This is a genomic window from Streptomyces sp. NPDC002870 (genome assembly GCF_042888505.1).
GTDB lineage: Bacteria > Actinomycetota > Actinomycetes > Streptomycetales > Streptomycetaceae > Streptomyces.
Genome location: NZ_JBIAPW010000015.1, coordinates 1 through 113862, shown reverse-complemented (window position 1 = coordinate 113862; position 113862 = coordinate 1). Strand labels below are relative to the sequence as shown.

The 113862-nt window shown below is 69.9% G+C and carries 96 protein-coding genes, 7 tRNA genes and 9 pseudogenes (1 of these 112 only partly in view); 48 read left to right on the top strand and 64 right to left on the bottom strand.

Annotation, left to right across the window (positions count from 1 at the left end; all coding sequences use genetic code 11):
* From secD to pgsA, 12 genes are all read right to left on the bottom strand, one after another.
* Window positions 1-1257, bottom strand: partial view of a protein translocase subunit SecD gene (secD, locus tag ACFYWY_RS20455; protein ID WP_389188314.1) — the 5' portion only. The gene continues 501 nt to the left of window position 1, outside the view; 1257 of the gene's 1758 nt are visible here — the first part of the coding sequence; its start codon is at window positions 1255-1257; its stop codon lies off the left edge, out of view.
* A 147-nt stretch (window positions 1258-1404) separates the two neighbouring features.
* Window positions 1405-1920, bottom strand: coding sequence for a preprotein translocase subunit YajC (gene yajC, locus ACFYWY_RS20450; protein ID WP_389188311.1), 516 nt, complete (start codon window positions 1918-1920; stop codon window positions 1405-1407).
* Window positions 1921-2086: 166 nt separating this feature from the next.
* Window positions 2087-3166: a Holliday junction branch migration DNA helicase RuvB gene (ruvB, locus tag ACFYWY_RS20445; RefSeq protein WP_389188308.1), complete on the bottom strand. Its 1080-nt coding sequence runs from the start codon at window positions 3164-3166 to the stop codon at window positions 2087-2089.
* Window positions 3167-3248: 82 nt separating this feature from the next.
* Complete coding sequence (ruvA, locus tag ACFYWY_RS20440) at window positions 3249-3866, bottom strand: Holliday junction branch migration protein RuvA (protein WP_389188305.1); 618 nt, start codon at window positions 3864-3866, stop codon at window positions 3249-3251.
* A complete protein-coding gene (ruvC, locus tag ACFYWY_RS20435) occupies window positions 3863-4393 on the bottom strand; it encodes a crossover junction endodeoxyribonuclease RuvC (RefSeq protein WP_389188303.1) in 531 nt (176 codons plus the stop codon). The genes ruvA and ruvC overlap by 4 nt, the downstream gene beginning before the upstream one ends.
* A gap of 201 nt (window positions 4394-4594) precedes the next feature.
* Window positions 4595-5347: a YebC/PmpR family DNA-binding transcriptional regulator gene (locus ACFYWY_RS20430; protein WP_389188300.1), complete on the bottom strand. Its 753-nt coding sequence runs from the start codon at window positions 5345-5347 to the stop codon at window positions 4595-4597.
* A 63-nt stretch (window positions 5348-5410) separates the two neighbouring features.
* A complete protein-coding gene (pdxT, locus tag ACFYWY_RS20425) occupies window positions 5411-6010 on the bottom strand; it encodes a pyridoxal 5'-phosphate synthase glutaminase subunit PdxT (protein ID WP_389188297.1) in 600 nt (199 codons plus the stop codon).
* Window positions 6010-6924: a pyridoxal 5'-phosphate synthase lyase subunit PdxS gene (gene pdxS / locus ACFYWY_RS20420; RefSeq protein WP_389188294.1), complete on the bottom strand. Its 915-nt coding sequence runs from the start codon at window positions 6922-6924 to the stop codon at window positions 6010-6012. The genes pdxT and pdxS overlap by 1 nt, the downstream gene beginning before the upstream one ends.
* 209 nt (window positions 6925-7133) lie before the next feature.
* Window positions 7134-7679 (bottom strand): hypothetical protein, encoded by a 546-nt coding sequence (locus ACFYWY_RS20415; RefSeq protein WP_389188292.1) that lies wholly within the window; start codon window positions 7677-7679, stop codon window positions 7134-7136.
* Between the two features lie 121 nt (window positions 7680-7800).
* On the bottom strand, window positions 7801-8961 hold the full coding sequence (locus ACFYWY_RS20410) for a glycosyltransferase family 4 protein (RefSeq protein ID WP_389188289.1): 1161 nt from the start codon (window positions 8959-8961) through the stop codon (window positions 7801-7803).
* Window positions 8958-9854 (bottom strand): phosphatidylinositol mannoside acyltransferase, encoded by an 897-nt coding sequence (locus ACFYWY_RS20405; RefSeq protein ID WP_389188275.1) that lies wholly within the window; start codon window positions 9852-9854, stop codon window positions 8958-8960. The genes ACFYWY_RS20410 and ACFYWY_RS20405 overlap by 4 nt, the downstream gene beginning before the upstream one ends.
* Complete coding sequence (gene pgsA, locus ACFYWY_RS20400) at window positions 9854-10519, bottom strand: phosphatidylinositol phosphate synthase (protein ID WP_389188270.1); 666 nt, start codon at window positions 10517-10519, stop codon at window positions 9854-9856. The genes ACFYWY_RS20405 and pgsA overlap by 1 nt, the downstream gene beginning before the upstream one ends.
* Before the next feature lie 264 nt (window positions 10520-10783).
* Here pgsA and ACFYWY_RS20395 point away from each other — a divergent pair, with 264 nt between their 5' ends.
* Window positions 10784-12991 (top strand): elongation factor G-like protein EF-G2, encoded by a 2208-nt coding sequence (locus ACFYWY_RS20395; protein ID WP_389188267.1) that lies wholly within the window; start codon window positions 10784-10786, stop codon window positions 12989-12991.
* A 167-nt stretch (window positions 12992-13158) separates the two neighbouring features.
* A complete protein-coding gene (locus tag ACFYWY_RS20390) occupies window positions 13159-14814 on the top strand; it encodes a hypothetical protein (RefSeq protein ID WP_389188264.1) in 1656 nt (551 codons plus the stop codon).
* Window positions 14815-14836: 22 nt separating this feature from the next.
* Here the strand turns inward: ACFYWY_RS20390 and ACFYWY_RS20385 are convergent, their stop codons facing one another.
* Window positions 14837-15394, bottom strand: coding sequence for an HIT family protein (locus tag ACFYWY_RS20385; protein WP_389188261.1), 558 nt, complete (start codon window positions 15392-15394; stop codon window positions 14837-14839).
* A gap of 66 nt (window positions 15395-15460) precedes the next feature.
* On the opposite strand from ACFYWY_RS20385, the gene ACFYWY_RS20380 reads away from it, so the two are divergent.
* Window positions 15461-16126, top strand: a complete 666-nt coding sequence (locus ACFYWY_RS20380) for a potassium channel family protein (RefSeq protein ID WP_389188258.1) — start codon at window positions 15461-15463, stop codon at window positions 16124-16126.
* Window positions 16127-16228: 102 nt separating this feature from the next.
* Here ACFYWY_RS20380 and thrS read toward each other — a convergent pair whose 3' ends face one another.
* The 3 genes from thrS to ACFYWY_RS20365 all read right to left on the bottom strand — a co-directional run bounded on the left by thrS (window position 16229) and on the right by ACFYWY_RS20365 (window position 20277).
* Window positions 16229-18205 (bottom strand): threonine--tRNA ligase, encoded by a 1977-nt coding sequence (gene thrS / locus ACFYWY_RS20375; RefSeq protein WP_389188255.1) that lies wholly within the window; start codon window positions 18203-18205, stop codon window positions 16229-16231.
* 285 nt (window positions 18206-18490) lie between these two features.
* Window positions 18491-19711 (bottom strand): hypothetical protein, encoded by a 1221-nt coding sequence (locus ACFYWY_RS20370; protein WP_389188252.1) that lies wholly within the window; start codon window positions 19709-19711, stop codon window positions 18491-18493.
* On the bottom strand, window positions 19711-20277 hold the full coding sequence (locus ACFYWY_RS20365) for a DUF4365 domain-containing protein (RefSeq protein ID WP_389188249.1): 567 nt from the start codon (window positions 20275-20277) through the stop codon (window positions 19711-19713). Before ACFYWY_RS20365 ends, ACFYWY_RS20370 begins: the two co-directional genes overlap by 1 nt.
* Window positions 20278-20448: 171 nt before the next feature.
* Here ACFYWY_RS20365 and ACFYWY_RS20360 point away from each other — a divergent pair, with 171 nt between their 5' ends.
* Window positions 20449-21174, top strand: a complete 726-nt coding sequence (locus ACFYWY_RS20360; protein WP_381199337.1) for a 3'-5' exonuclease — start codon at window positions 20449-20451, stop codon at window positions 21172-21174.
* A 61-nt stretch (window positions 21175-21235) separates the two neighbouring features.
* On the opposite strand, the gene ACFYWY_RS20355 is transcribed toward ACFYWY_RS20360, so the two are convergent.
* Both ACFYWY_RS20355 and ACFYWY_RS20350 read right to left on the bottom strand, forming a co-directional pair.
* Window positions 21236-21307 (bottom strand) — tRNA-Val (locus tag ACFYWY_RS20355).
* A 39-nt stretch (window positions 21308-21346) separates the two neighbouring features.
* Entirely contained in the window at window positions 21347-21793 is a 447-nt protein-coding gene (locus tag ACFYWY_RS20350) for an SRPBCC family protein (RefSeq protein WP_389188245.1), read from the bottom strand.
* Window positions 21794-21884: 91 nt separating this feature from the next.
* Here ACFYWY_RS20350 and ACFYWY_RS20345 point away from each other — a divergent pair, with 91 nt between their 5' ends.
* The gene (locus ACFYWY_RS20345; protein ID WP_389188242.1) at window positions 21885-24599 is read left to right on the top strand and encodes an SCO7613 C-terminal domain-containing membrane protein; all 2715 of its coding nucleotides are present in this window, start codon (window positions 21885-21887) and stop codon (window positions 24597-24599) included.
* A gap of 57 nt (window positions 24600-24656) precedes the next feature.
* Here ACFYWY_RS20345 and ACFYWY_RS20340 read toward each other — a convergent pair.
* Together ACFYWY_RS20340 and ACFYWY_RS20335 are read right to left on the bottom strand one after the other, a co-directional pair.
* A tRNA-Val gene (locus tag ACFYWY_RS20340) sits at window positions 24657-24728 on the bottom strand.
* A 54-nt stretch (window positions 24729-24782) separates the two neighbouring features.
* Window positions 24783-25262: a TIGR02611 family protein gene (locus ACFYWY_RS20335; protein ID WP_389188239.1), complete on the bottom strand. Its 480-nt coding sequence runs from the start codon at window positions 25260-25262 to the stop codon at window positions 24783-24785.
* A gap of 190 nt (window positions 25263-25452) precedes the next feature.
* On the opposite strand from ACFYWY_RS20335, the gene ACFYWY_RS20330 reads away from it, so the two are divergent.
* Both ACFYWY_RS20330 and ACFYWY_RS20325 read left to right on the top strand, forming a co-directional pair.
* Window positions 25453-25866 carry an SsgA family sporulation/cell division regulator gene (locus ACFYWY_RS20330; RefSeq protein ID WP_003959770.1) on the top strand — a complete coding sequence of 138 codons (414 nt, stop codon included), beginning with the start codon at window positions 25453-25455 and terminating at the stop codon, window positions 25864-25866.
* Window positions 25867-26056: 190 nt separating this feature from the next.
* On the top strand, window positions 26057-26614 hold the full coding sequence (locus ACFYWY_RS20325; protein ID WP_389188236.1) for a CGNR zinc finger domain-containing protein: 558 nt from the start codon (window positions 26057-26059) through the stop codon (window positions 26612-26614).
* Window positions 26615-26617: 3 nt separating this feature from the next.
* On the opposite strand, the gene ACFYWY_RS20320 is transcribed toward ACFYWY_RS20325, so the two are convergent.
* Both ACFYWY_RS20320 and ACFYWY_RS20315 read right to left on the bottom strand, forming a co-directional pair.
* Window positions 26618-26770, bottom strand: a complete 153-nt coding sequence (locus tag ACFYWY_RS20320) for a hypothetical protein (RefSeq protein WP_215095580.1) — start codon at window positions 26768-26770, stop codon at window positions 26618-26620.
* 82 nt (window positions 26771-26852) lie between these two features.
* Window positions 26853-27296, bottom strand: a complete 444-nt coding sequence (locus ACFYWY_RS20315; RefSeq protein ID WP_389188483.1) for a hypothetical protein — start codon at window positions 27294-27296, stop codon at window positions 26853-26855.
* Window positions 27297-27464: 168 nt separating this feature from the next.
* Here ACFYWY_RS20315 and ACFYWY_RS20310 point away from each other — a divergent pair, with 168 nt between their 5' ends.
* Window positions 27465-27986 carry a DsbA family protein gene (locus ACFYWY_RS20310; protein ID WP_389188232.1) on the top strand — a complete coding sequence of 174 codons (522 nt, stop codon included), beginning with the start codon at window positions 27465-27467 and terminating at the stop codon, window positions 27984-27986.
* Between the two features lie 12 nt (window positions 27987-27998).
* Here the strand turns inward: ACFYWY_RS20310 and ACFYWY_RS20305 are convergent, their stop codons facing one another.
* The 3 genes from ACFYWY_RS20305 to ACFYWY_RS20295 all read right to left on the bottom strand — a co-directional run bounded on the left by ACFYWY_RS20305 (window position 27999) and on the right by ACFYWY_RS20295 (window position 30815).
* On the bottom strand, window positions 27999-28838 hold the full coding sequence (locus ACFYWY_RS20305; RefSeq protein WP_389188228.1) for a GNAT family N-acetyltransferase: 840 nt from the start codon (window positions 28836-28838) through the stop codon (window positions 27999-28001).
* Window positions 28839-28928: 90 nt separating this feature from the next.
* Window positions 28929-29759 carry an aminotransferase class IV gene (locus ACFYWY_RS20300; protein WP_389188225.1) on the bottom strand — a complete coding sequence of 277 codons (831 nt, stop codon included), beginning with the start codon at window positions 29757-29759 and terminating at the stop codon, window positions 28929-28931.
* Entirely contained in the window at window positions 29760-30815 is a 1056-nt protein-coding gene (locus ACFYWY_RS20295) for a chorismate-binding protein (protein WP_389188222.1), read from the bottom strand.
* A 145-nt stretch (window positions 30816-30960) separates the two neighbouring features.
* Here ACFYWY_RS20295 and ACFYWY_RS20290 point away from each other — a divergent pair.
* The 5 genes from ACFYWY_RS20290 to ACFYWY_RS20270 all read left to right on the top strand — a co-directional run bounded on the left by ACFYWY_RS20290 (window position 30961) and on the right by ACFYWY_RS20270 (window position 31403).
* Window positions 30961-31033: transfer RNA gene (locus tag ACFYWY_RS20290), tRNA-Gly, on the top strand.
* 32 nt (window positions 31034-31065) lie between these two features.
* Window positions 31066-31139 (top strand) — tRNA-Cys (locus tag ACFYWY_RS20285).
* Between the two features lies 1 nt (window position 31140).
* Window positions 31141-31212: transfer RNA gene (locus tag ACFYWY_RS20280), tRNA-Val, on the top strand.
* 20 nt (window positions 31213-31232) lie between these two features.
* Window positions 31233-31304: transfer RNA gene (locus ACFYWY_RS20275), tRNA-Val, on the top strand.
* Window positions 31305-31328: 24 nt separating this feature from the next.
* Window positions 31329-31403, top strand: a tRNA-Val gene (locus tag ACFYWY_RS20270).
* 48 nt (window positions 31404-31451) lie between these two features.
* On the opposite strand, the gene ACFYWY_RS20265 is transcribed toward ACFYWY_RS20270, so the two are convergent.
* The 4 genes from ACFYWY_RS20265 to ACFYWY_RS20250 form a co-directional block, all read right to left on the bottom strand.
* The gene (locus ACFYWY_RS20265; protein WP_389188219.1) at window positions 31452-31730 is read right to left on the bottom strand and encodes a zf-TFIIB domain-containing protein; all 279 of its coding nucleotides are present in this window, start codon (window positions 31728-31730) and stop codon (window positions 31452-31454) included.
* 68 nt (window positions 31731-31798) lie between these two features.
* The gene (locus ACFYWY_RS20260) at window positions 31799-32764 is read right to left on the bottom strand and encodes a phosphotransferase family protein (protein ID WP_389188216.1); all 966 of its coding nucleotides are present in this window, start codon (window positions 32762-32764) and stop codon (window positions 31799-31801) included.
* 432 nt (window positions 32765-33196) lie between these two features.
* Window positions 33197-33403: a hypothetical protein gene (locus ACFYWY_RS20255; RefSeq protein ID WP_384242059.1), complete on the bottom strand. Its 207-nt coding sequence runs from the start codon at window positions 33401-33403 to the stop codon at window positions 33197-33199.
* Window positions 33404-33591: 188 nt separating this feature from the next.
* Window positions 33592-33849, bottom strand: coding sequence for a hypothetical protein (locus tag ACFYWY_RS20250; protein ID WP_215095562.1), 258 nt, complete (start codon window positions 33847-33849; stop codon window positions 33592-33594).
* 233 nt (window positions 33850-34082) lie between these two features.
* Between ACFYWY_RS20250 and ACFYWY_RS20245 the strand changes: the two genes are divergently transcribed.
* Window positions 34083-35273: a serine/threonine-protein kinase gene (locus ACFYWY_RS20245; protein ID WP_389188211.1), complete on the top strand. Its 1191-nt coding sequence runs from the start codon at window positions 34083-34085 to the stop codon at window positions 35271-35273.
* Window positions 35274-35285: 12 nt separating this feature from the next.
* On the opposite strand, the gene ACFYWY_RS20240 is transcribed toward ACFYWY_RS20245, so the two are convergent.
* From ACFYWY_RS20240 to ACFYWY_RS20200, 9 genes are all read right to left on the bottom strand, one after another.
* Complete coding sequence (locus ACFYWY_RS20240; RefSeq protein WP_389188208.1) at window positions 35286-36104, bottom strand: TrmH family RNA methyltransferase; 819 nt, start codon at window positions 36102-36104, stop codon at window positions 35286-35288.
* A 91-nt stretch (window positions 36105-36195) separates the two neighbouring features.
* Window positions 36196-37434, bottom strand: coding sequence for a uroporphyrinogen-III C-methyltransferase (cobA, locus tag ACFYWY_RS20235; RefSeq protein WP_389188205.1), 1239 nt, complete (start codon window positions 37432-37434; stop codon window positions 36196-36198).
* Between the two features lie 150 nt (window positions 37435-37584).
* Complete coding sequence (cobT, locus tag ACFYWY_RS20230) at window positions 37585-40872, bottom strand: nicotinate-nucleotide--dimethylbenzimidazole phosphoribosyltransferase (RefSeq protein WP_389188201.1); 3288 nt, start codon at window positions 40870-40872, stop codon at window positions 37585-37587.
* A gap of 332 nt (window positions 40873-41204) precedes the next feature.
* Window positions 41205-42461, bottom strand: a complete 1257-nt coding sequence (gene cbiE, locus ACFYWY_RS20225) for a precorrin-6y C5,15-methyltransferase (decarboxylating) subunit CbiE (RefSeq protein ID WP_389188198.1) — start codon at window positions 42459-42461, stop codon at window positions 41205-41207.
* A 106-nt stretch (window positions 42462-42567) separates the two neighbouring features.
* Window positions 42568-43215: a GNAT family N-acetyltransferase gene (locus tag ACFYWY_RS20220; RefSeq protein WP_389188195.1), complete on the bottom strand. Its 648-nt coding sequence runs from the start codon at window positions 43213-43215 to the stop codon at window positions 42568-42570.
* A 147-nt stretch (window positions 43216-43362) separates the two neighbouring features.
* Complete coding sequence (locus ACFYWY_RS20215; RefSeq protein ID WP_389188192.1) at window positions 43363-44223, bottom strand: MetQ/NlpA family ABC transporter substrate-binding protein; 861 nt, start codon at window positions 44221-44223, stop codon at window positions 43363-43365.
* Between the two features lie 68 nt (window positions 44224-44291).
* Complete coding sequence (locus tag ACFYWY_RS20210) at window positions 44292-44963, bottom strand: methionine ABC transporter permease (protein ID WP_389188189.1); 672 nt, start codon at window positions 44961-44963, stop codon at window positions 44292-44294.
* Complete coding sequence (locus ACFYWY_RS20205; protein WP_389188186.1) at window positions 44960-46087, bottom strand: methionine ABC transporter ATP-binding protein; 1128 nt, start codon at window positions 46085-46087, stop codon at window positions 44960-44962. Before ACFYWY_RS20205 ends, ACFYWY_RS20210 begins: the two co-directional genes overlap by 4 nt.
* A gap of 359 nt (window positions 46088-46446) precedes the next feature.
* Window positions 46447-47094, bottom strand: a complete 648-nt coding sequence (locus tag ACFYWY_RS20200) for an HAD-IA family hydrolase (protein ID WP_389188182.1) — start codon at window positions 47092-47094, stop codon at window positions 46447-46449.
* Window positions 47095-47165: 71 nt separating this feature from the next.
* Between ACFYWY_RS20200 and ACFYWY_RS20195 the strand changes: the two genes are divergently transcribed.
* The gene (locus ACFYWY_RS20195; protein WP_389188179.1) at window positions 47166-47525 is read left to right on the top strand and encodes a hypothetical protein; all 360 of its coding nucleotides are present in this window, start codon (window positions 47166-47168) and stop codon (window positions 47523-47525) included.
* Between the two features lie 2 nt (window positions 47526-47527).
* Window positions 47528-47968 carry a hypothetical protein gene (locus ACFYWY_RS20190; RefSeq protein ID WP_389188176.1) on the top strand — a complete coding sequence of 147 codons (441 nt, stop codon included), beginning with the start codon at window positions 47528-47530 and terminating at the stop codon, window positions 47966-47968.
* Here the strand turns inward: ACFYWY_RS20190 and ACFYWY_RS20185 are convergent.
* The 3 genes from ACFYWY_RS20185 to ACFYWY_RS20175 form a co-directional block, all read right to left on the bottom strand.
* Window positions 47965-48468: a GNAT family N-acetyltransferase gene (locus tag ACFYWY_RS20185; RefSeq protein WP_389188173.1), complete on the bottom strand. Its 504-nt coding sequence runs from the start codon at window positions 48466-48468 to the stop codon at window positions 47965-47967. The two genes, ACFYWY_RS20190 and ACFYWY_RS20185, sit on opposite strands and share 4 nt — an antisense overlap.
* A 36-nt stretch (window positions 48469-48504) precedes the next feature.
* On the bottom strand, window positions 48505-49035 hold the full coding sequence (locus tag ACFYWY_RS20180) for a sigma-70 family RNA polymerase sigma factor (protein WP_389188170.1): 531 nt from the start codon (window positions 49033-49035) through the stop codon (window positions 48505-48507).
* Window positions 49036-49120: 85 nt separating this feature from the next.
* Complete coding sequence (locus ACFYWY_RS20175) at window positions 49121-50278, bottom strand: glycerophosphodiester phosphodiesterase (protein ID WP_389188167.1); 1158 nt, start codon at window positions 50276-50278, stop codon at window positions 49121-49123.
* Window positions 50279-50510: 232 nt separating this feature from the next.
* Between ACFYWY_RS20175 and ACFYWY_RS20170 the strand changes: the two genes are divergently transcribed.
* Complete coding sequence (locus ACFYWY_RS20170; RefSeq protein ID WP_389188164.1) at window positions 50511-51200, top strand: lysophospholipid acyltransferase family protein; 690 nt, start codon at window positions 50511-50513, stop codon at window positions 51198-51200.
* A 246-nt stretch (window positions 51201-51446) separates the two neighbouring features.
* Here ACFYWY_RS20170 and ACFYWY_RS20165 read toward each other — a convergent pair whose 3' ends face one another.
* The 6 genes and pseudogenes from ACFYWY_RS20165 to ACFYWY_RS20140 form a co-directional block, all read right to left on the bottom strand.
* Window positions 51447-52994 carry an MFS transporter gene (locus ACFYWY_RS20165; RefSeq protein ID WP_389188161.1) on the bottom strand — a complete coding sequence of 516 codons (1548 nt, stop codon included), beginning with the start codon at window positions 52992-52994 and terminating at the stop codon, window positions 51447-51449.
* A complete protein-coding gene (locus ACFYWY_RS20160) occupies window positions 52991-53542 on the bottom strand; it encodes a TetR/AcrR family transcriptional regulator (protein WP_389188158.1) in 552 nt (183 codons plus the stop codon). Before ACFYWY_RS20160 ends, ACFYWY_RS20165 begins: the two co-directional genes overlap by 4 nt.
* A 38-nt stretch (window positions 53543-53580) precedes the next feature.
* Window positions 53581-53625, bottom strand: a pseudogene (locus tag ACFYWY_RS20155) (hypothetical protein); the annotation flags it as partial.
* A 350-nt stretch (window positions 53626-53975) separates the two neighbouring features.
* Window positions 53976-55403: an argininosuccinate lyase gene (gene argH, locus ACFYWY_RS20150; RefSeq protein WP_389188156.1), complete on the bottom strand. Its 1428-nt coding sequence runs from the start codon at window positions 55401-55403 to the stop codon at window positions 53976-53978.
* A gap of 78 nt (window positions 55404-55481) precedes the next feature.
* Window positions 55482-56675 (bottom strand): argininosuccinate synthase, encoded by a 1194-nt coding sequence (locus ACFYWY_RS20145; RefSeq protein WP_389188153.1) that lies wholly within the window; start codon window positions 56673-56675, stop codon window positions 55482-55484.
* A gap of 11 nt (window positions 56676-56686) precedes the next feature.
* Entirely contained in the window at window positions 56687-58177 is a 1491-nt protein-coding gene (locus tag ACFYWY_RS20140) for an MFS transporter (protein WP_389188150.1), read from the bottom strand.
* A gap of 135 nt (window positions 58178-58312) precedes the next feature.
* On the opposite strand from ACFYWY_RS20140, the gene ACFYWY_RS20135 reads away from it, so the two are divergent.
* The 5 genes from ACFYWY_RS20135 (at window position 58313) to ACFYWY_RS20115 (ending at window position 63170) form a co-directional block, all read left to right on the top strand.
* Complete coding sequence (locus tag ACFYWY_RS20135) at window positions 58313-59323, top strand: sigma-70 family RNA polymerase sigma factor (RefSeq protein WP_389188147.1); 1011 nt, start codon at window positions 58313-58315, stop codon at window positions 59321-59323.
* A 42-nt stretch (window positions 59324-59365) separates the two neighbouring features.
* Window positions 59366-59953 (top strand): pyridoxamine 5'-phosphate oxidase family protein, encoded by a 588-nt coding sequence (locus ACFYWY_RS20130; RefSeq protein WP_389188144.1) that lies wholly within the window; start codon window positions 59366-59368, stop codon window positions 59951-59953.
* A 132-nt stretch (window positions 59954-60085) separates the two neighbouring features.
* Window positions 60086-61453, top strand: a complete 1368-nt coding sequence (locus tag ACFYWY_RS20125) for a ferric reductase-like transmembrane domain-containing protein (RefSeq protein WP_389188480.1) — start codon at window positions 60086-60088, stop codon at window positions 61451-61453.
* Between the two features lie 8 nt (window positions 61454-61461).
* A complete protein-coding gene (locus ACFYWY_RS20120) occupies window positions 61462-62394 on the top strand; it encodes an FMN-binding protein (protein WP_389188141.1) in 933 nt (310 codons plus the stop codon).
* Window positions 62394-63170: an FAD:protein FMN transferase gene (locus tag ACFYWY_RS20115; RefSeq protein WP_389188138.1), complete on the top strand. Its 777-nt coding sequence runs from the start codon at window positions 62394-62396 to the stop codon at window positions 63168-63170. Before ACFYWY_RS20120 ends, ACFYWY_RS20115 begins: the two co-directional genes overlap by 1 nt.
* 22 nt (window positions 63171-63192) lie before the next feature.
* On the opposite strand, the gene ACFYWY_RS20110 is transcribed toward ACFYWY_RS20115, so the two are convergent.
* The 5 genes from ACFYWY_RS20110 to argC are packed head-to-tail and all read right to left on the bottom strand — an operon-like array spanning window position 63193 to window position 68065.
* Window positions 63193-63729, bottom strand: a complete 537-nt coding sequence (locus ACFYWY_RS20110; protein ID WP_389188135.1) for an arginine repressor — start codon at window positions 63727-63729, stop codon at window positions 63193-63195.
* 7 nt (window positions 63730-63736) lie between these two features.
* Window positions 63737-64933: an acetylornithine transaminase gene (locus tag ACFYWY_RS20105; protein ID WP_389188132.1), complete on the bottom strand. Its 1197-nt coding sequence runs from the start codon at window positions 64931-64933 to the stop codon at window positions 63737-63739.
* The gene (gene argB, locus ACFYWY_RS20100) at window positions 64930-65829 is read right to left on the bottom strand and encodes an acetylglutamate kinase (protein WP_389188129.1); all 900 of its coding nucleotides are present in this window, start codon (window positions 65827-65829) and stop codon (window positions 64930-64932) included. Before argB ends, ACFYWY_RS20105 begins: the two co-directional genes overlap by 4 nt.
* Before the next feature lie 6 nt (window positions 65830-65835).
* Window positions 65836-66990 carry a bifunctional glutamate N-acetyltransferase/amino-acid acetyltransferase ArgJ gene (gene argJ, locus ACFYWY_RS20095; RefSeq protein ID WP_389188126.1) on the bottom strand — a complete coding sequence of 385 codons (1155 nt, stop codon included), beginning with the start codon at window positions 66988-66990 and terminating at the stop codon, window positions 65836-65838.
* A 46-nt stretch (window positions 66991-67036) separates the two neighbouring features.
* The gene (gene argC, locus ACFYWY_RS20090; RefSeq protein WP_389188123.1) at window positions 67037-68065 is read right to left on the bottom strand and encodes an N-acetyl-gamma-glutamyl-phosphate reductase; all 1029 of its coding nucleotides are present in this window, start codon (window positions 68063-68065) and stop codon (window positions 67037-67039) included.
* 74 nt (window positions 68066-68139) lie between these two features.
* Between argC and ACFYWY_RS20085 the strand changes: the two genes are divergently transcribed.
* The 4 genes from ACFYWY_RS20085 to ACFYWY_RS20070 all read left to right on the top strand — a co-directional run bounded on the left by ACFYWY_RS20085 (window position 68140) and on the right by ACFYWY_RS20070 (window position 72361).
* Window positions 68140-69051, top strand: coding sequence for a hypothetical protein (locus ACFYWY_RS20085; protein ID WP_389188120.1), 912 nt, complete (start codon window positions 68140-68142; stop codon window positions 69049-69051).
* Between the two features lie 175 nt (window positions 69052-69226).
* Complete coding sequence (locus ACFYWY_RS20080; protein ID WP_389188117.1) at window positions 69227-69928, top strand: hypothetical protein; 702 nt, start codon at window positions 69227-69229, stop codon at window positions 69926-69928.
* Window positions 69929-70001: 73 nt separating this feature from the next.
* Window positions 70002-71285, top strand: coding sequence for a TniB family NTP-binding protein (locus tag ACFYWY_RS20075; RefSeq protein WP_389188114.1), 1284 nt, complete (start codon window positions 70002-70004; stop codon window positions 71283-71285).
* A 14-nt stretch (window positions 71286-71299) separates the two neighbouring features.
* Complete coding sequence (locus ACFYWY_RS20070; RefSeq protein ID WP_389188477.1) at window positions 71300-72361, top strand: TniQ family protein; 1062 nt, start codon at window positions 71300-71302, stop codon at window positions 72359-72361.
* Window positions 72362-72516: 155 nt separating this feature from the next.
* Here ACFYWY_RS20070 and ACFYWY_RS20065 read toward each other — a convergent pair.
* Window positions 72517-72705 (bottom strand): annotated as a pseudogene (locus ACFYWY_RS20065) (TniQ family protein); the annotation flags it as partial.
* 521 nt (window positions 72706-73226) lie between these two features.
* Window positions 73227-73421, bottom strand: a pseudogene (locus ACFYWY_RS20060) (integrase core domain-containing protein); the annotation flags it as partial.
* An 847-nt stretch (window positions 73422-74268) separates the two neighbouring features.
* Here ACFYWY_RS20060 and ACFYWY_RS20055 point away from each other — a divergent pair.
* From ACFYWY_RS20055 to ACFYWY_RS20000, 12 genes and pseudogenes are all read left to right on the top strand, one after another.
* Window positions 74269-75579, top strand: coding sequence for an ABC transporter substrate-binding protein (locus ACFYWY_RS20055; RefSeq protein WP_389188111.1), 1311 nt, complete (start codon window positions 74269-74271; stop codon window positions 75577-75579).
* Between the two features lie 62 nt (window positions 75580-75641).
* Window positions 75642-76601: a carbohydrate ABC transporter permease gene (locus ACFYWY_RS20050; RefSeq protein WP_389188108.1), complete on the top strand. Its 960-nt coding sequence runs from the start codon at window positions 75642-75644 to the stop codon at window positions 76599-76601.
* On the top strand, window positions 76598-77488 hold the full coding sequence (locus tag ACFYWY_RS20045) for a carbohydrate ABC transporter permease (RefSeq protein ID WP_389188104.1): 891 nt from the start codon (window positions 76598-76600) through the stop codon (window positions 77486-77488). Before ACFYWY_RS20050 ends, ACFYWY_RS20045 begins: the two co-directional genes overlap by 4 nt.
* Before the next feature lie 636 nt (window positions 77489-78124).
* Complete coding sequence (locus tag ACFYWY_RS20040; protein WP_389188474.1) at window positions 78125-79645, top strand: RICIN domain-containing protein; 1521 nt, start codon at window positions 78125-78127, stop codon at window positions 79643-79645.
* A 158-nt stretch (window positions 79646-79803) separates the two neighbouring features.
* Window positions 79804-82221, top strand: coding sequence for a ricin-type beta-trefoil lectin domain protein (locus ACFYWY_RS20035; RefSeq protein WP_389188101.1), 2418 nt, complete (start codon window positions 79804-79806; stop codon window positions 82219-82221).
* Window positions 82222-82446: 225 nt separating this feature from the next.
* Window positions 82447-82718, top strand: a pseudogene (locus tag ACFYWY_RS20030) (class II fructose-bisphosphate aldolase); the annotation flags it as partial.
* Between the two features lie 21 nt (window positions 82719-82739).
* Window positions 82740-84404, top strand: a complete 1665-nt coding sequence (locus ACFYWY_RS20025; protein ID WP_389188098.1) for an RICIN domain-containing protein — start codon at window positions 82740-82742, stop codon at window positions 84402-84404.
* Window positions 84405-84439: 35 nt separating this feature from the next.
* Complete coding sequence (locus ACFYWY_RS20020; protein WP_389188095.1) at window positions 84440-86428, top strand: ricin-type beta-trefoil lectin domain protein; 1989 nt, start codon at window positions 84440-84442, stop codon at window positions 86426-86428.
* 80 nt (window positions 86429-86508) lie between these two features.
* The gene (locus ACFYWY_RS20015) at window positions 86509-87114 is read left to right on the top strand and encodes a (2Fe-2S)-binding protein (protein ID WP_389188092.1); all 606 of its coding nucleotides are present in this window, start codon (window positions 86509-86511) and stop codon (window positions 87112-87114) included.
* A 2-nt stretch (window positions 87115-87116) separates the two neighbouring features.
* Entirely contained in the window at window positions 87117-88097 is a 981-nt protein-coding gene (locus ACFYWY_RS20010; protein WP_389188089.1) for an FAD binding domain-containing protein, read from the top strand.
* Window positions 88094-90328: a xanthine dehydrogenase family protein molybdopterin-binding subunit gene (locus ACFYWY_RS20005; RefSeq protein ID WP_389188086.1), complete on the top strand. Its 2235-nt coding sequence runs from the start codon at window positions 88094-88096 to the stop codon at window positions 90326-90328. Before ACFYWY_RS20010 ends, ACFYWY_RS20005 begins: the two co-directional genes overlap by 4 nt.
* A gap of 4 nt (window positions 90329-90332) precedes the next feature.
* On the top strand, window positions 90333-91415 hold the full coding sequence (locus ACFYWY_RS20000; RefSeq protein WP_389188083.1) for an XdhC family protein: 1083 nt from the start codon (window positions 90333-90335) through the stop codon (window positions 91413-91415).
* Here ACFYWY_RS20000 and ACFYWY_RS19995 read toward each other — a convergent pair.
* On the bottom strand, window positions 91366-94104 hold the full coding sequence (locus ACFYWY_RS19995; protein WP_389188080.1) for an AAA family ATPase: 2739 nt from the start codon (window positions 94102-94104) through the stop codon (window positions 91366-91368). The genes ACFYWY_RS20000 and ACFYWY_RS19995 overlap by 50 nt on opposite strands.
* A gap of 575 nt (window positions 94105-94679) precedes the next feature.
* Between ACFYWY_RS19995 and ACFYWY_RS19990 the strand changes: the two are divergent.
* From ACFYWY_RS19990 to ACFYWY_RS19970, 5 genes and pseudogenes are all read left to right on the top strand, one after another.
* Window positions 94680-94835 (top strand): annotated as a pseudogene (locus ACFYWY_RS19990) (TetR family transcriptional regulator); the annotation flags it as partial.
* 121 nt (window positions 94836-94956) lie between these two features.
* Window positions 94957-97218: an MMPL family transporter gene (locus ACFYWY_RS19985; RefSeq protein WP_389188077.1), complete on the top strand. Its 2262-nt coding sequence runs from the start codon at window positions 94957-94959 to the stop codon at window positions 97216-97218.
* A gap of 423 nt (window positions 97219-97641) precedes the next feature.
* Window positions 97642-98667 (top strand): NADP-dependent oxidoreductase, encoded by a 1026-nt coding sequence (locus ACFYWY_RS19980; protein ID WP_389188074.1) that lies wholly within the window; start codon window positions 97642-97644, stop codon window positions 98665-98667.
* Window positions 98668-98728: 61 nt separating this feature from the next.
* A pseudogene (locus tag ACFYWY_RS19975) lies at window positions 98729-99094 on the top strand (organic hydroperoxide resistance protein).
* A gap of 255 nt (window positions 99095-99349) precedes the next feature.
* Window positions 99350-100930, top strand: coding sequence for a sigma-70 family RNA polymerase sigma factor (locus ACFYWY_RS19970; protein WP_389188072.1), 1581 nt, complete (start codon window positions 99350-99352; stop codon window positions 100928-100930).
* An 86-nt stretch (window positions 100931-101016) separates the two neighbouring features.
* Here ACFYWY_RS19970 and ACFYWY_RS19965 read toward each other — a convergent pair whose 3' ends face one another.
* The 6 genes and pseudogenes from ACFYWY_RS19965 to ACFYWY_RS19940 all read right to left on the bottom strand — a co-directional run bounded on the left by ACFYWY_RS19965 (window position 101017) and on the right by ACFYWY_RS19940 (window position 107064).
* On the bottom strand, window positions 101017-102330 hold the full coding sequence (locus ACFYWY_RS19965; RefSeq protein WP_389188069.1) for an LPXTG cell wall anchor domain-containing protein: 1314 nt from the start codon (window positions 102328-102330) through the stop codon (window positions 101017-101019).
* A gap of 256 nt (window positions 102331-102586) precedes the next feature.
* A pseudogene (locus ACFYWY_RS19960) lies at window positions 102587-102690 on the bottom strand (precorrin-6A synthase (deacetylating)); the annotation flags it as partial.
* A 232-nt stretch (window positions 102691-102922) separates the two neighbouring features.
* Window positions 102923-103447: a hypothetical protein gene (locus ACFYWY_RS19955; RefSeq protein ID WP_389188066.1), complete on the bottom strand. Its 525-nt coding sequence runs from the start codon at window positions 103445-103447 to the stop codon at window positions 102923-102925.
* Between the two features lie 116 nt (window positions 103448-103563).
* Window positions 103564-103950 carry a PPOX class F420-dependent oxidoreductase gene (locus ACFYWY_RS19950; RefSeq protein WP_389188471.1) on the bottom strand — a complete coding sequence of 129 codons (387 nt, stop codon included), beginning with the start codon at window positions 103948-103950 and terminating at the stop codon, window positions 103564-103566.
* Between the two features lie 169 nt (window positions 103951-104119).
* Window positions 104120-105472 carry an aldehyde dehydrogenase family protein gene (locus tag ACFYWY_RS19945; protein WP_389188063.1) on the bottom strand — a complete coding sequence of 451 codons (1353 nt, stop codon included), beginning with the start codon at window positions 105470-105472 and terminating at the stop codon, window positions 104120-104122.
* Window positions 105473-105555: 83 nt separating this feature from the next.
* Entirely contained in the window at window positions 105556-107064 is a 1509-nt protein-coding gene (locus tag ACFYWY_RS19940; RefSeq protein ID WP_389188059.1) for an MFS transporter, read from the bottom strand.
* Window positions 107065-107220: 156 nt separating this feature from the next.
* On the opposite strand from ACFYWY_RS19940, the gene ACFYWY_RS19935 reads away from it, so the two are divergent.
* Window positions 107221-107640 (top strand): MarR family winged helix-turn-helix transcriptional regulator, encoded by a 420-nt coding sequence (locus ACFYWY_RS19935; protein ID WP_246554815.1) that lies wholly within the window; start codon window positions 107221-107223, stop codon window positions 107638-107640.
* 1200 nt (window positions 107641-108840) lie between these two features.
* Window positions 108841-109494 (top strand): class I SAM-dependent methyltransferase, encoded by a 654-nt coding sequence (locus tag ACFYWY_RS19930; RefSeq protein WP_389188054.1) that lies wholly within the window; start codon window positions 108841-108843, stop codon window positions 109492-109494.
* Between the two features lie 158 nt (window positions 109495-109652).
* Here the strand turns inward: ACFYWY_RS19930 and ACFYWY_RS19925 are convergent.
* From ACFYWY_RS19925 to ACFYWY_RS19915, 3 genes and pseudogenes are all read right to left on the bottom strand, one after another.
* Window positions 109653-110616, bottom strand: a pseudogene (locus ACFYWY_RS19925) (NAD(P)H-quinone oxidoreductase).
* A gap of 501 nt (window positions 110617-111117) precedes the next feature.
* A complete protein-coding gene (locus tag ACFYWY_RS19920) occupies window positions 111118-111813 on the bottom strand; it encodes a type 1 glutamine amidotransferase domain-containing protein (protein ID WP_389188051.1) in 696 nt (231 codons plus the stop codon).
* Between the two features lie 72 nt (window positions 111814-111885).
* The gene (locus tag ACFYWY_RS19915) at window positions 111886-112338 is read right to left on the bottom strand and encodes a type 1 glutamine amidotransferase domain-containing protein (protein WP_389188048.1); all 453 of its coding nucleotides are present in this window, start codon (window positions 112336-112338) and stop codon (window positions 111886-111888) included.
* Window positions 112339-112342: 4 nt separating this feature from the next.
* Between ACFYWY_RS19915 and ACFYWY_RS19910 the strand changes: the two genes are divergently transcribed.
* The 3 genes and pseudogenes from ACFYWY_RS19910 to ACFYWY_RS19900 all read left to right on the top strand — a co-directional run.
* Window positions 112343-112597: a hypothetical protein gene (locus tag ACFYWY_RS19910; RefSeq protein WP_389188045.1), complete on the top strand. Its 255-nt coding sequence runs from the start codon at window positions 112343-112345 to the stop codon at window positions 112595-112597.
* A gap of 73 nt (window positions 112598-112670) precedes the next feature.
* Window positions 112671-112985, top strand: coding sequence for a hypothetical protein (locus ACFYWY_RS19905; RefSeq protein ID WP_389188042.1), 315 nt, complete (start codon window positions 112671-112673; stop codon window positions 112983-112985).
* Window positions 112946-113701 (top strand): annotated as a pseudogene (locus ACFYWY_RS19900) (3'-5' exonuclease); the annotation flags it as partial. The gene ACFYWY_RS19905 and the pseudogene ACFYWY_RS19900, both read left to right, overlap by 40 nt.
* Window positions 113702-113862: the final 161 nt, after the last annotated feature.

Sequence of the window (113862 nt, the reverse complement as noted above, 5' to 3'; positions counted from 1 at the left end):
GCTGAGAATCGCGATCAGAGCCAGGCCGCGGTAGTACGCCACCAGGTAGATGATGACCAGCGCGAGGCCGATCGCACCGGCGATCAGACCCGCCTTGAGCTGCTCGCCGCCGAGCGCGGCGGTGACGGTGGTGACGCTCTGCTCCTCGAAGGAGAGCGGGAGCGCGCCGTACGACAGGATGTTGCCCAGGTCCTGCGCGGACTCCTGGGTGAAGTTTCCGGAGATCTCGGCGTTGGCGCTCAGCGCCGTGCGCACCGAGGGCGCTGAGACCACTTCGCCGTCGAGGACGATGGCGAACTGGTTCATCGGCGCCTGCTGCTGGGAGAGCCTGCCGGTGATCTTCTGGAACTTCTTGGCACCGCTGTTGGTGAAGTCCATCGTGACGATCCACATGCCACGCTGCTGGTCCAGCTGGCCCTTGGCGTCGTCGACGTCCTTGCCGTCGACCTCGGCCGGACCGAGGAGGTACTTCTCCCACTGGCCGTCCGAGTTCTGGCCGCAGCCGACGGTCGGCTCGCCGGGCTTGACGTTCTCACCGATCTTGACGCGGGCCTGCTTGTTCGTGCAGTCGAGGGCCAGGAACGCCTTCTGCAGCTTGTCGGTGGCCGCCGTGTCGCCGGTGGGGGGCGGCTTCGGCGTGTCGGAGGACTTCGGCTTGCCCGTCCCGGAGGGGGTCGGCGTGGGTGTCGGCGCCTTCAGGGCGTCGGTCACCGCGCGGCCCTGCGCCGTCGCAGTCGGCGAAGGGGTGCCGGACGGCGGGTTGGCCGTCTGTTTGCCGTCCTTGGCCTTGTCCTTGGCCTTGTCCGATGCCGAGGGGCTCGGGGAGGGCTGCGGAGAGGTGGGGCCGCCGGGGGCGACGGTCAGCACGGGCCGGAAGAAGAGCTGGGCGGTGGTGCCGACCTGCTCACGGGCCTGCTTGGAATTCGTCCCCTTGGGGATGTTGACGATGATGTTGCGCTCGCCCTGAGTCTGGACCTCGGCCTCGGAGACGCCCAGACCATTGACACGGCGCTCGATGATGCCGACCGCGGTGTTCATGTTGGTCTCGTTGATGGCGTTCTCTTGGCCGGGCTGGTTCTTCGCCTCGAGCGTGATGGTCGTACCGCCCGCCAGGTCGATGCCCAGACGCGGCTTGAGCTGACCCGCCCAGAACATCCCGCCAGTGAGCGCGACCATGGCGATCAGAATCAGTACCAGGGCGCGCCCCGGCCTGCTCTGAGCCCCCGCGGGCCTTCGGCCCCTATTCGGTGCTGCCACCTTCTCGTTTCTCCCTGTCCAACCGCCCCGCGCCGGGTGTGCGCCGAAGCGGCCACGAAGTGTTGTGGGGACCTGCCCCCGCAGAAATCAACACGACCGAGGGACCGCCGGGGCGCCGGTGGGCGCCCTTGCGGTCCCTTCGCATGGCTACTTCGCGTCGGTCTCGCCGTCGGCCTTGCCGTCCTTGGGCACGACGTCGTCCTTCGGCTCGGCGACGTCCTTCGGCTCGGCTTCGTCCTTCGGCTCGGCGACGTCGGCCGCGGGAGCCTCGGGCTTCTTGCCGAGGTCGATCTTGGCGTCGTCCGAGGAGCCGGCGCCGGCGGCCTCGGTCAGCGAGGAAGCGTCGTCCGGCACGACGGGGCCGTCGACCTTGAGGTGACCGTCGCCGTGCACGATGCGGTTGTACTCCTCGTCGTCGAGGACCGCGCCGATGGAGTTCTTGGCGTAGACGGCGTGGACGCCGGGGGCCACCTCAAGGAGGACGGTGTCGTCGTGAAGCTCCTTGACGGTGGCGTACATCCCCCCGATCGTCCGGACGCCGGTGCCGGGCTGCATCTGGTCACGCATGTGGGCGGCCGCCTGCTGCTTCTTCTTGGCCGACCTGGTCATCAGGAACATGGCCCCGATGAGCACAATGAAGGGGAGGAGGGTCACGAGACTCACGGGACGGAACTTCCTTCGCACGACCGCACTGACGAGGCGGCCTTATCTACGGGGGTGGGTACGCCGACCTGTAAGGGCGGCATCGGCGGAGTCTAAGCGAGTCCGCATCATTGGAACAACGCCCAGCATCCCACCGTGGTTCCTGGCCCGGCGAGACTCCGCGCCGTCACGTCCCGAACAGCCCCTGTTGTCCGCCTGCGCCGGGGGCATGCTGCGGTGGTACGAGACCGAGGTGGGCCCAGGCGGCAGGGGTGGCGACCCGCCCACGCGGGGTCCTGGCCAGCAGTCCCTCCCGTACCAGGAAGGGCTCGGCCACCTCCTCGACCGTCTCGCGCTCCTCCCCGACGGCCACCGCGAGCGTGGACAGCCCCACCGGGCCGCCGCCGAAAAGACCCAGCAGCGCCTGGAGCACGGCACGGTCGAGGCGGTCGAGCCCACGGGCGTCGACCTCGTACACCTTCAGGGCGGCGGCGGCCACCTCGCGGGTGATCCGGCCGTCCAGCTTGACCTGGGCGTAGTCGCGGACGCGGCGCAGCAGACGGTTGGCGATACGGGGCGTGCCGCGGGAGCGGCCGGCGATCTCGGCGGCGCCGTCGGCCTCTATGTCGACGTCGAGGAGCTGGGCGGAGCGGTGGATGACGCGCTCCAGCTCGGCGGGGTCGTAGAACTCCATGTGCGCGGTGAAGCCGAAGCGGTCGCGCAGCGGGGACGGCAGCAGCCCGGCCCTGGTGGTGGCGCCGACCAGGGTGAACGGCGGGAGTTCGAGCGGGATGGCGGTGGCCCCCGGGCCCTTGCCGACGATCACGTCGACCCGGAAGTCCTCCATGGCCATGTAGAGCATCTCCTCGGCGGGCCGGGACATCCGGTGGATCTCGTCGAGAAAGAGCACCTCGCCCTCCTGGAGGGAGGAGAGGATCGCGGCCAGGTCGCCGGCGTGCTGGATGGCGGGGCCGGAGGTGATGCGGATCGGGGCGTTCATCTCCGCCGCGATGATCAGGGAGAGGGTCGTCTTGCCGAGGCCGGGGGCGCCGGAGAGCAGGACGTGGTCGGCGGTGGCGCCGCGGGCGAGTGCCGCTTTCAGGACGAGGTCCAGCTGCTCGCGGACGCGCTCCTGGCCGACGAACTCGTCCAGCGACTTCGGCCGCAGCGCCGCCTCGACTGCCTGGTCCTCGCCGTCGGCTGACCCACCGACGAGCCGGTCGGCGGCGATGTCGTCGGTCGGCGGTGCGGTGTCGTCCCAGTTCACAGTCGATTGCCTCGCGAGTTCGGCGGTCAGAGGGGTCAGCGGGAGTCGGAGGGGGCAGAGGGGGCAGCGTGGTCGAGCAGGGTCAGCGGGTGCGGTTCAGGGTCTGCAGGGCGGCCTTGAGGAGCTGGCCCACATGCGGTGTGCTCTCGGCGGCCTCGGCCTGCGGCGCGACCGCGGCGACCGCCTCGTCGGCCTCACGGGTGGCGTAGCCGAGGCCGATCAGCGCGGCGTGCAGCTGGTCGCGCCAGGAGGCGGAGACGGCGGAGCCGATGCCCTGCCTGCCGATGTGCGCGCCGACCGGTTCGCCGAGCCGGTCCTTCAGTTCGAGCAGCAGCTTCTGGGCGCCCTTCTTGCCGATGCCCGGCACGGCGGTCAGTGCCTTCTCGTCGCCCGTCGCCACGGCGACGCGCAGGGCGTCCGGGGTGTGCACGGCGATCATCGCCTGAGCCAGCCGGGGCCCCACGCCGCTCGCGGTCTGCAGGAGCTCGAAGACCTGACGCTCGTCGTCGTCCGCGAAGCCATAGAGCGTGAGCGAGTCCTCCCGTACGACCAGGGAGGTGGCGAGCTTGGCCTCCTTGCCGATGCGGAGTTCGGAGAGGGTGTTCGGCGTGCACTGGACGGCCATGCCGACTCCGCCGACCTCGATGACCGCGGTGGTGGGGGCGAGGGCGGCGACCGGGCCGCTCACAAAGGCGATCATGAGGTACGGCCTTTCGATGCGTGCAGTGCGACGGCTTGCTGGAGGCGGTTTTGCGCGGGAGCGCGCCAGATGTGACAGATGGCGAGGGCGAGGGCGTCCGCCGCGTCGGCCGGCCTGGGCGGGGCGTCGAGCCGCAGCAGCCGGGTCACCATCGCCCCGACCTGTGCCTTGTCGGCCCGGCCGCTGCCGGTGACGGCGGCCTTGACCTCGCTGGGGGTGTGCAGGGCGACGGGGATGCCTCGGCGGGAGGCGCAGAGCATGGCGACCGCGCTGGCCTGGGCGGTGCCCATGACCGTACGCACATTGTGCTGGCTGAACACCCGCTCCACCGCGACGAATTCGGGCCGGTGCTCGTCGAGCCACTGCTCCATGCCCTGCTCGATGGCTACCAGTCTGGCGCCGAGCTCCGCGTCGGCCGGCGTGCGCACGACTCCTACGCCGAGCATCGTCAGGGGCCGGCCGGCGACGCCTTCGACCACGCCGACGCCGCACCGGGTCAGTCCTGGGTCCACGCCCAGTACCCGCATCGTGCGCCCCCTCCCCCTTTTTGGCTGAACCTCCCCCTGGCCCTAGCGGGTTGGGAGGTGCCCCCAGCCGCTCTCGCGGAGGTGGCTGCTCGCCATCGTGGATTCTCAATTGATGGTTTCGGCCCTCAGGCTAACCGGGGCCTCTGACAACGACGGCGGGCCGACGGGGTGTGTCCCGTCGGCCCGCCGCTTGACTGCCTGTCAGGCGTCGACCTTCTCCATGACCTCGTCCGAGACATCGAAGTTGGCGAAGACGTTCTGCACGTCGTCGCTGTCCTCCAGCGCGTCGATCAGCTTGAAGATCTTGCGCGCGCCCTCTTCGTCCAGCTCGACCTGCATGGTCGGAAGGAAGTTGGCCTCGGCCGAGTCGTAGTCGATGCCCGCCTCCTGGAGCGCGGTGCGGACCGCGACCATGTCGGTGGCCTCACTGACGACCTCGTACGACTCACCCAGGTCGTTGACCTCTTCGGCACCCGCGTCAAGGACGGCGCCGAGGACGTCGTCCTCGGTCAGCTCGCCCTTGGGGACGATCACGACGCCCTTGCGGTTGAAGAGGTACGAGACGGAGCCCGGGTCGGCCATCGAGCCGCCGTTGCGGGTCATCGCGACACGTACGTCGGAGGCCGCGCGGTTGCGGTTGTCGGTGAGGCACTCGATGAGCACCGCGACGCCGTTCGGGCCGTAACCCTCGTACATGATCGTCTGGTAGTCGACGCCGCCCGCCTCGAGACCGGCGCCGCGCTTGACCGCGGAGTCGATGTTCTTGTTGGGGACAGAACTCTTCTTCGCCTTCTGGATGGCGTCGACGAGAGTCGGGTTGCCCTCGGGGTCGGCTCCGCCGGTGCGTGCCGCGACCTCGACGTTCTTGATCAGCTTCGCGAAGAGCTTGCCGCGCTTGGCATCGATCACGGCCTTCTTGTGCTTCGTCGTAGCCCATTTAGAGTGGCCGGACATCTGCCTGTCTCCTTCGCGTAACCCACTGCTGCTGCGTTCGGCAGAGATCCTACCGGGATCACCTCACCGGGCCGCGCGCACCATGTCCACGAAGAGGCCGTGCACCCGGTGGTCGCCGGTGAGTTCCGGGTGGAAGGAGGTCGCCAGAGCATTGCCCTGGCGTACGGCGACGATGTGGCCGTCGTGCTCGGCAAGCACCTCGACCTCGGCGCCCACCGACTCCACCCAGGGGGCCCGGATGAAGACGCCGTCGACGGGCCCATCGGTCACGCCGGCGACCTCGACGGCCGCCTCGAAGGACTCGTTCTGCCTGCCGAAGGCATTGCGGCGGACGATCATGTCGATGCCGCCGAGCGTCTCCTGGCCGGAGCGCGGGTCGAGGATCTTGTCGGCGAGCATGATCAGGCCGGCGCAGGTTCCGTAGACGGGCAGGCCCGCCGCGATCCGCTCGCGCAGCGGCTCCATCATGCCGAACAGCACCGCGAGCTTGGACATAGTGGTGGACTCGCCGCCGGGGATGACGAGGCCGTCGACCTCGGCGAGCTCCTCGGGGCGCCGGACCGGCCTGGCCACGGCGTCGGCCGCGGCCAGGGCGATCAGGTGCTCCCGTACATCGCCCTGCAGGGCGAGAACCCCGATGACAGGGGTGCCGGGAGTGGTCATTACCAGCCCCGGTTCGCGTAGCGCTCGGCCTCGGGGAGGGTGTCGCAGTTGATACCGACCATGGCCTCGCCGAGGTTGCGGGAAGCCTCCGCGATGATCTTGGGGTCGTCGTAGAAGGTGGTGGCCTTCACGATGGCCGCGGCGCGCTTGGCCGGGTCGCCCGACTTGAAGATGCCGGAGCCGACGAAGACGCCCTCGGCACCGAGCTGGCGCATCAGCGCCGCGTCGGCCGGAGTGGCCACACCACCGGCGGAGAACAGCACGACCGGCAGCTTGCCGAGCTCGGCGACCTCCCTGACGATCTCGTACGGGGCGCGCAGCTCCTTGGCGGCGGCGTACAGCTCGTTGTTGTCGAAGCCACGCAGCTTGGCGATCTCGTTCTTGATCTGGCGCAGGTGACGGACGGCCTCGACGACGTTGCCGGTGCCGGCCTCGCCCTTGGAGCGGATCATGGCCGCGCCCTCGGCGATACGGCGCAGCGCCTCACCGAGGTTGGTGGCACCGCACACGAAAGGAGTCGTGAAAGCCCACTTGTCACTGTGGTTGACCTCGTCGGCCGGGGTCAACACCTCGGACTCGTCGATGTAGTCGACACCCAGCGACTGAAGGACCTGGGCCTCGACGAAGTGGCCGATACGGGACTTGGCCATGACCGGGATGGAGACGGCGTCGATGATCTCTTCGATCATGTTCGGGTCGGACATCCGGGCCACGCCGCCGTCCTTGCGGATGTCGGCGGGGACCCGCTCCAGGGCCATGACGGCCACAGCGCCCGCATCCTCGGCGATCTTCGCCTGCTCGGCGTTGACCACATCCATGATCACACCGCCCTTGAGCTGCTCGGCCATGCCACGCTTGACGCGCGCGGTGCCGGTCTCGGGGGCCTGCGGGGTGGTGGGGAGCGTGCTGGACACGGGTGGACCTCACTCGATGACGACAGTGTGATGTTTACCGATGGAACAACCGGTGACCAGTCCACTGCAAGGGCCAATGAACAGCCGGTGGATCGTTTTGAACGCTCAGGCGCCGAGGGAACGCTCGGCCGCCGAGGGTCAGGTGCGGGCGGTCGGGTGCCGACGGTCGGGGTGCGGGCGGTCGGTGCCTGCGGTCAGGCGCCGACGGGTCAGGTGCCGGGGCGGTCGGCGAGGGCGGTCGGCGGCTCGTCGTCCATCTCGAAGGCCAGCGGGAAGGGCGCGTGCCCGGCCAGCCGGAACCAGCGGACCTTGCGGTGGCGGCGCAGGGCGCGGGCCGCGCGCACCGAGTCGTTGTGGAACCGGCGCGCCATCGGGACCCGGCGCACCGCCTGCGCGAGCTCGCCCGCGGCCTCCTCGCCACCCGGCACCTCGCGTACGGCCTCGACCTGCGCCACCTCCCCGAACACGGCCCGCAGTGCCGCGCTGAGCTCGCTCTCGGCGACCTCGCGCTGTTCCTCCTCCGCCTGGCGGGCGGCGTGCGCGGCCTCGTACAGCACGATCGACGCGGCCGGATCGAGCACGCCGGAGGTGGCGAGTTCCTGGGTGACCGATGCGCGGCGCAGAAGTTGAGCGTCGAGCGCGGCGCGGGCGGCGTCGATACGGGAGTGCAGCCGGTCGAGCCGGCCGGCGGTCCAGCTCAGATACAGGCCGATCGCGACGAGGGCGACGGCGATCCAGATGAGGGTTTCGGTCACGGGCGGCAAGGCTACCGGGGGCGGGGCGGCGTCCGGCGGGGGCCTGGCCTGCGGCGCCCGTTCCCCACCCCGCCCTCCCCCTACGCCCTGGGGGTGCGCGCCCCGGCCGCGGGGCGCGCGCTCAGTCGCGTGCCAGGCCGAACCTTGAGCGGAACCCCGGTCTCTCGTCCGCCGCCACCGCCGCCGCGCCGTGCGTCACCGTCTCGTACACCCCCAGGATGTCCGCCCCCACCGTCGACCAGTCGAAGCGCCGCACATGCGCGCTCCCCCGCGCCCGTAGCTCCGCCCGCCTGTCCGGGTCCCCCAGCAGCCGTACCGCCGCCGTCGCCAGCGCGTCCGCGTCCTCGTTCGCGAACAGCTCGCCCGCCGCGCCCTGGTCCAGGACCTGCGCGAACGCGTCCAGGTCGGAGGCGAGCACCGCCGCCCCCGCCGACATCGCCTCGACCAGGATGATGCCGAAGCTCTCACCGCCGGTGTTGGGCGCGACGTACACATCGACGCTGCGCAGCAGCCGCGCCTTGTCCTCGTCGCTGACCATGCCGAGGAACTCGACCCGCGAGCGCACCTCCTTCGGCAGTGAGGCGACCGCCTCCTCCTCGTCGCCGCGCCCCGCGACCAGCAGCCGCACGTCCGGGCAAGCCTCGACGATCTTCGGGAAGGCGGCCATCAGCACCGGCAGACCCTTGCGTGGCTCGTCGATGCGCCCTATGAAGCCGACCGTGTTGCCCTGCCACTCCGCCTTCGGCTCGGCCTTGTCGAAGAAACCGACGTCGACGCCGTTCGGGATGACGACCGCGTCGCCGCCCAGGTGCTCGACGAGCGTCCGGCGGGCGTATTCGCTGACCGCGATCCGGGCGCTGATCTTCTCCAGCGCGGGCTGCAGGATCGGATACGCGGCGATCATCGCGCGCGAGCGCGGGTTCGACGTGTGGAACGTCGCGACGATCGGCCCCTGCGCCGCCCAGCAGCTCAGCAGCCCCAGCGACGGCGAGGCCGGCTCATGGATGTGGATCACGTCGAACGTGCCGTCGTGCAGCCAGCGTCGCACCCGCGCGGCCGACAGGAAGCCGAAGTTGAGCCGGGCGACCGAGCCGTTGTACGGGACCGGAACCGCCCGGCCCGCCGAGACGACGTACGGCGGCAGCGGCGTCTCGTCGTCCGCCGGCGCAAGGACCGACACCTCGTGGCCGAGCCTGATCAAATGCTCCGCAAGGTCTCTGATGTGGAATTGGACGCCGCCCGGTACATCCCAGGAGTACGGGCAGACGATGCCGATCTTCACAGCGGCCGCTCCTCGAGGTCGCCGACCCACAGCCGCTGCAGCATGTGCCAGTCCTCCGGATGCTCGCTGATTCCCGTGGCGAAGGCATCGGCCACCGCCTGTGTCATGGAGGACGTCTTCTCGGCCCGGGTACCTGTCTCTGGCACCTCGACCGGTGGGTGTATCCGGCCGCGCATGACCGGAGCTTCGTCGTACCACAGCGTCACCGGCATCAGCAGCGCACCGGTCTGCTGGGCCAGCAGCGCCGGTCCGGCCGGCATCCGTGCCGTCTCACCGAAGTACTTCACCTCGACGCCGGAGGCCGACAGATCACGGTCGGCGACCAGGCAGACCAGCCCGCCGGAGCGCAGCCGCCGCGCCAGCGTGCCGAAGGCAGAGCCGCCGCTGTGGGGCAGCACCTCCATGCCGAGGCTCTCGCGGTAGGCCACGAACCGGTCGTAGAGCGTTTCGGGCTTGAGGCGTTCGGCGACGGTGGTGAAGGGGATGCCCAGGACCCGGGTGGCCCACACGCCCGCGAGGTCCCAGTTCGCCAGGTGCGGCAGGGCGACGACCACGCCGCGCCCCGACGCGAGCCCGTCCTTCAGGTGGTGGACGTCCTTGATCTGCACGCTGCTCTCGACGTGCTCGGCGCTCCATGTGGGCAACCGGAAGGATTCCATCCAGTACCGCATGTACGAGCGCATGCCGGCCTTCGACAGCTCGGCGAGACGCTCCGGGCCCGCGTCGGGCACCACCCGGGCGAGGTTGGACTCCAGCCGCAGCACGCTCTTGCCGCGCCGCTTCCACGCGATGTCCGCGATGGACCGGCCGAGCGCGGCGGCGGCCGGCTCCGGCAGCTTCTTGACCGTGCTCCAGCCGAGCCCGTACAGCCCGTCGGTCAGCCGGTCCCGCATCACGTCGCCTCAGCCTCGTTCCCCTGGCCCGCGGCGGCGTCGGCCTCCGCGGCCTCCCTTCGTACCGTCACGACCCGCTGTCCAAGTGTCACCAGACTGCCGACGGCGACGATCCACAGCGCGATCGGCAGCAGTACGTCGACCCCGGGCACCCCGAAGTCGTGCAGTCCCGCGAGTCCGGCGGCGACCAGGGAGATCACCAGTCGCTCGGCCCGCTCGACGAGGCCGTTCACCGCGACCGGCAGGCCAATCGATTCGCCACGTGCCTTGGTGTACGAGACGACCTGGCCGCTGGCCAGACAGAAAATGGAGACCGCGCACAGCACGTTGTCGTTTCCGGTGCCCGCGTACCAGAGCGCGAAACCGGCGAAGATCGCACTGTCGGCGACCCGGTCGAGGGTCGAGTCCAGGAATGCGCCCCAGCGGCTCGAAATCCCCGCCTGCCGCGCCATATTGCCGTCGACGAGGTCCGAGAAAACGAACAGCGTGATGACGATCGTGCCCCAGAAGAACTCTCCCCGGGGGAAGAAGGCCAGCGCACCCGCCATCACTCCGGCCGTGCCCATCAGGGTGACCGCGTCGGGACTCACCCCGCGTCGGAGCAGAAATGCGGCGAGCGGTGTGAGGACACGCGTGAAGAATGCACGCGCGTACTTGTTCAGCATGGCCTTCCAGAGGGTCGGTGGGCCGCATGGCCCCAACGGCCACCGGCTGGCCCATCGTAGCCAGGACCGACGGGCTCCAGCGCCGCGCACCCGCCTCCCGCCGTCGCGTACGACGTATGGACGCACCGTGACGGGAGTGGAAAGCTCGAAAGACGACCGCGGGCATCGCCGGAGCTGCCCCCGGACGCCGTCCGGGACCTCCCTCATGGCTCTCCGCGCCCGCGGCCCCTCTCCTCACCGGGCAATCGATCGGGAGGCAAGATCATGGGCGACAAGGCGAACGCACACCCCGGAGCCGCCGGCAGGGCAGCTACGGCCGACCAGCCCGCATCCGTACGGAACGTGGTGCTGGTCGGCCACAGCGGATCGGGAAAGACCACGTTGATCGAGGCCCTCGCGCTGACCGCGGGAGCGGTCAACCGGGCGGGCCGGGTCGAGGACGGCGGTACGGTCTCCGACTACGACGAGATCGAGCACCGGCAGCAACGTTCCGTACAGCTGTCGCTGGTCCCCGTCGAATGGGGCGGGTACAAAATCAATCTGCTGGACACTCCCGGATACGCCGACTTCGTCGGGGAGCTGAGGGCCGGTCTGCGAGCCGCGGACGCGGCCCTTTTCGTTGTGTCGGCGGCGCAGGAGGCCGATGCGGTCGCGGGCGCCACCCGCATGGTGTGGGAGGAGTGCGCGGCGGTCGGAATGCCGCGCGCGATCGTCGTCACGCATCTGGAGACCGCGCGCACCGATTTCGCGGAGCTGACCCGGGTCTGCGGAGGCATTTTCGGCGGTGACGACCCCGATGCCGTGCTGCCGCTGTATCTGCCGCAGTACGGGGCGCAGAATCCTGACGGCCATGCGCCGGTCACCGGTCTGGTCGGACTGCTCTCGCAGAAGATCTTCGACTACTCCTCCGGCGAGCGGAAGGAGATCCCGCCGGATCCCGAGCAGACGGCGCTGATCGAGGAGGCCCGCAGCCGGCTGATCGAGGGGATCATCTCCGAGAGCGAGGACGAGACGCTCATGGACCGCTATCTCAGCGGCGCGGAGATCGACCTCACGACGCTGATCGAGGACCTGGAGAAGGCCGTCGCGCGCGGCATCTTCCATCCGGTGCTGGCGGCCGCCCCCGCGCCAGAGGGCGCCAGGCAGGGGCTCGGCACGGTAGAACTCCTGGAGCTGATCACCGGCGGCTTCCCGACCCCGCTGGAGCCGCAGGCGCCTGCCGTCACCACCCCGCAGGGCGCGGCGCGCCCGCAGATCACCTGCGACCCGGAGGGGCCGCTGGTGGCAGAGGTGGTCAAGACCGCGTCCGACCCGTATGTCGGCCGGCTCTCTCTCGTCCGGGTCTTCTCGGGCACCCTGCGACCCGACGAGACGGTGCATGTGTCGGGGCACGGTCTCGCCGACCGCGGCCACGAGGACCATGACGTCGACGAGCGGATCGGTGCGCTCTCCGCGCCCTTCGGCAAGCAGCAGCGGCCGCTGGGGCAGGCCATCGCCGGAGACCTCGCCTGTGTCGCGAAACTGGCCCGCGCCGAGACCGGGGACACGCTCTCCGCGAAGGACGACCCGCTGCTGATGGAACCCTGGACGATGCCCGACCCGCTGCTGCCGCTCGCGATCCAGGCGCACAGCAAGGCGGACGAGGACAAGCTCTCCCAGGGGCTTTCGCGGCTGGTCGCCGAGGATCCGACGATGCGGCTCGAGCAGAACCAGGCCACGCACCAGGTGGTGCTGTGGTGCCTGGGCGAGGCGCACGCCGACGTCGCGCTGGAGCGGCTGCGCAGCCGGTACGGCGTCCAGGTCGACGTCGTGCCGTACAAGGTGTCGCTGCGGGAGACCTTCGGCGAGCCGTCGGCGGGCCGCGGCCGGCATGTGAAGCAGTCCGGCGGCCACGGCCAGTACGCGATCTGCGAGATCGAGGTGGATCCGCTGCCCGCGGGGTCCGGCATCGAGTTCGTCGACAAGGTCGTGGGCGGTGCGGTGCCGCGGCAGTTCATCCCGTCGGTGGAGAAGGGCGTACGCGCCCAGGCGGCACGCGGGGTCGCGGCCGGGTACCCCCTCGTCGACGTACGGATCACGCTGCTGGACGGCAAGGCGCACTCGGTGGACTCCTCCGACGCGGCATTCCAGACGGCGGGCGCGCTGGCGCTGCGCGAGGCGGCCGCGGACGCGCGTATCCATCTGCTTGAGCCGGTGGCCGAGGTGCAGGTGCTGGTGTCGGACGAGTATGTGGGCCCGGTGATGAGCGATCTGTCGGGGCGTCGCGGCCGGGTGGTCGGCACCGAGCAGGCAGGCGGGGCGCGCACACTCGTACGGGCCGAGGTGCCGGAGCTCGAGATCGGGCGGTACGCGGTCGATCTGCGGTCGATCTCGCACGGGACCGGGCAGTTCAGCCGTTCGTACGCCCGTCATGAGGCGATGCCGCCACAAGTGGCAGAGAAGCTACGCGAACAGGCCGAGAATGGCTCATAGTTGAGGGTGCCGCCCGCCCGACCGCCCTACGGCGGGCGGCATTTCAGCGTCCACTGACGCAGGCGGCCCGCCCCCGATACGCTGGGGTGCCCCAGCTCAGAAGGTGTGCGGGGCAGGGTAGTTGGGAACAGGCCGCAGTGCGGACGCTTGCGGCGATGGGGGCGGTAGTGGCGAACGACGTATTCGATTTCACTCCGGGGGCTCAGGTCCCGCTCCTGGGCTCGTCCGGACAGACGGCGGCGACGCATGCGCTCGCCTCCGCCGCGTACCGCGACAGCCCCCTCGACGAGATCCTCAAGGCCAACAGCGAGTGGCACAAGTCCGATGTGAAGAAGGGCAAGTTCACGCTCTTCGAGCCGAATCTGGGCGAGGCCTTCTCGCGGGCCGTGCAGGTGCGGATGCTCGGCGGAGCACGCAAGGCGCTGATCCAGTCCTTCGGCACCGAGCCGCAGTCGGTGGTCGAGCACTGCCTGGCCGCCACCCGTATCCGCAAGGAGCGCGACACCAGGCTCACCGCCGTGATGGCGGTGTTCGGGCTGCTGTTCCTGCCTGGTCTGCTGCTCTGGCTGGCCGTCTTCCAGCTGCGCCGGACGATAGCGGGTGCGCAGAACAAGGGAGCCGGGGCGCTCGGCACGCTGCTGTTGGTCGGCATCGGCGGCCTCGCCGTGATCCTCCTGGTCAGGCTGCCGCTGGACGGATTGTGGGCGTACTACATACGCGGCATGGTCGTCGCCCCGGTCGTCGGCTGGGTGCTGGCCAAGCGGATCTGCGAGTCCACGGCGAAGGACATGCGCGCCAGCTGGGATTCCCTGCTCTCGGGCGGCGGCATCGGCGCCAAGGTGCCAGAGGCGGTGCCGGGTCACCCCAACGAGACCGCGCGCGAGCAGCTGCGCCAGGGACTCCAGAAGCTCACCGCCGAGCAGCAGTCCAACTCGGTCTTCTACGCGGGCCCCAAGGGGATACTCGGCATGGGCACCCGCTGGGGCAGCTGGCAGATGGCCGAGGAACTGGTCTCCAAGGAGCCGGGCAGGGACATCAACCAGTTCCGCAGCTGGGACGTGATACGGGCGGTCCACGACAAGCTGAAGATGCTGGAGCGCGGCCCGCTGAACTCCGGCGGCTTCCCCACCCCGTCCGTCAAGCACTGGATCGTGGCTCCGGTCGGCGAGAACGCCGGGGAGGTGGCCCGGCCGGACGGCCAGGACGTGGAAGCCTTCCAGATCAAGGGCCACGAGATACAGCGGATCTGCAACCACCAGCAGTTCGGCGGCGGCAACCGCCACTATCTGGGCGTCCAGTTCACGCTCTGGGACGGCCAGTTGGTGATCACCATGATGATCACCGTCACCGTGCTGCACGAGACGCTGCGCATCGAGGTGACCGGGCACGCCCTCGGCCCGGTGCACTCCCTGTTCACCACCAAGCCCGCGCCCAAGACCGTGACGGTGAGCAAGACGATCCGCTTCTGGGAGACCGTCGACCGGCAGTTGCCGCTGGTGGAGACACCCGAGGTGGTGCGTCTCGCGGTGCGCGCGCCCTTCACCTGGTACCCGCCGCTGCTGGACTTCCTCGGCGGCAAGCTGGTCCTGCCCGAGCCCTTCGGACTGCGCCACGCCTGGGCTGAGAAGCCCTGGCGGCACCGGTTCATGGCGGACGACGCGATGCGCGCGGCAACGCCGGTGCTGCGCGTGACGCACGCCGCGGCGATGAAGGTGCTCGAGGACAACGGCGTGGACACCGAGCGCTTCGGGAACCGCTCCATGGTCGTCAGCAGCTTCGTACAGGACCCGATGCCGCGCCAGGCCGACGTCTACGACGCGTGAGCGAGACGCCTGGCCCGTCGCCTCAGGCGGGCCAGGCCTCCGCCAGCATCTTGCGCGTGTCGGCCAGGAGCTGGGGCAGCACCTTGGTGTGTCCTACGACCGGCATGAAGTTGGTGTCCCCGCCCCACCTCGGCACGACGTGCTGGTGCAGATGCGCGGCGATGCCGGCCCCGGCGACCGCGCCCTGGTTCATGCCGATGTTGAAGCCGTGCGCCCCGGCGGCCTTCCGCAGCGCGGTCATCGCGTGCTTGGTGAAGGTCGCGAGCTCGGCGGTCTCCGCGTCGTCCAACTCGGTGAAGTCGGCCACATGCCTGAAGGGCACCACCATCAGATGCCCGCCGTTGTACGGGTAGAGATTGAGCACCGCGTAGACGCGCGAGCCGCGGGCGATGACGAGCCCGTCCTCGTCCGACTTGGCGGGGATGGAGCAGAAGGGACAGCCGTCGTCGGCCCCCGGTCCGGTCGGCTTGTTCTCCCCCTGGATGTAAGCCATGCGGTGGGGCGTCCACAGGCGCTGGAACGCGTCCTGCGTCCCCACTCCGATCTGCTGCTCCGGCTCAAGCGTCATGTTGTGCAGCATATGACTTCGCCCGTACGCGGCGTGTCGTCGGGGTGAGCCCGGCCGCGGGGCGGCGATGCTGGGCCGATGGACGTCGACGAAGCCACCGGCCGGCAGCGGCGCTGGGAACAGCGCATCGAGGTGCCCCTCTTCGTGGCCTCGCTGCTCTTCCTCGGCGGATACGCGGTACTCGTGCTGGCGTACGACGCCGACCCGGTGCTGTGGAACCTCGCGCTCGCCCTGACGCTGACGATGTGGCTGATGTTCGCGCTCGACTACGCGGTGCGGCTGAAGCTGAGCGGAGAGGGACCGCGCTTCGTGCGCACCCACTGGCTGGACACCGTGGTGCTCGTGCTGCCGCTGCTGCGTCTGCTGCGCGTGGTGCGGGTCTACACGGCGGTGCAGCGGCGGCGCGGCGAGCCGCGACTGAGCCTGCACGCGCGGGTGATCGCCTACGCCAGCCTGTCGGCGGTACTGCTCGGCTTCTCGAGCGCGCTCGCCGTCTACCAGCAGGAGCGCTCCGCCCCGGGCTCGACGATCCGTACCTTCGGTGACTCACTGTGGTGGGCCTGTTCGACGCTGACCACGGTGGGTTACGGGGATGTGGCGCCGGTGACCACCCGCGGCCGGGTGATCGCGGTGGTGCTCATGGCCTGTGGGCTGGCGCTGCTTGGCGCGGTGACGGGGTCGTTCTCGTCCTGGCTGCTGCAGACCTTCGCGCGGGAGGACGAGAAGAGGTCCCCGGGGAACTGATGCCCCCGGGGACCGATCCCCGCGTGCGCGGGGAGCAAAGATTCGCTGGCGCGTCGCCCCACGGAATGCCGGGGTCATCGCCCCGCATACGCGGGGCGCACGTCACACCTGGACCCGGCGCTCCACCACATCGACGAGCTTCGCCAGGGCGACGTCGCGGGGAATCCCGTTCTCCTGCGAACCGTCGCGGTAGCGGAACGACACCGTGCCCGCGTTCATGTCGTCGTCGCCGACGATGATCATGAACGGGACCTTCATCTTCTGCTGGTTCCTGATCTTCTTCTGCATCCGGTCCGATGAGGCGTCGACCTCGACCCGCAGGCCCTTCTTCTTCGCCTCGGCGGCGAACTCCTGCAGATACGGGACATGGGCGTCGCCGACCGGAATGCCGACCGCCTGCACCGGCGAGAGCCAGGCCGGGAACGCACCCGCGTAGTGCTCGAGCAGCACCGCGAAGAACCGCTCGATCGAGCCGAACAGCGCGCGGTGGATCATGACCGGGCGCTGCTTGGCGCCGTCCGGACCGGTGTACTCCAGGTTGAAGCGCTCGGGCAGGTTGAAGTCCAGCTGGACGGTGGACATCTGCCAGGTGCGGCCGATGGCGTCCTTCGCCTGGACGGAGATCTTCGGCCCGTAGAACGCCGCGCCGCCCGGGTCCGGGACCAGCGGCAGACCCTGCTTCTCGGCCACCTTGCGCAGGGTCTCGGTGGCCTCCTCCCAGACCTCGTCCGAACCGACGAACTTCTCCGGGTCCTTGGTGGACAGCTCCAGATAGAAGTCGGTGAGGCCGTAGTCGCGCAGCAGGTTCAGCACGAACGTGAGCGTCGAGTCGAGCTCGTCCGCCATCTGCTCCTTGGTGCAGTAGATGTGCGCGTCGTCCTGGGTGAAGCCGCGGGCCCGGGTCAGGCCGTGCACGACGCCCGACTTCTCGTACCGGTACACGGTCCCGAACTCGAAGAGACGCAGCGGCAGTTCACGGTAGGACCGGCCGCGCGCGTCGAAGATCAGGTTGTGCATCGGGCAGTTCATGGGCTTGAGGTAGTAGTCCGTGCCCTCGTCGAGCTGCATGGGCGGGTACATGCCCTCGGAGTACCAGTCGAGGTGGCCGGAGGTCTCGAAGAGCTTCCCCTTGGTGGCGTGCGGGGTGTAGACGAACTCGTACCCCTCTTCCTCGTGCCGCTTGCGGGAGTAGTCCTCCATGACGCGGCGGACGACGCCGCCCTTGGGGTGGAAGACGGCGAGGCCGGAGCCGATCTGCTCCGGGATGGAGAAGAGGTCCAGCTCGTTGCCGAGCTTGCGGTGATCGCGCTTCTCGGCCTCTGCGAGGAATTCGAGGTGCGCCTTGAGCTCTTCCTTGGAGGGCCAGGCGGTGCCGTAGATGCGCTGCAGCATGGGGTTCTTCTCGCTGCCGCGCCAGTACGCGGCGGCGTTGCGCATCAGCTTGAACGCCGGGATGTTGCGGGTGGTGGGCAGGTGCGGACCGCGGCAGAGGTCCTTCCAGCACAGGTCGCCGGTCTTGGGGTCAAGGTTGTCGTAGATGGTCAGCTCGCCCGCGCCGACCTCGACGTCCGCGCCGTCGTCGGACGACGCGGAGCCCTTGATCCCGATCAGCTCCAGCTTGTACGGCTCGTCCGCCAGCTCCTCGCGAGCGGCCTCGTCGGTGACGACGCGCCGCGAGAAGCGCTGGCCGCGCTTCTGGATCTCCTGCATCTTCTTCTCGATGGCCTTGAGGTCATCGGGGTGGAAGGGCCGCTCGACATCGAAGTCGTAGTAGAAGCCGTCCTTGACCGGCGGGCCGATGCCGAGCTTGGCCTCGGGGAAGAGCTCCTGCACGGCCTGCGCCATGACGTGCGCGGCGGAGTGGCGCAGGATGTTCAGCCCGTCCTCGGAGGAGATCTCGACGGGCTCGACCTCCTCGCCGTCCTTGATCTCGTACGCGAGGTCCTTCAGCTCACCGGCGACACGGGCGGCGATGACGGTGCGCTGGCCGGCGAAGAGCTCGGCTGCCGTAGTGCCCGTCGTCACCACGCGCTCTTCCCGCTCGGAATCGCGTTGGATGATCACACGGACGTCTGACACCGGTCTCTCCTGACTGAAGGGGTGCGCCGCATTCGTACTGCGCGCGCTACGAATCGTACCGAGCGGCTGGGGTACGCCGCGAAACGGTTTGTTCTTGACCCGGGGCTCCGCCCCGAACCCCGCGCCTCAATCGCCGGCGAGGCTGAAGGATTAAGCCCGTCCGGCGATTGAGGACACGCCCGAAGGGCGTACCGGGGGTCTGGGGGCTTGCCCCCAGTTACGGGAAAGGGCGGGTAGGGGAACGCCGCCGCAGGCAACCCGCACCACACACCCCCCGCTCCAACCTCACTCCCCCTGACACGCCTCCTCAAAGAAGTCCAAATTCTCCTGCAGCGACTTCATCAGCCGGTCCCGCTCCGCCTCATCCACCTGCACCGGCACCACATTCGACGCGTCCGTCAGCCTGCGGAAGCCGCCGCGGCTCTCCAGCCTGCCCACCACCCGGATCGGCAGTCCGACCAGGTGCGCATGGCCCGCCGTGCGGTACGAGTCCTCGTCCAGCGCCACCCGTACGTGCGGCACCTCCGCCCCCGCCAGCACCCGCAGCCGGACCGTCCCCGCCCCGCGCGGGCCCGAGCGGCGCATCCGGACCACCGTGCCCGTGATCCGGACCGGCACCGAGGGCTCGTCCGTCAGATAACGCGCCCCCGCCTCGCGCAGCGCGGGCAGGTCACCGGGCGAGAACTCCACCGGTTCGTTCCGCGGCGCGCACCCCTCCGGCACGCCCGCCGCGGGCGACCACTCCAGCGCGATCCGCGCCCCCTCCGCCCCGCGCACCAGCGCGATGACCGCCTCCGTGAGCTCACGGCTCACGCCCGCCTCGACGGCCGCGTCGAAGGCCTCCATCCCACCGGTCGCCCGCTGGTAGTCGGCAGCCTCCCGGGTCGCCTGCAGCGCGTGGTAGAGCCGGACCACGACCGCGCGGCCGCTCTCCACCGGCACGAACGCGGTCAGGCTGCGCCCGCCGGGAGCGGGTCCCACCAGGACTCCTTCCAGCGAGGCCTGTGCTTGGCGCCGGTGCCGCGCGCCGTAGTAGCCCGCCCGCCCGCGCGCCGCGAGCGCCCCGGCCATCAGCATCTGCCGGGCGGCCGCCCGCAGTTGCTCCTGCACGGTCCACGAAACCGCACCAGAAGGCCCCTGCGGCACATCGCGCCACCACCGGATCTCGTCGCTCGGCACGGTCAGCCCGACCAGCACTTCGCGGGCCGACGGCGCGGCGCTGCGGGCGAGCGCCGTCAGCGCCTCGCCCAGCAGATCCTCGCAGTCGGGAAAGGACCGGCTCTCGGGGACGAGCAGACTCGTCCCGCCCGCCGCATGCCCCGGCGGCGTCCAGCGCGCATAGCGCCCCGTCGTTCCCCCGCGCCGCCGCCACCCGTGCCGGTCGAGCAGCGCGCCCAGGACGACGGGATCGACCTGGGCGGGGTCCAGCTCGCCGCCTCCGTACCAGGGTCCTGGCACATCACCGGTCGGATGTGGTCGTACTGGCTCGTCGAAAGGCCGGTGCATCAGGGTCTCCCTCCCACCCCGACCCGGGTCATGATCTCGCAGAGCGCCCGGTCGTCGAAGATCCGCGAGGTCGGGATCCGCACATTGGTCCTGCGCCTGCCCGTCACCGGGTGGCCGGCCAGGTTGGTCCAGTAGCAGCAGTGCCGCAGATCGAGCCGGTCGTGACTGGCCCGCAGCCACTCGTCCTGTGTCCGGGGGACGAGCATCACGACCAGGATCTTGTGCACGGAGACCGGGGTACGGGCCAGCTTCACCAGGTGGTCGTTGTCGAGCGTGAAGGAGAAGGCCGGACCCGGTGGGTGCGGGGGGATCTGGTACGTGCACTTGAGCTGCACCTTGATGGTCACCTCGTCGTCGACGGCGTGACCGGCCGAGCTGTGACTGACATGCCAGTCGATGCCGTTGTCCGGAAACGGCTGCGACAACGAACAGCCGGCCGCGGCGGCGACCGCATGCAGATAGCCCACCTGGAGTGTCTCCATGCAGGCGGTGGTGGCGAGTGCGCCGCGCAGCGGTGCTGTCCGCTGCGGCAGCAGTCCTCCCGATTCGGGCTGCGCGAGCGCCATGGCTCTTCGTGCCTTCCGGGCTGTACCGATCAGTGTCCCCACGACGGGGCGTCAACTTCCCGGCACCCCATCTGTGTTGTCACCGCCCTGCGTACAGCGCAAACAGCCCGGGTATCACCGATTCGGCAGGGGGACAACGCCATCTGCCAGGCACGTGCGAGGAGTTCGGGGATGACGCGCTGGTATGACGGCCCCCTGGCCGCATTTGACACAGAGACAACAGGAGTCGACGTCGAGGAGGACCGGATCGTCTCGGCGGCCGTCGTCGTCCAGGACATGACGGGCGGCCGGCCACGCGTCACCCGCTGGCTGGTCAATCCGGGGGTGCCCGTGCCGCCGGGCGCCACCGAAGTGCACGGGCTGACCGACGAACATCTGCAGCGCAACGGCCGCTGGCCGGCGCCGGTGATGGAGGAGATAGCGAGGGCGCTGGCCGAGCAGTGCGGCGCAGCCCGCCCGCTCGTCGTGATGAACGCGCCCTTCGACCTGACCATCCTCGACCGCGAACTGCGCCGCCACCGCGCCGCGTCGCTCGGCCGCTATCTGGAGAACGTCCCGCTGTGCGTGCTGGACCCGAGGGTCCTGGACAAGCATCTGGACCGGTACCGCAAGGGCCGCCGCACGCTCACCGATCTGTGCGCGCAGTACGAGGTCGTACTGGACGGGGCGCATGACGCGGCCGCGGACGCGACGGCGGCACTGGAGGTCACCCGGGCGGTGGGGCGCCGTTTCGCCTCCCGGATGGAGCGTCTGTCGCCGGCGGAGCTGCACACCCTGCAGGCCGTGTGGCACGCGGCTCAGGCGCGCGGCCTTCAGGCGTGGTTCGCCCGCAGCGGCACTCCGGAGGCGGTGGACCCCGCGTGGCCGCTGCGGCCCGAACTGCCCGCGGCCGCCTGACGCGTGCACGTCGCAGCAAGCAAGAAGGCCGGTCCGTCGATGACGGACCGGCCTCTCCCGGTGGGCGATACTGGGTTCGAACCAGTGACCTCTTCGGTGTGAACGAAGCGCTCTCCCACTGAGCTAATCGCCCGGGAACGCACTGAACCATACAGGTCCCCGCAGGTTTCCTTCAAACTCCCCCGAGGTATGCGGCAAGACCGCGCCGCCCGCCGCGCATCATCGCCGCGTGATTGGCGCGAAAGACCGGCCGGCAGGGCAGCGCCAGCCGCCTCATCAGCGGCTTGCACACCTCCACCTCCTGTTCGTACAGCGCCCGGGTGCCGGTGCCGCGCGCCGTGAGCGTCCACCGCGCCCAGCCCTCCAGGTCCCCTGCCATCCCCACTTCGAGCACCCCGGCCGTTGGGTCGCGCCGCTGGGCGCGGGCGGTGACGAGCAGTTCGTACGGGAGGAAGGAGCGGAAGCGCGCGGTGCCGGTGGTCTCGTCGAGCGCGGTGACCTCGCGGACCTGCGGCCACCAGCGGGGGTACTCCTCGGCCCTGGCCAGCACCTCGTACACGGCCGCGGGTCCTGCGGTCAGATCCCAGACGCTGCGGAAGCGGTAGCGACACCAGTCCATGCTCCAAGTCTGCGCCCCCGGGGGCGTACTCACCCGCGATCTGAGTATCCGCGCCCATGCCGTGCGGTGTGGCGCGGACCACACTGCGACCATGGAGAACGTTCCGCCACCCGCCGAGGAACTGGCGATCCTCGACCGTGAGCTGGTCCGACTGGACGCTCGCCGGGCCCAGTTGCTGACCCGCAGAGCCTGGTTGATCACCGCGATACGGCAGTCGCAGCCCGCCGCCCCGCCGGGACCGGTGACGCGGCCCCTCGCCGCGCCGCCGCCCGAGACGTCCCCGCCGAGCGTGCAGAACCTGCTGCTCACCCTCGGCGGGATTCTTTTGACCATCGCGGCGATCGCGTTCACGCTGGTCAGCTGGGGGTACCTGGGTATCGGCGGGCGCTCAGCGGTGCTCGGCGCGGTGACGGTCGCGGCACTGGCCGCGCCGGCCCTGCTGCTGCGCCGGGGGCTCGCCTCGACGGCGGAGGCGGTGGCCGGTCTCGGCCTGGTCCTGATGGTGCTCGACGCGTACGCCCTGCACCGGGTGGCGCTGCCGGACACCGGCGGGCTGGGTTACGCGGCCTTCGCCTCTGCCGCGCTCGCCGCGCTGTGGTCCGCGTACGGTCTCTCGCTGGACCGGCTGCGCACTCCCCTGCCGGTGGCCGTGCTGACCGCGCAACTCCCGCTTCCGCTCTGGGCGCTGACCGCTTCCGCGGGCGCGCCGCCGATGGAGTGGGCCCTGCTGGCGACCGCCGCGCTCGATGTCGTGGTCGCGCTGTCGGCGAAGCGCGCGGGTGTCCGGGGAATCGCCACCACCGCCGCCGCGGCGACGGGCGGATGGGCACTGCTGATCGGCGGCTCGCAGTCGGTGACGGCAGCCACGCCGACGGCCGCGGTCGCCCCGGCCGCGCTACTGCTCGCGGCGGCGGGCGTGGCACTGTTCGCGGCCTTGCGGTCGGCTGCGGCTGCTACCGCCGCGTCCGTTGTGGCGGGCCTCGCGGCGGTCGCGGCGGTCGGCGGCGTGGCTCGGGCAGGGACGCCTGAGGGGTGGTCGGTCCTGGGGTATCTGCTGTGCGCGGTGGCTCTGCTTGGCCTTGTACGGGCGGGAGTACCGCGGCGGCTGCGCCCGGGCCTGGCGATCGCGTCGGCCGCGGTCCAGGCCGCGGCGGCGCTCTCGGCCCTGCCTCTGGTCGCACCCACCCTGGCGGGTCCGCTGACGGTCCTGGACACGATCTGGTCGGGCACACCGACGGACGCCCGCGGGGCACTGGGCGTGGATCTACCGGAATCGGGCCTGACGGCGACGCCGCTGGTCCTGCTGATCGTGGCAGTGACCCTGGTGACGGCCTCCCGTTGGTCACCCGCCACCGAGGGCCCGCCCGCCGGGTCTCCCGAAGCGCCCACGGGCGCTGCCCCGCCCGCCGCTGCACCTGGCACGGCCGCAGCCCGTTCCACCCCGACCGCCGGCCCTACGGAGGGCACCGGCCACCCCGGCCGCCCCGCCGGAACACCGCCCACGCCCACCGCCCGGGCAGGCGACGCCACGCACCCCTCGGACGCACCCATCCTGGAAGGGCACACCGGCCCGGCCGCCGGGTCCTCGGCCACGTACGCCTCCCCGGCCGGAGCCGCCCAGCCCGCCCGGGGGGCGACTCCCAGCGGGCCGCCGGCCGTCGGCCCCGGGCTGCGTGGCCTCGCCGTTCCCGTCGCCTTCGGGCTCGTATGGGCCGCCCTGCTCGTCGTGCCGCCCGCGCTGGATCTCGGGTACGCCGCGACCGTCGCGCTCCACGTGCTTCTGACCGTCGCCGCGGCAGCCTTCACCGTGTGGCCCGCGTGGATCGCCCGGCACGCCCCGGCAGGCGCCGTCGTCGGCCTCGGCTGCGCCCTCGGAGGCGGCGTCAGCGTCGCGCTGCTGTCTCTGGCCACCCGCCCGGCCACTTTCGCGGTGCTTGCCACCCTGACCGCCGTCCTCACCGCCGCCGCGGCCGCGACACGGGCCGGGCGCGCAGTGCAGGCCGTCCTGGCCTGCGCCGCCACCGGCTTCGCGACCGCCCTCGTCGGTGCTGTCGCCGGCGCCGTCGAACTCCCGCCGCACCAGGCCGGGTTGGTGCTCCTCACCATCCCCGCCGCCGTGGCTCTCCTCGCCGCCCGGCTCGGCCGGCACCCCGTCGCCCTCCCGATCGAGCTCACCGGTGCCGCCGCGGGCCTGCTCGCGGTCGGCCTCGCCGTCGGGGACCGCCAGACGCTCGCCGTGGTGCTGGCGCTCTGCGGCGTGATCGCCGCGGGCACGGCGGTGCGGGCCGAGCGCCGCCCCGCGGCCGGGTATCTCGCGGTGGTGCTGTTCGTGCTGGCCACCTGGGTACGGCTGCACGCCTCGGACGTCGCCAGCCCCGAGGCGTACACCCTCCCGGTGACCGTCGCTGCCCTCGCCGTCGGTGTGCTGCGCCGCCGCCGCGACCCGGAGGCGTCGTCCTGGACGGCGTACGGCCCCGGTCTCGCCGCGACGCTGCTGCCGAGCCTCTTCGCGGCCTGGGGCGACGAGCACTGGCTGCGCCCGCTGCTGCTCGGCGTCGCGGCCCTGGCCGTCACGCTCACCGGCGCCCGGCTGCGCCTCCAGGCGCTGCTGGTGCTCGGCGGCGCGGTGCTCGCCCTCGACGCGCTGCACGAGCTCGCGCCGTACGTCGTCCAGGCCGTCGGCGCGCTCCCCCGCTGGCTGCCGCCGGCGCTCGCCGGGCTCCTGCTGCTCGCCGTCGGCGCGACCTACGAGCAGCGGCTGCGCAACGCCCGCAAGCTGCGCGACACCCTCGGCCGCATGCACTGAGGGTCGCGAAAACGCCGAAGGCCCGGAGACGTCAAGTCTCCGGGCCTTCGGTCCGGGTGGGCGATACTGGTTTCGAACCAGTGACCTCTTCGGTGTGAACGAAGCGCTCTCCCACTGAGCTAATCGCCCGGGCGCACCGCAAACATTACCCGATGTCAGCGGGTCCCCCTGACAAGTTTCAGGTCACTCCTTGATCTTCCAGGGCATCACGATCCCGAACTTCCAGACGTAGATTCCGACCAGCACCGCGATGATCACGAGACCGATCGTGGTGAGGATGATGTTCCTTCGTCGCACCTTGGGATCGAGCGCCTTCTGTGCCGCCTCGGTCACCTTGCGCTTGGTCCAGCGCAGCACCAACTGCGCCCAGACGAACTCGGTCGCCCAGATCGCGATGCCGCCGAAGATCACCAGCCAGCCGGGGCCCGGCAGTGGCAGCATCACGATGCCCGCCACGACCACCGCGAGGCCGACGATGAAGACGCCGACCTGCCAGCTCAGATGCAGCGGCTTTGACCGCTTGATGAAGTGGGGCGCCTTCGAGCCGAGCTCCGGCTCCTCCGCGGCCACCACATCCACCACGTCGCCCGTTCCGTCCCCCGTGGCGGGTTTCGGGTCCGTCGCCGCGACGACCTTCCCCCGCTCGTCACTCTCCGCATTCATGGGCCCAAACTTACCGGATTGAACCCGGTCACCGAAATGGCCGTATAACACAAAGTGATGCACCGCCGTACGAGCGACATGAAGGATCACAAAACGGTCAGAGGGGTTTACAACGGCACCGTAGGTGGCATGTCGATTTCGCCGACGTGCGAACCCCCGAGCGCACACTGAGCGAAAGGCCCTGGCGCTTATGAACACCACGGTCAGCTGCGAGCTGCACCTGCGCCTCGTTGTATCGAGCGAGTCTTCACTGCCTGTACCCGCGGGCCTGCGGTATGACACGGCCGATCCCTATGCCGTGCACGCCACCTTCCACACCGGAGCCGAAGAGACGGTCGAGTGGGTCTTCGCCCGCGATCTTCTCGCTGAGGGGCTGCACCGGCCCACTGGCACGGGCGACGTCAGAGTCTGGCCGTCCCGCAGCCACGGCCAGGGCGTCGTCTGCATCGCGCTGAGCTCCCCGGAGGGCGAAGCCCTGCTCGAGGCCCCGGCGCGGGCCCTGGAGTCGTTCCTGAAGCGGACCGACGCCGCGGTGCCACCGGGCACCGAGCATCGTCACTTCGATCTCGACACGGAGCTCTCGCACATCCTGGCCGAGAGCTGAGCCAGGCAGCGAGCTGCACGGCGTCGTCCACTCGGGGAGACGGCGCCGCGCGGAAAACCACATACGGTATACACCGGCGCCGTCACCGCGGATCACATCGCGGCGACGGCGCCGCTGCGCTCTCGGCGCGAACCGCTAGAGTCAGCGCAATTCGGCGGGCACCGGCCCGCAGCAGGCCAGGGAGCGCATCGTGCTGATTCCCCACGACACCCGGATCGCACTCAACACGGTCGTCGATCTGGTGAACACCGCACCGGAGGGCGAGCAGGGCGACGGGCTCGCGGACATTGCCGCGCTGTACGACTTCGTGCGCAGCCACGACGTCAGCGGCGTGGGCGAACTGAACCAGCGGGACCTCAAGGCGGTGCAGGGCGTACGGACCCAGTTCGCGGAGATCTTCGCTGCGCCCGACGGCCGCACCGCGGCCGCGCTGGTCAATGAGCTGGTGGCGGCCGCGGGGACCACCCCGCAGCTCACCGACCACGACGGCTACGACTGGCATGTGCACTACTTCGCGCCGGGAGCGTCGGTTGCCGACCATCTCGCCGCGGACTGCGGGATGGCGCTGGCCTTCATCGTCGTCGCGGGCGAGCAGGAGCGGCTGCGACGATGCGAGGCGCCGGACTGCGGGCGCGCGTTCGTCGATCTGTCACGCAACCGCTCGCGCCGCTACTGCGACAGCCGCACCTGCGGCAACCGCCTGCATGTCGCCGCGTACCGCGCGCGCCGCAAGGAAGCGGCCGGCTGAGGCTCACAGCAGGAACAGATCGTGTACCGCGGCCATGAGCAGCAAGAAGCCGATCACCGCGAGGAAGATCATCAGGGGTGGCTGGGAGAGCGCGAAGAGGCAGCCACGCGGCTCTTCGGTCGGTGCGGGGGCCTGGCCCCGGGAGGTATCGAGCATCTCGGGGTGATGATGTCGCAGCCCGGCCCGTCGTGATCGACCAACACGCCCCGCGACTGCGGGAGTTCATCCGGATCCCGGGCTATATTCCGTGCTTCTTCAGGATCGCCTCGATGTCGCTGAAGTCGTCGCCGGAACCGGCGGCCTTCCGCTTCGCCACGGGCTGCGCGGCCGGACGGCCCGCCTGCCCGAGTGAGGGCGCGGACGCCTCGGGCGCGACCGCCTCGCGCTGCGCCGACTTCGCAGCCTTGCGCTCCTTGCGGGTGCCCACGCCGCGCCGCTCGACGGCCCGGGTCGTCATGAAGAGCAGCCACGCGCCGCCCAGCAGGCCGAAGCCGACCCACGCGGACGGGCTGAAGGCCGTGTCGACGGCCCATTCGACGGCGCCGGTCAGCACCAGGCCGATCGGGACCAGGGAGTAGGCGGCTATCCGGGCCGCGGCCAGGAAGCGCTTGCGGTACGCCGTGATCGCGGCGATGCCCAGGCCCGCCGCGGACACCGCGGAGAAAATGGTCTCGGCAATCATCCGGTCCTCCAGGCTCAGGCGGGCATGGGCGGGTACGTCCCTGTCCATCGTGCACCGTCCGGCGGGGCAGTGGCCACGGTCCCGTACGACCTCAGGGAGATCTCCGGGACGGCCTCCTCCCCAGGTCCCGGTCGGGGTACGCGCCGCAGGGCTGGGAGACTGGGTCCCATGAGCGACTCGACCAACGCCCGCCCCCTCGTACTCGACGTCTGGTGCGAGCTCCAGTGCCCCGACTGCCGCAGCGCCCTGGAGGATCTGCGGGCCCTGCGCGAGCGCTACGGCGACCGGCTGGAGCTGCGGCTGCGGCACTTCCCCCTCGGCAAACACAAGCACGCCTTCACCGCCGCCCAGGCCGCGGAGGAGGCTGCCGAACAGGGCAAGGGCTGGCCGTACGTGGAGGCCGTGCTCGCGCGTACCGAGGAGCTGGCGGCGAAGGGCGAGCCGTTCCTGCTGGAGGTCGCGCGTGAACTGGGCCTGGACGCAGAGGAGTTCGACACCGCCCTGATCGACGGGCGGCACATCCTGATCGTCGACGCCGACCAGGCCGAGGGCAAGGCGATCGGCGTCACCGGCACTCCGACGTACATCATCGACGGCGAGCGCCTCGACGGCGGCAAGAGCCAGGAGGGGCTGCGGGCGCGCATCGAGGAGATCGCCGACCGGCTGCTCGCCGGCTCCGGGACGGACTGAAGGTTCCGGCGCCTAGAGCAGTTGCTTGAAGGAGTTGACGGCGGTCGTCCCATAGCCGAGTGACTCGTACAGCCTGACCGCCGGGGTGTTGTCCGCGAAGACATGCAGTCCCAGCAGGCGCAGCCCGGCGTCCAGCGCAACGTGCTCGGCGAGCAGCATCAAGGACCGCCCGTGTCCCTGCCCGCGCTGTCCTTCTGCGACCTCCACGTCGTACACGAAGGCGCCGATCTCACCGGGGCGCACCTCGCGCCGGCCGACGAAGAGGTGGCCTACGGCCACGCCCTCCTGGACCAGGACGCTGATCCGGGTTCCGGGGCTCGCGAGGCCGTCGGGCAGGATGCTGCGGTAGTCGGCCTGCGACTTGGCGCGCGCGTCGTCCGCCGGGACTCCGCGCTCGCGCCAGCTCTGTGCGTACGTCTCGATGGCCGTGGCCAACCACGGCTGGAACTCCGCCTCGGTCATCGGGCGGCCCTCGACGTGCGCCGGCAGGGCGGGCGGCTGTTCCGGCAGCTCCTTGATCATGTTGCGGCTGCGCTCCGTGTAGCCGAGGGCGGTCGCGAGCCGCGTGGCGGCGGCGGCCTCCGGCGGCACGCACACCCGCACCTGGGTGCAGCCCCAGCCGCGCAGCACTTCCTCGGCGGCGAGCGCTGCGACGGTCCCCCTCCCGCGCCGCCGGTCCGCCTCGTCGATATGGAGCGAGCGGATGGTGCCGGCCGTGGCGCTGAGGGCGGGGTAGGTGGCGATCTCGATCGTGCCGACGGGGCGGCTGTTGACGCAGACCTCGTACGAACGCGACCGTGCGCCGTCCGTCTCGTGCTGAAGCGGCCCGGTCGGCCGCAGGGTGGTGGTCATCAAGGGTGTTCTACCTGCCCGGCGGCCGCCCGTCACGGGGTTTTGCCTGTCGGGCCCGTACGTCCCGGGTCGTCCGACGGGAAACCGGGGTTACGGAGCCTTCGGATCGTTGTCTGCAGCGGAGCGCTCGTCGAAGATCCGCATCGCCTTGGCGGTCACCGGTCCCGGCGCGTGCGCGAGCTCCCGGCCGTCGACCCGCCCCACCGCCTGTACGTCGCGGAGGGTGGACGTCAGGAAGACCTCATCGGCCCGGTCCAGCACGTCGAGCGGCAGGTCTGTCTCCCTGGCCCCCGCCCATTCCACGGTCAGGGCGCGGGTGATGCCCGCCAGACAGCCGGAGGAGACGGGCGGGGTGTACAACTCACCGTCGAGTACGACGAAGACATTGGAGCCGGTGCCCTCGCAGAGCTGTCCGACGGTGTTGGCGAAGAGCGCCTCGGACGCCCCCTGCTCGCTCGCCCTGGCGAGAGCGACGACGTTCTCCGCGTACGACGTCGTCTTCAGCCCGACCAGCGCGCCACGCTCATTGCGCGTCCAGGGAACGGTGATCACGGCCGTGGTGTCGGGACGCCGCTTGGTCTCGCCGAGCGCGACGACGAGGGTCGGACCCGCGGTGCCGCGGTCGGAGCCGAGGGGCGAGGTACCGCCCGTGTACGTGAGGCGCAGCCGGCCGAGGGCCATGGGGTTGGCTTCCAGCACTGCCGCGCAGGCGCGGCGCACCTCGTCGTGGTCCGGGTCCGGAAGGCCGAGGCCGCGGGCCGAGCGGGTCAGCCGGTCGAGGTGCTGGGTGAGGGCGAAGGGCTGCCCGTGGACGGCCTTGACCGTCTCGAAGATGCCGTCGCCCACGGTCAGACCGTGGTCGAACACCGACACCCGGGCGTCGTCGGCGTCCGTGAGTACGCCATTGACCCAAAGCTTCATCTAGCTGGTCCTTCCGCTCGCCTCGTACGCTCCCGACGCTATCGCGAGCAGCCGAGAAGCCTTCAGCTCGGTCTCCTCCCACTCGCCCTCGGGGTCGGAGCCCCAGGTGATCCCGGCGCCGGTGCCGAAGCGGAGCACCGGCCTGCCGGCCCGGGGGCGGTCGATCCAGAAGGTGCGTATGCCGACGGCGAGCTCGCCGGTGCCGCGGTCGGCGTCGACCCATCCGATGCCTCCGCAGTACGGTCCGCGGGGCGCCGTCTCGAGCGCCTCGATGATCTTCAGGGCACTGGACTTGGGCGCCCCGGTCACCGAGCCCGGCGGGAAGGTGGCCGTCAGGAGCTCCTGCCAGCCCGCCTTGGGCCCCAGTTCCCCGCGCACGGTGGAGACGAGGTGCACAAGACCAGGATGCGCCTCGACCGCGCACAGCGCCGGGACGGTCACCGTGCCCGTGGCGCAGACCCGCCCCAGGTCGTTGCGGACCAGGTCCACGATCATCACATTCTCCGCGTGATCCTTGTCCAGCAGATCGTCGACGGTGCGTCCGGTGCCCTTGATCGGCCCGGACTCGACGGTCTGCCCGTCCCGGCGCAGATACAGCTCGGGCGACGCGGTGGCGATCTCCACGCCGTGCGCGGGCAGCCGAATGGTCCCGGCGTACGGGGCGGGGTTGCCGCGCGCCAGCAGGGCGGTCAGCGCGTCGACGTCGGCGCCGTCCGGGTCGGGCAATGGCGCGGAGAGAATTCGGCAGAGGTTCGCCTGATAGACCTCGCCCGCCGCGATGAGCTCGCGGATGCGCCGGACGCCGGCGGAGTACGCGGCGCGGTCCAGCGAGGACGTCCAGTCCCCCGCCGCCGGGCCCCGCCAGCGCCCCGGCACGGGCTCAGGCACCGGCTCCGTACGCACATCGCCGAAGCGGGCGCAGGTCAGACCGCCCTCGAAGTCTGCGGCGACAGCCCAGAAGCCGGCCGACTCCAGTGCTTCGGGGTCGCTGGTGACATCCCGGAGGTCCGATGCGAGGAGGCTGCCGAAGCGGGCCAAAGGAGCGAGGTCATGCACGTCTGTGAGTCTATGGTGAGGGCCGATGAGCCGCTGCGGCGTGAACACACCTCAGCACGCTGCGGAAACGCGTTTTTGTGCTGGCCCGGGAATCCGCTAGAGTTCAACACGTCGCCGGGCCGCGGAAGCGGGCCGGAACCGACAAGCGGACGTGGCTCAGTTGGTAGAGCATCACCTTGCCAAGGTGAGGGTCGCGAGTTCGAATCTCGTCGTCCGCTCGAGGGGGATCTTCCCGAACCCCTGCATTCAGGGTGGAGTGGCCGAGAGGCGAGGCAACGGCCTGCAAAGCCGTCTACACGGGTTCAAATCCCGTCTCCACCTCCAAGGACGATTAGCTCAGCGGGAGAGCGCTTCCCTGACACGGAAGAGGTCACTGGTTCAATCCCAGTATCGTCCACTGGATCCGCGAGGATTCGCGCGCGATTAGCTCAGCGGGAGAGCGCTTCCCTGACACGGAAGAGGTCACTGGTTCAATCCCAGTATCGCGCACGCAGTACAACTCAAGATCGTCCCGCGCGATTAGCTCAGCGGGAGAGCGCTTCCCTGACACGGAAGAGGTCACTGGTTCAATCCCAGTATCGCGCACCAGCCAGAACCCCCGGCCGCATCCACGGCCGGGGGTTCTGTCGTTGCCGCTCAGGAAGAGAAGAGCATCCGGCCGAAGCCCTTCTGGCGGTGATGACCGCCGTGATGGCCGCCGTGGTGCGGGGCGCCCCAGGCGGGCGCGGGGGCGGCCGGGTAGGCCTGCGGGGCGGGCGGCGGGGGCGGAGTCTGGGTCCACTGCGACTCGAGGCGGGTCAGGGACTCCAGCTCGCCGTAGTCGAGGAAAATCCCCCGGCAGCCGCTGCACTGCTCGATCTGGACGCCGTTGCGGTTGTACGTGTGCATCGCTGCATGGCACTTGGGACACTGCATGGTCTGCTCAGCTCCTCGCCGTTCGGTCGACGTCGCCGGGATGCATGCCCGGTGACGAGGAGTTCAGACTACGACCCGGGCTCGAACTCCAACTCGGGCGGGAGTGCCGCGATTCGGGCGCAGGCGTCGATCACGGCCTGCTCGACGTCGTCCGGATCGCGGTGTTCCGCGGCGGATTTCGCCAGGGCGAGGGCGGCGGTCTGGATGGTCAGTGCGCGGGCTGGGACGTCGAGTTGGGGCCAGGGGTCGGCGTCTGCGCGGACCGCCGGGCCGTCCTCGGCCGTGTACGCGCCGAGGAACCGCTGCCAGATCTCTGGGGACAGCAGACCGGCGGCGTACCAGGCGGCAGGACGGGCCAGGTCCCAGGCGGGGTCGCCGAGGCCGAGATCGTCGACGTCTATCAGCAGCCAGGGGCCGGCGGGGGCGGGGTGGCGGACGAGCTGGCCCAGGTGGAGGTCGCCGTGGCAGAGAGTGCTGTTGCGGGGCGACGGGGCCTCGTCGCGTGCCCAGGCGGGGAGCCGCTGCCAGGCCTGCCGGACGGTGGCGGCCGCGGGGTGGTCCGCCGCCGCCGCACGCATCCGCGCGAGGGCCCGGGCGGCCTTGGCGGGGCCGCGCATGGGTGGGAGGGGGGCGGGGAGTTCGGCCGGCCCGACGCGGTGGAGCCGGGCGAGCAGCACCGCGGCGTCCTCCCAGGGGGCGGCGTCGGGGTCCGTGGGGTCCACGGGAACGCCGTACGGCCAGGCCGTGACGGGCCGGCCGCGCACATCCCGTACCCGGAGCGGGAGCGGTGGAAGCAGGATCCCGGCGAGGCGCGGGTGCGCGGCGACGGCGATGCGGGCGCGGTGTCCGTCCAAGTCGGTGCCGGGTGCGTGCGCCTTGGCGACGGCTTCCCCGTGCCGTACGACGACGCCGTCGTCCCGGTCCGCGAGCACGGCCTCGTCCCGCCCACAGGCCCGGCAGGCCGGCCGCGGCCCTGGCAGATGCGCGGCGTCGCGGGCGGCGTCGGCGAGCGCGCGTACGACGGATGCGGTCACGGTCTCCCTCGGGGGTGCGGTGCGGTCCGGCTGGGAGCGTACGCGGTTCCCCTACCCGCCCTCTCCGTGCGCCCTGGGGGGCGTGGGAGGTACCCCCATCCCGAAACTGTGGGCTGCCGCCCCCAGACCCCCTGGAGGGGGAGGTTACGTGGGGGCCGACGCCGCCGCGCACCCCCCAAGGCGCCGGCTTCGCGGCGCAAGGCCCCGCACCCGCCGGAAGGGGAAAGTCACGTCGGGGCCAACGCCCCGCACCCCCAAGGCGCCGGCTTCGCGGCGCAAGGCCCCGGCGCGTGGGAGGGGGTGGGCAGCGCGATGGCCGGTCAGCTCCCCAGCTGACCGGCCAAACGCTGCCGTCCGCCGCACCCCCGTCCCCACGGGGCTGTTGGCCGGATGTCCCCGACCCGGACCGCTCTTCCGGGCCCGGGGCGCCGCTCAGCGCCCCAGCATCACGCCCACGGACGACGCTTGTGTGACCACCGCTTCCCAGCCGCCGAAGGCGACCACCAGCAGTGCCGCCAGAGGAAGGACCATGGCCGTCGCCACCAGCGGGTGGCGCCTGCCTGACGGGCGGCCGCCGAACGCGGCGAATGCCTTGCGTCCCTGCGTGCGGATCATGGTCCGCGATGCCGTGTCCGCCATCGTCCCTCTCCTGTTCGTATGGGCAGCGGCGGGTGTCTGACCTCGGGGGACGAGTGCTGCACCCGCCGCTTGACTTCAACATTAGGGAAACGACAAGGCCCGGTCGTCATGCCCGCGTACCCATTGCCGGGCCTCCCGGAGGATGAGCCGCCACCCAGCGACGTACTCCCCTGGGTGGAGAGGCCGACCTAGGCCTTGGGGTCTTCCCGGAGGGGACGCTCCGAGGAGTCCTCCCGCGGCACCGGCTGCTCGACCAGCGCCAACACCCGCGTCGCCATGAAGCGAGCCGTCCGCACCACCCCGCCGCTGCGGGTGACTTCGCTCACTTCCACCACCCCCCTGCGCACTGCCGTCTCCACCCTGCGACCCGCCCGGCTTGCCACCACTTCATACGTACGAGTCGTGTCCCCAGCGTCCACGACTATCTCCACGCGGTCACCCTTCACTGATCCAATCCCCCTTCTGCGACGGAGCTTTGAGATCTCGCACGGGCTCGGGGGCGACGGATACGCCGTCCCCTGACCACTCTTCAAGTTTCCCACCCGGCACTGACAATCGATCGGGCCGTGAGGGCGCGGCCTATGAGCACACCGGGGCGGGGGTACGTAAGCTGTGCCACGTCAAAAGGACGACCGTGGCAGCGGGGGTGGGGTCTCCCCACCGTAGGTAGGGGACGGACATGGCGATGATGCGGCTCCGGCGCGAGGATCCGCGTGTCGTCGGCTCGTTCAGGCTTCACCGGCGGCTCGGTGCGGGCGGCATGGGCGTCGTCTATCTGGGCTCCGACCGCCGCGGGCAGCGCGTCGCGCTGAAGGTGATCCGGCCGGATCTGGCGGAGGACCAGGAGTTCAGGTCGCGGTTCGCGCGCGAGGTGTCCGCCGCAAGACGGATCCGCGGCGGCTGTACGGCCCGGCTGGTGGCCGCCGATCTCGAGGCGGACCGCCCGTGGTTCGCCACCCAGTACGTCCCGGGTCCCTCCCTGCACGACAAGGTCGCAGAGGACGGCACGCTGCTGGCCGCCGAGGTGGCCTCGATCGGCGCCGCGCTCTCCGAGGGCCTGGTCGCGGTGCACGAGGCCGGTGTCGTGCACCGGGATCTGAAGCCGTCGAACATCCTGCTCTCCCCCAAGGGCCCCCGGATCATCGACTTCGGCATCGCCTGGGCGACCGGCTCGAGCACGCTGACGCATGTCGGCACCGCGGTGGGCTCGCCCGGTTTCCTCGCGCCGGAGCAGGTGCGCGGCGCCGCGGTCACCCCGGCCACGGACGTCTTCGCGCTGGGCGCCACGCTCGCGTACGCGGCGACGGCCGACTCGCCCTTCGGACACGGCAGTTCGGAGGTCATGCTGTACCGGGTGGTGCACGAGGAGCCGCAGCTGTACGGAGTCCCGGACGCGCTGGCTCCGCTCGTCCGGGCCTGTCTGGCGAAGGACCCCGAGGAGCGCCCGAGCACGCTGCAACTGTCCATGCGGCTCAAGGAGATCGCGGCGCGGGAGGCGCAGGGGCTGTCCGAGGGCCGGCCGCCGGCCCAGCGCGAGCGCGTCGAGCAGGACCGTCCGACCTCGCGCTATACGGAGCGGACGGCACGCGCGGAACGGACTGCACGCATGGAGCGGGCGGAACGGACGGAGCGGCGTACGGCGGGCACGCCCGCGGCACGCCCGCAGCCGTCGCGTACCGGCAACACCCGCCCCCAGCCGCCGCGCAACACATCCCGCACGAACGGCCGTCAGGGCACCAGGCCCGGCGTCCGCACCACGTCGGCCGGGCGGCGGCCCGCCAACCCACGGCTGCTGCGTCAGCGCATCATCGTCTTCTTCGTCGTGACGCTGATCGTGGCCCTGGGGATCGCGGCGGCCCAGCAGTTGTAGGCCGGCCGGGGCTCAGGACTGCGGGCGCCCCGTCGCCACCGCGTAGAACGCGACCGCCGCGGCCGCGCCCACATTGAGCGAGTCCACTCCGTGCGCCATCGGGATGCGCACCCACTCGTCGGCGGCGACGAGCGCCTGGGTGGAGAGCCCGTCGCCCTCCGCGCCGAGCATCAGCGCGACCCGGTCCAGCCGGTGCGGGGCCGCCACGTCGATCGCGGCGGCCTTCTCGTCCGGGGTGAGGGCGAGCAGCTTGAAGCCCGCTTCCCGTACGGATTCCAGACCCCTCGGCCAGGATTCGAGGCGGGCGTAGGGGACGGAGAAGACCGCGCCCATGGAGACCTTCACCGACCGGCGGTAGAGCGGGTCCGCGCAGTCCGGCGAGAGCAGCACCGCGTCCATGCCGAGGGCCGCCGCGCTGCGGAAGATCGCGCCGATGTTGGTGTGGTCGTTGACGGCCTCCATGACGACCACACGACGGGCCGACTGAAGCAGTTCGTCGGCCGTCGGCAGCGGCTTGCGCTGCATGGAGGCGAGCGCTCCGCGGTGTACGTGGTAGCCGGTGACACGTTCGGCGAGGTCGGGGCTCACCGCGTACACGGGCGCCGGGAGCTCGTCGATGACGTCGCGCATGACGTCGACCCACTTGGCGGAGAGCAGCATCGACCGCATCTCGTAACCGGCGTCCTTGGCCCGTCGGATGACCTTTTCGCCCTCGGCGATGAACAGGCCTTCCGCGGGCTCGCGCTTGCGCCGGAGCTCGACGTCGGTCAGGCCCGTGTAGTCGCGCAGGCGCGGGTCGTCGGGGTCCTCGACAGTGATGAGATCAGCCACAGGGTGATACTGCCTTCTCCGGGGTGCGGTGCCAACGGCTGGGCGGAGGCGTGTTACTTGCGGTTACGCGTGACGTGTCAGAGGTTGGGCGTCAGGCGTTGCGCTGTGCAGCCTGCGGGCCGACGGTGACGACTTCGCCGATCACAATGACCGCCGGCGGGCGTACGTCCTCGGCCCGCACCGTCTCGGCCACGGTCGCCAGGGTCGCGTCGACGCGGCGCTGGGCCGCTGTGGTGCCCTCCTGGACCAGGGCCACCGGGGTCTGGGGGCTCTTGCCGTGGGCGACGAGGGTCTGCGCGATCGCGCCGATCTTGTCGACTCCCATCAGGACGACGAGCGTGCCGCGCAGCTTGGCAAGGGACGCCCAGTCGACCAGCGAACGCTCGTCGTCCGGGGCGACATGGCCGCTGACCACCGTGAACTCGTGCGCGACACCGCGGTGGGTGACCGGGATGCCGACAGCTCCGGGGACGCTGATGGAGCTGGAGATTCCGGGGACGACGGTGCACGGGATGCCGGCCTCTGCGAGGGCTTCGGCCTCTTCCATCCCACGTCCGAAGACGAAGGGGTCTCCGCCCTTGAGGCGTACGACCGCCTTGCCCGCTCTCGCGTGCTCGATCAGGGAGTTGTTGATGGCCTCCTGGGCCATGTAGCGGCCGTACGGGATCTTCGCGGCGTCGATCACCTCGACGTGGGGCGGCAGTTCGTCGAGGAGGTCGCGCGGGCCGAGGCGGTCGGCGATGACGACATCCGCCTCGGCGAGGAGGCGGCGGCCGCGGACGGTGATCAGGTCCGGATCCCCGGGACCGCCGCCGACGAGGGCGACGCCGGGGGTCCTGGTGCGGTGGTGGGGGGCGGCGAGCGTGCCGTCGCGCAGGCCCTCGACGATGGCGTCGCGCACGGCGGCGGAACGGCGGGGGTCACGCCCGGTCAGCACCGCGACGGTCACGCCCTCGGACCGCCCGGTGGCCGGGGTCCAGGCGGTGGCGGCGCTCGCGTCGTCGGAGCGTACGCACCAGGTGCGGGTGCGCTCGGCCTCGGCGGATGCGCGCTCGTTCGCCTCGGTGTCGGAGGTGGCGATGAGGGCGTACCAGGCGTCGGCGAGGTCGCCCTCGGCATACGGACGGCGCTCCCAGCGGACCTCGCCGGCCGCGGCCATCGCCTCGACGGAAGGGGTCGCGTCCGGTGACACGAGGACGATCTCGGCGCCGGCCGCGATGAGCGCGGGGAGCCGGCGCTGGGCGACCTGGCCGCCGCCGAGTACGACGACGCGGCGCCCGGTCAGGCGGAGTCCGACGGGATAGGCGGGGTGCTCGGCATGCTCGGCCATGACGGTGCGGGCTCCTCGGGCGGGGGGTGCGTGTACGGAGCCGCTGCGGCGGTGAAGCGGCTGGTGGGGTGGGGTGCGAAGCCCCGGCGCTCCACCTTACGGGCCGGGGGCCTCAGGGGCACGGTGCCCCCTGCCCCCGCCCCCGCCGCGCTACTTCTCCGTCACGCCCGCCGAGTCGAACGTCGCCACCTCGTGCATCGCTCTCGCCGCACTCTGCACCACCGGCAGCGCCAGCAGCGCACCCGTGCCCTCGCCCAGACGCAGGTCCAGGTCGACCAGCGGGCGCAGGCCCAGCTTGTTGAGGGCTGCCACGTGGCCGGGCTCCGCGCTGCGGTGGCCCGCGATGCAGGCCGCCAGCGCCTCGGGGGCGATCGCACGGGCGACCAGCGCGGCCGCACCCGCAGAAACGCCGTCCAGCACCACCGGCGTACGCAGCGACGCGCCACCGAGGATGAAGCCGACGAGCGCCGCGTGCTCCAGGCCACCGACCGCGGACAGGACGCCGACCGGGTCCGCCGGGTCCGGCGCGTGAAGCTGCAGCGCGCGACGCACCACGTCCACCTTGCGCGCGTGCATCTCGTCGTTGATGCCCGTGCCGCGGCCGGTGATCTCACCCGGGTCGATGCCCGTGTAGACGGCGATCAGTGCGGCCGAGACCGTCGTGTTCGCGATGCCCATCTCACCGGTGAGCAGCGCCTTGTTGCCCGCCGCCACCAGATCCCGCGCGGTCTCGATGCCGACCTCGACCGCCGAGAGGACCTCCTCGCGGGTCAGCGCTGGGCCGGTCGTGAAGTCCGCCGTACCCGGCCGGACCTTGCGCGGCAGCAGACCCGGCGTGGCGGGCAGGTCCCCGGCCACACCCACGTCGATCACGCAGACCTCCGCGCCCACCTGGTTGGCGAACGCGTTGCAGACAGCGCCCCCACCGAGGAAGTTGGCCACCATCTGGGCCGTCACCTCCTGCGGCCACGCCGTGACCCCCTGCGCGTGCACCCCGTGGTCGCCCGCGAAGATCGCGACCGCGGCGGGCTCCGGGATGGGCGGCGGGCACAGCCGGGACAGTCCGCTGAGCTGCGCGGAGATGATCTCCAGCATGCCGAGCGCGCCCGCCGGCTTGGTCATTCGCTTCTGCCGCTCCCACGCCTCGCCGAGCGCCTTCGCGTCCAGCGGGCGGATGTTGGAGACGGTCTCCTGGAGCAGATCGTGCGGCTCCTCGCCGGGCAGCGCGCGCCGGCCGTACGTCTCCTCGTGGACGACCCACGACAGCGGACGGCGCTTGGACCAGCCCGCCTGCATCAGCTCGGGCTCCTCCGGGAACTCGTCGACGTAACCCACGCAGAGATACGCCACGGCCTCGAGGTGCTCCGGCAGCCCGAGCGCACGCACCATCTCGCGCTCGTCGAAGAAGCTGACCCAGCCGACGCCGAGGCCTTCGGCGCGGGCGGCGAGCCACAGGTTCTCGACGGCGAGCGCGGAGGAGTACGGGGCCATCTGCGGCTGGGTGTGCCGCCCCAGCGTGTGGCGGCCGCCCCGCGTCGGGTCGGCGGTGACCACGATGTTCACCGGGGTGTCGAGGATCGCCTCGATCTTCAGTTCCTTGAACTGCTTCGCCCGGCCCTTCGGCAGCGACTTGGCGTACGCCTCGCGCTGACGCTGTGCGAGCTCGTGCATCGTGCGCCGGGTCTCGGCGGAGCGGATGACCACGAAGTCCCAGGGCTGCGAGTGGCCGACGCTGGGCGCGGTGTGGGCGGCCTCGAGGACGCGGAGCAGCACGTCGTGCGGGATGGGATCGCTGCGGAAGCCGTTGCGGATGTCCCGGCGCTCGCGCATGACGCGGAGTACGGCTTCGCGCTCGGCGTCGTCGTAACCGGGTGCGGGCGCGCCGTCGGCCGCGAGCGGCTCGGGCGCGGGCTGCAGTTCTACTGCCGGAGCGGACTCTTCGGCCACGACGGCCTCCTCGGCGAGCTCAACGACCTCTGCGGCCTCGGCGGTTTCGCCGGCCTCGGCGATTTCGGGAGCCGGGACAGGCTCGGCTTCTGCAGCGGGCTCTGCGGTGGGTTCCGCGAGCGATTCCGAGCCGCCGCCGTCGCGTGGCGCGGGCAGGGACACGGACACGGGCCCGACCGCCTCGGGCACGGGCTCGGGCACGACGGCCTCGGCCGCGGGTGCCTCGGGCTCGGCGGGCGCTGCCGCCGCTTCCTGTACGGGCTCGGGCACCGGTTCGGGCTCCGGCACCGCTTCCGGCTCGAGCTCGGGTACGGGTTCGACCATCACGGCGACCGGCGTCGGCGCCAGGTGGGGCGTAGTGGGGAGCGATCCCTCGACGGGGACGAACTGACCGGCAGGCGTCGGCTCAGGCCCCGGCTCCGGCTCCGGCACTGCTTCCGGCTGCGCCTCGGGTGCCGGGGCAGTGGCCTCGACGGCATCCGGAGTGACTGGCGCGGCAGATGTGACGGGAGCGACTGGCGCGGGCTCTGGGACGACCGTTTCTGCTGGTCCCGGAGGCGACGTGTGGTACTGCGGGGGCTGCGGGTCCCAGGGTGCCCCGGCCTGCGGCGGAATCTCGCCCAGCTGCGGCCCCGGCAGCACGGCGCCCGTTTCGTCGCGCGGAATGTCGAGGTACTCAAGTCCCGTCGTGGGCGGTCCCGGAGTGTGTACGCGCATGGGGTGCGGCGGCGTCCCCGCCGGACCGCGGTCGGCCAGAGAGCGCACCACGCCGCCCGTGCTGTCGGGCATCGGCGGGCCCATGTGCAGCGGGCGCCGCGCGGGCGGAGGTGTCGGGGTGACCGATGCGGGCGGGACGCGTACGCCATTGAGGTCTACGGAGCCGGAGTCACGGCCCCCGGCCTCGTGCGCGCCGGACTCGTTCGCGCCGGACTCGTTCGCGTCGTAGACGGGCATGGCCGGCTCGGCGACGGGCTCCTGCGCCGGAGCGAACTGCTCCTGCGCGTAGGCGGGTGCGGCGAGATCCGGAGCCGCGAACTCCGGGGCCACGGGCGCCTGTACCTGTACCTGCACCTGCGCGGGCACCTCGCCATGAGGCTCGCGCTCGGAGACAAAGGGCCCGGACCCGTGATGCTCGGAAACGACGTGTTCGGAAACTGGGTACTCAGAAACTGGGTACTCGGAAGCGAGGTGCTGGGGAGCGCCGTGCTCCGGCCCGGCCGTCTGAGCCACCGGCACCGGCATCGCCACCGGGGCCTGGCCCCCATGCCCCAGCCCCACCGGGCCCTGCTGTACAGGTTGTACGGGCTGCGCCGGCTGCGGGTCGCTCCAGGCACCCTGCGCCCCCGGCATCAGCAGTAGATCGTCTTCTTCCGGACCGTTCTCGGAGGGGTCGAGGAAGGTGTACGCGCCCGGAGCGGGGATGCCCGGCTGCTCCACCATGCCTGCGTTCTCCGGCAGCCCCTCGCCCGGGATCTGGCCGGTGTCAGTCATGCGTACCCCTCGCCCATCGCTTGTGCTCCTTCGCCCATCACCCGGGACGCCCGATCGCGGCACACCTGACGCCCGTCAACAAGAACGAGCGTGTGCGCCGAGCGGCACGATGACCCACGGACCCCAAGCATTCTCGCGGCCGTTCGCCGCCGCGGCAGAGAGATCCGCCACGGTGCGCTGTGGGCTGCGCCACGTTGCGCTTCCCCCGGTTCCGACGTACCACATACGGGAGCCAAAGCGCCCCCTTTTTCCGGACATTGACGAACGAAACGACGAACGACCGGGTGCGGTACAACGATCGGCCAGCCTACCCCGCGCCGCGCGGCGTGGGGTCAGGGGGAGCGATCCAAGCGCCTGCCGGAGAGCAGAAAGACGACGGAACGTTCCCGCTCCGCCCAGTCCGCGGTGTCCAGTTCGACCCACTGCAGCAGTGCGCACTCCACCGCGTATCCGCCCGCGGCCAGTGCCGCCCCGATCGCCTCGGCCTCGTCCCGGGTCGAGGCATGGGTCACGATGCGCTGCGGCCGCCGGTCGGCGCAGGCGGTCACCACCGGCACTCCCCCGCCCCCGATCCGTACGACATCGGGTTCGGGCAGCCGCTCCAGCACGTGCGGCGCGCGCCCCTGGACGACCTGGAGCTGGACTCCCGACTGCCGGGCGGTGGCATCGGTGCGACCGCAGGCCGCCGGGTCCGCGTCGACGGCGATGACCGCGGCGCCGAAGCGGGCCGCCTCCGCCGCGAGCGCGCCGCTGCCGGAGCCGATGTCCCACACCAGGTCGCCGATGCGGGGGCCGAGGCGGGCCAGTTGGGCGGCGCGCAGCTGCACCGACTCGCCCTCGCCGAGACCCTCGCCTTGCCCCTCTCCGTGCGGCTGTCCGTACGTCTGTCCGTACGTCCGGGCGGGCAGCGCCCAGCCGCGCATCGCCGGCGGGTAGCCGGGTTCGTGGCCCGCGATCCAGCCCCCGCCGGGCACCGCAGGGGTCCCCGCGCCACCGATGACGATGACGACGTTCGGGTCCCGCCAGGCGTGGTCGGCTGCCTTGTCGGAGGTGATGACCGTGACCTGCTCACGGTCGGTGCCGAGTTCCTCGCAGATGACGAAGGTGCGGTGCACGCCCTCAAGGAGCAGAGCGAGCTCGGCCGGGCCGGCGCCCGGGGAGGTGAGGACGGCGACCTTGGGGTGCGCCCGGCACACATTGACGGCGCGGCGCAGCGTACGGCTGTGGGCGACGACGACCTGGGCGTCGTCCCACGGCATGCCCGCCCGGGCGAAGGCGGTGGCGACGGACGAGACGGCGGGCACGACCTCGACCTCCAGGCCGTGCTCCGGGGCGCGCAGGGCGCGTACGACGCCGAAGAAGCCGGGGTCGCCGTCGGCGAGGACGACGGCGCTGCCACGGTGGCCCGCGATCCGCCGGGCGGCGAGGTCGACGCTTCCGAGCCGGATGCGCTCGGCGCCCTTGGGCACCTCGGGGAGGGCCAGGTGGTGGGCCGCTCCTGCCACCAGGGTGGCGGCGGAAAGGGCGGACCTGGCGGCAGCGGTGAGCGGCGAACCGTCCCAGCCGATCACCGTGACCCGGTCGGCCATTGTCTTCAGTCTCCTGGTGTCGTCGTCGCAGGTCGGGGCAGCCTGCACGGGTGCAGGCAGGCTGAGAGTACCTGGCGCGGCGGTGGCGGGCCCGGACCGGCTGCGGTCAGTTCCAGTCGGTGAAGGAGGCGTAGCCCGCGTCCGCCATCTGGTCGGCGACGCCCTCGAGGTCCTCGGGCAGCAGGCTCCAGACGATCAGATCGGTGCGGATCTCCGCCCAGCCGCCGTCGTCGGTCTGCGTACGCGCTATCCAGGCGTTGCGCAGCACACCCTCGCTGATGCAGCCGATCTTCTGCGCGACCTGCTGGGAGGCGGTGTTGTCGGCGGCCGTGCGCAGCTCCAGGCGCTCGAACCGCTGGTCGCGGAACAGCCACTGGGCGACAGCCAGCACCGATTCGGTGGCGTAGCCCTCGCCGCGCGCCCAAGGTGCGGTGACGTACGCGATCTCGGTGGCGAGCGTGCGCCAGTTGGTGTTCTGCAGATGGACGGTGCCGACGAGGCGCTGGGTGAGGAACTCCGTGACGGCCAGAACGATTCCACGGCCTTCGGCGCGCTCTGCAGGAGCGATCCTGCGGACCCATTCCCCGGCGTCGGCGGCGGTGTACGGGTGCGGCACCGAAGTCCAGGCGGTGACCTGTTCGTCGTTCATCATCTCGGTGTGCGCCGGGATGTCGGCTTCCTCGAAGGGGCGCAGCACCAACCGCTCCGTGCTGATGGACACGTCCGGGAAGGTGGTAGTCATGCGCAGCTCCATGCCGAAGACCGTCGTAAGGGTCGTAGCCGTAAAGTCACAGCATGCAGCATCGGGTGCGGGATGCGCATGGCCGGGTGGGCTCGCGACGAGGCCCCGCTCACCGGCGTGCGGTGAGCGGGGCCTCGTTCAAAGGGCTTGCGGCGAGCGCTACTTGACGGAGCCGAAGGCCGCGACGATGGAGCCGGCGTACTTGTCGTCGATGAACTTCTTCACCTCGGGGGAGTTGAGGAGCTTCGCGAGCTTCTCGACGCGGGCGTCCTTCTGGTTGCCCTCCTTGACGGCGAGGAAGTTGGCGTACGGGTTGCCGTCGGCCTTCTCCAGCGCCAGGGAGTCCTGGGCGGGCTTGAGGTCGGCCTCGATGGCGTAGTTGCCGTTGATGACCGCGGCGTCGACGTCGTTCAGGGCGCGGGGCAGCGTGGCGGCCTCCAGCTCCTTGAACTTCAGGCCCTTGCTGTCCTTGATGTCGGAGAGCTTGGCGTCGGTGCCGGCGCCGTCCTTGAGGGTGATCAGGCCGTTGTCGGCGAGCAGCTTGAGCGCGCGGCCCTCGTTGGTGGTGTCGTTCGGGACGGCGACGGTCTGGCCGGCCTTGATCTCCTTGATGTCCTTGGACTTCTTGGAGTACAGGCCCAGCGGCTCCAGGTGGACGTTGACGACCGGGACGATGTGGGTCTTGTTCTTCTTGTTGAAGTCGTCGAGGTACGGCTTGTGCTGGAAGAAGTTGGCGTCGACCTGGCCGTTCTCGGTGGCGGTGTTCGGCAGGACGTAGTCCGTGAACTCCTTGACCTCGAGGTTCAGTCCGGCCTTCTTCGCCAGGTTGTCCTTGATGTAGCCCAGGATGTCGGCATGCGGCGTCGGGGACGCGGCGACGACCAGCGCCTTGGACTCGTCGGCCTTGGCGCCGGAGTCGGACTTGGCTGCCGGGTCCGACGCGGTGCCGCAGGCGGTGAGCCCGAGGGAGAGAGCGGCGGCAGCGGCGGCGACAGCGGTGAGCTTGATGTTCTTACGCACGAAGAGTGCCTCTTTCTGGTGGAGCGGAACGACGCCCGGACAAGGAGTGCGGGCTGTGTGGGATGAAGTCAGGAAGCGGTACGGCCCCGGCGCGCCAGGAGTCGTACGGCGCCGTCACCGATGAGCTGCACGGCGGTGACGAGGGCGATCAGGATGACGACCGTGATGAGCATGAACTGGGTCTCGAAGCGCTGGAATCCGTAGGTGACGGCCTTGGATCCGAGCCCCTCGCCGCCGACCGCGCCGGCCATCGCCGAGTAGCCGACGAGCACGATCACGGTGGTGGTGACGGCGGAGACGAGCGAGGGCAGGGCTTGGGGCAGCAGCACCTTGCGGACGATCGTCGGGACGGAGCCGCCCATCGACTGGACGGCCTCGACCAGTCCGTGGTCGACCTCGCGGATCGCGGTCTCGACGAGTCGCGCGAAGAACGGAATGGCGCCCACGGCGAGCGGCACGATCATCGCGGTCGGGCCGATGAAGGTGCCGACGACCAGCGTGGTGAAGGGGATCAGCGCGATCAGCAGGATGATGAACGGCAGTGAGCGGCCGATGTTCACGATCACGCCGACGACCTTGTTCACCGGGGTGTTCTGCAGCAGTCCGCCCTTGTCGGTGAGGACGAGCAGCACACCGAGCGGCAGTCCGCCGGCGACGGTGACGAGGGTGGACCACAGCACCATGTAGAGGGTGTCGACGGTGCCCTGGCTCAGCAGCGGCTGCATCTCCGACCAGGTCACTTGGCACCTTCCTTGACCAGTGCGGCGGCGCCCTGCGCGGGCAGGACGACCGGCTCGGCGGGGGCCTCGGCGTCGGCGTCGACGATGTCGACCTGGAGGCCCTGCTCGCGCAGGAAACCGACCGGGACGACGTTGTCCTCGTACCGGCCCGGGAGTTCGATGCGCATCCGGCCGATCTGCTTGCCGGCGACGGTGTCCATCGCGGCGCCGAGGATCGATATGTCGATGTTGTACGTACGCGAGAGCTGCGAGATCACCGGCTGGGTGGCGGCCTCGCCGTGGAAGGTGACGTCGATGACCGTGCTCTCGGGCCCTGAGGCCTCGCCGTCGACCGGGAAGAGCTCCCGGGCCAGTTCGGAGCCGGGGGTCGCGAGCAGTTCGCTCACCGTGCCGGATTCGATGATCTTCCCCTTCTTCATCAGGGCTGCCGAGTCGCAGATCGTCTTGACGACGTCCATCTCGTGCGTGATGAGCAGAACGGTCAGTCCGAGCTGCCGGTTGAGGTCGCGCAGCAGCTGGAGGATCGAGCGGGTGGTCTCGGGGTCCAGGGCGCTGGTCGCTTCGTCGGAGAGCAGCACCTTGGGGTCGCCGGCGAGCGCCCGGGCGATGCCGACGCGCTGCTTCTGGCCGCCGGAGAGCTGCCCGGGGTAGACCTTGGCCTTGTCGGCGAGGCCCACCAGGTCGAGGAGTTCCAGGGACTTGCGCGAGCGCTCGGCGCCCGGGATCCCGAGGATCTCCAGGGGCAGTTCGACGTTGTCCTTGACGGTGCGCGAGGACAGCAGGTTGAAGTGCTGGAAGACCATGCCGACGCGGCTGCGCGCCTCGCGCAGTTCCTTGGTGGCGCGCCGGCCACGGCCGGCCAGCGCGGTGAGGTCCTGGCCGGCCACGGTCACGGTGCCGGAGGTGGGGCGCTCCAGCAGATTGACGCAGCGGATGAGCGAGGACTTTCCGGCGCCGCTCTGGCCGATGACTCCGAAGACCTCGCCCTCACGGACGTGCAGGTCGACACCGTCCAGGGCGGTGACCTGGCGGCCTCGCGACTCGTAGACCTTGGTAAGGCCCGTAGTGGTGATCACAGGGGTTTCCGTCACTGTCGAGTGCACGGCGCGGTGTCCGCCGGGCACGGGGCATTCACGTTCTGACAGGCAGGCGCGGCACGGCTGATTTCGGCTGATGGCCGGTGGGCAACGCGTGCGCGGGGCAGGCTCGGTCCGATGCGGTCCGTTCGGTGCATCGGATTCGGCTCGGCTGTCGGGTCTCGCTTCGGGGCGCGAGTCCCCCGATCTTCGGCCGGGGGTGCCGGGCAGGGGCCCTCAGAAGGCGCACATTCGACACATACAACGAGCACCGGGCGTCGTGATCGCCTCGGTCGCAAGGGTGCGGCTGCTCATCGTGGTCATGGCGGCAAGTAAAACAGACAGGAGTACGGAACGATCAGCGCTGTCCGAATAGCGGACGGTGCTGACACGCCATGTGGACAGGCTCAGCCGACCGTGACGATCTCCAATCCCGCATCCGTGACCTGCACGGATACGGCCGATAGGTCACTTACGACCACATCGGCGAGCAGCTCGGAGGGCTCGTGAGTTGTGGCCAAAGCCACGGTTCGCATGCCGGCGGCGCGTCCTGCCGCCAGCCCTGCCGGCGCGTCCTCGAAGACCACACAGCGCGCCGGCTCCACGCCGAGTCGCCGCGCCCCGAGCAGGAAGGGCTCCGGGTCGGGCTTGCCGCGCGTGATGTCGTCGGCGGCGATCAGGTTCTTGGGCCGGATGCCGACCTCTTCGAGCCGGGCCTCGGCCAGCCGCCGGCTCGCAGAGGTGACCACCGCCCAGCGGTCGGCGGGCAGCCGCTCCAGCAGTTCGGCGGTGCCCGGCAGCAGGACGACTCCCCCGGGCACGTCCTCGACCTCGAGCTGTTCTATCCGGGCCACCGCCTCGGGCACCACGTGCGCGGGCAGCAGTTCGGCGGCTATCTCGGCGGCGGGGCGGCCGTGCAGCTCGACGCGGGCGAAGTCCTCTGCGGTGATTCCGTACTCCTGGGCCCACCTGGTCCAGCAGCGGTTGACGGACTCCAGCGAGGAGACGAGGGTTCCGTCGTTGTCGAACAGCAGCGCTTCGGCGTGGATCTTCATGGTCGTCGACCCTACGGGGCCGCATGGGGCCGCGCGCATCAGGCCTTTTGGCCCGTAATACGCTCGGGGCCATGCTTGACGCCCTGACGGTCGCGGTCGCCGTGACCGCACTCGCCCTCGCCGCCTGGTGCGGCTTCGCCGCCTACCGCGACCAGCCCACCAAGGACTGGCACTTCATCGGCATGGCCGTGGTGTCGGTGCTGGCGCTTGCGCAACTGGCGGTCGGGATCGTGCAGCTGGCGCGCGGCGAGAAGGCACACGAGGGCACCGCGATCTTCCTCGCGTATCTGATCGGCTCGTTCGCGGCGGTCCCCGCGGCCGGCTTTCTCTCGCTCGGGGAGCGGACCCGCTGGGGGTCCGCAACGGTCGCTGCGGGCGCAGTGGTCCTCGCGGTGCTCGAAGTGCGGCTCTACGACATCTGGGGAGGCTGACCATGGCCGAGTCCGCCACCGAGGAGAAGGACCCGGAGCACCGGACCAAGCTGGTGCAGGGACCCGGACTCCTGCTGGTCTGGCTGTACGGAGTGATGTCCGTCGGCGCCGTCTCCCGCTCGGTCTACCAGATCCTCACCGACTACGGCTCGGCGCCGCTGGCCCACACGCTCTCCGCTGTGGCTGCCGTGGTGTACGCGTTCATCACGTACACACTCGTACGCGGCGGGGAGACGGCCCGCAGGGCGGCGCTGGTGTGCTGCGCCGCCGAGCTCGCTGGCGTACTGATCGTCGGGACCTGGACCGTTGTCGAACCGTCCGCCTTCCCCGACTCGACGGTCTGGTCGGAGTACGGGATGGGCTACATCTTCATCCCGGTGCTGCTGCCGGTCACCGGGATGCTCTGGCTGCGCAGGTCCCGGCAGGGCCGGGGCAAGCCCTAGACGCTGGCGACGAATTCCCGCGTCGACGCCTCCTTCTCCAGCGTGATCAGGGTGAGTTTCGGGCCGACCTGCTCGCTGGCCACCGGCACATAGCCGCGGCTGCGGTACAGCCGCAGATTGCTCTCGCTGCGGTGCCCGGTGAAGAGCTGGAACCGCTTGGCCCCCGGCTCCCCCGCGAAGCGCTTCTCGATCGCGTCGAGCAGCCGCCCGCCCAGGCCGTGGCGCTGCATCCGCGGATGCACGATCAGCTTGGCGATCCGGGCCGTGCCGCCCTCGTCGACCCTGCCGCGCACGGAGGCGACCACCTCGTCGCCGAGCCTGGCCACCAGGGCGTGACCCTGGGCTATTTCGGCCCGCAGATCGTCGAGTGACTGGGTGAGGGGCTCGATTCCGTAGTCGCCGTAGAGCTCGGCCTCGGTCTGGTAGCACAGATACTGGAGCTTGAGGATGTGCTCCGCGTCCTGCGCTCTTGCCGCTGAGATGGTCACGCTCATGCCCATGTGCGCATGCCTCCCGCTCACCTGTCCGCCGGTTGTCTACCGCTCCTTTCCCCCAAGTTCAGGAGCGGCAACCTCTGCCGTCAGCATTCTGCGCAGGCATCCCAGGCAGCGGGAACGCATCGGCCCCAGACTCCCTTGTGAGATTCCCAACTCTCCTGCGATTTCGCGGTAGGTGGGGTCGTCGGGCGACAACATCGCGGTCAGCAGTCGGGGGCAGTTCCCTGGGGTGCGGGCGACCGCTTCCCGAATCACGCGGCGCCGCTCGGACCTCAGCGCGGCCCGTTCGGGGCTGCCCGCGGGGTCCGAAGGGTCATGGCCGTACGGGAGTTCGCGGGCAGCCGTGCGACGGGCGCGGCGGACTTCCGCGCGTACGGCCGACCTGACCCAGCGGGCGGCGTCCGGCGGCAGACCGTTCCCGCCGAGCCGCTCGAGGAGCCGTACCCAGACGGCCTGTTCGAGGTCACGGGCCTCCATCGCGGCGGCCGGCGCCTCCGCCCTCGCCTCGGCGCTCACCAGCGAGCCCAGCGCGCTGACCACATGGGCGGCGGTTTCGTGGCGAAGGGTCATGCCCTGCGGGACGTGCTGTCGCGCGGTGGCGGTTGCCGCGCGACAGCACACTCACCCGTACGGGCGGATGGGACGCCTGGGGCCGTCAGCCGCGGAAGTCGGCGGCGGCGAGCAGCCCGGTGTCGGCGTTGTCGGTGAAGATGCCGTCGATGCCGGTCTCGAAGTAGACCTTGAACGCGCCGAAGGCGTCGCCGTACGCGTTCGGGTCGGTGCCGCGCCGGAAGTCGGCGGGCAGGAAGGCGTTCTCGTTGCGCATCGTGTACGGGTGCAGGATCAGGCCCTTGGCGTGGGCGTCCCGTACCAGCGTCGTCGGCTTGCCGAGCTTGCCGGTCGCGTCCTTGGGGATGATCAGATCGAGGACGGGGCCGATGCCCTGGGCGAAGCCCGCGATCCACTTCAGGCCCTCGGGCTTGACCAGATCGGCGACCGTGCGCGGATCGCCCGCCTCGCGGAAGTCCCACGGCCGGTCGTCCGCGGTCCAGAGCAGGACGACGCGCGGCGAGGAGACGAGCCGGGCCATCCGCTCCATGCTGCTCGGCTCGAACGACTGCAGGAAGACCGGGGAGTCGTGCCGGTCACGTCCGTACCGGCGCAGCAGCTTGGCCAGCCGCTCCTCGAGACCGAGCCCGAGCTTGCGGAAGTACGTGGGGTGCTTGGTCTCGACGTGGAGCCAGACGGGACGGCCGCGCCGACGGCCTTCCTTCTCGGCCCAGCGCAGCACCTCCTCGAAGGTGGGGACGGTCCAGCGGCCGTCGTAGAGGGTGTTCTCCTGACGGACGCCCGGTATGCGCTCCTTGGCGCGCAGCGTCTTCAGCTCGGCGAGCGTGAAGTCCTCGGTGAACCAGCCGGTGAGGCTGACGCCGTCGACGGACTTGGTGGTCTTGCGGGAGGCGAACTCCGGGTGAGCGGCGACATCCGTCGTACCCGTGATGTCGTTCTCGTGACGGCATACGAGATGGCCGTCCTTGGTGGGCACCAGGTCCTGCTCGATGACGTGAGCGCCCATGTCGAGGGCCAGCTGGTAGGAGCCGATGGTGTGCTCCGGCCGGTAGCCACTGGCGCCGCGGTGGGCGATGACGGTCGGACGGGGCAGATCCCGGTAGGAGGATCCATGGCCGCCGTGGCGCTCGTCGGCCTCGGCGTGCGCCGCGGTGGCGCCACCGACGCCGAGAGCGGCCGTGCCGAGCACTGCCGCTCCTAGTACGGTCCTGCGCCCCGGACTTCTGTCAGAACCCTGTGTCATCGACTTTCCTCCGTCTGTCCCGCGTGTGATGTCCCGCACCTGTCGAGCGACGGCCGATGCTAGGCGGCAACGCCTTACCTACGGCAGACCCTGGGCGAACGCAGCGAAAACACACGTCAACACTGCGTATCCGCTCAGTGAACCCGATGTGCGATCAGGTGTGACCCACGAGTATCGTCCTCACCTGCAGAGACATTGCCTGCCGTCACCGTCCGCCCCCACGACACCGTCCATGACACCGGAGGACCCGTTGTCCCGCTTGTCGCTCATCAAGGCAGTGCTCGGCCCGATCCTGCGCCTGATGTTCCGCCCCCGCGTGGAAGGTGTCGAGAACATCCCGGGGACCGGTCCTGTCATCCTCGCCGGAAACCACCTGACGTTCATCGACTCGATGATCATGCCGCTGGTGTGCGCCCGTCCGGTCTACTTCATCGGCAAGGACGAGTACGTCACGGGCAAGGGCTTCAAGGGCCGTCTGATGGCCTGGTTCTTCACCGGCTGCGGCATGATCCCGGTGGACCGCGACGGCGCGAACGGCGGTGTGGCCGCGCTGATGACGGGCCGCCGGGTGCTGGAGGACGGCAAGATCTTCGGCATCTACCCGGAAGGCACCCGCTCCCCCGACGGCCGGCTCTACCGCGGCCGTACGGGCATCGCCCGGCTGACGCTGATGACCGGCGCGCCGGTGGTCCCGTTCGCGGTGATCGGCACGGACAAGCTCCAGCCGGGCGGGGCGGGGCTGCCGCGGCCCGGCCGCGTGACGGTCCGCTTCGGTGAGCCGATGGAGTTCTCGCGCTACGAGGGGATGGACCGCGACCGCTATGTGCTGCGGGCGGTCACGGACTCGGTGATGGCGGAGGTCATGGAGCTGTCGGGGCAGGAGTACGTGGACATGTACGCCACGAAGGCGAAGGCGGCCTAGCGGCCGCGAGGGTACGGGGGGTCGGGCCCGGTCGGCGCGGTCGTTCGCGTCCTGCCGGTCGGCTCGGTAGCCGCGTCGGCGCGATGGGCGCGATGGGCGCGATCGGCCGAAGTGTGTGAGGCGCGCCCCCGCCGTCCAGCCCGCGGGGGCGACGGGCACAACCACCGCAACCGAGACGAAGTCACAGGCACCGCGAAGGGCCGGCCCCATCCGGGGGCCGGCCCTTCGCCGTGCCGCACGCTCAGGTCACGGGTGCTCGACGCCCTCCTCGAGCTTCTGGCCACGCAGCAGGAACCACGCCGCGACCGCCGTTGCGAGCAGCACCGCCGCGCCCACCGCGGCCGCCGCCTGGAAGCCGTCGGTGAAGGCGTCCTGCGCGGCCGAGAGCATCGCGGCGGCCTGTTCCCGCGGCAGGTCCTTGGCCGACTCGACCGCGCCGCCCAGCGAGTCGTGCGCCGCGGCCGCCGTCTCGGCCGGGACGCCCGGCGGTGCGGTGAAGCCGCGGTACATGCCGGTCACGATCGAGCCGAGCAGCGCGATGCCGAGCGCCGCGCCCAGTTCGTACGCCGTCTCGGACACCGCGGACGCCGCGCCCGCCTGCTCCTTGGGCACGCTGGAGAGGATGACGTCCGCGGTCACGGTGAACGCGAGCCCCGCTCCCACGCCGCCGACGAACAGCGCGATCCCGAGCGCCACGACGCCGGTGGACGCGGTGATCGCCGTACAGGCGGCGAGGGCGAGGCCGACCGCCGTCAGTCCGCCGGACACGGCGCTGCGTACGGAGGCCCTGCGGGCGAGAGCGCCGGCCAGCAGTCCCGCGCCCACCGCGCCGATCGCGGCGGGCAGTTCGATCAGTCCCGCCTCCAACGGCGAGCGCAGCTGGACCAGTTGTAGGAACTGCGAGAGGAAGAAGACCAGACCGGACAGGCCGAGGATGGTCAGCAGATCGGCGAGCACCGCGCCGGAGAAGCCGCGGTGGTGGAAGAGCCGCATGTTCAGCAGAGGCGAGGCGAGCGTCAACTGCCGCCGGGCGAACCAGTACAGCGCGGCAAGCCCGATGGCCGCGGCCGCCACGGTGTCCCCGCGCAAACCGTGCACAGCCGTTTCCTTGACGGCGTAGACGACGCTGACGATGCCGATCAGGGAGAGGGCGACGCTGGTCAGGTCCCAGGGGCCGGGGTTGGGGTCCCGGGACTCCGGCAGCAGCTTGATGCCGACGAGCACGAGCACCGCCATGACGGGCAGGTTGATCAGGAAGACCGAGCCCCACCAGAAGTGCTCCAGCAGGAAGCCGCCGACGACGGGTCCGACCGCCGCGCCCGCGGAGGCGGCCGCGCCCCAGATGCCGACGGCGACGCTGCGTTCCTTGGGGTCGTGGAAGATGTTGCGGATCAGCGCGAGGGTCGACGGCATCAGAGTGGCGCCCGCGACGCCGAGCAGGGCCCGCGCGAGGATCATCAACTCGGGGCTGGTGGCGTACGCGTTGAGCACGGACACCGCGCCGAACGCGACCGCGCCTATGAGCAGCAGTTTCTTGCGGCCTATGCGGTCGCCGAGGCTGCCCATGGAGACGAGCAGGCCGGCGATGACGAATGAGTAGACGTCACCGATCCACAGCAGCTGGGTGCCTGAGGGCTTGAGGTCCTCACTGAGGAAGGGTGTGGCGAGGCCGAGGACGGTGGCGTCGACGGCCACCAGGAGGACGGCCAGGACGAGCACCGCGAGCGCGAGCCAGCGCCCGGGGCGGTATGCGGTTTCGTCCGTCCCGCTCGTGCGCTGGAGGGTGCTGCTCATTTCTCCACACTCCGTCGTGCTCCGCCGAGCAGCAGCTCGGCGATCATGTACTGGAAGTCGTTCTTGGCGACCCGGCCGTCGATGACGGCCCAGGCGCAGGTGCCGATGAGGCCGTAGAGAGCCTCGGTCAGCCATGCGGGCGTCAGGTCGATCCGGAACTCGCCCTGTTCCTGGCCACGCCGGAAGAGCGCGGACACCCGGGCATCGAGCCTGGCCCAGCCCTCGTTGACCTGGTCGCCCTCGAAGAGCTGGTTCTCGGTGACGAGAAAGGCGAGCAGATCGGCTGCGGGCTCCATCTCGGCGATGAGCCGCCGCAGCCCGTCACCGGCCCCACCCTCCTCGAGCCGCGCCCGGTCGAGCGCGGCCTCGAACTCCTGGATGCCGAGCTGCTCCAGCGCCTTGACCAGCGCGTCCCGCCCGGCGAAGTGCCGGTGAAGGGTGGCGCGGCCGATTCCTGCGGCCCGGGCGACCTCGTCCATGGTGGCGGTCGACTTGCGGGCGAGCAGGGCGGCGGCGGTGTGCAGCACGTATTCACGATCCAGGGCCATGAGACAACCATACCCCAAGTGAGACACCGATGTCTCATTCAATGCATGGGCGTCCCATTGCCGCAGGTTGCGAGGCTGCACCACCGGCGGCGCCCGCCCGCAGATGCGAGCGGTACGGCGGTGGTCGACTACGGCGCCGACGGCTCCCAGTTCTGGTCCGTGCTCGGTACACGGTGGACATCAGCCCGACCGGGTACAAGACCGTAACCAAGGCGCATGGTTCGCGTACCGACATCTGCGAGCAGATCGACTGAGGCGGCCCGGCACACGTCCGGTCGCCCGGGATCTCAGCACGGCGAGCAGTTCGAGCGCTGCGGCGGCCGGCATCGCTCCGGACAGCGCGCCGGCGGCCGACGGCACTCCGGTACCCGCGCCGACCGAATCCGGCGCGCCCCGGGCCCCGGTCATCCGGTCCCGGGGCGCGGCGGCCCGGTCAGTTCTTCGCGGTCGCCCAGGCGTGCTGGACGCCGAGGTCGGCCTTGACCTCGGCGAGCTGGACGGCGACAGCCGAGGGGGCCGTACCGCCGCGGCCGTTGCGGGAGGCCAGCGCTCCGGGAACGTTCAGGACCGTGCGGACCTCGGGGGTCAGATGCCCGGAGATCTTCGCGAACTGCGCGTCCGTCAGCTCCTCGAGCTCGATGCCCAGCCGCTCGCACTCCTTGACGCACTCGCCCGCGACCTCGTGCGCCACCCGGAACGGCACGCCCTGTTTGACCAGCCACTCCGCGATGTCCGTCGCCAGCGAGAAGCCGGCCGGGGCCAGCTCCTCCATGCGTTCGCGGTTGACCATGAGCGTCGCCATCATGCCGGTGAACGCCGGGAGCAGGACCTCCAGCTGGTCGCAGGAGTCGAAGACCGGCTCCTTGTCCTCCTGGAGGTCGCGGTTGTACGCGAGGGGCAGGGCCTTCAAGGTGGCGAGCAGGCCGGTGAGGTTGCCGATGAGGCGCCCGGACTTGCCGCGCGCCAGCTCCGCGATGTCCGGGTTCTTCTTCTGCGGCATGATCGACGAACCCGTCGAGAAGGCATCGTGGAGCGTGACGAAGGAGAACTCCTTCGTGTTCCAGATGATGATCTCCTCGGCGATACGGGAGAGGTTGACACCGATCATCGCGGTGATGAAGGCGAACTCCGCGACGAAGTCACGCGACGCCGTGCCGTCGATGGAGTTCCCCACCGATCCGTGCTCGAAGCCCAGGTCCGCGGCGACCGCCTCCGGGTCGAGCCCGAGCGATGACCCCGCCAGCGCACCCGAGCCATAAGGCGATACGGCCGTACGCTCGTCCCACTGCCGCAGCCGCTCCGCGTCCCGCGACAGCGACTGAACATGCGCCAGCACATGGTGCGCGAAGAGCACCGGCTGGGCGTGCTGGAGGTGCGTACGACCGGGCATCGCCACGTCCGGGTGCGCCTCGGCCAAGCCGACCAGCGCGTCCTGGAGGTCTGCGATCAGGCCGCCGATGATCCGGGCGTGGTCCCGCAGATACATCCGGAAGAGCGTCGCGACCTGGTCGTTCCGCGACCGGCCGGCCCGCAGCTTGCCGCCGAGGTCCGCGCCGAGCCGCTCCAGCAAGCCGCGCTCCAGCGCCGTGTGGACGTCCTCGTCGGCGATCGTGCCCACGAACTCTCCGGACGCGACGTCCGCCTCGAGCCGGTCGAGCCCGTCGAGCATCCGGGCCAGCTCGTCCTTGGTGAGCAGCCCCGCCTTGTGCAGCACGCGCGCGTGGGCGCGGGACCCCGCGATGTCGTACGGCGCGAGCCGCCAGTCGAAGTGGACGGACGCGGACAGCTTGGCCAGCGCCTCGGCGGGACCGTCGGCGAAACGGCCGCCCCAGAGCCGGACGTCACCGCTGTTGCTGCTCACTGCTGTGCTCCTCAAGGCTGTGTATGTACGACCGCCTCCCCACCCTCGCAGGTGGGGAGGCGGAGATCACGCTACTGCTCAGATCAGGTCCCGCTTGGCCGCGATCTTCGACGACAGGCCGAAGAGTTCGATGAAGCCCTGCGCCTTCGACTGGTCGAACGTGTCGCCCGAGTCGTAGGTCGCCAGGTTGAAGTCGTACAGCGACTGGTCGGACTTCCGGCCGGTGACGACGGCGCGGCCACCGTGCAGCGTCATCCTGATGTCGCCGGTGACGTGCTGGTTGGCCTCGTTGATGAAGCCGTCCAGGGCCCGCTTGAGCGGGGAGAACCACAGGCCGTCGTAGACCATCTCGCCCCAGCGCTGCTCGACCTGCCGCTTGTAGCGGGCCAGTTCGCGCTCGACCGTGACGTTCTCCAGCTCCTGGTGGGCGGTGATCAGCGCGATCGCGCCCGGGGCCTCGTACACCTCACGGGACTTGATGCCGACAAGACGGTCCTCGACCATGTCGATCCGGCCGATGCCCTGTCCGCCGGCCCGCTCGTTGAGCTGCTGGATCGCCTGCAGGACGGTGACGGGCTTGCCGTCGATGGCGACCGGGACGCCCTCCTTGAAGGAGATGACGACCTCGTCGGCCTCGCGCTGCTCCGCCGGGTTCGAGGTGTACTCGTAGATGTCCTCGATCGGCGCGTTCCAGATGTCCTCCAGGAAGCCGGTCTCGACGGCCCGGCCGAAGACGTTCTGGTCGATGGAGTACGGCGACTTCTTGGTGGTCGCGATCGGGAGCTGCTTCTCCTCGCAGAAGGCGATCGCCTTGTCCCGGGTCATCGCGTAGTCACGGACCGGGGCGATGCACTTCAGCTCGGGGCCGAGCGCGGAGATACCGGCCTCGAAGCGGACCTGGTCATTGCCCTTGCCGGTGCAGCCGTGGGCGACGATGCCGGCGTTGTGCTTCTTGGCGGCGGCGACGAGGTGCTTGACGATCGTCGGCCGGGAGAGGGCGGAGACCAGCGGGTAGCGGTCCATGTAAAGGGCGTTGGCCTTGATCGCCGGGAGGCAGTACTCGTCGGCGAACTCGTCCTTGGCGTCGGCGACCTCGGCCTCGACCGCACCGCAGGCGAGCGCGCGCTTGCGGATGACGTCCAGGTCCTCGCCGCCCTGGCCGACGTCCACGGCAACGGCGATGACCTCGGCGCCCGTCTCCTCGGCGATCCAGCCGATGGCGACAGAGGTGTCCAGGCCGCCCGAGTAGGCGAGTACGACGCGCTCGGTCACGGGTTTCTCCTTCACGATGCATTCGCTGATGGAATAAGTATGCACTCCTCCGTATGTTTCGTCAATGTGGTCCCCTCACGCTTCGAAAGAGCCGGCTCAACCCCACGCGCACGCCGGATCCGGCCCGGCAGGAGCAGGGCCACCAGCAGGGCCGCCGCCGAGAAGGCGATCGACGCGGCGAAGTCGGTACGGAAGCCCTCCGTCAGCACATCGAGCGGAGGATGCGCCCCGGCTCCCGGCATGCCGACCGTGGACAGGATCGCCACGCCGAACGCGCCGCCGATCTGGAACGAGGCCGTGTTCAACCCGGAGGCAAGGCCGGACTCCCGCTCCGCGACCCCGGCGAGCGAGGCGACCGACGCGGCGACGAAGGCGGCTCCGAGACCGGGGCCGAACACCAGCAGTCCCAGGAACAGGTCCTCGAAGTAGCTGCCGCCGACCGAGACCTGCGCGAGCAGCAGGCAGCCGATCCCGGTCAGGGCCATGCCGGCCATCGCGACACGCCGGGGCCCCGTCCTCGTGACGACCGCCTGTCCGGCGACCGAGCCGACGGCTGCCATCACCGGCATCACGGCGGAGCTGAGGCCGAACATCAGGGCGGAGTAGCCGAGCACCTGCTGGGCGTACTCGGACACGGTGAAGGACATGCCCCAGGCGGCCATGCCGAGCAGCAGAAGCACCAGATTGCCGCCGGCCAGAGCGCGCGAGCGGAAGATCCGCAACGGCGCGAGCGGAGCCCGGGAGCGCGACTCGACCAGCACGAACACCGCGATCAGCAGGGCGGACAGGCAGTGCAGCAGCAGTGTGCGGGGATGGCTCCAGCCGATGTCCGGCGCCTCGACGACCGCGTACACGAGCAGCGCCAGCGCGGCGGTGATCGTCACGGCGCCCGCGAGGTCGAAGTTCCGTCCCCGCGTTGCGGCGCGGCTCTCCTTGAGAAGTACGGGGCTCAGTCCGAAGAGGACGAGCGCCACCGGAACATTGATGAAGAAGATCCACTCCCAGCCGAGCCAGGAGGTCAGCGGTCCGCCGACCAGCAGCGCGGCCGTGGCCCCCACTCCGCCGACGGCCGACCAGACGCCGAGCGCCTTGTTGCGCTCGGTTCCTTCGTCGAAGGTCGTCATCAGGATGGACAGCGCGGTCGGCGCCATGATCGCCGCCGAGACGCCCTGGAGCACCCGGGCCACGATCAGCGTGCCGCCGGTCCACGCGAAGCCGCAGAGCAGCGACGAGAAGAGGAAGAGCGCGGTGCCGATCATGAACATACGGCGGCGTCCCAGCAGATCGGCCGAGCGGCCGCCGAGCAGCAGCAGTCCGCCGAACGTCAGCAGATAGGCGCTCATGACCCACTGCTCGCCGCCGCCTGAGAAGCCGAGATCGCGCTGGATGGACGGCAGCGCCAGGATGACGATCTGTGCGTCGAGAATGACCATGAAGTCGGCGGCGCAGAGCAGCGCCAGCGCCTTCCAGCGGAGGGGATCGGGGTGCGGTGAAGGGTTCATGCCCGTACGGACACGCCCGCTCCCGGAAAGTCGTCGGACACCGGGGCACGCATGAGCGATGAGTTTCGGCCGGGTTCGCGGTCTCTTCGGATGGGCGGCGTCCGAGCGGACCCGAACACCGAAGGAGTGGCTCCCATGGCGAACAGCGCACAGGCGGTCAAGCCGGTCGACGCGGACTTCGAGCGGCTCACCGCGCCGTTCCGGCGCGAGCTGCTGGCCCACTGCTACCGGATGGTCGGATCCGTGCACGACGCCGAGGATCTGGTGCAGGAGACATATCTGCGCGCCTGGCGCTCGTACGACAGCTTCGAGGGCCGGTCGTCGCTGCGTACCTGGCTCTACCGCATCGCGACCAACGCCTGTCTGACCGCGCTGGAACACCGCGGCCGCCGCCCGCTCCCGTCCGGCCTGGGCGCGCCCGGCGACGACGCGGCGGGGCCGCTGGCTCCGGCCCGGCCCGAGGTGCCCTGGCTGCAACCGCTGCCCGACCCGCAGTTCGCCGACGATCCCGCGGACCCGGCCACGGTCGTCACCGCGCGCGAGAACGTACGGCTGGCCTTCGTCGCGGCCCTTCAGCTCCTTCCGCCGCGGCAGCGGGCGATTCTGATCCTGCGCGATGTGCTGCGCTGGCACGCCTGGGAGGTCGCCGATCTGACCGAGAGCACGGAGGCCGCGGTGAACAGCGCGCTGCAGCGCGCCCGCGGCCGGATCTCCCGGGCGGCACCCGTGGCGGACAGGCTCACGGGACCGGCCGAGCCCGAGCAGCGCGAGCTGGTGGAGCGGTACGCGACGGCCTTCGAGAACGCGGACATCTCGGCCCTGATGCGGCTGCTGACCGATGACATCGTCTTCGAGATGCCGCCGGTCCCGACGTGGTTCACCGGCCGCGAGGCCGCCGGCCGCCTGATCACGACGCAGTGCCCGGTCTTCCGCGACGGCGGCCGTCTCATCCGTACGTCGGCGAACGGCCAGCCTGCGATCGCCATGTACCTGCGCGGCGACGACGGCATGCTGCACGCGTTCACCGTCGAGGTGCACACCGTCACGGCGGCGGGCATCGCACGGGTCGTCTCCTTCCAGGACCCGTCGCTGTTCCCGGCATTCGGACTGCCACGCTCCGCCCATCCGTCACATTTCGGCAGCTGAGCCGCCCTTCGCCGATCGATCGGACAGCCGATAATCGTCGGCATGGGACAACGCTACGAACGTATAGAAGGCAGGATCCGCAGCTTCATCGAGGAACAGCCGGTCTTCTTCACCGCCACGGCTCCGCTGAACGGAGACGGTCACGTCAATCTCTCGCCCAAGGGCCGCCAGGGCACCCTTGTCGTCATCGACGAACTCACCCTCGCCTACCTCGACTTCGGCGGCAGCACCGCCGAGACCGTCGCCCACCTCCGTGAGGAGGGCAACGGCCGGATCACCCTCATGTGGTGCGCCTTCAGCGGCCCGCCCAAGGTGCTGCGGGTGCACGGCAAGGGCGAGGCGGTCTTCCGCGACGACCCGCGCTGGGCGGAGTTCATCGCGTACTTCAAGGACGTCGACGGGCCCGGCGCCCGCGCCATCGTGGTGATCCACGCGCAGCGGGTGAGCGACGCGTGCGGGTTCGCCGTGCCATTCATGGCGTACGAGGAGGAGCGCACCCAGCACGCGGAGCACTTCGGCCGTAAGTCGGACGAGGAGTTCGCGGCGTACTGCGAGAAGAAGGACCACGTGGGGGTCAGCCTGGACGGGCTGCCGGCGCTGCCTCTGCCTCTGCCCGCGCGTACGGACTGACCCCGGCCGCGCGCCGCTGACCGGGCCGGCTCGACCCTCATATCGCACAAGCGCCCCTCGAGTTGAACTCCACGCGCCTCATATGCGTATCCCCGTACGCGAAAGAGGCACAGCCGAGGAGCAGTCGTGGCGATGTTGCAGAGCGGTCGGGCCGCGAGACGCCAGACCATGCGGGCGATCCGCCCCCGGCGTGACCCGGCGGTGGCCATGCTGGCCGTCGCCTGGGCCGGGGCGGTGGCCGTGCTGTCCCTGTGGTGGCAGAACACGGCGGTGGTGCACATGACCACCGCCGAGTGGCTGATCGGCGCCGGCAGGATCACCGGCCTGCTGGGCGGATACACGATCGCGCTGGTGGTGCTGCTGATGGCACGCGTCCCGGCTCTGGAACGGCGGGTGGGTTCCGACCGGGTGACCCGCTGGCACGCGATGACCGGCCGCTACGCGATCAGTCTGATCGTCACGCATGTCGTGCTGACCGTCTGGGGGTACGCCGTCCAGGCCCGTACCGGCCTCGTGGAACAGACCGTCACCGTCGTCGTCGACTTCCCCGAAATGATCAAGGCTGCGATCGGCGCCGGGCTCCTGCTGCTCGTCGGCTTCGTCTCGGCCGGGGCCGTACGCCGACGGATGGCGTACGAGACGTGGTACTACCTGCATCTGCTCACCTATGTCGCGGTGTATCTGACCTTCTGGCACCAGCTGGCGACGGGCGCCGAGTTCGTGGCGAACCCGACGGTGCGCACGGTCTGGTACGCGCTGTACGGAGCGGTCGGCGCGCTGCTGCTCTGGTACCGCGTCCTGTCGCCCGTCCGGCTCAATCTCTGGCACCGGATGCGGGTCGAGTCGACCGTGGACGAGGCGCCCGGTGTGGTCTCCGTGCTGATCAGCGGGCGACGGCTGCACCGGCTCGGCGCCGAGGCGGGTCAGTTCTTCCGCTGGCGGTTCCTCACCAAGGGACTGCGCTGGAGCGCCAACCCGTACTCGCTCTCCGCACCGCCCCGCCCCAATCTGATGCGTATCACCGTCAAGGCGGTCGGCAGCCACAGCACGGCCCTCTCCCGGCTGGAGCCGGGGACGCGGGTCTGGGCGGAAGGCCCGTACGGAGCCATGACCGCCGGCCGGCGCAGCCGCAACAAGGTGCTGCTGATCGCAGGCGGTGCCGGGATCACCCCGCTGCGGGCGCTGTTCGAGACGCTGCCCGGCGGCCCGGGCGACCTGACACTGCTCTACCGGGCCAGCAAGACGCAGGACCTGGCTCTCTGGGACGAGCTGAAGCAGATCGCCGAGCGCCGGGACGCACAGCTGATGTACGCGGTGAACGGCCCCGACGGTGCCCGGCCGGAGATCACCGCAGAGCGGCTGACGGAGGTGCTCCCCGACATCGGCGAGCACGACGTCTATCTCTGCGGGCCGCCCGGTCTGGCAGAGGAGTCGTACCAGGCACTGCGCGAAGCAGGAGTGCCGCCCCGCCGGATCCACCACGAGTCCTTCGAGATGTGAGGCCGACCTTGAAGAGGAAACATCCGCTTCGCCGGATCATGATCGGCGTCGCCGCCACCGCGTCGGGTGTCGTCCTGCTGCTCGCACTGAAGCAACCGGGCAACACGGTGGCCGGGTCGTCGTCGCAGGCCGGCTCTCAGGTGCCGCCCGCCGGCTCGGCGTCCACCGGGAACGGGGCCGCGGCAGCCGGGGGCCTGACGGTGCTCGGCGACGTCGCCCAGACGCAGTACGGCGACGTCCAGGTCCAGCTCACCCTCAGCGGCGGCAGAATCATCGGGGCGCAGGCGGTGAAGGCGCCCAGCGCCGACGCCAACAGCCGGCAGATCGCCTCCGACGCAATACCCAAGCTCAACCAGGCCGTGATGACGGCGCAGAGCGCGCAGATCGACGCGGTCTCCGGCGCCAGCTACACCAGCGAGGGCTACATCAAGTCCCTGCAGAGCGCACTCGACAAGGCAGGGGCCGCGGGGGCGGGGGGCTCCGGTGCCGGGGATTCTGGCAGCGATGAATCCGGCGCGCAGGCCGGGGCACAACCCGGAGCAGGGACGCAGCCCGGAGGGGGCTCGGGTTCCGGGGCGGCCTCGGACTCCGGCGCGGGCCCCGGTCCGGGTTCGGGTTCCGGCTCGGAGTCCGGCTCCGGCTCCGGCTCCGAAGGCGCCCCGGCGGCGAAGACCGTCCTCGGCGACGTGGCCGAAACCCAGTACGGCCCGGTGCAGGTCCGGATCACGGTCAGCGGCGGCAAGGTCACCGCGGCCGACGCCGTCAAGGCACCCGACTCCGACGCCAACAGCCGGCAGATCGCCGCCGGAGCGATACCCAAGCTCAACCAGGCAGCGGTCACGGCACAGAGCGCGCAGATCGACGCGGTCTCCGGCGCCAGCTACACCAGCGAGGGCTACATCACATCCCTGCAGAGCGCGCTCGACAAGGCGGGTCTGTGATGGCCGGCGGCCGGGAGCGCCTGCGCCATGTCGAGCACTCCATGGGCACGGTCTTCTCGTTCGACATCCGCGTCGCCGACCCCAGCGACTCCCCCAGGGTGCGCGCCGGACTCGCCGCCGCCGTAGCCGGTCTGCACCGCGTGGACGAGAACTTCTCGACGTACCGTCCGGGCAGCCAGCTCAGCCGGCTCGCCCGCGGCGAGCTCTCGCTCGGGGACTGTGTCACCGAGGTCGCCGAGGTGCTCGATCTGTGCGCGGACGCGGAGCGGGAGAGCGACGGCTGGTTCACCGCCCACTACGCCGGCCGGCTGGATCCGACCGGTCTGGTCAAGGGCTGGGCGGTGGAGTGCGCGGTCCGCATGCTCGCCTCTTCCGGCGCGGATTCGGTCTGTCTCAACGGCGGCGGCGACATCCAGCTGTACGGCGGCCCCTGGCGGGTGGGCGTCAGTGACCCGCTGAACCCGGGCGGGCTCGTCACGGTGATCGAGGCCGACGAGGGCCTCGCCGTGGCCACATCGGGCCCGGCCGAGCGCGGCTGCGACATCCTCGACCCGCACACCCGCCGGCCACCCGCCGAACTCCTGGCGTCGATGACCGTCGTCTGCCCGGGGCTGACCCACGCGGACGCCCGGGCGACCGCCGCGTACGCGATGGGCGGGCGAGCCCGGGACTGGCTGGAGGGGCTGCCCGATACCGAGGGCTTCGCGGTCAATGCCGACGGCAGCACCTGGCGGACCAGCGGATTCGCCCGCCACACGGCGAAGTTGACTGCCTGACGACCTGACCGCCGGGGCGGCCTCAGCGGTCGTTCTGGGCCAGGCGCAGCAGATGGTCCGCGAGCGCCTGGCCGCCGACCGGGTCGCGGCTGATGAGCAGCAGCGTGTCGTCGCCCGCGATGGTGCCGAGGACGTCGTGCAGTTCGGCCTGGTCGATGGCCGAGGCGAGGAACTGGGCCGCGCCCGGCGGCGTACGCAGCACCACGAGGTTGGCCGATGCCTCGGCCGAGATCAGCAGTTCGCCGGAGAGGCGACGCATGCGCTCCTCCTTCGCCGACTCGCCGAGCGGGGCGTGCGGGGTGCGGAAGCCGCCTTCGCTGGGGACCGCGTAGATCAGCTCGCCGCCGGTGTTGCGGATCTTCACCGCGCCCAGCTCGTCGAGGTCGCGGGAGAGCGTCGCCTGGGTGACGCTCAGCCCGTTGTCCGCGAGGAGCTTGGCCAGCTGGCTCTGCGAGCGCACCGGCTGCCGGTTGAGGATGTCCACGATCCGGCGGTGGCGGGCCGTACGGGTCTGCGGAACGGCGGGCCCGCCGTGCTCGGTGTCCTGCGCCTCGGTCATCTTCGTCTCATTCTCCGGATCGTCCGTCCCCGCCTGCTGCGTCGAGAACGCCGGGCAGTGCCCCGAGGAATGCGTCCACCTCGGCCTCGCCGATGACCAGTGGGGGCATCAGCCGTACGACATCGGGGGCAGGGGCGTTCACCAGGAAGCCGGCGCTCTGAGCCGCCTGCTGCGCCTGGGGCGCGAGGGGCTCGTTGAGCACGATACCCAGCAGCAGGCCCGCTCCACGGACATGGGAGACCAGCGGGTGGCCAAGGGATTCGATTCCGTCCCGCAGTTTCTCGCCGAGGCGCTTGACCTCGTCGAGGGTTCCACCGGCCGCGAGGGTGTCGAGTACGGCGAGTCCGGCGGCGCAGGCGACCGGGTTCCCGCCGAAGGTGGTGCCGTGCTGGCCGGGCTTCAGCAGCTCGGCGGCCTCGCCGAAGGCGATGGTCGCGCCGATGGGAAGCCCGCCGCCGAGCCCCTTGGCGAGCGTGACCAGATCGGGCTCGACACCCTGGTGGGCCTGGTGCTCGAACCAATGTCCTGTCCGGCCGATGCCCGTCTGGACCTCGTCGAGCACAAGCAGCGTGCCGGTGGCCCGGGTGATCTCCCGGGAGGCCTCCAGATAACCCTTGGGCGGGACGACCACGCCGTTCTCGCCCTGGATCGGCTCGATGATCACAAGCGCGGTCTCTTCTGTGACCACGGCCCGCAGGGCTTCGGCGTCTCCGTACTCGACGTGGGTGACGTCCCCGGGCAGCGGCAGGAACGGCTCCTGCTTTCCCGGCTGTCCGGTGAGCGCCAGCGACCCCATCGTGCGGCCGTGGAAGCCGCCGACGGTGGCCACCATGTGCTTACGGCCCGTCAGCCGGCCGATCTTGAAGGCGGCTTCGTTGGCCTCCGCGCCCGAGTTGCAGAAGAAGACGCGTCCGGGGCGGCCGAAGAGCTGGATGAGGCGCTCCGCCAGCGCGACGGGCGGCTCGGCGACGTACAGGTTGGAGACATGGCCGAGGGAGGCGATCTGCCGGGTGACGGCTTCGACGACGGCGGGGTGGGCGTGGCCGAGCGCGTTCACGGCGATGCCACCGACGAAGTCGGTGTACTCGACGCCGTCCGCGTCCCAGACCTTGGCGCCCTCGCCGCGGACGAGGGACAACTTCGGCGTGCCGTAGTTGTCGGTCATCACGCCCTGCCAGCGCTGCGCGAGTTCCTGGTTGCTCATGATTCCCCCTGTCCGTCGGGCACGACCATCGTGCCGATACCGGAGTCAGTGAAGATCTCCAGCAGGATCGAGTGCGGGACGCGGCCGTCGAGCACGCGGGCGGTGTTGACCCCGTTGCGTACGGCGAACAGACACCCCTCCATCTTGGGGACCATGCCGCTGGAGAGGTCGGGCAGCAGCTTCTCCAGCTGGCTCGCGGTGAGCCTGCTGATCACCTCGTCGCTGTTCGGCCAGTCCTCGTAGAGCCCCTCCACATCGGTGAGGACCATCAGCGTCTCGGCGCCCAGCGCGGCGGCGAGCGCGGCCGCGGCGGTGTCGGCGTTGACGTTGTAGACGTGGTGGTCGTCGGCGGAGCGGGCGATGGAGGAGATGACCGGGATACGGCCGTCGTCGAGGAGCGCCTGGATGGCGCCGGTGTCGATCTCGGTGATCTCTCCGACCCGGCCGATGTCGACCAGTTCGCCGTCGATCTCCGGCTGGTGCTTCGTCGCCGTGATGGTGTGGGCGTCCTCGCCGGTCATGCCGACGGCGAGTGGGCCGTGCTGGTTGAGCAGCCCGACGAGCTCGCGCTGGACCTGGCCGGCCAGCACCATCCGTACGACGTCCATGGCTTCGGGCGTGGTCACCCGCAGACCCGCCTTGAACTCGCTGACCAGGCCGTGCTTGTCGAGCTGCGCGCTGATCTGCGGGCCGCCGCCGTGCACGACGACCGGCTTGAGCCCGGCCTGGCGCAGAAAGACGACGTCCTGGGCGAAGGCCGCCTTGAGGTCCTCGTCGATCATGGCGTTGCCGCCGAATTTGATGACGACGGTCTTGCCGTTGTGCCGGGTCAGCCAGGGCAGCGCCTCGATGAGGATCCGGGCTTTGGGCAGTGCGGTGTGCTTACGAGTGCTCATGAGTCCTCAGGAGGAGTACGCGCTGTTCTCGTGGACGTAGTCGGCGGTGAGGTCGTTGGCCCAGATGACGGCGGACTCGGACCCGGCGGCGAGATCGGCGGTGATCTTCACCTCGCGGTAGCGCATGTCGACGAGCTCACGGTCCTCACCTACGCCGCCGTTCTTGCAGACCCATACGCCGTTGATGGCGACGTTGAGCCGGTCGGGCTCGAAGGCGGCCTTCGTGGTGCCGATGGCGGACAGCACCCGGCCCCAGTTTGGGTCCTCACCGTGGATGGCGCACTTGAGGAGGTTGTTACGGGCGATGGAACGGCCCACCTCGACCGCGTCGTCCTCGGTCGCGGCGTTGATCACCTCGATGCGGATGTCCTTGGAGGCGCCTTCTGCGTCGCCGATCAGCTGGCGGGCGAGGTCGTCGCAGACGTTTTTGACGGCCTCGGCGAACTCCTCGTACCGGGGCGAGACCTCGCTGGCTCCGGAGGCGAGCAGCAGCACGGTGTCGTTGGTGGACATACAGCCGTCGGAGTCGATCCGGTCGAAGGTCAGCCGGGTGGCGTCGCGCAGGGCCTTGTCGAGGGTCGCGGCTTCCAGGTCGGCGTCGGTGGTGAGGACGACGAGCATGGTGGCGAGGCCGGGGGCGAGCATGCCCGCGCCCTTGGCCATCCCGCCGACGGTCCAGCCGTCGCCGTCGACGACGGCGGTCTTGTGCACGGAGTCGGTGGTCTTGATGGCGATGGCGGCCTTCTCGCCGCCGTGCGGGGAGAGTTCGGCGGCGGCCCGCTCGATGCCGGGCAGCAGCTTGTCCATGGGCAGCAGCACGCCGATGAGCCCGGTCGACGCTACGGCGACCTCGCCCGCGCTGTGCCCGGTGAGGACCTCGGCGGCCTTCTCGGCGGTGGCGTGGGTGTCCTGGAAGCCCTTGGGGCCCGTACAGGCGTTGGCGCCACCGGAGTTGAGGACGACGGCGGTCACGTCGCCGCCGCGCAGGACCTGCTCGGACCAGAGGACGGGGGCGGCCTTGACGCGGTTGGAGGTGAACACGCCCGCGGCGGCGCGGCGCGGACCGTTGTTGACGACGAGGGCCAGGTCCGGGTTGCCGTTCTCCTTGATCCCGGCGGCGATGCCCGCCGCCGAGAATCCCTTGGCTGCCGTGACGCTCACTGCATCTCCTTGGTCGTCTGCAGCCGGGCGGCTGCGTGTGAGTCGCTCACGGAGCGACTCCAGTCGTGGAAAGTCCGGTGCCCTCGGGAAGCCCGAGGGCGAGGTTCATGCTCTGCACCGCGCCGCCCGCGGTGCCCTTGGTCAGGTTGTCGATGGCGCTGATCGCGATGATGCGGCCGGCTGCCTCGTCGTACGCGATCTGGATGTGGACGGCGTTAGATCCGTACACGGACGCGGTGGAGGGCCACCGTCCTTCGGGCAGCAGGCAGATGAACGGCTCGTCCTGGAAGGCCTTCTCGTACGCGGCCCGTACGGAATCGGCACTCACGCCCTTTTTCGCCTTCGCGCTGCACGTGGCGAGGATGCCCCGGGGCATCGGCGCGAGGGTCGGCGTGAAGGAGACGCTGACCCGCTCCCCCGCCGCCGCGCTGAGGTTCTGGATCATCTCGGGGGTGTGCCGGTGGCCGCCGCCGACGCCGTACGGGGTCATGGAGCCCATGACCTCGGAGCCGAGCAGATGCGGCTTGGGCGCCTTGCCTGCGCCGGAGGTGCCGGACGCGGCGGTGATGACGGCCTCGGGCTCGGCGAGAGAGGCCGCGTATGCGGGGAAGAGCGCGAGCGAGACGGCGGTGGGAAAGCAGCCGGGCACCGCGATGCGCTTGGCCCCCACCAGGGCGGCGCGGGCGCCTGGAAGTTCGGGCAGGCCGTAGGGCCAGGTCCCGGCGTGCGGCGAGCCGTAGAACGCCTCCCAGTCGGCGGCGTCCTTCAGCCGGAAGTCGGCGCCCATGTCGACGACGAGAACCTCGTCGCCCAGCTGCTCGGCGACAGCGGCGGACTGCCCGTGCGGGAGAGCGAGAAAGACGACGTCGTGCCCGGCGAGCACCTCGGCGGTGGTCGGCTGGAGCACCCGGTCGGCGAGCGGCAGCAGATGGGGCTGCAGGCCGCCCAGGCGCTGCCCGGCGTTGGAGTTGCCGGTGAGAGCGCCGATCTCGACACCGGGGTGGGCGAGGAGCAGCCGGAGCAGTTCCCCGCCCGCGTAACCGCTCGCTCCTGCCACTGCTGCTCGTACCGCCATCGAATCCTCCTCGTCGATGGCATGACTATACGTAGCTCCGTAGGTTTATGCAATCCCGGCTACGGGCTGCCCACGTGCTGGAGGCTGAGACGGGGTTCCGGGAGGGCCACCCGGCTCGGGCCCTGCCGTGTGAGCCCCGGCCGGCCTACGACCCGGACCGCACGACGCTGACCCAGCGTCGGTACGCGAAGGCTGCGGAGATAGAGGCGATGCCTCGTCCGGAGGCGGTCCGGTGCGGTCTGCAGCACCTCAGCTACCGGACGCTGGTACGTCTGTCGGGACTGGCGGGCGAGAGTCTCTTGCTGGCCTGCGCGGACGGGCGCTGGACGCGGCGACGCAGCGGGCACCGCAGCATCACGAAGGAGGTCCGGGAGGCGATCTTCGCAGTAAAGGCCGAGTGCGGCCCACGCGCCCGCCTGAGCCAGGGTGCCAAGCACCGGTTGATGCACCAGTACATGAGTGAGCGGTTCCCGACGTTTCCCACCGAGAAGATCCCTTCCCGCTGGACGTTCGCGGCCGTCTGGAAGGAGTGGTTCGGGCCCGGCGGAGCCCGGCCGCGTTACGGGCGGACGGCCGAGGCCGCCGCGGAGGCCGGGGTCTCCGGCCGGATGGTGGTCCACCGGCCGGGTCAGGTTCTGGTGCTGGACTCGACCCCGATGCCGGTGAAGCTGCGCGAGACCGTGTTCGTCGACGCGATCACCGCGACGCTGACCCTCGCACTCGATCTGTACACGCACGGGCTGCCGGCCTTCCGGCTCACGCTCCAGTCAGACACCTCGGTCGACATCGCGATGCTGCTGCGGGACGTGATGCTGCCGCTTCCGATGCGGGACGGCTGGGGCGAGGACATGGAATGGCCCTACGCCGGGGTCCCAGCCGAGGTGATCGCCGAGTTCACCGGGCACCGGGTCGCCGCTCTGCCGTTCTTCGCCCCGGAGACGGTCACCACCGACCACGGCGGCCCCTACAAGAATCACCGGCGGTGACGTCGCGGACCGCGGGGCCGACCCGGAACGCGATGCGAGCCTCACGCTCGCACAGGCCGAGCACATCATCGCGACCTGGATCGTCCAGTTCTGGCAGAACCGCAAACTGGGCGAATACGCCCCGAGCTGGGGGCCGGGTGAAGACCACAGCCCCAACACCCTGTTCGCTGCCGCGATGGAACAGGGCGGCTTCGACCTGGACTTTCCTGAACCGAGCTTCTACTACAAGGTCCTGCGCAAGCACCACGTGAAGATCCATCCTCGACGCGGAGTGAAGATCCTCGGGCTCTGGTATCACCACCCGGTCCTCGACGAGCCACGCTTCCAGCAGCCCTCCGCCCGGGGCGGCAAACACGCGGGCAAGTGGGTAGTCCGCAGTGACCGAAGGGACCGCCGACAGGTGTTCTTCCAAGACCCTGCCGACCACGAGACCTGGCACATCCTGCGCTGGAGAGGACTGCCGCCCGAAGGTGAGATCCCCGCGTTCTCGGACAAGACTGCCGACGCCCTCCTGACACGCGTGAAGGCGAACAACATCAGGATCTACTCCGAGAGCGAGCTCCTGGAACATCTGCTGGGGATCCTCGGCTCGGTCACCCCCGTCGACCAATGGCCCAGCCAGGCCAAGAAGAAGGCCGGAAAGAAGCAGCGCGTCGCCCAAGCCCGCGAGATCACCCGCGCACAGGCTGCGGCCGCCGACCGCCCCCCGCCGCACCAGCCATCGCGGATGAGCCGGCTCCGGCTGAGATGCCCGCGGCCTGGGCCGAGCACGCCCGCACGATCGACCACGCGGTCGATGCCGACCGCCGTCGACGACGCGAAGAAGCCCTCGCCGACGTCAAGCCCGTGGCCCCGGCAACGCTGCACGAGGCCCTGAACCGGCGTCCCATGTTCCGGCTTCCGCCCCCCGACGGCTCGGAAGCCGATACACCTGTCCGGGAGGACGACACGTGACCCGAGCCCTCGCTCACGATGATCCGCTGGAGGGTCTGCCTTCACGAGCCAGGATCGCCGAGTTGATCCTTAGCAGCCGCCCGCCCCTCGACACCTACGCCGGTTGGCAGCACTACCGCACCCACTGCGGCCAACTGGTCCCCGCTGCGACGATCTCACCGCAGCAGTGGTCGATGCTCCCTGAGAGCCGCCGATACGACTACGACCTCTACCGGGAGCTGACGAATGCAAACCTCCCGCTGCAGGACACTCCCATGCACGACAAGGTCGGCAGGCTGATCCGGCGCCGGTTGAGCGGCAACACGAGGAAGAAGGACGACCCGACCCGCGCCGGCGTCATGATCAGCGGCTGGGGCAACTATGGCAAGACCGCGTCTGTCTGCTCAGCCGGGGCCGTCTTCGAAGACCAGTGGCTGGAACTGCACAGCAACCTCAACCCCAAGGCCCGTCCGGGCACGCGTGATCTCCACGCGCCGGTTGTCTATATCTCGACCCCGGTGACAGCAACCCCGAAAAGCCTTTGCACGTCAATCTTGGGCTTCTTCCGGGCCCCGACCCGCAAGTCGGCCACGCTGCCGGAACTGGTACGGCAGGTCGCCGACTCCCTTCATGACCATGGCGTCAAAGCGCTGATTCTGGATGACATCAGCCGGCTGCGGATGCACCGAGCCGACGACCAGGATGTCCTCGACCTGATGCGGGCCTTCATGAGCCTGGACGTGACTCTGATCCTGACCGGCGTCAACATCTCCGGCATCGGGCTGCTACGTGAGGCCAAGTGGAACAAGAAGACCCGGCAATGGGAGATGCCACCGCTGGAGTCGACCCGCATCCACGGCTTGGAGATCACCCAGACAGAACACCGCTTCGAGCTCATCGAGATCGACCGGTTCCGCTACATCACCCCGAAGCAGATCGAGGCCTTCGTCAATCATCTGGAGGGGATCGAGCAGCACCTTCGGCTGATGAACGCGAAGGCGGGCATGCTGACCGGCGGCGCCATGCCGGAGTACTTGATGCGTCGCACCGGTGGCGTTATCGGCCTGCTAGGACGCCTGCTCGAAGACGGCGCCCAGGAGGCCATGGAGTCCGGGAAGGAACTGATCGACGAGAGCCTGCTGGACGAGATCGTGCTCCGGCGGGATGGGCCCGAGCAGCCGCCGGACGAGCCCGTGATCCCGGCCGACGCGCAGACCACCGACAAGAAGACCACGCAGGCAAGACGCCCCAGGAACACCGTTTTCGATGACCCTGGCCCAGCTGCCCACACGGGCGCCTGACGGATGGTGCCGTGATGCATCCACTGCCCCGGAGTCTCGAACCGCTATCGGGAGAATCCCTGGTCAGCTATCTGCTTCGGCTCGGGCACCGTCTCGGCCTCTCGCCTCTGCACCTGATCCGCGCGGCAGGCTGGATCAGGCAAGGCAACCCCAATCACTTCCCGGGCAGTCTGCTGCTGGACCTTCCCAAGCCGCAGGCCGAGGCATTCGCCCGGCTCATCGGACAGACGGCCAGGGAAGTCTCCGCTTTGACGCTGACGCAGTGGCGGAACCGCTATCCGCCGATCGCCCGGTCCCTGCCCGGACCGGGTCGCCTGATGAGACCAGACGCGTGGCTCTATGTCGGTTCTCCCCGCTTCTGCCCCTCCTGCCTGGCGGGCGACGGCACTGAGGCCCAGCAATTACACGGCGGGCCATGGCGCAAGCTCTGGCACCTGCCCATCGCCTTCGTCTGCACCGAGCATCGGATCTATCTGGAAGCAGGATGCCCGCACTGCGGTCAGCCGCACGACGCACAAGGGCACCTGATCCAACGAGCCAACGACCATACGCTGCATCCAGCGCAATGCCGGTGGACGGTCGACGCGCAGACGCCGAGGAGGAAGTCTTTCGCCTGCGCCGGCAGACTCGACGACCGCACCGCATCTGCGGGTGACCGGCTACAACCGGCTGCGGACATCCTCCGCTTCCAGAGATTCCTCCGCGGCCGCCTGAAAACGCCTACCCGGACCACGGACGCGTCCGAGTACTTCACGGATCTTCGGCTGGCCACCGCGCTGATCAGCACGACATGGCCTCATGGCCGGTACCTCCTCGATAGCGAGACCGCTGAGCGAATCGACTCCAACTCGCAGAAACTGCATTTCGGTTCGGGCGGGAGGCACAGCGCACACGTCCGCGACACGCCACCGCGTGACTCCATTGCCTGCGGAGCTCTGCTCATGGCCGCAGATCGCCTGCTTTCGAGAGACGACCTGTCTGACCTCCTGTCCGACCTCACGCGCGCCGCCTTCGGTAACCCTCCAAGCCGTACACCATGGGCTGTTCTCCTCGGCGCCGTTCGTGGCCCGACATGACCGTTCTCGGTGGAACGGCTACGGCATTGCGCGGGGTGCAGGACCGCTAGCGGGTTGGGAATGAGATGAGCCCGCCGCCATCGCCCGGCCTCACTGATTCCGGCCGAGAAGGCGGGATTGGCGCACGCAGGACAGCACCATTCAAGGAAACAGCGATGTAGCGGGCAGGTGAAGACGAAAGGAAGTCGCCATCGCCCCTGCCAAGCGCTGCCAAAAGTGCGGCCCTCCCTTTCAACAAGACATTCGGGGCAGTATCGACTGAACCGTGTGAAGACCCAACCCTCGTGAACCACGGATGAGATAGATTGTTTTTCCCGAGGTAATCGGTCTGGGCGGGGGAGAATCCAGGGGCCTGATGGGTCAGGGTCAGATTTTGGATCTCGGAAGCGGTGAGCCGAAGGCTGCGGGCGACGATCTCCGCAAGGCCGGGGTCGACTTGGAGCAAGTACCGGGAAGAGAAAGTGGATGTTGTCGAGAGCTTGCCCCCCAGGCCGCAGCGAGCGGCAAGATGCAGTGGGGCGATGTCCAGTCGGTAAGACAGCCGCAGCAGGAAGCCGGGCAGGCTCTCCCCTGGCAACGGGTCCAGGCTGCGGGGAAGCGGCCGCATGCTCTCAGGCTCCCCTCTGCGCAGAAGATGTTCGTGGCCGCCGCGGCCGGCGAATTCACGAACTCTTCGAATTGGTTTGGGTCGTAGAAAGAGACCAGCCGCTTCGGTGGCGGCATCGCTGCCACAGCAGCGTAGGGGGTAGCACTGTCAGCGGTGACGGTTCTGGGCCACCCGACGCTGAAGCGCTCCGGGATCGGTGGAGGCTCTATGCGTTGACTCCAACCGCCGGTTGGGGCTGGTGTTGAGCGTAGTGTTGGTCTCGTGCTCGTGGGGCGGGATGTCTCCGATCGCTGTGTGGAGGCGCTGGTTGTTGAACCAGTCGACCCATTCCGCGGTGGCGAGTTCGACGTCGGCGAGGGCGTGCCAGGGTTTGCGGGGCCTGATCAACTCCGTCTTGTAGAGGCCGATCTGGGATTCCATGAGCGCGTTGTCCAGGGCGTCCCCGACGGTGCCCAGTCCGGCCTGGGCCCAGTCGTTGACCCGCGCCTGGGAGCCGACAGGCGATCATGGTCGATGTCTGCTGCGCAGCGCGGTAGGTAGAACGCGCCGCACTCATCGGCCGAGATTCAGCTCTCTGCGCCTGATGCTGCCATGGCGAACGCTCACCCTTTTGCCCGAAGTGTTGCGTGGGTCGAGCCGATGGAGCGCCAGGTGGTTTCAACGGTGCCGCCTCCGACGCGGACCCGCAGCAGTGCTTGGACGTTCAGCGTGGCGCCAGAGCTGTGGCGCGCGGTGCCGGTCTGCCGCCTGCTTGATCGGTGGGGCCGCGAACAGCTTCTGGTCGAGGTTGCTGCCGAGTGGTCTGCGCGCGGACGTACCGCAAGAGTGAAGCGGCCCAACCTGGCTCGCTGTCAAGGCCGTTGTCGCTGCGCAACCCGGCCTGCCTGCGGACGGAGGCCGGGCCTGCGACGGCTTTCCGGAGTGGTTGACGTTCCCAGTTGCTGCTCATTGCCGACATGCTGACGTCCCTGTCTGGAGTGGGGCTACTGCACTTGCGGCTCGGCGTGAAATGGCTCAAATGGCGCCAGGTGTGCTCGATGTGCGGTACAGGCACACTCGCGCCATGGGAGCGCACCCATGGCGTCGGCCCTGCGGGAATCCGGCAACGGGCGCCAGGAGAAAGCGATTTCCCCAGGTCGTCGGTTTTCGCAGGGGTCACATAAAGGTCGTGCGCGGCTCTTGACGTTCGGCAGGCCGAACGGATCTCATGGGCCTGCTGTTCGGTCTCGTTCACTTCTGATCGATTGTGTGTCCTTGCGGCCTGGAACTCGATGGCCGCTGCCCTGCCCCAGGAGTCGTCATGCAACTCTCTTCCTCCGGTCTCTCCTCTCCCGGCCCCGACCGCCGCACGCTGCTGCGGGGGATGGGCGGGGCCGTTGCGTTAGGCGCCGGCATCCCCTTGCTGAGCGCCTGCGGCGGTAGCGGTACGGCGAGTGACCCGAAGACCGTCACGGTCGGTTCCAACGCGTCGGACGCGGTGCCGAAGAAGGCGTTCGCGGACATCTACGCGGCCTACAAGAAGAAGTCCGGGGTCACGGTCGACGTGAACACCAAGGACCACAACACGTTCCAGGAACAGATCAACTCGTATCTGCAGGGCACGCCGGACGACGTGTTCCACTGGTTCGCCGGCTACCGCATGCAGTTCTTCGCGGGCAAGGGACTGGCCACGCCGATCGATGACGTGTGGAAGACCATCGGGGACAACTTCTCCGTCGCGATGAAGGTGCTCAGCCAGAGTGAGGACGGCAACCACTATTTCGTCCCGCTGTACACGTACCCCTGGGCCCTCTTCTACCGGAAGAGCGTCTTCAAGCAGTACGGCTACGAAGTTCCCACCACCTGGGACCAGTTGGTCGCGCTGTGCAAGCAGATGAAGAAGGACGGGCTCGTCCCGATCGCCTTCGGCGACAAGGACGCCTGGCCCGCGATGGGCACCTTCGATCAGATCAACTTCCGTGCCAACGGCTACGACTTCCACGTCGAGCTGATGGCCGGCAAGGCCTCCTGGACCGACGCCAAGGTGCGCAAGACCTTCGACCTGTGGACCGAGCTCCTCCCCTACCACCAGGACGGCGCCGTCGGCCGTACCTGGCAGGACGCCGCCCAGACTCTGGCCTCGAAGAAGGCCGGCATGTACCTGCTGGGCACCTTCGTGGCCCAGCAGTTCACCAACCCGGCCGACCTGGACGACCTGGACTTCTTCGCCTTCCCGGAGATCGACCCGGCGTACGGGCAGAACACCGTCGAGGCGCCGACCGACGGCTTCATGCTCAGCAAGGCCCCGAAGAACAAGGCCGAGGCCGTCAAGCTCCTGGAGTACCTGGGCTCCCCGGCCGCCGAGGAGATCTACCTCAAGTCCGACCCGAGCGTCGTCGCCGCCTCCACCAAGGCCGACACCTCCTCGTACAGCCCGCTGCAGAAGAAGGCGTACGAGATGATCTCGGGCGCGAGGAGCCTGACTCAGTTCATGGACCGTGACTCCCGGCCGGACTTCACCTCCACGGTGATGCAGCCCGCGCTGCAGAAGTTCATCCGCGATCCGAAGGGAATCGACAGCCTGCTCTCGTCGATCGAGCGCCAGAAGAAGACGATCTTCGCTTCCTCATGACTGTCACGCGGAACACCGGTACCGGGACCGGACTTACCAGCACCCCGGGAGCGACCAATCCCATGCCCCCGCCCCCGGGGCCCCCGGAGACACTGTCGGCAAAGGGGAGGAGCGAGCGGGTGCGACAGGGGCACCGACGGCTGTTGACCCGCCGCGACCGGCTCACGCTGTGGCTCATGGCCGGCCTGCCGACCGTCCTGCACATCGCCCTGGTGTGGGTCACGGCGCTGGCTTCGATCGGGCTGGCCTTCACCACCTGGGACGGCATCGGCTTCGACTCGATCCAGTGGGTCGGGCTGCAGAACTTCAAGGAACTGTTCACCAACAACCCGCAGTTCTGGCCCGCCGTCCAGCACAACGTCATCTGGCTCGCCGTTCTGATCCTCCTACCCATGCCGCTGGGGATGTTCCTGGCGGTACAGCTGGACAAGAAGATCCGCTTCAGCAGGGTCTACCAGACCGCGTTCTTCCTGCCCGTCGTGATGTCCTTCGCCGTCATCGGCTTCGTCTGGCAGCTCGTCTACAACCCCGACACCGGCCTGATCAACAGCCTCATCGGCGCCAACAAGCCCGGCCACTACATCGACTGGATCGGCGACCCCGACCTGAACCTCTGGGCCGTGCTGGTCGCCGCATCCTGGCGGCATACCGGCTACCTGATGATCCTCTATCTGGCAGGCCTGAAGGGCGTCGACCCCTCGCTGCGGGAGGCGTCCGCGATCGACGGCGCGAACGAGTGGCAGACGTTCAGGAACGTCATCTTCCCCACACTGCGGCCCACCAACACCATCGTGCTGGTCGTCACCATCATCGAGGCCCTGCGCGCCTTCGACCTGGTCTTCGTCTTCAACAAGGGCGCCGAAGGCACCGAGCTGCTCTCGATCCTCGTGACCAACAACATCATCGGCGAGTCCAGCCGCATCGGATACGGCTCCGCGATCGCCGTCGTCCTGCTGGTGATCTCGCTCGCCGTGATCATCCCGTACCTGGTGGCCACCTTCCGGAAGGAGCGGCGATCGTGAGCGCCTTCACCGCCCCGCTCAGCAAGCAGCGCACCCCCCTGCGCCCGGCCCGGATCCTGCTGCACGTCTTCCTCGCCGGCACCGCACTGGCCTGGCTCGCTCCGCTGCTCTGGGCGATCCTCGCGGCCCTGCGCCCGTACGGCGAGACCAGTGAGAAGGGTTACGTGTCCTGGCCCGACAAACTGAGCCTCGACAACTTCACCAACGCCTTCCAGCAGTCGGACATGATGCACTACTTCGGCAACACGCTGCTCATCGCGGTGCCGGCCGTGCTGGTGACGCTGTTCCTGTCGTCGATGGTCGCCTTCTACGTCAGCCGCTTCGACTTCCGCCTCAACCTCTTCCTGCTGCTGGTCTTCACGGCGGGCAACCTGCTGCCGCAGCAGGTCATCATCACCCCGCTGTACCGGATGTACCTGCTCGTCGACCTGCCCGGCATCACCATGTCCGGCAAGCTCTACGACTCCGCCCTCGGCCTGGTCCTCATCCATGTCGCGTTCCAGTCGGGGTTTTGCGCCTTCGTGCTCAGCAACTTCATGCGTTCACTTCCGCACGAGCTCACCGAGGCCGCGCTGGTCGACGGCGCCTCGGTGTGGCGGCTGTACTGGCAGATCACGCTGCCGCTGTGCAAGCCGGCGATGGCGGCACTCGCGACCCTGCTGTCTATTTGGATCTACAACGACTTCTTCTGGGCCATCGTCCTGATCTCGACCGGCGAGAACATGCCGGTCACCTCGGCCCTGAACAACCTCTCCGGCCAGTACTTCACCGACCCCAACCTGATCGCCGCCGGCGCCCTGCTCACCGCGATCCCGACGCTGATCGTGTACTTCGCGCTCCAGCGCCAGTTCGTCAGCGGTCTGACCCTCGGCGCCAACAAGGGCTGACCATCGGCCGCGCCGGCCCCTTTCCGCCTTCCCACCCCCCATTCCTCTGGAGCCGGTACTGAGCACAGGACGGCAGTTGCCCCTCCCCAGCACGAGCGCCAACGCCCCACGACGCCAACCTCGTTCAAGAGAGGAGACTCCGGACAGATGAATGCCGACCTCTGCTGCAGGTGCAACCGCTGGACAGACGCCCCCATTTCCGTGGGCCACATCCAGCGGTCCAGTGCCCCCGACCGGACGCTGTCCGTCTGCCCGGACTGCATCCCCCGTTTCACCTGAGCCGCTCGCGCAGCCGACGAACCCCATCCGTCCCGCACCAGTAGCCGCCGGCGGGGCGCCGATGACGGCGTCGTCGGCCGCGGCGACGGCCTCGCCAGGCTCCTGCCGAGCTGCCGTTGAACACCTCCGGGAAGTCCGCTGAACGGGACTCGGCCGAAGGCCGACAGCGGACGTACCCGACGTCCAGTCCCACGATCTTGGCCCCACCTCACACATCATGTCAGCCCCGATCCGGGGTGGGGCCAACCCTCATTCTCGATCAGGCCCAGCGCAGATCGACGAATGGGACCAAGAGCCGCCCGAGGGTGGGTTCGACCTTCTTCCCGAAGCCGCCCTCCCGTTCACGAAGGAGCAATGATGCTCAGACGTGTTCTCACGGCATTGCTGGCCACCTGTGCCGGCGTGCTCGCACTCCTGGTGGTCGGGCCGCCCGCCCATGCCGCCCCGGTCACGTTGACCAACCCCATCGACTTCACCGGGACCAATGGCGACCCCGTCGACGCCCACGGTGGCGGGGTGATCAAGCACAACGGCTACTACTACTGGTTCGGGGAGAACCGCCACTCGGACGACACCTTCAAGGCCGTCTCCGTCTACAAGTCGTCCGACCTGAAGACGTGGGAGTGGGTGGGCGATGCCCTGAACGAGGCGAGCGATCCCGAGCTGGAGTCGGCCAAGATCGAGCGTCCCAAGGTGATCTACAACAGCACCACCAAGAAGTTCGTCATGTGGATGCACAAGGAGAATGCCACGGACTACCTCGAGGCCCGCGCCGCCGTCGCCGTCTCCGACACGATCGAGGGCCCCTACGACTATCAGAGCAGCTTCCGGCCGCCGAGCGGCACCGAGTCCCGGGACATGACGCTGTTCGTCGACAAGGACGCGAACGGCAATGAGACCGCCTACCACGCCACGGCCGCCAAGGACAACGCCGACCTGCGCATCTACAAGCTCAACTCCGCCTTCACCGGGTACGACACCAACTACAAGGTGAAGGAAGAGGTCGCCCTGGTCGCCAACCCCTGGCCGGGCCAGTATCGGGAGTCCCCGGCGCTGTTCAAGCGAGACGGTGTCTACTTCATGTTGACCTCCGGCACCAGGGGCTGGAATCCCAACCAGCAGAAGTACGCCACCTCCACCAGCCTCAGCACTGGTTGGTCGGAGATGAAGGATGTCGGCAACGACATCGCCTACGACTCCCAGACCACGTTCGTCCTGCCCATCCAAGGCACGTCGGGCACCTCGTACCTGTACATGGGCGACCGGTGGGCCGGCGCCGATATCAGGGGCAGGCGCCCGGTCAACGAATCCACGTACGTCTGGCTGCCGCTGACCTTCCCGACCAAGACCACCATGAACCTGCCCTGGTACCCCCAGGTCGAAATCGACACGGCGGCGGGGACGGTCAAGGGCGTGGGCGGCGGCCCCTACTACAACCTCGTGGCCCGGCACAGCAACAAGTGCGTCGACGTCAAGGACAACTCCTCCGCCGACCACAACTCCTCCGCCGACGCCCCCGATACCCAGAAGGCCCCCGTCGTCCAATTCACCTGCCACGACGGCCTCAACCAGCAGTGGCGTCTGGAGGGCGCAGGCGACGGCTATTACCGCATCCTCGCCCAGCACAGCGGCAAATGCCTGGACGTTGAGAATGCGTCCACCGCAGACGAGGCCTTCGTGAACCAGTACAGCTGCGGCAGCGGCCAGAACCAGCAATGGAAGTTCGACGACCAGGGCAACGGCTACTACCGCCTGGTTGCACGACACAGCGGCAAGTGCCTGGACGTCCCGGCTGGCTCCAAGAACGACGTTGTCCGCCTCATCCAGTACACCTGCGGTACAGGCACCAACCAGCAGTTCACGCGGCCCAAGGTCTGAACCTCCTGGGTCGACGCATTTATGCGCACCACCGCACGCCAGGCCCGGGCCCACCCCGGTCCGCGCCTCGCGTCGGGCGCTCCCCGGACATGCTCGCGTACCCCACCGTCACCGACACGAGAGGCGACACCATGCCCAGATCGGTTCCTCGTGCCCTCTTGGCAGTCCTCGTGGTCTGCCTTTCACTGCTCGCCCTTCCGCCGACGCCGGCCGCGGCGGCCCCAACGACAAACATCACGGTCGACGGGACGTCCGGCGGCCGGACCTTCGACGGCTTCGGGGCGATCAGCGGCGGCGGCGGTAACAGCCGCCTGCTGGTCGACTACCCGGAGCCGCAGCGCAGCCAGATACTGGACTACCTCTTCAAGCCCGGCGTCGGCGCCTCGCTGCAGACACTCAAGCTTGAGATCGGAGGGGACACCAACTCCACCGACGGCGCCGAAGCCAGCCACGAGCACACCAAGGGCGATGTGGACTGCGACGCCGGCTATGAGTGGTGGCTGGCCCGCGAGGCCAAGGCTCGCAATCCGAAGATCAAGTTCGCCGGCCTTGCCTGGGGCGCGCCGGGCTGGATCCCCGACGGGAACTTCTGGTCCTCCGACACGATCGACTACCTGATGGGCTGGATGGACTGCGCGAAGCAGCACAACCTGACCATCGACTCTCTCGGCGGCTGGAACGAGCGGGGCTGGAAGGCCTGGTGGTACGTCGACCTCAAGAAAGCCCTCGTCTCGAAGGGCTACGCAACCAAGATCGTGGTGGGTGACAGCTTCGGCTGGGGGGTTGCCGAGGACCTGAAGGCGGACGCGGCGTTCCGGGACGCGGTGGACGTCATCGGCGTGCATTACCCGTGCGGCTACAGCAACGGCGGGGCCATCGGCAACAACGCCCCGTTCACCACCTGTAACAGCACGCCCGCCGCGCAGAACATCGGAAAGCCACTGTGGGCCAGCGAGAACGGATCACAGGACACCGAGGCGGGCGCCGCGCCGGTGGCACGGGCTCTCAACCGGGACTACATCGACGGTCGAATGACCGCGTACTACAACTGGCCGCTGGTGGGCTCGCTCTATCCGAACACGTACTTCGCCTTCAATGGACTGGTGTCGGCCAACCAGCCCTGGTCGGGCCACTATCGCGTCGGCAAGACCACGTGGGTTATGGCCCACACGACACAGTTCGCCCAGATCGGGTGGCGGTACCAGGATTCCGCCAGTGGCTATCTGGGCGGTGACCGGTCCAACGGCAGCTACGTGACGCTGCGAGCGCCCGACGGTGGCGACTACAGCACGATCATCGAGACGACGGAGGCCACCGCCCCGCAGACCTTGGATGTCCGGGTCACCGGCGGCTTGTCCACTGGTCAGGTTCACGTGTGGGCCACGAATCTCAACACCAACTCGGACAGCGCCGCTGACAACCTGGCGCACACCACCGATGTCACCCCGTCCGACGGCCGATACACCGTGACGCTGCAGCCCGGTCATGTCTACACGCTGACAACGACGACCGGGCAGGGCAAGGGCACGGCGGGATCGCCGGCGGCCTCGTCACTGAGCCTGCCGCAGTCCGATGACTTCGAGACCAAGGGCGTCACCTCGTCTCCGAAGTACTTCACGGACATGAACGGTGCCTTCCAGACCGTGTCCTGCGGTGGCGGACGCGGGGGCACGTGCCTGCGTCAGATGGCCACGACCACCCCGATCCGCTGGACCAGCGAGCCGTACTACGCGCCGTACACCTTCATGGGCGACGACTCGTGGAGCAACTACACCGTCAGCGCGGACACGATGCTGGAACAACCGGGCGCGGTGGAACTCCTTGGCCGCGTGACCATGCAGGGCAGGAACAACAACGGCCTGGAGGCCTACCACCTGCGGGTGAGCGACACGGGTGCCTGGTCGATCCTCAAGAGCGACTCCGCGTGGAAGTTCACCACCCTGAAGAGCGGCACCACAGCGGCCCTCGGCACGAACCGCTGGCACTCCGTCGCCCTGACCATGCAGGGCTCAACGATCACCGCCAGGGTCGACGGCACGGTGCTGGGCAGTGTCACCGACTCGACCTACGCTCACGGCCGTTCCGGTCTGGGCACGGTCGACTCCGCCGACGCGACGACCGGCGGCGGATACAAGACGCAGCAGTTCGACGCCTTCTCCGTCACGCCCGGGACCGATCCGACCCCTGCACGTGTCGGCTCCGTCCCTTCGGGCATCTCCGGCATGTGCCTGGACCTCCCGGCAGGCAACACCGCTGACGCCACGCCGGTGAAGACCTACAGCTGCAACAACAGTTTCGCGCAGATCTGGACCCACAACCCGGCCGACGGCACGATCAGGATCGGCGGCAAGTGCCTGGACGTCCCTGAGCAGGCCACGAAGAACGGCACCAAGGTTCACATCTGGACCTGCAACGGCGGAAGCAACCAGAAGTGGACTCCGCAAGCCGACGGCACGCTGCGCGGCACGCAGTCCGGGCGATGCCTGGACGTCCCGGAGGGCAGCACCAGCCCTGTGCAGCTTGTGATCTGGACCTGCCACGGCGCAAACAACCAGAAGTGGAAGCTCCCCGGTTAGGAAGGTGGCGGAGATCCCTTGTAGTCCAGGGGATCTCCGCCCCACCTCGCCACGTCCGACAGCGTCATCCACCCTGCCGATCCTCTGTCCGTGTGGCCATCGCCGACGCCATCAGATCTGCTCACCCCCCTTCCGGATCACGGTGCGGTCGGCTCGCGCGACACGGCCTATCCCGTCCCGAGGAGGACGTGCGACATGATCAGTCCCCGATCACGGTGAGCGCCCCCCGGGGTGCGCACCGACCCCGACGAAGCCACGTCGTTCGTCAAGGCGACCGGTGTCGATGCCCTCGCTGTCGCAGTCGGCACCTCGCGCGCGATGGTGCAACGCACGGGGTGAACATCGCCACCCACCTCAACCAGGTGTTCACCGGCGCGGTCCGCAGCCACCTCGCCGACCACCCCGCCGAGGTCGACACCCGCAAATACCTCGCCCCCGGACGCGCCGCGATGGCCCAGGAGGCCGCGCGGCTGCTGTGCCTGCTCCGGGCCGGATGAACACTCAAGAAGGAAGTTCTCATGCGAACAACCAGACATCTCGCGGTCCCGGTCGGCCTGGGCCTTGTGGCCTGCGCCCTGACCGGGGCCGGCGCTACGGCCCACGCGGCGCCAGCAGCACCCGCTTCCGGCACCGTCTACACCCTGACGAACGCCGCGAGCGGCCAACTGATGGACGTCAGATACGGCTCGACTGCCCCCGGCGCACCCGTCGTTCAGTGGCCGTCGAAAAACGGGGCCAACCAGCAATGGTTGCTGACCCGGACCAGCTCCGGCGCCTATACCGTCAGGAGCGCCAACAGCGGCCTGTGTCTGGACGTTCCCGACCCGCAGAACTCCGTTCCGCAGCTCGTCCAGAACACCTGCAACGGCTCCGGCGACCAGCAATGGAAGATCGAGTCCGTCGGCGGCGGCACCTACACCCTTGCCAACGCCGCAAGCGGCCTGCTCGTCGACAACAAAGAGTCGTTGGACAAAGAGGGCAACGAGATCATCCAGTGGCCGTCCAACGGCGGCGCCAACCAGCACTGGACCCTCACGCCGGCCCTCACCCCGCTCACACGGCTCGGCACCTACACCGCCGGCCTGATGTCCAACGGACCCTCCTTCACCAACCAGAGCATCCGCATGGTCGCCCACACCACCGTCGCAGGGTCCAAGCTCCGCGTCCGACTGAGCAATCGCTACGGCACCGCACCGCTGACCATCGACGCCGTCGACCTCGCCCAGGAAGGCAGAACCCCCGGCACCGCCGTCCCCGGCACCCACCACACCGTCACCTTCAACGGCAGCGCCTCCGTCACCATCCCCGCCGGGCAGGACGTCGCCAGCGATCCGATCCCGATGGACGTGGCCGCGAACACAGACCAGCTCGTGAGCCTCCACCTGCCGGGCACGCCCGTCGGCACGACCTGGCACGAAGAGGCACAGCAGGATGCTTGGGTCTCTACCGTCGGCAACAACGTCACCGACGACGGCCTCGGCAACTACCCGACCAAGAAGTGGTCCTGGTTCTTCCTCGAAGGCCTGGACGTCATCTCCTCGACCGCCACCGGAACACTGGTGTGCGTCGGGGACTCCATCACCGACGGCGTCGGATCCACTTGGGGCGCCAACCGCCGCTGGCCCGACTACCTCGCCCTGCGCATGAACTCCGCCCCCGGCGGCCCCACCCTCGGCGTCGTGGACGCCGGCATCGGCTCCAACCGCGTACTGACAGACGTCAACGGCAACAACCCCAGCCTCCAGACCCGATTCGACCACGACGTGCTCGGCCAGCCCAACGTCAAGAGCGTGATCCTGCTGGAGGGCATCAACGACATCGGCAGCAACCTCGGCTCCAACGGATCCACCCCTCTGACCGCCACGGACCTCGAGAACGGCATGCAGAAGGTGATCGACAAAGCCCACGCCGTCGGCGTGAAGATCATCGGCGGGACGATCCTGCCCTACGAGGGCGCCGGCTACTACACGGCTGACGGCGAGAAGGTCCGCCAAGCCGTCAACCAATGGATCCGCACCAGCGGCGCCTTCGACGGCGTCATCGACTTCGACAAGGCAATGCAGGACCCCGGCAACCCTCGGGCCCTCAACGACGCCTACGACAGCGGCGACAACCTGCACCCCAACGACGCCGGCTATCAGGCGATGGCCAACGCCGTGAACCTCGCCCTGCTCACGCCGTAGCACCGTGTCAGCCTTCCCTTCCCCTGGAGAGCCGCATGTCCCGCACCGCTGCACGTAGTTGGACCAGCCGCGTCATCGCCCAGCTGCTCGCCGCCGGACTCGCCTTCGCCGGCCTGGCGTCCCTCGACCGGCCGGAGACTTCGTCGCCCCTGTCCGCCGAACCGGCTGCCGTGAGTACCCATCAGAACGATGTCACTCCGCCGCCGATGGGCTGGGCGTCGTGGAACGGCTTCCTCAGCAGCATCGACCACAACGTGATCAAGCAGCAGGCCGACGCCCTGGCCTCCTCAGGTATGGCCGCCGCCGGTTACAAGTACGTCAACCTCGACGACGGCTGGTGGCAGGGCCAACGCGACGCGAACGGCAACATCGTCGTCGACGAGAACCTGTGGCCCGGCGGCATGAAGGCCATCGCCGACTACATCCACGGCAAGGGCCTGAAGGCCGGCATCTACACCGACGCGGGCAAGCACGGCTGCGGCTACTACTACCCCACCACCCGGCCCGCTGCGCCCAACACCGGTATGGAGGGCCACTACCAGCAGGACCTGGAGACCTTCCAGCGCTGGGGCTTCGACTACGTGAAGATCGACTGGTGCGGCGGCAAGGAGGAGGGCCTGGACCAGGAGACCACGTACAAGCAGATCGCCGCCGCCAACGAGGCCGCCTCAGCGGTGACCGGCCGCAAGCTGGTGCTGTCGTTCTGCGAGTGGGGCACCGGACGGCCCTGGAACTGGGCCACGGGCTACGGCGACCTGTGGCGCACCAGCCACGACCTCCTCCAGCCCAAGGAGTCTCCGAGCCTGACGAAGATGTACCACAACTTCGACGAGGCTCTGCAGCCCGCAGCCCAGCACACCGGGTACTACAACGACCCCGACATGCTGACGGTCGGCGTCAACGGAATGACCGCCGCACGCAACCGGCTGCACATGAGCCTGTGGTCGATCGCCGGCGCCCCGCTGCTGGCCGGCAACAACGTGGCCACCATGAGCACGGAGACCCGTGACATCCTCACCAACCCCGAAGTCCTCGCCGTCAACCAGGACCCGCGCGGTCTGCAGGGCGCCAAGGTCGCCGAGGACACCCGGGACCTTCAGGTGTACGGCAAGGTGCTCTCCGGCACCGGCAAGCGCGCGGTGATGCTGTTCAACCGCACCGGCTCCGCCGCGAACATCACCGTCCGCTGGGCGGACCTCGGTCTGACGTCGGCGTCCGCTTCTGTGCGCAACGCCTGGACCCGCACCGACGCCGGTTCCTTCGCCACCGGCTACACCACGTCCGTCCCCGCGAACGACGCGGTCCTGCTGACCGTCTCCGGCACCGAGGCCTCCGGCTCGACCTACGAGGACACCACCACCGCCACCACCCCGACGTTCAGCAATGTCACCGCCTCCACGGCGGGCACCAAGCTCGTCGACATCACCTACGCCAACGGCGGCAGCACCGCCCGTAAGGCCACCATCCAGGTCAACGGCCAGTACAAGTACGTCGTGGCCTTCCCGCCGACCGGCTCGGCCACCACCTACCGGACGGTCTCCGTGCTCGCGCATCTGGCCAAGGGCGCGAACACCGTGAAGTTCGCGGCGGTTTCCGGCAGCACCGCACCCGACATCGACGCCCTTCGCGTCCAGGGCATCCCCGGCACCGATGGCCCCGCCCTCGTCGGCTCCGCGTCCGACCGCTGCCTGGACATCGAGAAGAACACCTACGTCAACGCCACCCAGGCGCAACTCTGGGACTGCTCCGGCGGACGCAACCAGACCTTCACCCACACCTCGCGCGGTGAACTCGTCGTCTACGGCAACAAGTGCCTCGACGCCGACGACAACGGCACCAAGGTCGTCATCGGGGACTGCACAGGAGGCACCAGCCAGAAGTGGACGGTCAACTCCGGCGGCACCATCACCAACAACCTCTCGGGCCTGTGCCTGGACGCCTCTGGCGCGGCTACCGCCAACGGCACCCGGCTGATCCTGTGGACCTGCAACGGCCAGGCCAACCAGAAATGGTCCCTCACTTGACGAGACCAGTCGAAGTGACAGATGTACCCGGGACGACCGGGACGGAGGCTGAAGGCCCGATCAGAAAGGCAGGGCACTCCATGCCGGACGAGGTGTCCCCTCACCCCAGTCGCCGCACCGTGGTGGCCGGTGGGCTGACCGTCGGAGCCGCCGTCGCGGCCGGGACGTACCTGTCCGCGGCGGGGGCGGAGACCGCCTCAGCCGCCGACGCGACGAGATCACTCTCCCTCACCGTCAACGGCGAGCGTTTGAAGCTCGCCGTCGACCCGCGCAGCAGCCTCCTCGACACTCTGCGCGACGAAGTCGGCGTCACCGGCCCCAAGAAGGGGTGCAACCAGGGGGCGTGCGGAGCGTGCACCGTGCTGCTCGACGGACGGCGCGTCCTGTCGTGCCTCACCTTCGCGGTCCTGCACGACGGGCAGGAGGTCACCACCGTCGAAGGCATCGCCGACGGCGACCGCCTGCACCCGGTGCAGCAGGCCTTCATGGACCACGACGCGTTCCAGTGCGGCTTTTGCACCTCCGGGCAGATCATGTCGGCTGTCGCGCTGCTCGAGGAGGAGCCGGGGATCACCGAGGACCGCATCCCCGAAGCCATGAGCGGCAACCTGTGCCGGTGCGCGGCCTACTGCAACATCAGGGACGCGATCGCGTCGGCCTCGGCCACGATGGCGAAGGGGCGGTAGTCGTGGAGCCTTTCCAGTACGTTCGCGCACGCAGCGTCGGTGAGGCGGTCGGTCTCCTGGCTCGTCACCCCGGGGCAGAGGTGATCGCCGGCGCCACCGATCTGACGACCCTGATGCGCGACGGCATCCGGCGGCCGAGCCACCTCATCGACGTCAACGGGCTCGCTCTCGACGAGATCTCCGCCCTGCCGGACGGTGGTCTGCGCATCGGCGCGCTGTGCCGCAATGCCACTGATGACCAGCGGATTGTGCGGGGTTTCCCCGTCCTCGTCGAGGCGCTGCGCTCGGGTGCGTCCCCGCAGATCCGCAACCGGGCCACGTTCGGCGGCAATCTCCTGCAGCGGGTGCGCTGCCCCTACTACCGGCTGCCCGAGTTCGCCTGCAACCGCCGCGATCCGGGCTCCGGCTGCGCGGCGCTGGACGGTGACAGCAGCCGACATGCCATCCTGGGCACCAGCGGATCCTGCATCGCCGTCCATCCGTCCGACTGCGCCGTCGCGCTCCAGGCACTCGACGCCGAGGTCGTCGTCCGGGGGCCCCGTGGGGAGCGACGTATCCCGATCGACGCCTTTCACCGGCTGCCGGGCCGCACACCCGAGCGTGAAGTCATGCTGCGCGACGACGAGATCATCCTCGCGGTCGATCTGCCGGGCCGTGCCTCCTCGGCGCACTCTCACTACGTCAAGTTCCGCGAGCGCGCCTCGTATGCCTTCGCGCTGGCGTCCGCCGCCGTCGCCGTGGAGGTGCGCGGCGGCACGGTCCGCTCGGCCCGGATCGCGCTGGGTGGCGTCGCGCCCAAGCCCTGGCGCGCGAGGGCGGCGGAGCGCGCCCTGCTCGGCCGGCCCTTCGGCAAGGACGCCATCGACGCGGCTTCCCGCGCGGCGACCAGTGGCGCGGCCCCGCGCCCCGACAACACGTACAAGGTGAGCCTGGCCCAAGCGGTCGTGCGCCAGGCCCTCACCGAACTCGGAGGTGCGCGATGACGTCCAGGACCGAGGTTCCCGAATCCGGGATCGGCGCGCCGGTCAACCGCGTCGAGGCGCGCGACAAGGTCACGGGCTCGGCCCGTTACACCGCGGACGTGCGCCTGCGGGGCATGGCGCACGCCACCGTCCTCACGAGCACGATCTCCGCGGGCCGGGTGCGCCGTATCGACACCACCCGGGCCCTGGCCGCACCCGGCGTGCTCACCGTCATCACCCACCGCGACAGGCTGCCGTGGCGGAGCACCCCCGCCGAAACCGGCTACCTGGAGAATCGCTTCCCGCTCGCCGACGACAAGATCACCTACTACGGGCAGCACCTCGCGATCGTCGTCGCCAAGACCCTGGAGCAGTCCCAGCACGCGGCATCGCTCGTGGACATCGACTACGAAGTGCACAAACCCGTGCCCACGTTCGAGGAGGCGTTGCCCGACGCCTATGCCGCGAGCGGACGCCTCATCAGACCGCCATGGCCGCAGCACCTGGTGCTCCCGCCCGGCGCCGACCCGCAGGCGGCACTTGCCGGCGCGGACGTGCGTACCGACTCCACCTATCGGGTGCCGCACTTCAGCCACGTGCCGCTGGAGCCGGGCGCCGTGGTCGCCGACTGGTCGGGCGGCACACTCACGCTGCACGACTGCAGCCAGGACGTGCACGGCCACCGGGAGGTCGTGGCCGCCGTGTTCGGGCTGCCGCCGGAACGCGTCCGGGTGCTGTCCCCGCTGGTCGGCGGGGCGTTCGGCAACAAGACCGACGTGTGGGGGCACTCCCTGCTCGCGGCGCACGCGGCCAGGGTGGTCCGACGCCCCGTCAAACTCGTGCTCAGCCGCAAGCAGGTGTTCACTTCGACGGGCCACCAGCCGCCGATCGTTCAGCGCATCCGGCTCGGTGCCAGCAGGGAGGGCAGGCTCGCCGTGATCCTCCACGACACCGTGAACGCGACCGAGGTGCGCGGCGACCGGCCCGAGCCCGCCATCGTCTCCACCGCCTCCTCCTACGCCGCGTCGGTCCTGGCCCTGGACGCGAAGGTCGCGAAGGTGAACATCGGCCCGTCCATCAGCCTCCGCTCCCCGGGCGACGGCCCCGGCTCCTTCGCCCTGGAGAGCGCCATGGACGAGCTGTCCTACCGCCTCGGCATGGATCCGCTGGAGCTGCGCCGCCGCAACCACCTGACCACGGATCCGCTGAGCGGCAGGCCGTGGAGCGCCAAGCACCTCCTTCAAGCCTACGAGATGGGAGCCGAGCGCTTCGGATGGGCCCGGCGCACGGCCGAGCCCCGCTCGATGCGTGACGGCGGCGAACTGGTCGGCTACGGCATGGCCACCGCCGTACGCGGCGAGATCCCCGACCAGGCGCGGGCCGAGGTGGAGATCCGCGCCGACGGGACGGCCCAGGTGCGCACGGCCACGCAGGAGATCGGCACCGGGAGCCTCACACTGGTTGCCCAGATCACGGCGGCGGGCACCGGGGTGCCCCTGGGCAGGGTGACCGTCCGCGCGGGCGACACCAACCTGCCCAGGACCGCGGGCAACGCCGGCTCGCGCACCACGGGCTACACCGGCTCCGCTGTCCACCTCGCCGCGGAGAAGGCCCGCCGGGCCGCGGTGCGGATGGCCGTCACCGACCCGGACTCGCCCTTGTACGGGCTGGCGGACGGCGAGGTCGAGGCGGCCGACGGGAGGCTGTTCCACCGGGACGACACCAAGCGCGGTGAGACGTATCGTGCCCTGCTGGCCCGCCACGCCGGCAAGCCGGTGGTGGCCGAGGCAAGCTACACCCCCCGGACCTCCCATGCCGTCGCCACATTCGGCGCGCACTTCACCGAGGTGCGGATCGACCCGGAACTGCCGAGGGTCCGCGTCACCCGGCACGTGGCGGTCTTCGACGTCGGCCGGATCACCAACCACAAGGCGGCCAGGAACCAGGCCCAGGGCGGCATCGTGTTCGGCATGGGCTGGGCGCTGATGGAGAAGCTGACGCCCGATCCGGTCTCCGGCCGCTACATCGACCCCGCGCTCACCGACTACCACATCCCGGTGAACGCCGATGTCCCCGACATCGAGGTGCTGTTCATCGACGAGCCCGACACCATCGCGCATCCGCACGGCAGCAAGGGCATGGGCGAGGTGGTCTCGGTCGGCGTCGCCGCGGCCATCGCCAACGCCGTTCATCACGCCACCGGCAAGCGGATCACCGACCTGCCGATCACCCCCGACAAACTGGTGGGATGACGCCGTGCGCGACATACTTCCGCAGCTGGCGGGGTGGTGGCGCGAGTCCCGGCCGTTCGCCCTGGCCACCCTCGTCGACGCGGTCGGCAGCACGCCGTTGCCGGTGGGCACGGCGATGGCCGTCGACGGCGAGGGCGCGGTGCTCGGTGCGATCAGTGGCGGCTGCGTCGACGCCGACGTCGCCGCGACCGCGCAGGACGTGCTGCGCGACGGCCGCCCCGTGCTGCGCCGCTACGGGCCCGCCGGCCCCGGTAGCGGACCGTTCGACGTCGGCCTGACCTGCGGGGGCACGATCACGGTCTGGATCGAGCCGGTGCCGCCGGACGGCGCTTGGTGGCTGCCCGTCCTGGCTGCGGCGGTCGGGGCCGGGCGCCCCGTCGCGCACGCCGTCCGGCTGAGCAGCGCCAGCCCCGGCCACCTGGTCGTGCTGCCCGACGGCGGCCGGGAGGGCAGCGTCGGCGCGGGCGAGGTGGACCGCGATGCCGAGGCGGCGTCGCGGCGTCTGCTACCCGAAGGTGGCACCGCGGTTCTCGGCTCCGGTCCGCATCCGGACGTCTTCGTCGCCGCACACGCCTCCCCGCCGCTGCTCGCGATCGTCACCTGGACGCCGGTGGCCCGGCCCTTGGCCCGGATCGGCGTCGAGCTCGGCTACCGTCCGGTCGTTCTGGAGCACCGCCCGGTGTTCGCGGCGCAGGCACGGGACGCCGGTGTGGAGGTGCTCCCCGGGCTGCCGCAGACGGGGCTGCGCACCCTGCGGGCGGAAGGCGCGCTCAACGGCCGCTCCGCCGTCGTGGTGCTCACGCACGACGCGCGGGTCGACGTTCCGGCGCTGCTGGAAGCCGCCGAGGGGGGCGTCGGGTACCTGGGCGCGATCGGCTCAGCGGCGACGATCCGTGACCGGAGCGGACGGCTGCGCGACGCCGGACTCGACGAGGCGGGGCGCTCGGCGATCCACTCGCCGATCGGCTTGCTCCTCGGCGGCCGCGCCCCGGCCGAGGTCGCCACGGCGATCGCGGCCCAACTCGTCGCCGTACGGGTCAGCCCACGGCATCCAGGTCCGCGTCGCGCAGTTGGGAGCGGCTGCTGATGCCCAGCTTCGGGAACACCTTGTACAGGTGGTAGCCGACGGTCCGCGGGCTCAAGGAGAGCCGCGCGCCTATCTCCCGGTTGCTCAGCCCCTCTGCTGCCAGCCGGGCGACCTGCAGCTCCTGGACCGTCAGCCGAGCCGATGAATCGCCGCCACGCCGCCCTGGCACACCACCCGCCGCACGCAACTGGGCGCGGGCGCGCTCCGCCTCGCCCAGCGCCCCGAGGCCAGCCAGCGTCTCCAGCGCCGAGCGCAGCTGTGCTCTGGCCTCGCCCTCGTGCCGGTTCCGCCGCAGCCATTCCCCGTACAGCAGCGCCGTGTGCCCCCGGGCGAGCGGAGCGTCCGCCGCGCCCGCAGCCGACAGGGCCGCCTGGAAGTGCTTGTCCGCCGCGTCGCCCTCCGCGAGCAGGGCGCGCATGCCGTGCCGGGGCAGCTGCGGCCAGGCCAGAGTGGTCTGCTCCGACCACTCCTCGAAGGCCCGCGCCGACTGTTCGGCGGCTTCCCTGCGGTCCGCGCGCACCTGCGCCTCCACCACGTCGAGGGCGGCCTGCCGGGCCACCCGGCCGTGGGCGAACGGTGAGCCTGGCTCGCCAAGTGCCGCCAGCCGTTCACAGGCCTGCGCGTAGTCGCCGGCGGCGAGGGACAGCCGCCCCAGCGCCCACTGCGCGGTGCCCGCCGCCGACCTGTTGCCCTGCGGCACCGCCAGAGCTTGGGCGCGCTCGGCGTACGCACGGCAATCCGCCGCCTCGCCGCGCCCGGCGGACAGCAGGGCCAGCACCGCGAGCAGATCCGCCTCCAGGACGGGCTGCCCGACGTCACGGGCCATCCGCAACCCCTCATGCGCGTGCGCCTCGCACTCAGGCCACAGCCCGGTCCGGTACTCCAGGTCCGCAAGCCACGACAGGAGCAGTCCGCGGACCGCCAGCATGCCGGACCATGCGAAATGGTCGCAGGCTTCCAGGATGAAGGACCGGGCCATCCGGGGGGAGGGCCCGAGGTTGCTCAGCGCGGCGGGCCACACATGGAGGTGGGCATCGTTGCGGCTGAGGCCCTCTGGCGCGGCCTGGAAGATCTGCCAGGGGGTCAGCCCGTCCAGGGGACGGCCGACGATCGCGTCCGCCAGCCAGCTCCCGTACCGGGCATACCCGGGATCCTCGCCGCCGGCGGCCTCGATGAGCCGCGCGGCCCGCAGGGCCTCGTCCGTCCGGTCGGCGCGCAGCGCCCCATCCACCGCCATGAAGGCCAGGACGACCGCCTTCTCGGCGGACCGGCCGGCCAGCGCGGCTGCGCTGTCCATCAGCCGGGCCACCGCCGCCTGCTGATCGCCGCCCCAGAGCTCCATCATGCCCCGCAGCCGGTCCAGTTCCAGCTGAGTCCCGGCGTCCGCAGGCCCGGACAGCGCCTCCCTCAGCAGCGGGTGGGCGAGCTGCGGGCTGCCCGACTTCCAGGCGGCGTGGGCCGCGGCGGCGAGCCGCCTGATGTGCTGTTGCTCCGTGGGGCTCAGCAGCGCGGCCCGGTGCAGTACGGCCGCAGCTGCGGCGAGTCCGCCCCTGCGGCGCACCGTCTCCGCGCTGGCTTCCAGTGCTTCGGCCAGTTGCTCGTCGGGGCCGGTGGCCGCGAGCGCGCGGTGCCACACGGCCCGTTCGCGCTGCCCGCCCTCCGGGCGTTGCGTCGCCAGTTCGTCTGCGAGCGCGCGATGCGCGAGCGCACGTCGGCGAGCGGAGGCGTCGGCGTACACCGCGGCCCGTACGAGCGGATGCCGGAAGCGCAGCCGGGCACCCGACACCTCCTCCAGGTGCCCGGCGGCCTCCACGACGTCCAGTGCCTGCTCGTCGACCGCCAGCCGTCCGGCTGCGGCGAGCACAGTGCCGGTGTGGCCGCTGTCTTCCGCTGCCGCCACCAGCAGGAGGGTTCGGGCCGATTCGGGCAGTTCCCGGGTGCGTTCGGCGAAGACCTCGCGAAGGCGCAGGCTGAGCGGGGCAGTTCCGGTGAGTACGACCTTCTCCGCGACCTCTGCCGGACTGCCGAGCCGGACCAGTTCTTGCAGCGCCAGCGGGTTGCCTCCCACGGCGTCGGCGACGGCGCGCCTGGCCGGACCCGGTGTCCCCCACCCGTGCTCGTCGAGGAGGGCGGACGCGGCGTCCGGGGCGAGCCCGCGGAGCGTGAGCTGTGGCAGGTCCCGAGTGGCCTCCCCGGCTTCGCGGACGGCGGCGAGGAAGGCGATGGAGCGGCCCTTGAGGCGGCGGGCGGCGAAGAGCAGCACACCGGCGGTGGCCGGGTCGAGCCAGTGCAGATCGTCCGCGACGAGCAGCAGGGGGGTGCGGGCCGCGGCCCGGTCCAACAGGGACAGCACGGCCGAGCGGACCATCAGATCCGCGGCGGGCGCGGTGGACAGGCCCAACGCGCTGCGCAGCGCGGCGGCTTGATCGCCCGGCAGCTCCGGCAACTGGTCGAGCAGCGGCGTCAGCAGCCGCTGCAGTCCGCTGAAGGCCAGGGCGACTTCGGCCTGGACGCCCGAGCAGGTCAGTACACGCGTGCCGCCGCTGACCGCGGCGACAGCACGCCGTAGCACCGCGGTCTTGCCGACCCCGGCATCCCCCTGCACGATCAGCGCTCCGCCCCGGCCCGCACTGGCCTCTGCGACGAGCCGGCTCAGTGCGTGGAGTTCCTCTTGCCGCCCATGGAGCATGTGGTGAGACTACCTCGGGCAAGCCTTGGGATATCGGCCTGTGCATACCCGACCGGTTCGCCATCGGCCCCCAACGCGCTGTCGGTCAGGGTGACTGTGCACGGCGCAGCTGAGAGTCGCCGTCGTCTGCGGTGAGCCTCATGCTCCGCTCTTCTCTCGATGACCACTCCGATCCTGCCGCGGGGCCGTGTCACCGAACGGTGACCCGGTTCTGGCCGCGCGGAAGTTCGTCCAGGGCGGGCGGCCAGGCCTTGGGCGGCAGTCGCGCGGGCCACGGCCCGGCGCTCTTTCTGTGTCAGTGGTGGATGGGTGAGGAACCCCTCAATCGGGTCGACGAGTGGCGCGAGGACCCCGGGGGAGCTATTGTCGAGGTGGCAGAACGACCGGTCTTTCTTCACGGTGGCCTCCGGGCTGTCTGGGCGGGTCAGCCTCCAGCCGGAGGACTCTCACGGGGTCCCCGGTGCACGTCGAACAGGGATGAAGAACTTCCATGACACCAATCCGCTTCAGGGCCGAGGTGGCCCCGTCGGTGAGCTCCTCGCCAGCCTGACGCCGCGCGCCCAGTCGGCTGATCGCGAACGGACACCCCGGCGATCGGGTTCGTGATGCACGTGATGAGCGGCGCCTTCGCCGCCCGCACGCTGATCGACGAACAGCCGCCGACGCAGGACTTCCTCCTTACGTACATCGACGCCGTGGTCCTCCCCGCCCTCGGCGCGCCCACCGCCTGACAAGGCCCGCACTCAGCACCTGACGTGACCGCTCACGTCGTCGAGCCGATCAACCCTGCCTCCCCGCCGGACTGATCACCCTGCCCCGAAGAACCAACGACCTGACCGGGAGTACGCCCTCGTGGCCACGTTTCTCTACAGACTCGGCCGACTCGCCTTCAGGCGACGGCACTTCGTCGCCCTCATATGGGTGGCACTGCTGGCGCTCGCGGGCTTCGGCGCGGCCAGCGCCCCCTCGGCGGGCAACACGTCCTTCACCGTCCCCGGCACCGAGGCCCAGAAGGCCTTCGACCTGCTGGAACAGCGCTTCCCCGGGATGAGCGCCGCCGGCGGCACCGCCCGCGTCGTCTTCAAGGCACCCGCCGGCGAGAAGATGACGGACGCCGCCAATAAGAACACCGTGCAGAAGACCGTCGACGCGCTGGCCGACGGCCCCGAGGTCGCCTCCGTCGCCGACCCCTACCAGGCCGACGCCGTCAGCAAGGACGGCACGATCGCCTACGCGTCGGTCAAGTACAAGGTCCCCGGCATGGAACTGGAGGACGGCACCCGGGAAGTCCTGGAGGAGACCGCGCAGGACGCGCGGGACGCCGGGCTGACCGTGGAGGTCGGCGGTGACGCACTCCTGGCGCAGCCCGAGACCGGCACGGGCGAGATCATCGGTATCGCGGTCGCCGCGGTGGTCCTGGTCATCACCTTCGGCTCACTGGTCGCGGCCGGCCTGCCGCTGCTGACGGCGCTCATCGGCGTCGGTATCGGAGTCTCGGCGATCACGGCCCTCGCCAGCACGCTCGAACTGGGCTCGACCACCTCGACGCTGGCCACGATGATCGGCCTGGCGGTCGGCATCGACTACGCCCTGTTCGTCGTCTCCCGCTACCGGGCCGAACTGGCCGCGGGCCGCGAGCGTGAGGAGGCGGCCGGCCGGGCCGTCGGCACCGCGGGCTCGGCGGTGGTGTTCGCCGGCCTCACGGTCGTGATCGCGCTGGTGGGCCTGTCCGTCGTCAACATGCCGATGCTGACGAAGATGGGCGTCGCGGCCGCGGGCACGGTCGCTATCGCGGTACTCATCGCACTGACGATGATCCCCGCACTGCTCGGATACGCCGGTCGGAGGGTCAAGCCGGCGGGCGAGAAGAGCAAGTTCCTGGGCGGCGCCCGAGCCGCACGGAAGGCCGCTTCGGCCAAGGCCAACATGGGCACGCGCTGGGCAAGGTTCGTCGTACGCCGTCCGATCGCCGTCCTGCTCCTCGGCGTTGTCGGCCTCGGGGCCGTCGCCGTCCCCGCCGTCTCCATGGAACTGGGCATCGGGGACGACAGCTCGCTGCCGACCTCGACGACGCAGCGCCGGGCTTACGACCTGCTGTCCGAGGGCTTCGGCCCCGGCTTCAACGGCCCCCTGGTGGTCGTCGTCGACGCGAAGGCGAGCGACGACCCGGATGCCGCGTTCACCGAGGTCACCGATCAGATCAAGGGCCTCAAGAACGTCGCGACCGTGATGCCGGCCGCCCCCAACAAGGCGGGCGACACAGCGACGATCACTGTGATCCCGGACGCCGAGCCGTCGTCGGTGACCACCGAGGAGCTGGTGCACGGCATCCGGGACGCGGGCACGGAGATCAAGGCCGACACGGACGCGGACGTGCTGGTCACCGGCACCACAGCCATGAACATCGACGTCGCGCAGAAGCTGAACGACGCGCTGATCCCGTACCTGGCCCTGGTCGTGGGCCTGGCGTTTCTGCTGCTGATCGTGGTCTTCCGCTCCATCCTCGTCCCGCTGAAGGCGGCCCTCGGCTTCCTGCTGAGCGTGATGGCAGCTCTCGGCGCCGTGGTCGCGGTCTTCCAGTGGGGCTGGATGGCCGACCTCGTGGGCGTCGAGGAGACCCGCCCCATCGTGGCGATCATGCCGATCTTCATGATCGGTGTGGTCTTCGGCCTCGCGATGGACTACGAGGTGTTCCTCGTGACCCGGATACGAGAGGCGTACATCCATGGCGAGAAGGCGAGCCAGGCCGTGGTGACCGGCTTCAACCACAGCGCGCGGGTCGTGACGGCCGCCGCGGTGATCATGATCGCGGTCTTTGGCGGCTTCATCGGCTCCAGCGAGGCGATGGTCAAGATGATCGGCTTCGGCCTGGCGATCGCTGTCCTCTTCGACGCGTTCATCGTGCGGATGGCGATCGTCCCGGCCGTCCTGGCTCTGCTCGGCAGGAAGGCGTGGTGGCTGCCGAAGTGGCTGGACCGGGTGCTGCCGAACGTGGATGTCGAGGGGGAAGGGCTGCGGACGCAGGGCGACTCGGCTCATTCGTCGGGCTCGTCCGGCTCGGGCGATTCGAAGGGTGCGGATCCGGATGAGGAGCGGGAACTGGTGAAGTTCTGAGTGTCAGACCTCGGCGGCCCCCGGTCTGATGGTGTGCGGTGAGCACCTCATCAGACCCGGGGCCGCTATCGGTAGGCGGATGGCTTCTCAGCTCGATCTTCAACCTCGTGCTGTCGAACGGCTCTCGTAGGCGTTCGCTCTGACGGGCAATCCCCGTATGTCCACGGCCTATGCGCTGGCGAAGCCCCGGAGGGGACGGGGTCCCGCCCCGCGGCTCCCGCGCGAAGTGCAGGGACTCCCAGCAACTGCCGGGCCGGCGCCCCGGTGAGGGCACGGCTGATCGCGGCCGCCTCCGACGACCTCGATGGCCAGCGGGCCTGTACGGGTGGTGGCCATGTCGTCAGAACGGCGATACTTGACAACCTAAAGCATTGAAGTGATAGTTGTTTCAGTTCCTGAACCTTTTCTGGGAGGTACCGCACCATGTCCACGTCCGCTCTCCCCTCTTCCAGCCGTGAATGGCACCTCGTCGCCCGCCCGCACGGCTGGCCCCAGACGGAGGACTTCGCCCTGCGCGAGGCTCCGGTAGCCGCGCCTGGCGAGGGCCGGATCCTCGTCCGGAACCTGCACTTCTCGGTCGACCCGTACATGCGCGGGCGGATGAACGATGTGAAGTCGTACGTCCCGCCGTTCCAGCTCGACCAGCCCATGGACGGCGGTGCGGTCGGCGAGGTCATCGCGTCGAACGCGGAGGGCTTCGCGGTCGGTGACCACGTGCTGCACGGCCTCGGCTGGCGCGAGTACGCGGACGTGGACGCCAAGCAGGCCGTCAAGGTCGACGCGTCCACCGCTCCGCTCCCGGCCTACCTGGGCGTTCTCGGTATGCCCGGACTCACCGCCTACGCCGGCCTCTTCGATGTCGCCTCCTTCGAGGAGGGCGACGCGGTCTTCGTCTCCGGCGCCGCCGGTGCGGTCGGCATCCTGGTCGGCCAGATGGCGAAGCTGAAGGGCGCCTCGCGGGTCATCGGCTCCGCCGGCTCCGACGAGAAGGTCAAGCTCCTCGTCGAGGAGTACGGCTTCGACGCCGCCTTCAACTACAAGAACGGCAACGTGGCCGAGCAGCTCAAGGCCGCCGCCCCCGACGGCATCGACGTCTACTTCGACAACGTCGGCGGCGAGCACCTCGAAGCCGCGATCTCCTCGCTCAACCTGCACGGCCGCATCACCCTCTGCGGAATGATCGCCCAGTACAACGAGACCGAGCCCACCCCCGCCCCGCGCAACCTGGCCATGGTCATCGGTAAGCGGCTGCGGATCCAGGGCATGCTCGTGCGCGACCACGAGGCGCTCCAGCCGCAGTTCGTGCGGGAGGTCGCGGGCTGGCTGCGCTCCGGTGAGCTCAAGTACCAGGAGACCGTCGTCGAGGGCGTCGAGAACGGTGTCGAGGCGTTCCTGGGGCTGATGCGCGGCGAGAACACCGGGAAGATGATCGTCTCCCTGGATCGGTAGTCTCGACCGACACCGTCGCGATCGTGGGCACGAGTCACGGCGAACCACAGACGGAAGCGTCATCTCGATCGAGCCGTCCGACGTCCTTCACACCGCCGTCGCCACCGCAACAACGGCCGTGACGGTTGCGTGGCCACCGACGATGGCAACCTCGAAGTCGTCGTCAACTCGCGCAAGGAGATGGGCGGTTCGGGCGCCGGTACGAACCCGGAGCAGCTCTTCACAGCCGGACATCTCCGGCTCGACTGTCCCCGCCGAGGTCGGCATCGGCAAGAATGACGGGGGCTTCGGCATCATCGGCAAGATCTCCGCGGACATCCTGAACGTGGACGCCGCCACCGCCAAGGACCTGATCGAGAAGGCCCACCAGGTGTGTCCGTACTCCAAGGCCACTCGCGGCAACATCACGGTCGAGCTCGCGGTCTGATCTGAACGGATCCGATCTCCACGCAGCGGCCCTCTCGCGCGCCCGACTTCAGCGGGGCGCACGCCGCGCCGTGGCCCCACCAGGCGGTGTCGCGGGCCGCGAAGGCGGCATTGACCTGCTTGGTCATGGCGGCGCGCGGTTGTCGACGGTGATGCCGTCAGATCACGGCTTCATAACGGCCCGGGACGGCGCGCGCGCTGACCGCTCATCGCCTTCGACAAGCCCTCCCGTCTGTCGCTCCCCAGGATGACTATCATGCGCGACCGCACCTCCGTAGCCGCCGCTACGGCAGCCGCCAGCGACGCTCACCTGACCGCCTTCATACGCAACGGCCCCCCGGACGCCGCCGACGCCGCGCTTGACGAGCTCTACCGGCGGCACCGCACTTCGGTCATCGCCTATGCCCGCACCTGCACACGAGACACGCACACGGCGGAAGACCTGACCTCGGAGGCGTTCGCCCGCGCGCTGCGCGCCGTGCGCGGAGGTGCCGGTCCCGAGGGGGCCTGGCGGCCGTATCTGCTGACCACGGTCCGCCGCACGGCCGCGTCGTGGGCCGCCACAGCCGACCGGATCGAGTTGTCCCCCGACTTCGGGACCTGGCTCTCCGAGGCGCCGAGCGGTGAGGAACAGGCGCTGCTGCGGGAGGACGCCGGTCTGGTGCAGCGCGCGTTCCGCAGTCTTCCCGAGCGCTGGCAGACCGTGCTGTGGCACTCGGCTGTGGAAGAAGAACCAGCGAAGCGGATCGCGCCACTGCTCGGTATCAGCCCGAGCGGCGTCGCGTCCCTCACCGCCCGGGCGCGTGAGGGTCTGCGTGAGGCGTACCTGACCGAGTACGCGGCGGACCCGACGATGTCCGACGAGTGCCGGCACTTCACGGGCGTGTTGGCCGCCTCGGTCCGCCGCGGCGGGCGGCACGGCGGGCACTCAGGTCTCAAGCGCCATCTTTCGGGGTGCCGCCGGTGTCGCCGTGCGAACCACCAACTGTGGGAGCTGAACAACTCGCTCAAGGCCGTACTCCCGGCAGGTGTTCTGCTGTGGGTGGGTGCCTCATACGGCACGAAGGTCGTGGGAGCGGCCGCGGTCGCCGGCTCCGCCGCCACGGGGTCCGCGGCCGGGACGACCACGGCCACCCCAGGGGCCGGCACGACCGTCAAGGTCGCCGGCGTCGGCGCCGCCCTCCTCGCCGTATCGATCGGCGGCTACGCGGCTCTGCCCGACGGCAACGACCCGCCGTCGCCGCGGCCCACCCTGGCGGCCACGCGACCCTCGCCATCCTCATCCCCCGCCCGGAGCGAACAGCACGACCCGAAGCCCCCTTCCCCTTCCCGTACACCGTCCGCACGCGCTTCCAAGAAATCGACCCCTCCCGCTTGGCAGCCGGCCGCCGACGACCGCGCCCAGCTGCCGATCGTGTCCACCGGCCGCTGCATGGACATTTCCACGGCCGAGGGCGCCGAGCCGTACGAAGCCGAGTGCGACGGCAGCCGTACGCAGCAGTGGGAGCTGCTCATCGACCGTGCCGCGCAGGAGGCCCGTATCCGGAACTACGCGACCGGCATGTGTCTCACCCACAGCGGCACGTCGACGGACGGCGCCCCGGTCCGCCAGGAGCGCGCCTGCAACTCCACCGCGGTCACGGCCCTGTGGACCTACTTCTTCCAGGCTTCCGGCACGGTCAACTTCGCTCAGAAGGGGAACACCATGTACTTCCTGGGCATCGATGAGTGGAACAAGGCCGACGGGCCTCACTCGCCTGCCATCGGCACGACGGCGAACTACTACGACACCGACTCCCTCCGATTCCGCTACACAGGAGACGTCTTCAGCGGCTGACGAGGGCCACTCCTCGTGGGACGTCTGAGGTTTCTGGGCACCTCCCTCCCGCGAGAGGCGCCCAGAACCGGTTCAGGAAGCCGGAGTCAGCGTGCGTGGCGGGCCATGGCAGCCCGCTTGCGGCGGGACTTCAGCAGGAATGCAGCGCCGACCGTGAACAGCGCGGCGCCGCCCGCCGCCATGGGCAGGTAGTTGGTGGTGTCGGTGCCGGTCTCGGCGAGATCGGCGCCATTCTGGTCGCCGGCACCGCCGGTGCTTTCCGCACCGTCCTCGTTCTGGGAAGCGACCGGCTCACTGCTGCCGGTCTGCGGCGCCGCGCCGTTGCCGGACTCGCCCTCGGCCTTCGCGGGGCTCGGCACGCCATTGAGGCTGACTGCCACCGTCGCCGTACCGTCATCGGACTGCTCCACCTTGATCCCAACCTTGTGTGCCTTGTCGGTGAAGACCGTGCCGGCCTCGAGAGCGTCGGCGTCACCAGGCGTGGTGTCGATCAGGTCGGCGTCCTTGCCGAAGTCGCCGTTCTTCACGCGGTAGGCGTGCACGCCCGTGAGGCGATCGTCGAGCGTGCCGGACGCGCCGCGCACCTCCACGATCAGGCTGTCCTGCCCGGCCGGGACGATCAGCGCGCGCACGCCGTCACCCGGTCCATACAGAGAACGCATCGTGTACGTACTGGACTTGGTGACCTTCACGGCTTCCGTGTCCGACAGCCACTTGGCGTGAATCAGCTCGGGCGCGGTCAGGCCCACCGCCACGCCGCCTCCCCCCATGGGGGTCATGAAGCTGTTGTCCTCCGTGTCCCGGCAGCTCGCCAGGTCCGAGTCCTCGCAGCGGATCCGCATCTGGTGGCCGTAGCCGAGGTTGTGACCGAACTCGTGGGACAGCACTGTCTGGTCGGCTGTGCCGTCGCCGGTCGGAATCCAGGTCAGGCCGCCTCCCACAGAGCCGAGTCCCCCGAAGCCACAGCCCGCCTTCTCGCCGGGGAAGGCCATCGAGAGGTGATCGAAGTCGTCCACCCACGTCAAGCCCTGTTCCTCCAGCGCCTTCTGCGTCAGCCAGTAGATCTTGCGCGTGTCACAGCCGGCGGCCGGCATGTCGAGATTGATCGGGCCGATCACTCCGCCCTCACCCCCCGCGGCCGGCTTGAACGTGGTGGCTTCCCGGGTCACCTCGTTGTAGTACGAGGTCAGGGACCTGGTCTTGCCGAAGTAGCTGTTCTGCAGGTTGCTCCTGGCCTGCGTGGGGTCAGCGAAGGAGCTGTCGCTGAAGTTGATCATCACAATCTGGATCCGCCGCTGGGCGGGGCCGTCCACGGCAGCGGCGGTGGACGGTGCCGTCGCAGCCAGTGCGACGGACGTGCAGGCGGCGGACATGAGCAGGGCGCCGCGAGGCACACGCATGGGAGGGGTCCTTCCGGTGGTTGAGCGGCTCGCGAGGTGCGAGCGAACTCCGAGCTTGCACGGGGCTCCTGAGCGACGCTCATCGCACGAGCGCCCCGAAGGATCTGTCACCCGTTGAGGAGCGCAGCCGCCTTCTACCGTCCTGGCGCGTTATCCACTCGTTATACGGGGGTGCGAGTAGCGGAAGTTGCATGGGTCTGGCCCCGGATCGCTGGATCCCGGGCCGGGGCTCTTCCGGTGGCCCCTGCCGCAGGGCCGGGAAGCCCTCGGCCATCCGCCGTCCCGTGGTGACTGCACGGGACGGGCGACCCGGTTCAGGCCGATCCGGTGGCGGGCGACGAGCGCCGAGACGCTGCTGACACGCGAAGCAGGCGCAGGTGGCAACAAGGAATGACCTTCCGGTGCCAAGCGGTGCGAATAGACTCCAGCTCAGCCCAACACCGCGGTGTCATCTACCCCGAAGTCGCTGGATCGCGCCCATCCAGAGCCTAAAGATCAGCGGGAACCGGCCGCCCCGCAGCTGGGGCGTGATGTGGACGCCGGTCCACGGCGAGGCTGCCCGTCCCGCGCGGCGGGCCGCCCGGCGCAACGGTCAAGCGGCGTGGGACAGCACCACGGGGCCGGCGGGTGCCGCGGCGCGGGCCGCGGTCGTGTGCACGGGACGTGTGGTGCGGACGGTGGCCGGGACCTGCGAGCGACTCCGCGCGAAGACAACGAGGCGCAGCACCGCGAACCGCGCGACACCGGCGAGCGCGGAGGCGGACAGGTAGACGACCTGCTCGAGCACCACACCGGGTGCTGCCACCAGTTGCTGCAGGACGAGCATCGCCACGGAGGTCACCGCGTACGCGGCCGCCGCGGACCCGGCCGACTGCGCATGCTGGCGCCTGGTCGCGCGCCCGCCTACGCCGAAGGTGAAGCGGGCATGCAACTCGGTGGCGAAGAGCGTGGAAGCCGCGGTGATCAGAGCGTTGGCCAGGCCCCAGTAGATCCACGAGGCGAGGGCCGCCACGGCGAAGCTGGAGGCGAGCCCCACTCCGCCGCCGAAGAGTACGAAGCGGGCGAAGGCGGTGAAGGTGCCGGGTGCCGCCTGCTGCTGGCTCTGCGCTGTTTCCATGATCCGACCCGACCCCCTTGATCGCTCGTTCTTGTGTGCCGTGACCGTTTGACGGCATTCACCAAGGCCGTCCGACAGACGGCCCCTGATTCGATAGCTGACGGTGCGTCAACTTGTCACGAGGCGAGTGCCACGCGGATGCCCAGCGTCGTGTCCCCTCCCCGGCGCAGCCGGCTGTTGAGGATCATGAGGCGGCCGAGGATGCCGTACTTGCGGGCGATGAGGGTGCGGTAGCGGGCGCTGGTCGCCGCGTCGGTGATCTCGGCGGTGGCCGGGACCGGGTCGCCGGTCGGGTTGCCGCGCAGGTCGCAGGGGCCGACGAGGATGTCGCCGCGTGCCTGGATCCGCTTGACCTTCCAGGAATCGGCCTGGGTCTGCACGCCCAGCGTGTCACCGTCGCGTACCACCCACACCGGTGTGGCGACCGGGGTGCCGTTCTTGCGGTAGCTGGTGATCAGCATGTACTTGCCGGCGCTGAGTTGCTCCAGCAGCGTGTCGTCCATGATGCGTTCGTGCTCCTTGCTCGTGCGTTCGAGGTCGTTGGCCACGTGGGCGGCGTAATGCGATGTCAATTGGCGCATGGGGATGCCTTCTTCCGAGGAGGGTGCGGGACGGCGGCGCGTGTGAGGTTGCGGGGTGGGATTGCGTACGGCCGCCTGGGGCCGGGGTGGTTCAGCTCAGGGGGACGTCGAGGACGGCCTTGCGGTGGCTGAACGTCTCGATGGAGTAGCGGCCGTGGTAGTTGCCCATGCCGCTTTCGCCGACGCCGCCGAAGGGAAGCGTCGGCACGGCGAGGTGGTGCAGCGGCAGGCCGAAGTTGAGGCCGCCCGAGGAGGTCTCGGCGGCGAGGCGGCGCTTGGTGGTGTTGCTCTCGGTGAAGGCGTACAGGGCGAGGGGCTTGTCGCGGTCGTTGATGAACGCGATGGCCTCGTCCAGGTCCGCCACGGTGAGGATCGGGAGGATGGGGCCGAAGATCTCCTCCTGCATCACGGGCTCGTCGGGCCGGACGTCGGCCAGCACGGTCGGGGCGATGTACGTGTCCGCGCGGTCGGTCTGCCCGCCGGTGACGGTGCGGCCGGAGCCCAGCAGCGCGGTCAGCCGGTCGAAGTGCCGCTCGTTGATGACGCGTCCGTAGGCGTCGGAGGTCTGCGGGTCCGCACCGAACAGCCCCTTGATCGCGACGACCAGGGCGGCCTGCAGTTCGGCCGCGGTATCGGGGTCGGTCAGGACGTAGTCGGGGGCGACGCAGGTCTGTCCGGCGTTGGCGAACTTCGTCTGCGCCAGGCGTTGCGCGACCGTGGCGATGTTGGCGTCCCGGTCTACGAACACCGGTGACTTGCCGCCGAGTTCGAGGACGACGGGGGTGAGGTTCTTCGCGGCGGCGGTCATCACGATGCGGCCGACCGTGCCGTTGCCGGTGTAGAAGATGTGGTCGAAGTGCTGCTCCAGCAGCGCGGTGGTCTCCGGCGCGCCGCCCTCGACGACCGCGGTCGCGTCGGTGTCGAGATACGCGGGCAGCAGCTCGGCCAGCAGTGCCGAGGTGCGGGCGGCGTAGTTGGCGGGCTTGATGACGACCGCGTTCCCGGCGGCGAGCGCGCCCGCGACGGGCACAAGCAGCAGATTGATCGGGTAGTTCCACGCCGAGATGACCAGGGCGACACCCAGGGGGTCGAACTCGGTGCGGGCGGTGCTGCCGGGGACTCCGGGCACCGTCACGGGGGCGGGCTGCGGGGCGGTCCACTCCTCCAGGTGCTCCAGGTAGTCGTCGATCTCGACGATCGTGGTTTCGATCTCCATGGCGTCGGCCTCGGCGTGGTTCTTGCGCAGGTCGGCGTAGAGGGCGTCGGCTATCGCCGCGCGGTTGTCGGTGAGCAGGTCGCGCAGGCGGGTCAGCTGCTTCCGGCGCCAGGCCAGGGGCTTGGTACGGCCGGTACGGAAGGCAGCGCGAAGCCGGTCCACCAGCGCGGTGGCTTCGGCGGCGGTGAAGGTGTCGTCGAGGGTGAAGGCTGCCTTGGTGTCAGTCACAGTCGTGTCCTGTTCGGTTTGGAGGGAAGGCCGGTCGGTCGGCATTCGAGGGAAGGAAAGTCGCGGCCGTGCAGGTGGTGCGGTCAGACCGTGGCGGCCGTGCGTGCGGGCGTGGTTTCGCCGTCGCCCGACGGGGCGGGCGTGCCGGTGGCGGGCGAGGGGGACCTGCGGCGGACCGCCAGGCCGACCATGGCCACGCCGATGACCAGCACGAACGCCATGCCGGCGAGGGCGAAGCTCAGGGTGTACTGGCTCTCGGCGGGCAGCGCGGGAACCCCGGCGGGCAGGTTGTCGAGCGTCTGGGAGGCAAGCAGCGAGGTGATGACCGCGCTGCCGATCGCACTGCCGGCGGAGCGGGAGATGGAGTTGAGGCCGTTGGCGATACCGGTCTGGTGGTGGGGGACGCCCGCCACGATCAGAGCGGGCATCGCGGCATAGCCGAAGCTGATGGCAACGCCGACGACCATGCCCGCCAGGATCACCGACGCGGTGGTGTCGTGAGCGAAGGTCAGCCAGGCGAAACCGACGACGCCGAAGACGGCGCCGGCGGCAAGCGTGAGACGCGCGCCGATGCGGCGTACCAGCATGCCTCCGAACTGCGCGGCGACGAGCGAGACGAGGGCGGAGGGCAGCAGGTAGACGACGGAGGCGCGCAGGACGGAGGCGCCGAAGCCGTAGCCGGCGATCTCAGAGGGCGTCTGGACGAGATAGGAGACGCCGATGAACTGGGAGAACATGGCGAACCCGACGAGAAGTCCGGCGATGTTGGTGAACAGCACCGGGCGGTGGACGAACATCTTCATGTCGACCAGGGGGTCGCGGACCGTGCGTTCGACGACGACCCAGATGACGGTCGTGACGGCCGCGGCGGCGAAGAGGGCGAGCGTGCGGGTCGAGGTCCAGCCCCAGGTGTGGCCCTGCGAGATGGGCAGCAGGAACAGGACGAGCAGCAGGGCGAGACCGGCGGCGCCGAGCCAGTCGGTGCGCCCGCCCGTCCGGGTGCGGGGCGCGGGTACGGCTATCGCAACGGCGATGAGCGCGGCGGTGGCGAGTGCGGCGGCCAGCCAGAAGACCTGGTGGTAGTCGGGGTGCGCGCCCTGGGTGAGGAGTCCGGCGCTCACGAGGGCGAGGCCGCTGCCGAACCCGAGCGTTCCGCTCACCAGAGCCATGGCGCCGGGCAGCCGTGCGGGCTCGACCTCTGAGCGCAGCACGGACAGTGCGAGCGGGAAGATCGCGGTGGCGGCGCCCTGCATCACGCGGGCCACGATGAGCCACAGCATGGAACTCGTGGTCGCGGCGAGCACGGATCCGGCGACCATCAGCACCAGCACACCGAGCAGGGTCGGCTTCGTGCCGTGCTGGTCGCCGAAGCGGCCCAGGAGCGGCGTGAAGACCGCGGCCGACAGCAGCGTGGCGGTGGTGACCCAGCTGACCTGCGCGGTGGAGGCGCCGAGGTCGTTCTGGATGATGCCGAGGATCGGGATGACCAGGGTCTGCATCATCGACACGACCATGGCGGCGAGGCCCAGCACCAGCACGAGGCTGAGGCTGCCGGTGCGGCGCTCCGGCGCGGTGGGGAGGGAGGACTTCACGGTCTTCTTTCCGGTGGAAGGTTGCCAAAGGGCGGACGCATCGATGGGCGAGAACCGAAACCATCGAGGTACTCCATACTTGAGGACATCAAACAATATGAAGCTGGGGTATGTCAAAGGTTGAGAGATTCAAGCTTTTCGGGGTACCCTCCAGGCATGCCGCCCACCCCGTCCAAGGCCCAGCTCATGGAGCTGCTCGCCCACTCGGTCAGTACGCACTACGCCGACTTCACGACCGCCGCCGCCGACACGGGCCTTACCTCCAGTCAGGCAAAGACCCTCACGGTGCTGCGCCGCGCGCCCGCCTCGATGCGCTCGCTCGCGCACACCCTCGCCTGTGACGCGTCGAACATGACCGGAATCATCGACCGGCTCGAAAAGCGCGACCTGGTCCGCCGTGAGGTAAGCGCCACCGACCGCCGCGTGAAGAACGTCGCCCTCACCGAGGCGGGTCAGAAGCTGATCGACGCCATCCGCGAGCGGATGGAGCAGACGCAGACCGGCCTGGACCAACTGTCCGACGAGGAGCGCGCCGAACTCTTCCGCCTCCTGACGGTGGTCTTCCCGGCCCAGTAGCCCAACCCGCCCGACTGCGGCCCAGCCTCTCGGTGCGGACCCTCGTGCAACTCGCCGACCGAACGAAGCCCCCCACCTGACAAGGTCCGGGCTCCCGACTTCGGCAGAGCCTTGAGCGCGTTGATCGCCTTGTGAGCCCAGCGCCTTGATGCCAGTAGGCAGGGAAGACCTCGGCCAGGACCTCCGGAAGCCGAACCCCGCCGCCGACCGCCAGGACCGGAGCCGGCCGCACCGACACCCACGCGTTCGGTCTCCTGCTCGAAGCCGCGCTCCGCCCTGGCGGGTGTGGCCATACAGTAGGTCCACCCAGGGCTCGCCCGCCTCGTGGAAGCCGCCCTTGAGCGTGACCAACTCCTTGGCGCCGTCCGCGCGTACGCCGACAAGGCGAGTACGCGGGCTGGGCCTCTTCCGGGCGGACATTGAGGTGGATGCCGCCGACCCGCACACGCGCAGTCGACCTCTGCGAGGTCGCTGTCAAGAACGCGACGCGGTCGGCCTGTCACTGCTGGTCAGTGATGATGAGTGAGGGACACCTCAATCGGGTCGACGAGTGGCGCGAGGACCTCAGGAAAGCTATTGTCGGCGAGGTAGAACGACCGGTCTTTCTTTGAGAGTGGTTCCCTGGGCTGTCCGGGCTGTCTGGGCGGGTCCGCCACCGGCCGGAGGACTCTCACCGGGCCCGGTGCACGTCGAACAGGGATGACAAGTTCCATGAAACCAATCCGCTCCAGGGTCGAGGTGGCCTCCGCCGGTGAGCCTCTTGTCGCTGAAGAGGATGCGGATCCATCCGATGGGAGCCATCAGGCCGCCCACCGCCTGGAGGGCGTCTGAGCACTCGGCGGCCACGTACTTGAACGGCGATCCGCGAAAGCCGCGCCCGCGCGTGCTCGGGGATCGTCTCGAAGATCAGGTCGATCGCCCCCGCGGGCGGGTGCCCGGCGGTCAGCTGTTTGGCCACCTCCCGATAGCAGGTGTCCCTGGTCAGCAGACCGGCCACGGCCAAGTCGTCCGAGAAGGCGAAGTGCCCTGGAAGGTGCGGCGTCTTGCACAGCAAATATCCGCTGAGGCCTTTGCGGCATCGCCCTCCAAGTCCTTCCGCCCCCAACAGAACCGACCGCTGAGCCGCCGACGGGACCACAGCACATTGCCCGTTCACGCCGACGCGATGGACCACCCGCACTCCCCGACAAGGGCATCGATATGACCACCAGCACCGCGGACCACACAGCCCGGCACTGCCCTCTTTGCAGGCGGCCCTTGCAGGAGCCGAACGACTACACCTTGTTCCTGCGGCAGTGGGTGCGCGCACCGGCCCGCATGGGGGCCATCGCCCCCAGCTCGCGGCGCCTGGCCGCGGCGGTCTGCGCGCCGGTGCCCGAACGCGGCGAGCCCGTCGTGGTGGAACTGGGTGCCGGCACCGGACCCTTCACTGCCGAGATCCAGCGCCGGCTGGGCGGCCGCGGCCGCCACCTGGCTGTCGAGATCGATCCGCTCCTTGCCCAGCGCCTGCGCCACCGGCACCCGGGAGCGGAGGTCATCCAGCGCGACGCCGTACACCTGCGCCGCCTGCTGGATGAGCGCGGCATCGAGAAGGCCGACGTGGTGGTCAGCGGCCTGCCCTGGGCCCTCTTTCCGTCCGCCACCCAACACCAGCTCATGGACGCGACAGCCGCGGTGCTCGCCCCGGCGGGTGCCTTCACCGCGTTCACCTACCTCCACGCCGTTCCCCTCTCCCCCGCCCGTCGATTCCGCGAACTGATGGCCAACCGCTTCGAAGAGGTCGTCCCCAGCCGCACCATATGGCGCAACACACCCCCGGCCTTCGTCCTCCACGCCCGCAGACCCCGCCCATGAGCCCGCGACCCCGGAACCCCGGTCACGAAGTTGACGCACGGCGTCGGCGTACTGCCCGCCGACGTCTTCGGGCCGGTCTCGCCTACCGCGCTCCTTGGGCGGCTTTCGGCGCGCATGACGCGACCTGCCGTCGGTTACGCGAGCGACGGCAGGTCGCGTCATGCGGTGTCGGGGTTGACCAGGACGATCTTGCCGATGTGGTGGGCGTCCAGGATCCGGTGCGCTTCCGCAGCCTCGGTCATGGGCAGGGTCCGGTCGATGACCACCTGTACGGATCCGTCCTCGACCAGTGGCCACACGTGGTCCTGGACCTCGGCCACGATGGCCGCTTTCTGCCCGGTCGGGCGGGAACGCAGAGTGGTCCCGTGTACGGACGCGCGCTTGAAGAGGAGTTCGGCGAGGTTGAGTTCGCCTCCAGGCCGTTCTGCAGACCGATGATGACCAGTCGCCCTTCGAGGGCCAAGGAGTGGATGTTGCGCTGGAGGTAGTGGCCGCCGATGACGTCGAGGATCACGTCGTACGGGCCGTGCTCGGCGAAGTCCTCGGTGCGGTAGTTGATCGCGAGGTCGGCGCCGAGGTCTCGTACCCTGGCGGCCTGCTCGGGGCCACCGACAGTGGTGACGACTCGGGCACCGCGGGCCTTGGCGATCTGGATGGCCATCGTGCTTATGCCGCCGGCTCCACCGTGCATGAGGAAGGTTTCGCCCGCCTTCAGAGCACCCGTCATGAAGACGTTCGACCACACCGTGGCGGCGGCTTCGGGCAGGGCCGCCGCTTCGACAAGGCTGATGCCCTTGGGCACCCTGAGCAACTGCCCGGCAGGGACGGCGACCTTCTGCGCGGACCCGCCCCCGGCGAGCAACGCGCATACTTCGTCGCCCGGTTGCCACTGGGTCACGCCCTCGCCGATGGCGCTGATCCGGCCGGAGACCTCCAGTCCCGGGCAGGGCGATGCTCCCGGCGGGACCGGGTACAACCCCATCCGCTGTGCGACATCTGCCCGGTTGACCGCGCCGGCCACCAAGTCGACGATGACCTCGCCCGCGGCCGGGGTCGGGTCCTCGACTTCGATCCACTCCAGACCTCCGGCCCTCCGGGTCCCTTGATCGAAATTGCTTTCATGTCTCTCCTTCTCGCGCACGTGACGGGTGGCGGTGGGGACGCCGGCCAGGCGTTGTCGAAATGTTGATGCGAGGGTGCGGGGCCGGCCCGGCCGTGACTCGCGGCAAGCCGCACGACATCGCGCCGTTCCTTGAGCCGAGCACATGCACGGACAGTCGGATGGGCGGCGTCGTCGGCCTGCCTGTTCGCATCCGGTGCGGTTTCCTCACGGGCCGTTCAGGCGGATTTCCTTCGGAGGCTCAGTATCGGATCGAGCCCACAAGGCCGCAGTACATGCTGCGAATTGCGCGGCGAAGGCGTTGGACACCTTCCGGGAGCGCGGGTAGGGGGCGGGATCGCCGTCTGGATGTGCGCCGGTCCCTTCACAGGGCACATCCAGGGTTCGTAAGCCTGGGAAAGCGCGGGACCGGGACTTCAGGCATCGGCAGCATGAGGCGGGGAATCAGCCGCCTGCGTACGGAGGGGTACGGGAGCAGGTGCGGGTGCGGGGTCTCTGCTACGTCATGTCAGCTTCTTGAGCATCTCGGCCGCAACCGGTCCAGCCGAGGCAGGGTTCTGGCCGGTGACCAGGTTGCGGTCGACGACCACGTTCGGGGCCCACGGCTCGCCCTCCTGGTAGTCGGCGCCGATCTCGACCAGGCGGTCCTGGAGCAGCCACTTGGCGCCCGCCGCAAGGCCGCCCTGGGTCTCCTCGGCGTTGCTGAAGCCGGTGAGCCGGTAGCCGGCGAAGGCGTTGCTGCCATCGGCCTTGGTGGCAACCAGCAGGGCGGCCGGAGCGTGGCAGACCACGCCGAGCGGTCTGCCCGAGGCGAGGACGTCGATGAGGAGCTTGCCGGAGACGGCGTCGACGGCCAGGTCCTCCATCGGGCCGTGGCCACCGGGGTAGAAGACGGCGGCGTAGTCGTCGAGGTCGACGTCCTCCAGCTTGACGGGGTGCTGGATCTCGCTGATCGAGGCGAGGGCGTCCGCCACCTTCCTCGCGCCCTCCTCGCCGCCGTTGAACTGCGGCGCCAGACTTCCTTGGTCCAAGGGCGGCACGACTCCGCCCGGTGTGGCGACGACGATCTCGTGGCCGGCGGCCCTGAACGCCTGGTACGGGGTGACGGCCTCCTCGGCCCAGAAGCCGGTCGGGTGCTTGCTGCCGTCCGCCAGCGTCCAGTGGTCGGCGCCGGTCATCACGAAAAGGATCTTCGGCATTGAGGAGTCTCCTAGAGGTGGGTTGGTCGGGAGGCGCCCTGCGGATGCCGACGCCCCAAGTGTCTGTGCTTGTTACTCGGTCTCGGCCAAGGCACCGAGAATCAAGTCGCTGACGGCCTTGGTGGACACCGGGTTCTGGCCCGTGATCAGGCGGCCGTCACGCACCGCGTGCGGCGTCATCGGCACGGTGGAGCGCACATACTTGGCTCCCTTCGCGCGCAGTTCGTCCTCCAGGAGGAACGGCACCCTGCTCTTCACGCCGGCCAGCCTTTCCTCGACCGTCGCGAAGCCTGTGACGCTGCGGTTCTGTACGAGCGGGTTCCCGTCGGCGTCACGGAGGTTGATGAGGGCGCAGGCGCCGTGGCAGACCGAGGAGACGATGCCGCCTGCGGCGTAGATGGCGTCGCCTGTTCGCTGCACGTCAGCGCTGTCGGGAAAGTCCCACATGGTTCCGTGACCACCCGTGAAGAAGATCGTGGAGTAGTCGTCCGGATCCGCCTCGGCGACAGAACGGGTGGATTTCAAATCCGTGCACCACGGTCAGCTCGCGCTGCCGTCGGATGTCATGGCCGTCTACAGCCTGTCCGCGCTGCCGTACCAGGAACAGCTGCGCTGGCGCACCCAACGGTGTCGGGACCATGCCGCCGCGTCCACCGCCGGCGACCTCGCCGTCGCGGACTGGGAACCCTTCGACCCGCTCCGCCACCACGAGCACATCCGCACCCGCCTGCCCACGCACGGGCGCCGCCCCGGCGGCCACGCACCCCGGCGGGTCTGGCCGTGACGCATCAGTACGCCGTCGAGATCGTCCTGACCGGCCCCGCCACGGTGGGGAACTTCACCGGGCCCGCCACCGCGTGACGTTCGCCGCGAACGCCGACCCCACCCGGCTGATGACAGTGCAGCGCAGCAAAAGCCCGGGCCGCGCCCTGCACCGCCTACGGCGCCGACTGGACACGGTCCTGCCGATCGACGTGCTCACGGCGCACTATCCCGACCGCCACGGCCACCTCCTGCTCAATGTCGCCCTCAGCCGCCACGCTGACACGCAGATCCGCCGAGAGGCGGCCGCTCTTGGCCTGCGCACCGGGGACGTCCTGGCCGAGCGGATCACCGCCGGCCTCGCACGCAAGCAACACCAATCTACGGCTGGCGGGGCGCGACCGACGTGATGACCGGCTTCGACGCCGAACAGCTGACCCTCATCCGTTCGTTCCCCTTCGGGCCACAGATCGCCGACGAGGCCAACCGGTGGCTCGCGCTCGCTGACGCTCCCATCCGGCTGACGGGCACCACCAGCGTTCCCGCGGAGGTCAGCAGCGTCGACCACCCCGACGCCGTGCTGTGCCGCACCAACATCGGCGCCATGACAGAGGTCATGCGTCTGCTCGGCGAAGGACACCGCGTCGCCCTCACCCGGGGAGGCCAGCAGCTAGCCCAGCTCGCTTCTGCTGCAAGAGACTTGAAGGAAGGACGCCGCACCCACCACCCCGAACTGGTGCTGTTCGCGTCCTGGGGCGACCTGCAGGACTACGCCGCCTACGATCCGGCCGGCTGCGACCTGCAGCCCTTCGTCGACCTCGTCGACGCCCACGGCCCCGACGCCATCCTCGCCGCCGTGTCCGAACTCACCGAGGAAGCACACGCCGACGTCACCGTCTCCACCGCCCACAAAGCCAAACGCCGCGAATGGCCGACCGTCAGGATCGGCAACGACTTTCCCCAGCCGAAGGACACCGTCCCCGGCACAAGCGCGGCTGCCCAGGCCCCGGATGTAAGCGACACGGACGCCCGTCTCGCCTACGTCGCCGTTACTCGCGCACGTCACCAACTCGACCTCGGCGGCCTGGCATGGAACGCCACCGCCCAGGAGAACGAACGTGGATGACGCCACAGACCGCGAGGCGCAGCCAGTTCCCCAGCCCGTGCACGACCAGCGCGGCCGAGTGGTGGCCTAGCTACTTGCCCCTGAAAAAGGGTTCGACCAGCTCAGAGGTGATATCGGGGTCGGATCGTGGTGGCGTCTCCTGCGGGTGGGGGCCGTGTCAT

What these genes read in the sequence shown, in the direction of transcription:
- ACFYWY_RS20115 (WP_389188138.1), top strand. Translation starts at nt 62,394, where the DNA reads ATGGCCGGCGGCCGGGAGCGCCTGCGCCATGTCGAGCACTCCATGGGC.
- argB (WP_389188129.1), bottom strand. Translation starts at nt 65,829, where the DNA reads ATGAGCACTCGTAAGCACACCGCACTGCCCAAAGCCCGGATCCTCATC.
- ACFYWY_RS20370 (WP_389188252.1), bottom strand. Translation starts at nt 19,711, where the DNA reads ATGCACCGGCCTTTCGACGAGCCAGTACGACCACATCCGACCGGTGAT.
- ACFYWY_RS20140 (WP_389188150.1), bottom strand. Translation starts at nt 58,177, where the DNA reads ATGAACCCTTCACCGCACCCCGATCCCCTCCGCTGGAAGGCGCTGGCG.
- ACFYWY_RS20310 (WP_389188232.1), top strand. Translation starts at nt 27,465, where the DNA reads ATGAGCGACTCGACCAACGCCCGCCCCCTCGTACTCGACGTCTGGTGC.
- ruvC (WP_389188303.1), bottom strand. Translation starts at nt 4,393, where the DNA reads ATGCGGGTACTGGGCGTGGACCCAGGACTGACCCGGTGCGGCGTCGGC.
- ACFYWY_RS20130 (WP_389188144.1), top strand. Translation starts at nt 59,366, where the DNA reads ATGGGACAACGCTACGAACGTATAGAAGGCAGGATCCGCAGCTTCATC.
- ACFYWY_RS20170 (WP_389188164.1), top strand. Translation starts at nt 50,511, where the DNA reads ATGACACCGGAGGACCCGTTGTCCCGCTTGTCGCTCATCAAGGCAGTG.
- ACFYWY_RS20200 (WP_389188182.1), bottom strand. Translation starts at nt 47,094, where the DNA reads ATGAAGATCCACGCCGAAGCGCTGCTGTTCGACAACGACGGAACCCTC.
- ACFYWY_RS20315 (WP_389188483.1), bottom strand. Translation starts at nt 27,296, where the DNA reads ATGATTGCCGAGACCATTTTCTCCGCGGTGTCCGCGGCGGGCCTGGGC.
- ACFYWY_RS20135 (WP_389188147.1), top strand. Translation starts at nt 58,313, where the DNA reads ATGGCGAACAGCGCACAGGCGGTCAAGCCGGTCGACGCGGACTTCGAG.
- ACFYWY_RS20080 (WP_389188117.1), top strand. Translation starts at nt 69,227, where the DNA reads ATGGAACAGGGCGGCTTCGACCTGGACTTTCCTGAACCGAGCTTCTAC.
- ACFYWY_RS20070 (WP_389188477.1), top strand. Translation starts at nt 71,300, where the DNA reads ATGCATCCACTGCCCCGGAGTCTCGAACCGCTATCGGGAGAATCCCTG.
- ACFYWY_RS20175 (WP_389188167.1), bottom strand. Translation starts at nt 50,278, where the DNA reads ATGACACAGGGTTCTGACAGAAGTCCGGGGCGCAGGACCGTACTAGGA.
- ACFYWY_RS20265 (WP_389188219.1), bottom strand. Translation starts at nt 31,730, where the DNA reads ATGCAGTGTCCCAAGTGCCATGCAGCGATGCACACGTACAACCGCAAC.
- ACFYWY_RS20160 (WP_389188158.1), bottom strand. Translation starts at nt 53,542, where the DNA reads ATGGCCCTGGATCGTGAATACGTGCTGCACACCGCCGCCGCCCTGCTC.
- ACFYWY_RS20185 (WP_389188173.1), bottom strand. Translation starts at nt 48,468, where the DNA reads ATGGGCATGAGCGTGACCATCTCAGCGGCAAGAGCGCAGGACGCGGAG.
- ACFYWY_RS20050 (WP_389188108.1), top strand. Translation starts at nt 75,642, where the DNA reads ATGCCCCCGCCCCCGGGGCCCCCGGAGACACTGTCGGCAAAGGGGAGG.
- ACFYWY_RS20255 (WP_384242059.1), bottom strand. Translation starts at nt 33,403, where the DNA reads ATGGCGGACACGGCATCGCGGACCATGATCCGCACGCAGGGACGCAAG.
- ACFYWY_RS20385 (WP_389188261.1), bottom strand. Translation starts at nt 15,394, where the DNA reads ATGCTGCACAACATGACGCTTGAGCCGGAGCAGCAGATCGGAGTGGGG.
- ACFYWY_RS20380 (WP_389188258.1), top strand. Translation starts at nt 15,461, where the DNA reads ATGGACGTCGACGAAGCCACCGGCCGGCAGCGGCGCTGGGAACAGCGC.
- ACFYWY_RS20305 (WP_389188228.1), bottom strand. Translation starts at nt 28,838, where the DNA reads ATGACCACCACCCTGCGGCCGACCGGGCCGCTTCAGCACGAGACGGAC.
- ACFYWY_RS20360 (WP_381199337.1), top strand. Translation starts at nt 20,449, where the DNA reads ATGACGCGCTGGTATGACGGCCCCCTGGCCGCATTTGACACAGAGACA.
- ACFYWY_RS20245 (WP_389188211.1), top strand. Translation starts at nt 34,083, where the DNA reads ATGGCGATGATGCGGCTCCGGCGCGAGGATCCGCGTGTCGTCGGCTCG.
- ACFYWY_RS20005 (WP_389188086.1), top strand. Translation starts at nt 88,094, where the DNA reads ATGACGTCCAGGACCGAGGTTCCCGAATCCGGGATCGGCGCGCCGGTC.
- ACFYWY_RS19995 (WP_389188080.1), bottom strand. Translation starts at nt 94,104, where the DNA reads ATGCTCCATGGGCGGCAAGAGGAACTCCACGCACTGAGCCGGCTCGTC.
- ACFYWY_RS20345 (WP_389188242.1), top strand. Translation starts at nt 21,885, where the DNA reads ATGGAGAACGTTCCGCCACCCGCCGAGGAACTGGCGATCCTCGACCGT.
- ACFYWY_RS20055 (WP_389188111.1), top strand. Translation starts at nt 74,269, where the DNA reads ATGCAACTCTCTTCCTCCGGTCTCTCCTCTCCCGGCCCCGACCGCCGC.
- ACFYWY_RS20395 (WP_389188267.1), top strand. Translation starts at nt 10,784, where the DNA reads ATGGGCGACAAGGCGAACGCACACCCCGGAGCCGCCGGCAGGGCAGCT.
- ACFYWY_RS20165 (WP_389188161.1), bottom strand. Translation starts at nt 52,994, where the DNA reads ATGAGCAGCACCCTCCAGCGCACGAGCGGGACGGACGAAACCGCATAC.
- ACFYWY_RS19935 (WP_246554815.1), top strand. Translation starts at nt 107,221, where the DNA reads ATGCCGCCCACCCCGTCCAAGGCCCAGCTCATGGAGCTGCTCGCCCAC.
- ACFYWY_RS20040 (WP_389188474.1), top strand. Translation starts at nt 78,125, where the DNA reads ATGCTCAGACGTGTTCTCACGGCATTGCTGGCCACCTGTGCCGGCGTG.
- ACFYWY_RS20110 (WP_389188135.1), bottom strand. Translation starts at nt 63,729, where the DNA reads ATGACCGAGGCGCAGGACACCGAGCACGGCGGGCCCGCCGTTCCGCAG.
- ACFYWY_RS20195 (WP_389188179.1), top strand. Translation starts at nt 47,166, where the DNA reads ATGCTTGACGCCCTGACGGTCGCGGTCGCCGTGACCGCACTCGCCCTC.
- argC (WP_389188123.1), bottom strand. Translation starts at nt 68,065, where the DNA reads ATGGCGGTACGAGCAGCAGTGGCAGGAGCGAGCGGTTACGCGGGCGGG.
- pgsA (WP_389188270.1), bottom strand. Translation starts at nt 10,519, where the DNA reads ATGCTGAACAAGTACGCGCGTGCATTCTTCACGCGTGTCCTCACACCG.
- ACFYWY_RS19970 (WP_389188072.1), top strand. Translation starts at nt 99,350, where the DNA reads ATGCGCGACCGCACCTCCGTAGCCGCCGCTACGGCAGCCGCCAGCGAC.
- pdxT (WP_389188297.1), bottom strand. Translation starts at nt 6,010, where the DNA reads ATGACCACTCCCGGCACCCCTGTCATCGGGGTTCTCGCCCTGCAGGGC.
- cobT (WP_389188201.1), bottom strand. Translation starts at nt 40,872, where the DNA reads ATGACTGACACCGGCCAGATCCCGGGCGAGGGGCTGCCGGAGAACGCA.
- ACFYWY_RS20335 (WP_389188239.1), bottom strand. Translation starts at nt 25,262, where the DNA reads ATGAATGCGGAGAGTGACGAGCGGGGGAAGGTCGTCGCGGCGACGGAC.
- cbiE (WP_389188198.1), bottom strand. Translation starts at nt 42,461, where the DNA reads ATGGCCGACCGGGTCACGGTGATCGGCTGGGACGGTTCGCCGCTCACC.
- ACFYWY_RS20015 (WP_389188092.1), top strand. Translation starts at nt 86,509, where the DNA reads ATGCCGGACGAGGTGTCCCCTCACCCCAGTCGCCGCACCGTGGTGGCC.
- ACFYWY_RS19980 (WP_389188074.1), top strand. Translation starts at nt 97,642, where the DNA reads ATGTCCACGTCCGCTCTCCCCTCTTCCAGCCGTGAATGGCACCTCGTC.
- ruvA (WP_389188305.1), bottom strand. Translation starts at nt 3,866, where the DNA reads ATGATCGCCTTTGTGAGCGGCCCGGTCGCCGCCCTCGCCCCCACCACC.
- ACFYWY_RS20220 (WP_389188195.1), bottom strand. Translation starts at nt 43,215, where the DNA reads ATGGAGCTGCGCATGACTACCACCTTCCCGGACGTGTCCATCAGCACG.
- ACFYWY_RS20020 (WP_389188095.1), top strand. Translation starts at nt 84,440, where the DNA reads ATGTCCCGCACCGCTGCACGTAGTTGGACCAGCCGCGTCATCGCCCAG.
- cobA (WP_389188205.1), bottom strand. Translation starts at nt 37,434, where the DNA reads ATGGCCGAGCATGCCGAGCACCCCGCCTATCCCGTCGGACTCCGCCTG.
- ACFYWY_RS19920 (WP_389188051.1), bottom strand. Translation starts at nt 111,813, where the DNA reads ATGCCGAAGATCCTTTTCGTGATGACCGGCGCCGACCACTGGACGCTG.
- ACFYWY_RS19950 (WP_389188471.1), bottom strand. Translation starts at nt 103,950, where the DNA reads ATGGACGACACGCTGCTGGAGCAACTCAGCGCCGGCAAGTACATGCTG.
- ACFYWY_RS20125 (WP_389188480.1), top strand. Translation starts at nt 60,086, where the DNA reads ATGTTGCAGAGCGGTCGGGCCGCGAGACGCCAGACCATGCGGGCGATC.
- ACFYWY_RS20430 (WP_389188300.1), bottom strand. Translation starts at nt 5,347, where the DNA reads ATGTCCGGCCACTCTAAATGGGCTACGACGAAGCACAAGAAGGCCGTG.
- ACFYWY_RS20350 (WP_389188245.1), bottom strand. Translation starts at nt 21,793, where the DNA reads ATGGACTGGTGTCGCTACCGCTTCCGCAGCGTCTGGGATCTGACCGCA.
- ACFYWY_RS20405 (WP_389188275.1), bottom strand. Translation starts at nt 9,854, where the DNA reads ATGCGGGACCGGCTGACCGACGGGCTGTACGGGCTCGGCTGGAGCACG.
- ACFYWY_RS20025 (WP_389188098.1), top strand. Translation starts at nt 82,740, where the DNA reads ATGCGAACAACCAGACATCTCGCGGTCCCGGTCGGCCTGGGCCTTGTG.
- ACFYWY_RS20320 (WP_215095580.1), bottom strand. Translation starts at nt 26,770, where the DNA reads ATGCTCGATACCTCCCGGGGCCAGGCCCCCGCACCGACCGAAGAGCCG.
- ACFYWY_RS20190 (WP_389188176.1), top strand. Translation starts at nt 47,528, where the DNA reads ATGGCCGAGTCCGCCACCGAGGAGAAGGACCCGGAGCACCGGACCAAG.
- ACFYWY_RS19930 (WP_389188054.1), top strand. Translation starts at nt 108,841, where the DNA reads ATGACCACCAGCACCGCGGACCACACAGCCCGGCACTGCCCTCTTTGC.
- ACFYWY_RS20180 (WP_389188170.1), bottom strand. Translation starts at nt 49,035, where the DNA reads ATGACCCTTCGCCACGAAACCGCCGCCCATGTGGTCAGCGCGCTGGGC.
- ACFYWY_RS20365 (WP_389188249.1), bottom strand. Translation starts at nt 20,277, where the DNA reads ATGGCGCTCGCGCAGCCCGAATCGGGAGGACTGCTGCCGCAGCGGACA.
- ACFYWY_RS20330 (WP_003959770.1), top strand. Translation starts at nt 25,453, where the DNA reads ATGAACACCACGGTCAGCTGCGAGCTGCACCTGCGCCTCGTTGTATCG.
- ACFYWY_RS20105 (WP_389188132.1), bottom strand. Translation starts at nt 64,933, where the DNA reads ATGAGCAACCAGGAACTCGCGCAGCGCTGGCAGGGCGTGATGACCGAC.
- ACFYWY_RS19965 (WP_389188069.1), bottom strand. Translation starts at nt 102,330, where the DNA reads ATGCGTGTGCCTCGCGGCGCCCTGCTCATGTCCGCCGCCTGCACGTCC.
- ACFYWY_RS19955 (WP_389188066.1), bottom strand. Translation starts at nt 103,447, where the DNA reads ATGGAAACAGCGCAGAGCCAGCAGCAGGCGGCACCCGGCACCTTCACC.
- ACFYWY_RS20300 (WP_389188225.1), bottom strand. Translation starts at nt 29,759, where the DNA reads ATGAAGCTTTGGGTCAATGGCGTACTCACGGACGCCGACGACGCCCGG.